We start from the raw sequence: 105,342 nt of genomic DNA, 5'->3' as shown, positions 1-105,342 counted from the left end.
TTAAAACCAGAATAATATCTAAGATAACTGCTTTAACAACTATCCAGTATATCAATAAGTTTATATTTGACAGAAACATTAATAATATTAAAATTAGCATTATTTAAAATGCACAACGGGTTATTTAATTAATTTCTTACTGTAAAATTTTGTTTCCAATGGTTCCGAACCGAAAATCTGAAAATTATTAGCTATTTTTATTCATCCGCGCTTTCAATTTTTCCTAATAAGTATTTATCGCCATTTTAATTGTTTATAGTTCGACTTCTACTCAAAAATCATGTCGTTTTAGTCATTTAATTTCATAATAAATCACACCAAGTTACTCTATGGTCATAAATTGTTTTTTTCAAAATAAGCGAGAATCCAAATTGGAAATAATGGACAAAGCCCTGACACGGATTGATCGGATGATAATTTTAAACTAATTTACGACGAGTTTTAAATAATTTAACTATACGCACTTTTTCTCGTCTGAAATGGTATTTTCTTTCCGTTTTTTAGGTTTGGGTCTTTTCAACATCCCTCATTATCGCGATGACTGCGTTGATTCTTTTTAATAGTTTGGCTTCTTTAGTTGACACTAAACCTTAAAGTGAGTAAGTTTATGTTATAGTCCCTAAATATTTATGGCAATGTTATATGTAAAAATGATTTAATAAAGTAACCATATACTTAATTTTCAACTGGCATTATTGTATAAATGTAATTGTAAATTCCTGGTTTAATCCTAAACTGTTCATGAGGTTCTGCCCGAAACGACCACGTATTATCGCCGCCAACGCCCATTTGGATTAAATCGATATTTACGGTTAAAACATCGCGCTCAATCAATTCGTTCGTGTGTTTCGCTACTTCAATGTTATTGGTGCTATAAGGCAATACGCTAAAATTCAAAGGATTTTCACTTTTCACCATAAAGCCTTTTCCTGAATCATTTTGAATTTTAAACCAGCGCGTACCCATGTGGTTCCCATATTCTTGAGGGACTGCATACCCATAATGCATCGTGTTGGCATCGCCTTTATGCAAACCAACAAACGCACCCGTTTGCCTATCTTGGTAATTGGCCTGAGGCCCTTTTCCAAAATAAGTAACGTTCTTATACTGGTTTGAAATATCAAACTGCATCCCTATTTTTGGGATGTTCGGGGCATTTTCATCAATAGTGCTGGTATAATCCACCTGAATTTTACCGTTTCCAAAAATGGTATAGATTAACGAAACTGTTGTTTTGGGGTTTACAATGGTACCATCTACTTTTATCGTGGCTTTCCCTGTTTCTTCAGAAATCAGTTTTACATTTTTAACTGTAAATCGATCGCCTGCTTTCATCCAATCGCGCTCATTGGTTTGGTTCTTTGCTTTTCTGTAAGCAGCATCATTTTCGGTCTCGGGTCTCCAAAAGTTCAGTTTTAATGGCGTACTGAAAAACTCGTTTTCTTTAAATTTATATGAAACAATAAGCCCCGTTTTTTTATCAACCTCAACATTTATTGATTTGTTGCTTACCATGATTTTACCTGAAGTTTCATTAACATTCAACCGAGGCTGTTTTTTTGCTTTTTCTTCTGATTTTTCTACATGAAAAGGCATTCTGAATTGTTCTTCAAAAACCACATACCCTTTATTTGCCCATAAAACATCGCTTTTAAGTTTTCCTTGAATATTGATAAAAAACTCATCGCCAGCTGATGCTTTTGGTGTTTTAAAAGGAACTTTAAAATTACTGGTTTCATTTGGTTTTGTTGACAAAGACGCTAAAGTCGCCGATTGCACCACAACGCCATTTTTTGATAGTTGCCAAACCAAATCGTACTGCGATAAATTGACGGCATGATGGCGGTTCAAAATTTTAAATTCGCCGTTTAGCCTATTGACTTCTGAAATAACAACAGGTTGATTGACTTTTTTACATTCGTAAATCTCAGGTTTTGGGGTTCTGTCGGCTGCAATAATGCCGTTGAGGCAAAAACTGCCCGAATTAGGTATATCGCCAAAATCGCCACCATATGCTAAAAATTCGGTGCCATTCTCATCTTTTTTTAGGAGACCTTGATCTATCCAATCCCAAATATAGCCACCCAACGCCCGGTCGTTTTTATAAACAACATCCCAATAGGTTTGCATATTCCCTAATGAATTCCCCATGGCATGGGCATATTCACACATCAATACGGGCCGCTTATCAAAACTGGTATCATCAATCAAGCTTTGTAGTTCTTGTGGTTGTGGGTACATTCTGCTCAACATATCCACCCATTTCGGGTCGGTTGGGTTTCCTTTGCCAAGGTCAAAATAGCCTTTTTTATAACGTGTATCGGTAGCATCGCCCTGTGCGCCTTCATAATGAATGTATCGTGTGGGATCCTTTTCTTTCATCCAACCTGCCATCGCAGCGTGGTTGGGGCCCATACCGGATTCGTTTCCTAAGCTCCAAAAAACAATACTTGGGTGGTTTTTATCACGCTCCACCATGCGCACGCCTCGTTCCAAAAAAGCATTGGACCATTCTGGCACATTGGATAGTTTCCCACGAAGACCGTGTGTTTCTAAATTGGCTTCGTCCATCACATAAATGCCATAGGTATCGCATAAATCATAAAAATATGGGTCGTTGGGGTAATGTGAGGTTCGTACCGCATTGAAATTGAATTGTTTTAGCAGCTTTACATCGGCTTCCATATCTGCCCTAGAAACGGCTTTTCCGTTTTTCATATCGTGGTCATGGCGGTTTACCCCTATCATTTTCACGGGATTTCCGTTTACCAAAAAGCGTCCACGGTCATCAATTTTTAATGTTCTAAAACCAACTTTGGTACTTGTAACTTGAATTTTGTTTCCTTGGTCATCTGTTACCGTAAACAATAAAGTGTATAAATACGGACTGTCTGCCGACCATTTTTTTGGCGATTTCACTTCGGTTTCTATCAACGCAAACGGTACATTGTCGCGCTGTGGGTAGAATTCGCCAAAATATTTTTTGAGTTTTGTATTTGTCACTTCTCCAACTGTAAGGCCATTCGCATCCAATAGTTGCGTGGTTAATGTCCAATCATCTACTTTGGTATGTAATGGATTATCTCCAAAATGCCCTACTTTTTCAACATATTTGTCGGCTATGTTTGCAACGAACTCTGGGCGTATTTGCAATAGTGCATGCTCGTAGCTTTCATCAAATTCGGTTCGAATTGTAAAATCGGACAAACGCACTTTTGGAACAGCCCGTAAATATACTTCCCGTTCTATACCGCTCATACGCCAATGGTCTTGTGCTTCCAAGTAGCTGCCATCACTCCAGCGATATACCTTAACGGCTATTTTATTTGCACCTTCTTTAATGTGTTTTGTGATGTCAAATTCCGAAGGCAATCGGGTATCTTCACTATAACCCACAAATGCGCCATTTACCCAAACATAAAATGCCGAAGACACGCCGCCAAAATGAAGAATTATGTCTTTGCCATTCCAAGATTTATCAACTTCAAAGGATTTTATATAATGCCCAACAGGATTATCATGATGGTTTATGAATGGAAAATCGCTAAAAAACGGATAGGTTGAATTGGTATAAATAGGTGTACCATAACCGCGCATTTCCCAATTGGAGGGTACATCTATAACATCCCATGTTGAAGCATTAAAGTCGGTATTTTGAAAATCATTGGAAGCTTCCTCTGGTTTTGCCACCCAATTGAATTTCCAATTACCATTTAATGATGTGAACAGTTTTGATTGTTCCCTTATATTTTTTATGGCCAATTCCGCATTTTCATAAGAATAAAAAGTAGCATGTGCCGGTAGTCTGTTTATTTGGTTTACATGTGGGTTTTCCCAATCGTTTTGTTGTGCCATTAAATAAACAGGTAATGCTAAAAATATAAATATCGCTTTTTTCATCATTTTCTTGAGCTATTTATGTTGAATATAGAGACCTTGCTCTAATTTAGGGCAAGGCCTTATGAATTCCGGATTTTATTACCTAATTATTGCCCATCATCTGTAATAAATTTGATGTCTATTTAGAGCTTTGAAATCGAAATTGTTTACTTTTTTATAAATTTTCCTGTAAAAACGCCTTGTTGCGATGTGACTTTTAACAAATAAATGCCTTTTGATAAATCCTGTACGGGGATGCTTGTGTTTCCTTTGATGCCATCAACGGTCATGGATTTTACCAAGTTTCCAACCAGGGAATAGATAGCTATCGAGGCTCCGTTGAAACTTTGGTTATCGGTGAATCCAATCTTCAAAAAATTGGTTGCTGGATTTGGATACATATTTAAACCTGTTTTGGTGCCAAATTCTGAAACGCTTAGGGGTTCTCCAGAATCTTCAATGGCATTTACCCCAGCAGTCCACATAGTACCTCCTCTTTCATAAGCGCCAATATCGGGCGCACTTCCTTTGTAAGGTTTCACAAAGCCAGAGATGACTCTTCCCTGGTCTATTACGGCACTACCAGGCTTTGGCATAAAATTTTGGTTATTGGCATCTTCAAAAGGAGATACCGCTGCTATTAAACTATTTTGAATGTCGAATTCCGCAGTGCCATTACCTGTAAACCAACTTCCGGTATTGGCAAAATTGTTGTATAATTTGTTGTTTTGTTGCGCATACCCATTTACCCAAGAATCCATGGCACGTTCGGCATTCCAAATCGTGTTGTGGAAAAAATCCAAATTGGTATTGTTCCAGTTTACTTGAATCCCGCTCCAAGACACATTCCAAACCACGTTATGATGAACCGTGTATCCTTTACTATTATTGTCTAAATAAATACCTGCCGCCTTACCCGGGCCGTTAGCTTCATGCGAATAGGCTGGTGCCGTGGCATCATGAAACCAATTGTGGTGTATTTCATTGTTCTTTAAAGACGCGTTTCCCACCGTATAGAATACCCCAGAATCACTATTTATCAATTCTGAAAAAGATACATCATTATAGGCTATTTCACAATCACTTCCTATGGCATACAAACCATCCCTACCTGCATTTACAATCGTGTTTTTCAATATTTTTATGTTGTTTGCCATGGAGCGTATAGGCGTAGCATGTATTCCTATATAATCGATGTTGCTAATGTAATTTCCTTCTATGGTCGAGTTATGTGCTCCAGACCAATTTTCTACGGTGATGCCATTTGCGGCACTATGGTTTATGGTACAGCCTTTAACCCATGTGTTTCCGCCCCTAACTTCCAGTGCTGCGTTTCCTAAACTAGCTGAAGTGTTGCTTAAATCATCGGATCCTTCATTACCATGTGTAATTTTGTTATTTAGGAAAATATTATTGGTGCCTTTAACCAATACGCTACCCCCAAAAAAATTAATGCCTTCTACTTCTATGTAGTTTCCGTTTAGTTCCGAGGCATATCTTCTGGTTGCAAATGCTACTTCACCATCTATAGGCATCATGCCATTGGCAGGTTGAAAATAAAGCGTTTGGGTAGCACTGTCATAATACCATTCCCTGGCATAATCCAACGCTTCCAATTTATTGGATAAATAAAGTTGCCCTCTGTTGTTACCTGGATAATCTCGCCACACACCAGGATTGTGTGGGTTAAAAGGCCAACTGTTGGCATTTACTCCCGTATGGTCAATTCTCGACGTGGTGCTACTGGTAATGGTTCTTGTCCAGCTTGCTCCAGAATGGGCCCCTAGATAATATACCCAGCCACCAGTCCAGTCTATATTTGGGATCCCACTGGTTAGAAAATGCGTACCATCGCCACCGGTAACAGGTATGGTGTTTAATGTCCAACGGTTGTTATCGGTGTTATTGGGCCATCTTGCCAAATCCATATATTCGTCGTTATGATAAACGGCACGTAATCTACTTTCAATACCCATTGTAACATTTGCTTTATAAATAGTGCCGCTGTGCAATTGCCACCCGTTTATTTGGGAAGTGGCCCTGATTTCCACAACTTCGCCCGTTGCGGCCTTAAAAGTTAAGTAATTACCGGCCGTTCCGCTTTTGTTTACCAACAGCTCTTCCTCATAAATACCGCCCCTGATAATACAAACATCGCCTGCCGACATAGTAGATATGGCTTTAGAAAAGGTTTTAAAAGGACTGCCGATGGTACCGTTATTGGTATCATTCCCGTTGGTTGCCACATAGACGTTTTGGGCAAACAGTGCAGCATTTAATGGAATAATAATGCATAAATAGTGTATCATTCTAATCATATCAACAGTTTTTAGGTTTTAACACAAAAGTAAGACCTTAATTATTTAGTTTACTGTCCATAAGGTTTTAATGGTGCAACATATGTTTTTCATTGGGGAACAAATGATTAGTTAGCTATAAATACACGCATTGTGAAAACTTTTTAAATATAAACAGCTAGCGAATCATCAATTGTTTAATCTGATATAATCCTAAACACAAAAGCATGTTTTCCAACCGGGTGCGGCGGTAAATAAATGTGCAGGCCATCTGCTTTAACATCAAATTTTAAAGTTCCGGGATTACCCAATAATTCAATGGTTTTTATGGTTTTGGTGTAATGTGCATTGCCTTGCTTTAAAGTTGAAATAATCGTTTCATTAGATTTTGGCCAATCTAAAACAGTGGCGTATAATATATCTCCTTTGGTTGTAAAACGAATATCATCCGACGTATTGTCCGGGTTTTTGTTTTCGCTTAAATGCCCTTCCACAACCTGCGCTTTGCCTTCGCCATAAATTTTAAAGGGCCGCGTGCCGTAAATGGCTTCTCCATTTATTTTTAACCAATCGCCCATTTCCAACAAGCGTTCTTTAACGGGTTCAGGGATTTCGCCATTTGCCTTTGGGGTAATATTCAATAAAACCGCGCCGCTTTTACTGACCACATCCACTAAAAAATCAATGAGCCTATTGGCAGATTTATAATTGGGATTGCTGATATGCGACCACGATTTCCAATCGATGGAATCATCCGTCAACCATGGGAAATCTTGTTTTTCACTCATTCTGGAGCGTTCCAAATCCAAAACGGCACTTCCTTTGGCGAAGTCGTAAAACTTATAGGTGGCAACAACATCCTGATTGTTTTTAGCGCCATGATTGTAATAATAGCTTAAAAATTCTTTTCTGTACTGCTCCCCTATCACATCCATTTTGTTATCAAACCACACCAAATCTGGGTTGTATTTATCAACAATTTCTTTTAATCTGGCCAACCATTCTTTATTGAATGCCTCATCAGCCAAAGGATAATATTTTTCAATACCAGCATCGATGTCATGTGGGTTTGGTGGGTATTGAAAATCGCCTTTTTTCATTTTCGGCCCATACAACCCAGCAAATTCTGGATTTGAAGCGTCTGTGGTTTCATCCCAAGTGGGATACCATCCCAGCAACCAATGCCTGTGAAAGGTGGCAATAAATTTCATGTCGCGCTTTTTGATTTCCTTGGAAAGTTCCCCCATGATATCGCGCTTAGGCCCTCTGTCTTTGGCGTCCCAGGTTGTTAAATCGCTATCCCACATGGCAAAACCATCGGCATGTTCAGATACGGGTCCCGCAAATTTTGCGCCTGCATTTTTAAAGAGCTCAGCCCACTCGGCAGCATCAAACTTTTCAGCGGTAAACATGGGAATAAAATCTTTATAACCGAACTTGTCCAAAGGCCCATAAGTTTTTACATGATGCTCATAAAATTTACTGGCTTTGCCGTCTTTAGCTTCAGGATTGTCTTTGTTGACATACATCCAATGGGCATACCATTCGTTTTCGTATTCAGGCACGGAATAGGGGCCCCAGTGGCAATAAATTCCGAACTTAGCATCCAAAAACCATGCTGGGGTTTCATGTTTTTTTAGCGATTCCCAATTGGGTTCATAAGTCATGGAATTTTCAGAAGAAATTGGTGCTTCTTGTTTTTCTTTTTTCTTTGAATTACAAGCAGAACACAATATCACGATGAATGCTACGGATAAAATTTGCTTTGTGTTTAACATGTTTGACAGGGTTTCAAGGTTAATTTTTATTTGATTTTAGTATGAAATTATCTTGTTCGTATTATTAGAATTTGTAACGATAATTTCATCCCTTTTTACTTTCACTTTCTTTACCACCTGTAATTCCTCATCTGTAAAATCTTCTCCTGATTTTTTCCACAATAAAGCCGTTATATACATCTTGTTTTTATCAGAAGGCAAAAAGGTTTCAGAAACATTAGTGACGGTACTTTCACTGGTTTCTGGGTGGATTCCTGTGGACGTGATGGTTTTGATAGCTTCCCAACCTAAAACGGGCACCGTTGCCAATTGGTAAGCGCCATTATCAATAATATGAACGTCTTTCCCATTTACTTTTCTGACCGATTTTTTAATAAATCCATTAATATGGGGTAAGGCATAATGCCCCAAACTGAACGACACTTTTTTATCCGATTCTATTTTATCAATCCTTAAAATACCGTTTTCAATAGGCATATCTGCTAATTGAACCGCAACGCCTTCTAAATATTCTGATGATAATTTCCGGTAATATACGCCCTCTTCAAACTTATTAAATTCATACAAATGCCCCGATTCATAGGGATAGTCTTCTTGGTTTGTTTTAAACACATAATTCATGGAAGCCGTACCCGCCGTATCATCGGCTTGCCATGGAAACGCCGAATTGTAGGAGAGTTTATTATAATTTTCGCTGGAGCGGAAAGCCTCTTTAATATCTTTTCTGGGTACGTTGCACCACGCCCTGATTTCTGAAGCCCCAATGTTTTTATAGTTGGTAACCAGTATTTCAGCACCTTTATAAAAACGGTTTGTAGTGGTGGTGTTCTTTAATTCATTTTCCCAAACACCATTATTTTCTTTTTCAGTCCAAAATTTACTATCCTCCGGCGACAATAAACTCAAAAATGATTTTGCCATCCAAAACACACTGCCCCGGCAACTGTAAGGTTGGGTTGCAGGGTCGAATACGCCATAAAAGCCCAGCGTTGGGATGCTGTCTTTCATAAATTCTGGATGTTGTAAAAATTGCAACAACACGCCCGATGCTGTTCGTCTATAGCCGCCCCAATTGGCATTTTTTAAATCGTCTTCATAAAATGCCAACAATGGAAATGGGCTCACGGAGGCAAAACGGTAGCTGATGCTTCTGCCCCATTCAATCATTTTACCATCTTCGCTAAACATATACGGGTAGTTTTCTGCCATGGGCAAAAAGTTTTCCTTGAATTTTTCTGCAATGTCTGGATAATATTTGTTTCCAAAAACCTGTGACCAAACCGGCCCATACATTTGAAATGCCCACATGCTGTAATAATCGTAGGCAGGGTTGTCATTATACCACCCATCGCCACGATAATGCTCCAACGATTTGTTTAAGTATTCTACCAACAAAGTTTCATTAACAGGGTAGCCCTGATCTTTAAAAAAGCTCAATATAAATATGTTGAAGAATTTCCAATTGGACGGTACCGTGGGGCCATCGGCATAGCTTATCATTTTTTTTGCCAGGATATCTTTTTGTTCTTGGGTTAAAGGCTCCCATAACACTTCTGGAATGATGAACATGGACATGGACAAAGCCCCAAACTCCACCAAGGTTTGTCCGGGCCATGTTCCCTCTTTGTCTTTTATAAAGGATGGATGCTCAGGGTCAATTAGGTTTAAAATATTTTGACGGTAATACTCGGCTATTTTTATACCATCGATTTCCAAATCCGGGTTTTCTTTCAGCAACGGGGAAGCAACAAATAAGGTTCGGCACAAGCCTTCCAGCTTTTCAACAGGATTTTGAGCTTCCCAACGTGGGTAGGCCACCGTTCCTATTTTTGGAAATTTCAAGGGGTCGTCGTTGGAATTCACATAACTAAAAGCACCTTTCAGCATATACAACGCCGCATCTTCCCAATGCTTGCGGGTCATGCCTGTTTTCGGGCTTTTTTCATAATCGGGTTTTGACAATTGAAAAATAGGTTGTCCGCCCACCATTTTATAAACTTCCGATCCTGCTGCCAAAAAAGCACCGGTTCCATAAACTTCCGTTTCATCTTCAAAAGATTTATCGGGGCCTGCCCCAATGGGCTGTACATAGCCCAACATCCCGTCTTTGTTGATATGACCCGTTAAACAATTCCAGGCTTTTTCTATATGGGGGCGATAGGTAGCTGCATCCAACAACCCGTTATTAACACCCCAAGCCAACCCGAAAGTAAAAAAAGCGGTACCGCTCGTTTCCGGGGTTTTGTATATATCTTGATTTAAAAGGCTCATGGCCCAATGCCCCTCAAGTGTTTGGATGGCTATCAGTTTTTTAGCCATTTTCAAATAAATATCCTTGAAATATTCGTATTCTTTTGAACCGGGCTCGTATTCATCCATGAGTAGCGTTAAGCCACCAAATACCCAGCCGTTTCCACGCGACCAAAATACTTTTTTGCCATGGTCGCGCATGGTGATAAAACTATTATCACGAAAAAACAAACCTTCTTCTTCATCAAAAAGATGTTGTTTTGAAGCCCCATATTCTTTCATCATCCAATCGGAATATTTTTTATCGCCCGTAATGTTGGATAGTTTTGCCCAGATAGGAGGCGCCATAAACAAGGCATCGCACCAAGTCCAGCGTTCTAAATGTTTGTATTTATCTAAAGTGATGGGTTGTTTGCTGGGATTGCCCATTATAAAATCGAACCGTTCCTGGGTTGGTTGTATCATGGCAGAATCGCCATATTTCCGGAACAGTTCCATATACATTTGCCCAATGGTATGGTCGTCTGCCATATATTTTCGCCAGTGCAACTGCCAGTTTTGCTGTTCGCCAATGGTTTTCATCCAGCTCCAGTAGCGGTCATCTTTGGCCATTTCAACAAATTTGACCATCCCCACATACAAAGCGCCATTGGTCCAATCGGCAACATGGTGGGGCTTTTCCCTGCCGCTATAGGCATCCCTAAAATGCGCGATCTGCCAATTGGCAACACGTGCCATTTCATTTCTAACAGAAAGCGGGTTTATGGATTGTGCTTGTACTGCCATACCGATTGTCATAAATAAAATGAAAGAAATTGAAAGCTTTAAAAATCTCATGGAAATAATGTTAAAATATTGATTTGTAAAAATAACTATCACGGATTGGATTTTCTTAAAATTGAGGTTTCAAAAAGAACACTTATGGTTTAACTACTGTATCAAATGTTTAATATGGCTGAAAAACAGTTTTACAATGTGATTTGTAAACAAAAAGAGACTGTTTGAAAAAACAGCCTCTTAAAAAGAATTTTATGTGCTCCATGTTCTGAAAACACTTTTTTATGGTTTCTAATTTATTTTTTAATGAACTTGGAAACGCTTCCTTTGTCTGTTTTCAAAATATAAATACCGGCAGTAAGATCAGATATGTTAAGATTGGTATGTTTCTTAAAAGTCAACACTTCTTTTCCTAAGATATCAAAAACAGATACCGATTTGATAGCGTTATCGCCCGAAATTGAAATGTTATCATTTGCAGGATTAGGATATACTGCAACATTTTTAATCTTAAAATCTTTAGAACTTAAAGTGGCCGTGGTAGATTGCGCTAAATCATCTATATAATAAATACCTGCATTTTTGTCGAAGAAAAAATCCAAACGGGCTACATAACCATCTCCTGCAGCCATAAAATCGAATACCGTTTCAAACCATGTATTTAATGCTACCCCTGTAAAGGTTTTGGTTATGGGCGTAAGCGTACCCGCAATTTGAGGGCTTAAAGTCATTGTGAAATCAGTTTTGTTGGTAGATAGAATTTTAACTTTTAGGTATTTACCATTCGTTGCGTTCATGTTCATGCCACCGGTACCGAATTCTAGGATTGGATAAGCCCATGATTTGGCATTGGCTTCCTCTAAATCTTTCACACAATGATCGCTGGTGTTTATGCCCGCTTTCACAGGGTTTACTTCCCAAGAACCTATCATTTTCGGGGTTGCCGCTGGACCATTGTTACCAATGGTATAGACATTGGTAACTGGAGCCGCTTCAAAATTTAGCGCATACTGCGCCTGAACGAGTGAGAATGTTGCAGTCATTACGACCGATAAAAGTAGTTTTTTCATCATTTTATGGTTTTTAAATTATTAACTAATAATCCAAATGTATGTTGAATAACAGTTATAGAGCGCAACAGATGTCTCATTACCAGTAACAAATGATTTTCTCTCATGAAACTATTTTGAATTTCTACGGAAAAAAGTATTTTGTTAAATTATAATAGCAATAACTTTATAAATTTTTGAACCAAAAAACCCATAAAAAAAAGCCTGCAAAAAATTTACAGGCTTTTTTATTTATAAGTGGTCGCTATTATGGTCGATCATCTACTTCAATGATGCGTAAATCGTCAAGATAAATGGTGCCGCTTCCATTATGCCTAAAATACACATTGTAGTCGTTGGCAGTTTCCCCAGGTGTGAATTTACCGGTTCTTATGGTCGTCCAGGTATTAAAAGGAGCCGTTTTAATATCGGCATGCCAAAATTGGGTTACGTTCGTATTACCACCTTTATTGATCCATGGTGCCAAGAAATTCAAATTGGCCCCGGTAACCTTATACACCTTGTACTCATATTGTACAGGCACCCCTTTATCTAAATGGTAGGTATCGATATAATTTATGAAAGCTGACCAATTCCCTGAAGCTCCTGAAGCCATTTTTAAACTTTTGGTGCCATTGGCCGCTTGTTCTGATGATATACCAATGATGGTAGTGGCTAAATTTTCGCCTGCTTTTGGCACAAAATTCTCACCGCCACTTTCAAAAGTAAACTTAATAACTTCGTGTTGGAACATGGCAACCGGCAAATTTGTAAACGCTACGGGCACGCGGGTATCGGTAGATCTTAATGTACCGTTGCCATTATAACTTACCGTGATATTGTCGGATCTATAAATTTGATCCACCAATTTAATGTCCAGAATAGTCGCATCGATGGGATTAATTTCCAACGATGCTATGGTGAATGGCGCCCCATTAACATTGACGGTAAAGAAACTTTTTTGGTTTGTAAACGGCGCAAACTCTCCGTTAAAAGGCACTTGAATGGTTTGATCTTTCAATTCCTTAATGTTTGCTGGAATAGCCACGAACGGTTTACTTGACGGAATCACTTTAAAAGGTGCCGGAATTCTATAAAACTCATAATCTCCCGGGATGTTTTGCCCCCTTCGGCTAATGGCGAATGTGCCATTGAACACTCCTAGCTTTTTTAGGGTCAATTTGGCATCCTTGGTATTGCTTTTTTCGGTGCCTATTTTCCATTCCCAAGTGTCTGCCCTACCAATGGTTGACTCATCAAAAAGTTCGACAAAATCGCCCGCCTCCACATAAATAGTATCTTTTGGGTTGGTGTGGTCCCGTACGATTCCATTTTGTTTTATTTTGATTTTTGGCACTATTGTATCATATACATCCACCATAAAAGTGGTATCGATAACCCATTTATCCCCTACTTCCTTAGCCTCAATAAAAATTCTTTCTTTGGCAGCGTTAACGCCTCTATAGGTCACTTTTTCGTTAAAAACATTATAAAGCCTTACGGGTTGTAGGCCAGATTTTCTAAACCAAACACTTATGGTTTTTGCGGGTGTTGTTCCAGAGCCTATGGTTTTACCATCAAAAATAGAATCGTTTTTGCCAATGGGCATTTTTAGGTAGTAACTTCCTTCGCCAATGCTCCATTCATGGCTTACAACCCCTTGGGATAAATCGGAAAATGTGAGATAACCATCAATGGAGACCGCTAAACTTCCTTCGGTTTTACTAAAATACCACCCCACATCTGAAAATGAATTGGGTGCATCATAAACCTCATCTTTTTGGCAGCCTATAAAAGCGGTTGCCATTAGAAGCATTATTATTATATTATTTTTCATAATTTTATTGTTTATTTTAAATAGAGTCTTTTTTAAAATTCGATACCAAACATACATTAAGGAGTATCATACAGTTTGGGGTTGGCTGTTATTTCACTACTAGGTATGGGCCAATATCCATAAGCATTATCATTATAGTTTGTAGCTGCCTCTCCATGTTCATTATCCCATTTAGTGAAAGGAACGCCATTGGTGCCATCATACTCTTTTATCAATGCATCAAATTTTGTACCTGGATCCCCAACTTGTTTCCCTGATTCGGGTTTGGTTTCAAATGGATAAGGACTAGCGACATAACGTTTTGTTGCAAGTTCTTGAAAACGTTGTTTTAGGATGCCCCAACGTCTTAGATCCAAAAATCGGATGGCATTACCTTCGGCCGACAGTTCCAAGGGTCGTTCTACATACATTAAATGATTCATTACCTCTTTGGCGGTATATGTTTTTTCATCATGGTCGTTTGATGGATATTCGCCTGTACCGGAAAGCCCCAACAGTCTAACACCCGAACGCCTTCTTACTTTATTTATATATCTTAGCGCTTCATCAACACCACTGGCATCTGTTCCGCCCTTTATCAAACATTCGGCGTACATTAAATACACATCGGCCAAACGAATTAGGCGGATATTTACCCCAGATCGCGGTGTTGTGGCAGAGATTGACTTTTCGCTATCCGTAATATCCCAATTAGTATATTTTCTCCAGTATGAATGTTCCCCATTGTTGTACTGTGCACCTTGCGCAGAAGTTAATTGGTACAAAGGGGTATCCAAATCATCAGGTAAGGCTATGGAAGCGGAAGTCCTTAAAGAAAATACTCTTTGCACGTTCACGGCCATCACGCGGTTTCCATTGGCATCCAACACGGGCAAACCGTTTGCTTGGAGTACGGGCTGATTGACGAAGTTCCTAGGATCTTTCGTATCAACTTTTTCATTTCTGTACAACATATTTAACCACAGGGCAGGATACAGGTTTCTGTAACCGGCCGGGGTTCCAGCAGGTGCAAAATTGAAATTCAATGGGCTGGATGTTTGGGCTTCTTCAAAAGCACCAAGTTCACCGTTGAACTTTAAGGAATAAGCGATCTCTAATATGGATTCTTCGTTAAATTCATCCCTAGTTGTAAAGTTGCTACCTATATCTGGTGTCAATCTATAATTATAGTCTTCAATTACAGATTTGAAATAGGTTGCTGCCTTGATATAATCGCCATCGTACAAATAACTTTTTCCCAATAAGGCTGCTGCAGCGCCTTTAGTGATCCTTCCCAATTCATTATCAGCATATTCTTCTTTTGTAGGAAGGTTTTCTAGGGCAAACTCCAGATCTGCCATATAGAATTCCTGTACTTTGTTTTCTGGACTAATGGGCTGATAAAATTCGGCTTCGTTTTCTGGTACAAAATCTATAATGGGTACGGCACCTTTGTTAAAACCAGTATGAAGATAAAAATAAAACAGGCCTCTTAGCGCTCTTGCCTGTGCCAAAATTTCCACGGCATGTTGCTCTGATTCGGCACTGCCAAAAGTTCCCATTAACTTATTGGTGGCGGCTATTACTTGGTTGGCCCTAAAAATACCAGTGTATAAGGCTGCCCATTTGGCATTTGGCGCATCGGAAGAATTATTGAATGTTTGCAAATAATAATCGTTCGTGGTGCTGGGTCTTCCCCACCCTGGATAGGTCATATCGCTTCTGTTATACTCATCTACGGTTCTTAATACATTTCCGTTTTTAAGAGCGTTATATACAGATGTTAATCCCGTATCCAAATCGCCTAACGTTTTCCAAAAACTATCCGTTGAGATATTGTTAGGATTGGTTTCTTCTAGAAAGCTTTCGCTACATGTGAAGCATGTTATGGCCAAAACCATTACAAGCACCGTCTTTTTAAATATTATCTTTTTCATTATTTTAAATATTTTTTGTTAGTTCTTAACTTATATGTTTTCATTGTAAAACGTTTTTAAAATTAAAAGGCAAATTGTACACCTACCAACCAACTGGAGCTAATGGGGTAATTACCTCTATCCAACCCTCTGGTTGCCAAACTGCTACTGCCTACCTCTGGGTCAAAACCGGTATATTTGGTAATGGTAATTGGGTTTTGTGCCGATACATACAATCTAATCTTGGAAATACCATTTTTATTAAGCACATCTGTGGGCAAGGAATAACCTATGGCTATGTTTCTTAACCTTGCAAAAGTGCCATCTTCTAACCAAAAATCGGTATAGCCCCTGTAGTTTGCATGATCTGCGCCTCTATTGGTTGGCAAGTTGGAGTTTGGGTTTTGTGGTGTCCATTGGTACACCAAATCCTGGTTTGTATTTGCTTTATAGGTGAAAGCCCTACTACCGTTCATGATCTCCGACCCAAACGATGCATACCATTGCATAGTGAAATCGAAGTTTTTATACTGAGCATCAAAATTGAAGCCCATTTCAAACTCGGGCGTACCACTACCGGCATACACCCTATCTTCTTTTCCTATGGTACCATTTCCTTGGTCGGGGATGCCATCACCATTGGTATCGACCGTAAGTTGATCGATATATTTTAAATCTCCTAAATGTGCGGTGCCACCCACTAATGGGTTATACGCATCCAACTCTTCTTGGGTTTTAATAATGCCATCGGTTTTGTTCAAAAAGAAGGATCCTGCCTCATAGCCTTCTGCTATTACGCTCACCAAATCTTCATTACCAAGACCTTGAACTACTTCACTGCCACCCAGATATTGAATTTTATTGGAACCGCTCATCTTGGTTACCTCATTCACGTTCTTGGTATAGGTTAACCCAGCGCTCCATGAAAAGGCTCCCGCCTGTTTATAGTTCATGGTCCATTCCATACCTTTGTTTACCATGTCTCCCACATTTAAAATAACGCTACCATTTTGACCAGTACCTACCGATGGAGGCAATATGACACCTAAGAGCAAATCTTCTTTTTTGGTAGCATAGAAATCGGCTGACAGACTCAATTTGTTTTTAAAGAATCCCAGATCAAACCCTATATTATCTGATACTGAGGTTTCCCATTTAATGTTTTTATTGGCAAATTCTGTTTGAATGGCACCTTGGATCAATCTGTCATCACCTTCTGCACCAAAAATGTAATCCCTATTCAATACGATTACCGCGGCATTACTGTAATCCAAGAAATTATCGTTTCCTACCGTACCATGACTACCCCTTAGTTTAAATGACGATATTGTGTTTTGGATAGGTTTCCAAAAATCTTCATCGGACACGTTCCATCCAACCGATACTGATGGAAACGTATTATAACGATATTTGGGCGAGAACCTTGAAGACCCATCGCGCCTTGCACTGGCACTAACTAAATATTTGCCTTTATAATTATATTGCAACCTACCAAGCAAACCAATAGTTCCTCTATTTACATTTTGGTTCCAATTGCTGCCAGACCCTACAACTGGATCCTTTAGAGCGCCGTTTAAAACGGTTACATCGTTGCTGAATAAATCCTTTTTCTCTGCATAGAACCAAGCGTTCTCAAATTTTTCGGCAGAATATGCTGCTGTTAACTGAAAGTTGTGGTCGCCGAAGCTTCTTTTATAATTCAAGATATTCTCTATGGTTGACCTGGCTGTTCGGCCACTTTCATTTCTAACACCAGATCTTTGTGCCTGCTTAATTTCTTCACCATCTTTATCATAGGTCTTGAACAGCGGGTTGATGATTATTCGTGTGTTATTATTGTATGACAAACCGCCTCTTAAGGTGTATGTTAAATACTTATCAATTTCGTAATTCGCTGTAATGTTCGCATTAAAGTTTTCAATATTATTATTATCTTTTTGCTTAAACTTTCTTAAGTTGCTAGCCAAATAAGCGGCATCATTATCACCTGGAAGCCCCGGATACTGAATGGTTTCTAAAGTAGGGTCCAACATTTGTGAGTAGGGTGCGTACCTATAGGCCTCCAATAAAAATTGCCATGGTGCAGATTCTTTTTGCTCAACGCCAAAGCCCATGCCCGTAGATATGCTCCACTTCCCTTTTCTGTACTGTGTATTGGCACGCACATTAAAACGGTTGTAGCCGGAATTAATAATGGTTCCTTCTTGATCAAAAAGCGTTGCGTTCACACTATATGATAAATCTTCCTTTCCTCCTGAAACCCCAATACTATGGTTTTGAATTGGCGCAAAGTTGTTTTCGATAATATCAGTTAAATTGCTATTGTTTGTTAAAAGGTGCGGAGACGTGGCAATAGGCGTCCAGGTGGTGCCAAAGGTACCTCCTGTTAAGGCGTTATCCCTTAAATGCCTTACATATAAGAAATCCTCAATTTCCATTAAAGGCACACCGGAGGTAATGGTTTGGATACCATAATAAGAATCGATATTCATTTTCATGATGCCAGCCTTCCCTTTTTTGGTGGTTATCAAAATCACACCGCCAGCACCACGCGTACCATAAATTGCAGCCGATGCCGCATCTTTCAATACATCAATGGTTTCAATTTCGTTCATACTCAATTTGGGGTCGCCATCAAAAGGGATACCATCTACTACATAAAGCGGCGAACTGTTCCCAAGAATGGAACTGATACCACGAATGGTAATGTTGGAATCGCCCCCAGGCGAACCATCGGAAGCCGTTACATTAACCCCCGCAATTTGTCCTTGTAGCGCCGTTCCTAGATCGGCTGTGGCCGATAGCACAAGTGCTTCGTTTTTAACCTGGCCAACCGCACCTGTTACTTCTTTCTTTTTCTGGGTACCGTAGCCTACAACCACAACTTCATCCAGCGAAGAAACATCTTCGGCCAATACCACGTTCAATGAGGGGGCAACTACCTTAATGCTCTTGGATATGTATCCTATATAAGTAAACTCCAAGGTTCGCCCCATTTCCGTGGCTATTTCATAATTACCGTCAAAATCGGTTACAACTCCCTTGGTAGAGCCTTTAACAATAACATTTGCTCCAGCCAATGGTTGCCCATCACTGGTTACTGTACCCTTTACGGTAACTGTCTGTGCTTGTGCAAAACCAAAACATAAGGAAAAAAACAATGCCATTAAGGACACCTTCGATTTTCGCTCAGCAAATAAATTAAATTTCATACGTTGTTTTTATTTAAATTAGTTGCACAAATATTGTTTTTATATGCGCTAAGTAAGGACACAAATGATTTAGTAAGCAGAACAAATGTCCAAATTGTTAAAAACCTGTTAAACAATCGGGTTTTTTTTCAATTTTAAAGTAAATGAGAAAAGAAGTATCCTATTGCGCGTTCGAAATATTTCTGAAAAACGATATTCTAATGCTTTCGATAATGCCAGTACTGAAGGAAGCCGAAGTATTCAGACAGACACAGAATATATTTTTGGTTTTTTGTTATGTACTCAACAATTTTTTATTAAGGTTGATAAAAAAAACTGGTCGAAACTTGAAGACTGGGAAATTCAAAAACAAAAACCAAGTTCCAAATTCCAAATTCCAAATTCCAATAAAAAAAAGAGGCTACATCCTTATATTCCTCAATTTAGAATGTAGCCTCTTTGAATTTTTAACTATTCTTAAATCAACAAATCCCCAGGTTTAAATGGAATACTTGCATCCATCAATTTGGATTTATCAATTTTAGAAGCGTCTTTTATGAACTTTGTACCCAAAACATAGGCTTTCGCATTGTTGATGGCATCGACAGCCAACAAGGTATCGTCCTTAAAGTACCAAATCGAGAATTTATTGCTTTCGCCATCTTCTTTCCTGATGAGCGTTTCATTATAGCCTTCATACAAGCCAACCATTTGCAGCTTCACATCGTACTGATCGGACCAAAACCAAGGGATGGCATCATAAATGGGATGCCTTTCGCAAATGGCTGCTGCGGCCACTTTGGCTTGATCTACCGCATTTTGAACAGATTCCAAACGCACATGGCGGTTGTAATGGGGGTTAAAATGAAAGGTGCAATCGCCAATGGCGTAAATATTCTGGTCGTTGGTACGGGCCGTTTCATCAACCAGAATACCGTTTTCAATAACCAAACCGGCTTCTTTTGCCAATTCTGAATTCACACGGATACCAACGCCAACAATAATGATATCTGCTTCATACTGCGTTCCATCGGCACAAACCACCGTATTAACCCCTTTGGTATTTTCAATGGCAATCACATTTTTATTGGGTAACATTTCTACCCCGTTTTCAGTGTGCAATTGCATGAAGAAATTGGACATTTCTGGTGCTGTAACCCGTGCTAAAATTCGAGTTTCACGCTCTAAAACCGTTACCCGGCCACCTAACTTTTTAATGGAAGCTGCGGTTTCCAACCCAATATAGCCACCACCAATAATAACCACCCGTTTGTTCAAACTTTTATGTAATGCCTTACGAATATGGGCAACATCCTCAACAGTCCGCATAGGATACACATGGGCTGCCGTTTCAATGCCCGGAATTGGCGGGATGATGGGGCGCGCGCCAGTTGCTATTACCAACTTGTCATACGCCTGAATAGTGCCATCATTTAAGGTAATTGTTTTATCAGTTCGGTTTATGGAACTTACGGAAATCCCTAAATTTAAGCTGATGTTATCCTTTTCATAACTTTCAACAGATTTTAAAAGGTTGGTGCCCTCATCTGAACTCAAATACGTTTTTGAAAGTGGTGGCCGATGGTACGGAATTTCGGGATCTTTATCAAAAAGCAGGATAGCACCTTGCCAACCTTCTTTACGCAATGAAAAGGCAAGATTTACACCGGCATGACTTGCGCCAATAACGACACAAATGGAATTTTTGTTAAGATGAACTGACATTAAATGAGGGTTTTTCAATTAGAGAAAATGCAACATTGATAAGTTTTCAAAAACCTAATCCGATTCTGCAACTTGAAGCACAATACCGTCAATGGCATCACTTATTTGAATTTGGCAACACAAACGGCTTCTTTCATTGGCATAATCGTTCAATTCCAACATGTCCGTTTCAATTTCGGTAGCTTCACCTGTTTTCAAGTGGTGACCCACATCCACATGAACATGGCAAGTAGCGCAGGAGCATACGCCCCCGCAATCGCCATCAATTCCGGGAACGCCATTATCTACCGCCAATTGCATCACAGAACCCGAAGTCCCTTCTAAAATTATTGTTTCGTTATCTCTTGTTATAAAAGTTATTTTCGCCATTTTTTTAAATTGTTTGATTTTCAGTTGTTTGACAATTAGCTACGTCAAGTCTTGATTATTGGTTCTATTAATCTTGGTTCTTTTTAATTAAACTTCACCGTAAGCTTATCATAACCCACTTTACGTTTAAATTCGCCCAAATCCTCGATATTATCTTTATAATCCAGAATATCGATGGATTTTACTTTTTCCGCCAAGGTTTTTACCAAAATAGTCATGATTTGACGTGCGTGGGTGGCTCCCAAACAATTATGATGGCCAAAGCCAAAACCTACATGCGGGTTTAATTTTCGGTCTAAAACAACCTCATTGGGATTTTCAAAGGTTCTTTCATCGCGATTGGCCGATGCCCAACACAACGAAATGCGGGAATTTGCTTTTACCGCATGTTCGCATACTTCGGTATCTTCCGTTACTACGCGCCCCATTTGGGTGAGTGGTGAAAAATAGCGAATCAACTCTTCAACGGCATTGTTAACAATTTCTGGTTCGTTTTTCAAACGGGCCAACGATTCTGGGTGTTCCCCAAAATAGGCAATGGCATTGGTAACGGCATTAATAATGGTATCGCGACCTCCTGAAAAGGTTAATACGACCACCCCTTTTATTTCTTCCCTGGTGAGTTTTTGGCCGTCAATCGTCGCTTCTAAAAGCATGGAATATAGATCGCCATTGGGATTTTCCATGGCTCTAGTGATATTTTTATCGATATAATCATAAAGAATAGTGGCTTTGTCGCCATCCAATGGGTTGCCTTCGCTTCTAAAAACATGTGTTCCCCAAGAGATCCACGTTTCTGCCTCTTCGTAGGGCGTATTTAACAATAAGGTTAACGCACGGGATTGTAATTTCAAGGCAAAACCTTCCACAATTTCTACAGCATTTTTTGCAAGCGCTTCATCAACAATCGTATTTATTTGTTTGGATAATTCAACGCTATAATCGGCTTCCAAAGGTCTTTTAAACCAAGGCTCAACAATGGCACGGTAGGCCTTATGTGCCGGCGGATCCATTTCAAAGGGTATTTGGCGCGTATCGCGGATATTCACTTCAGAAGGAATAACAATGCGTCCGGGTGCAGATTGGGATGTGAAGGTTTTCCAATTATGTGCACATTTACGCACGTCTTTAAGACCTAAAATCATGGTTACTGGGTCGTTTTGATCGTCCATTTCGCCATAACCTTTCGTGGTTCTGGCAGTTTCAAACGGGTCTGGAAGTTCACTTTTTTTCATCTGTTATGGTTTAAAATATTATTAAAAAACTGAATGGTTTCCTTAATGTGGGCTTCCCAATAAGGCCATTCGTGTTTTCCGGGATGTTCTTTATAAATGTGTTCAATATTCAAATCGGTTAATTGTTGGTGCAGTTTTCTATTGCCTTCAATAAGCAGGTCGTCTGTTCCGCAATCGAACCGAAATGGGGGTAAGCTGTTTTTATGCTTTAGAATGGTTTTGTAAACCGATTCGTTTTCATTTTCATTTTGAGTGTAAACCGACAAATCTTCATTTGTAAATAATTTCATTTCTTCAATGGTTGTGATAGACGACAAACCAGAAGCCGCTGAAAATGTATCGTTATACTTGATGCCCAATCGCAAGGCACCAAAACCGCCCATAGACAAACCAGCGATGAACAATTTTGAGGTATCGCTCGCTTGCGGAATCAATTCCACAACCGCATTAGGCACATCTTCTACAATCCATTTTTCAAAATCTGTGTTTTCTAGAGGCAAATACCCGCTGCCATCGCGCCAGAGTCCGTCGGAAGGCATGGCGATAATCATGGGCGCTATTTCGCCATTTTCAATCCATGTTTTCATTTTTAAATGAATGCCCGTTTTTTGGGACCAAAGCCAATGACTTCCATAAACACCGTGCAATAAAATGACGATTGGTAAATTGGTTAAATTTTCTCCTGATGGTACAAAAACCGTAATATCGCCCCGATTATTCAAATGTGCGCTCTTAACCGTTATGTGCCTCAAATTATTGGACTCAAAACGTGGGTCGGATATTTCGGTGGTTTTAAATTTTGACATAAATTGTATGTTTTATTCAAAAACTATAACACCTTTTGCATTTTTGCCAGAAAGCATATCATCAAAAGCTTGTTGTAAATTTTCCAAGGGATAGGTTCTGGTAATCATTTCATCCAACTTAATCTCACCTTTTCTATAATGTTCTATTATTTTTGGGAAATCCTTTTGGGGGTTGCACTTGCCATATAGAGGGTTGATGTATTTTTTATCCCATTCAAACAAGGACATATCAATAAGGACTTCCTGCTCGATACCACTTACCTGTACTGCGGTTCCCGCATTTCTAATCATGGCCAATGGTGCTGCTCCCAAGGAAGGAATGGCGGTACATTCAAAAGCATAGTCTGCTCCTCTGCCGTTGGTCATTGCTTTTACTTTTGCAGCTGCTTTTAACAAGCCTTTATCCTCTTTATCGGCTAAAATGGTATGGGTTGCCCCAAATTCCATTGCCATATCCAATCGGGTTTGATTGATGTCCACCGCAATAATTTTTGAAGCTTTTGACACTTTTATGCCTTGAATCACATTTAAACCAACACCTCCAGACCCTAAAACTACTGCTGAAGCGTTTTCAGTTACTTGAGCCGTATTGACTGCCGAACCAAAGCCCGTCATTACACCACAACTCACAATACTGGCGGCACTAAAGGACATGTCTTGAATGGGATTTTTAACCACCGCCGATGCTTTTACCAAGGTATATTCTGAAAGAGTGCCAATATTGAAGGAACGTTCTATGGGTTTTCCGTTCCATTTTGAACCTTCCAAGTGTGCGTGCCCGGGAGTAAAACCATTTCCACCAGCTACAACGGGCGAATTATTTTCACAGATATGTTCGTTTTCGTGTTTGCATTGAAAACATTCTCCACAAGGCGTTGCCCAATTGAGGATGACTGCATCGCCAATTTTAATACTTTTTACGTTTGAACCAACTGCCTTAACAATGCCCGCTCCTTCATGGCCCATAATAATGGGTTTTCCCCAGTTTAAGGAATCATGATCGGTATGGCATAAACCCGCTGCTTTTACGGCAATTAAAACTTCATCCGATTTAGGGTTTTCAACCTCAATGGTTTCTATTGAAAATGTACCATCGCCTTTGGCTATGGCCGCTTTGCATAATATGCCCATTCATTGATTTTTTTAGTGTTTAAACGAATTTATAAAACTATAAAGTGGGCCAATACCAGCCATGATGTATTTTAGCATAATAAGTGCCTATTTTGACTAAAACAACTTAACTTGATGGTTTTCAGGCTAAAATAAAACCTTGATACTTGGCTATGGATAAATTATTTTGGTTTGAAACGTGTTTTTGGGAATACCTTTTTTAAGATTTCTTTTCCACGAATACCAAATTTTTATCTACTAGGGGTGTATCAAAATATCATTCTCCCGAATAAAAAAACCATAGATTTTTTAAGCATGGATTAGACATCCTAAATATATTGAGCGTTTTAAATCAGTTACAACCAAGTCTTAGGTCTTATGTCTAGCAGTAAAGCGAGTCTTAGGTCTAAAAATAAATCAATGTTTCACATACATTTTTTTGGTTCGGTAAACGCACTCCTTACTTTTACATGTTTCACAAATATAACCCATGTACTTTACGGAAGCGCCAATACCAACAATACCGCTCACCGATTTTACGGGACTCATTAAGGAAGAAGCACTTAAATGCACGTTACAAAACCCCTTGGGAAGCAGTTTGAATAATTTTTGTTGATCGATTACCAACCATTCGCAGTAACCGGGACTGTACCTGTTTGTTAATGATAAGTCGTTCAAAATTACCATGTCCCTTAATTTTTTATAGATAATATCCATAGCACTTTCTACCAACATGGAGCCCGTTGCATCTATCACATAACTTTGTACAAAATCGCCTTCATCATTGTATTTTTTGCTCCAGTAGCTTACTTCCTGTCCGGCGGTACAGGTAAATAAAGCGGCATATTCCGCTCCTTTTAAAAATGAGGTAATCATTCTTCCTGTTGTAAATACTTGGTTATCAACAGAAATGCTGCCGTTTTTTACTGAAAAATCGGTTACGGGCTTGATGGTAAATCCACCTTCGATGTTCTTATTGTTGGACAATAAAGCAATGGCATGGTCTATCATGCTGTTAAAAGGTTCATCGGGCACTGCGCCCAAGCCCATAAAAGCCGAAATCTTTTCCTTTTTAAGATGTATTTCTGAAAAATCCAATTTATAGGAATATGTTCCCGTCATACCACCAATTCTTTAGCTTCTTGAAACAATGTTTTCAACACTTTAATGTGCATCTTTTCACCAAAAGCAATAATTTCGCAACTACCTGTGTAATCGGTTAAAGGCACAATTTCGAAATTATTATAAGTAAGATGACATAGCCGAAACGTGTTCACACCAACCCTAACAAACCCTTTGGCCCGGATACTTACTTTGCTCAATGCTTTTAAAAATGACATTAAATTTTCTTCAGAGATTATTTGGGTGGTTCTATAAACAGCCGTTTTTATTTCTGTTTGTTGCGCTTCCTCTGGCAATTCGTTTACAAATGAATTCACCTTTAATAAAGAAGAGCTTTCCACGTTGCAAAAGGATTGCAATTCAATTTCAGCATAAGGGTTGATTTTTTTTATGTGTCCAATAATAATATCAAGCTTAGTTTCATCAACCAAATCGATTTTATTCAGAATAATGTTATCCGCTACCCTTACCTGATGTTTGGCACGTTGCACCAAACCAGCACTTTTATCAAAATTCAATGCATCTACAACGCACCACGCGCCTGCGTAATGCACTTTGTTTTGAATGGATTCGTGATTTAACAATTCACAAATGGACATGGGATCCGACATTCCAGACGCTTCCAAATAAATAATTTCCGGATGGTATTGTTCTACTAACGTCGTTAGGTTTTCTATGAAATTGCTCAACAAGCAAACACAGAATACCGAACCGTTATTGATTTCTACCAACTTAAAATCTTTATTTGACAGTTGCAGTTCTTTACCATCAACCCCCGAAGGTGCAAATTCATTTTGTATAACAGCTATTCTTTTATTCTTATTGATTTTCAATAGATTTTTAAGCAGCGTTGTTTTTCCGCTACCTAAAAACCCACTGATAAGAATAAATTCTGCTGTCATGAAGTTATCAATTCTTTTTTATCCAAATGTTTTTGAATACGCTCCACCAGTTCGGTTTTTGGTGGAATGATTGAAATAAATTCCACATCGCCATCAATACAGATGGTCGGTAGGTTTTTCACACCTAGAGACAGCATCATTTGAATACCTGCCTCGTTTTTTATTTTATATTCAACATATTCAACCTTATCCGAACCAATGGCCTCAACTGCCAACTTAACCGCCTGAACCATATATTGGCAAGGGGCGCAGGAACCGGAATCTAAGGTAATGACATCTATTTTTACTGTATCTTCCGTGAAGTAATCATCCAGATTACGCAGTTTAATATTTTTGGGCGTTTTGCCTTTTGCCCGCAACACATCTTGTTGATAGGCATCGTGGACAATTTCCGTTACGGCTTCTAAATTTTCAACAGGCGTTGCCATGGGCAGATCGCAACCGGGCGCTAAAATAAATCCGGTTTTGCCACCAATATCCATACACTCAATAGCTTCAAATTTCGATTCTTCTGGTGTGCCTATTAATAGAACAGAAGTCAACTTCATATTGCCACCAAAACTCAAATTGTATTTTTCGGCGTATTCTTTTACAAAATCCAACGGAATATTTTCATCAATGGAAATATTATCAGGCGCGCATTTGCACATTTCTTCGATGTTTTGGGTGGCGTTACCACAAACAAAAAACGAACTCATTGCACCGCAATCTCTAATATGGGCGAATAAATCCTTACAATAAGGCAGCACAAATGCTTCAAAAGACATAGGATCTATTTGACTTACCATAGGATCGACAACGGCAACCACATCGCAACCAGCCTCTATATAATAATCGGACATGGCTTTACCTACCTTGGTGGCAAATGCCATAACCTCGCCTACATTGTCCGGATCTTCAAAAAGTTTCATAAAAATATCGGTTCCCAACAAGTGCAATGCCAATGTAAAAGGGCCTGTAATCAATCCGTAAAGAGCCAAATCCGGATGCTTTTCCTTGATTTTTGTGGTGGCGTTCATTACCGTGGCAATTCTACCGCTACATCTGCAAGGCACTTTTAAATCTTCCAATTTTAAGCTGCCATCGGCCAATGGATGGGACACCACCGTGGGCGGATTGTCATCAGACCATTTAATGGCGCAACCCAACACTTCGGCTTCAATTTGCAAATCGAAAGTTACCGGAATACCATCTGGTTTGTACTTTTTGATGGCCAGTTCTGCGCCATCAATAATATGTTGCTCAGATTTAAAATAGGTGGTAGCATCTAAACCCAACAATTGTCCTGCATGGGCACCAACAAAGGGCACCCACGGAATACGCTCTACGGTTTGGCGTTGCATGGCGGCCTTTACCAATTCCAATCCTTCCATTATGCTGATTTTCTTAAATTATTCATATACTCAACCACGCCTTGCGGATCTGCCGAAAAATTATCCGCACCTATTTTTTCGCAGAAATCCTGTGTTATCGGTGCGCCACCAATGGTAACTTTTTGGTTTGGATACACCGTTTTAATTTCCTTCACAATGTTTTCCATGCTTGCCATGGTGGTTGTTAATAATGAAGACAAACCAACAATGGCTTTTGGAAATTGCTCAATGGTATCGATGAATTTTTTTGCAGGTACGTCGGTGCCCAAATCAATCACTTCATAGCCATTACCTTCCACGATCATGGAAACCAGGTTTTTGCCAATATCATGTAAATCGCCAGCTACGGTACCAATGATGAAAATTCCTTTTTTCTCGGTGTTTCCTTCGGCAAACAACGGTTTTAAATGGGCCATTGCCGTATTCATGGCTTTGGCAGACATTAAAACCTGCGGCACAAAAACCTTGTTTTCCCTAAATTTTACGCCAACTTTTTCCATGCCGATAATCAATCCTTTGGACAAAATATCATTAGCGGTAAAACCTTCTGCAAGTGCCTGAATGGTGAGTTCGTCGGCACCATCTTGGTCTTTCATGTTTGGTGGGTATGGTGCTGCCTTGTTTATCTTACCAAACTCTATGCAATCTGAAATTCTTTCTATTAGTGTTCCCATAATGCTAATTCTTTTTCTTTTAATTGTGCTTGCGCCACTTCAATAAACGTTAAAATATTTTCTAGGGTCGTGTCACTTTCAACGGAGTGGGATGGCGAGAAAATATAACCGCCTTTTTTTCCCATTTCAAGCAAGGCCAACGATTCTTCACGAACTTCTTCCGGCGTGCCAAAAGGCAATGTTTTTTGCATGGACAAGCCGCCATGGAAACACAGTTTACCTAAATAATCGCCGTGAATTTGATGCACATCCATAACTTCCGGTTGAAACGGGTTGAAGCAATTTAAACCAGCATCAATCAGTGATGGGAAAAGTTCATCAACATCACCACACGAATGGATCATCACATATTTACCGGCATCTTTTACCCGTTTGTACATTCTTTTAATATGCGGATACATAAATTCGTGCCATAAATCGGCGCCCATAATCAAACCATGTTGCTGGCCCCAATCATCGCCAAAATAAACGGCATCGATATCATATTCCAAAGCCTTATCAATTTGTGCAATATTGTAATCGGCTATTTTGCCCAATAAGGCATGAACAAAATCCGGATACATGTAAAAGTCCATCAACAAGTTTTCCATACCTCGCATAGACCAGGCTCTTTCGTATAATGAAAAACCTATTTGAAAGACACGGAATAAATTTGGTTTTTTTTCGATTTCAGATGCGATATTTGCAAAAAAGCGAGGATCATGCGGGTTTGGAAACGGAAGCCCTTCAATGGTTGGTTCCTTGATAATATCCTCAACGGGCATTCCAATATCCTTATCTACAGACCGGTCCCAAACAACACCAAAAACATCCTTAAAGTGATCTTTTTTCACCTCATCAAAAAAACCGATATCACTGCCCAGGTTTAAAATGTGGTTTCCCAGCACAATATCAAGATCATCCGTTTTGTAATGGTCTTGAAGCATTTCTTTGGGTTCTTTGGTAAATTTAAAGGACCATGGTACATAAGGTGGCTTTTTATGGTCGAGTACCATTTTAACAATCTCTCTTTTAGTCATGATGTGTTGTGTTTAAATTGAACCAAAGTTACAACAGATACCAATGCATTATTATATCTATATTAACACTTTAATACCTTATTTTGATTCTTTTTAAGTACAAACAATATTTTATATGATATAATTGGATATATTTGGAATAAAATAAATCTGTTTTGAAAGCCCAATTTGAAAAAGTACCTTATGCCAAAGATGCTTCCTTTAATGCGTTTTTTTATGAAAACGAAAACTTTGCTGCGCCATGGCATTTTCATCCAGAATTTGAACTGACCTACATAGAAAAAGGCAAAGGCATACGTTACGTGGCCAACAGCGTACAAAAATTTGAGGAAAGTGATTTTGTAATATTGGGCGCCAACCTGCCACATTGTTGGAAAAACACCGCTAATGAAACAAACCATGTAAAATCGATTGTATTTCAATGGGATGATACCGTTTTGGGAAATGACTGGTTGGAAAAAGAAGAGTTTAAACCAATAAAAGGGCTTTTAAGAAAAGCATCCAGAGGCATTAAATTTTCTTCGGAAACTGCCCAGGAAATGTATCCAGAGCTTTTAAATATCATGAAAGCGACATCGTTCCAAAAATTAATGGGGTTCATTGCCGTTTTAAATAAGCTGGCTTTACGGGAAGATATTGAATTTCTTTCATCCGAAAACTTCACAAGTTCATTGAATTTAAAGGCAAATGATAGGATTGACAAGGTTTACCATTATGTACACACCCATTTTGATAAAAAAATAGCTTTAAGCGATGTGTCGTCGTTGGTTGCTATGGGCGATGAGGCTTTTTGTCGGTTTTTTAAAAAATCGTTGAACAAGTCGTTTTTTACGTTTGTAAATGAATATAGAATTAACGTGGCCTGCAAACTTTTAATAGAAACCAGCAAACCCGTAAATCAAATCGCTTACGATTGCGGTTATGAAAGTCTCCCCTTTTTCTACAGGCAATTTCAAAAATTCGTAGCATGTTCACCACTTAAATTTAGGTCCAAGCACTCAAAACCTTACAATAAAGCTTTTAACTAATTAAAAAAATCATCATTTTAATAAATCTTAACCAAACTTTGCCTTAAAAAAATCATACGTGTTGGTCGTTACGTTTAAAAACACGCACCTTTAGTCCTTTAAAAATATATCATTATGAATTTTAATAGGTCCTTAAAAAAAACCATCGCAGTTGGGTTTGTAACCTTGGCCATGGTTTCCTGCAAAAGCAACGAAACAAAAGCCGAAAAACCCCCTGTAAAGCCCAATATTATTTATATCATGGCAGACGACCACACGTCGCAGGCATTCGGTATTTATGGCAGCCGTTTGGCAGCCCTTAACCCCACGCCTACTTTAGACAAAATAGCCAACGAAGGCATTATTTTTAACAACTGTTTTGTTAGTAATTCTATATGTACGCCAAGTCGTGCAGCCATTATGTCGGGTCAAAACAGTCAAGCCAACGGGGTATTGGATTTGGAGGGCGTCTTGCCAATGGACCATCAATATTTACCTATTGAAATGAAAAAATTGGGCTACCAAACCGCACTTGTTGGCAAGTGGCATTTAGAAGCACAACCTAATTTTGACTATTATAATATTTTTACGGAACACCATCAACAAGGATCGTATTTTGACCCCTATCTGCTCGATAGCAGTGTGCCTTTTGTTCCTTTTAATGAAATGCCCGGTTATCAGGGAAAGCAGTACAAAGGGCATAGCTCGGACGTTATTACCGATGTATCCATCGATTGGCTTAAAAATAAGCGGGATAAAACGAAACCTTTTATCTTGTTCCATCAATTTAAAGCACCGCACGACGATTTTGAATATGCGCCCCGCTACAAAGATTATTTGGCCGATGTTGAAATTCCGGAGCCCGCAAGCTTATACGATAATGGCAATAACGGTTCGGAAGCAACACGCGGTAAAAACGATTCGTTAATCCATGTTATTGGTTCTTCGGTCTCCAAAAGAAATACCATCAGAAATATGGGCATGCGCATTTGGAGCGATGAGTATATTAAAAGAAACAATCCTAATTTTAACATTCACCAAGCCGATGGTTTAAGCGATAAGGAATACACCCACCAAACCTACCAAGAGTACCTAAAACGCTATTTACGTTGTGTAAAAGGTGTGGATGATAATGTGGCGCGTTTAATAGAATTCCTTAAAAAAGAAGGGCTTTATGAAAACACGATTATTGTTTATACGGGCGACCAAGGGTTTATGTTGGGCGAACACGATTATATTGATAAACGTTGGATGTACGATGAATCGATGCGGATGCCATTTTTTGTACGATATCCTAAAATGATAAAAGCAGGACAACGCACCGATGCCATAATCAATAACACCGATTTTGCACCCACCATAATTGAGTTGGCTGGCGGTACACCACCCGAAAAAATGCAAGGCCATAGCTTTGAAAAAATATTGAAAACAGGAAAAGAACCCAAAGGATGGCAACAATCCACCTATTACAGGTACTGGATGCACATGGCCCATGCGCACGCCAATCCAGCGCATTTTGGCATCAGAACGAAGCAATACAAACTCATTTTTTTCTACGGAAAGTATTGGGTGGACACCGATAACCCGAAGGCGGAATGGAACAAAGATAGTTGGGGCAATCGGTTTACCATGCACACGCCAGCAGCTTGGGAGTTTTACGACTTAACCAAAGACCCACAGGAAATGAACAATGCTTACAAAGACCCCGCTTATCAAGACGTTATAGCGAATTTAAAAGAACAACTTAAAGCAAAGCGGAAAGCACTTAATGAAGAAGATGGCGACAAGTATCCGCATATTCAAAAAGTGATTGATGCGCATTGGAATGATTAAATTGTTTTTAATATTTTTAAATGCTTTAATCCCATTAAATTTAACAAATGAATCCTCTCATTAAAATTAGCGTTGTTGCTATCCTTTTTTTATCAAATGTAGCTTTTGGTCAAATCAAAAAAGAAAACTATAAAAAGCATGCTTCATATCAAGTAGAAAAATGGGAAGTTTTAGATATCAGTTTTGTTTCTAAAACACAATTAAAATCTCCATTTACGGCAGATTTTCATGCCATTTTTACGCACGAAAATGGCACAAAGCAAGAAGTGCCAGGGTTTTACAATGGACAAAATGAATGGATAATACGCTTTTCCAGTTCGCAAAAAGGCAAATGGCGTTTTGAAACAAAAGGAGATTTAGCTGAATTATCCGGAAAAAAGGGAAATATCATTGTTGAAAATAATAAAGAAAACAATCACGGAGCCATTGTAATCAATAAAGAAAATCCTCAGCATTTTTATTATGAAGATGGCACACCTTACTTCTTACTGGCTTTTGAATGTGACTGGTTATATGCATTGGATTATCACAACGATAAGGGCATCCCTAAAACAAATCACTTATTGGATTTAATAGGGCAGAATGGTTTCAATCAAATTGTAATGAATGTGTTTTCGTATGATGTAAATTGGGAAAAAGACGAAAAATTAAAAGAGCATCCTGAACACGAATTTGGTGGTCCTGCAGCTATTTTTCCTTTCCCAGGAACAAACCAAGAACCTGACCATTCCGCATTAAATCCAGAATTTTTTCAAAAATTTGACCGTACCATTAGCCTAATGCATGATAAACGGATTGTATCCCACCTCATGATTTACGTTTGGAACAAGTTAGTAACTTGGCCAGATATGGATACCGAGGCAGATAATATGTATTTTGATTATATAGTAAAGCGCTATCAAGCTTTTCCAAATGTGGTCTGGGATATTTCAAAAGAAGCCTTGTATTACGGAAGGGCAGATGAAGATTATATACATGGAAGAATAAAAAGATTGAGAGAACATGACAAATTTAACAGATTGTTATCGGTACATGATTTTAAATATTGCTCAAGGTTTCCAGATAACGTTGATTTCATTTCTACTCAAAATTGGTCGCATAATCTTTACGACAAGATGCTTGATGCGATAACAAAATATAAAGACAAACCCATTTTTAATATAGAACACGGCGGTTATGAAGAATCTCCTTATGTGGTTTTTACAGGCGATTATACCAATGCAGAAATTTGTTTGCGCCGAAATTACATGTGCCTATTTGCGGGTGTTTACACAACCTATTATTGGCAAGGTGCTTCATGGAATGTTATTATTTATAACCCGTTTGAACTATCTGATGATTTTATCAAACCAAAATTTGAATACTTCAATCACATGAAAAAGCTATTTACCCTGTTTGATTTTAGTACAATGACACCATTGCCATGGCAAAACGGAAGTGCCTATAATTTAACTGATGACAATAAAACGGTTTTATTATATATTCATAAAGAAAACTATGGTATAGATGCCGCTTTCCTAAAAAAGAAAGATGAAAATAGAACATTGCAATGGTTTAATACTTTAACAGGGGAATTCACGAAAATTGAAACAGAAAATACAAAACCCCGCAAATTTATTTCTCCATGGCGGGAAGAGGCCGATGCCATACTCATATCTAGGCTGATTGACTAAAAAACGATTTAGAACATAAATTTTTAAGAATGAAAAAAAACATTTTATCCCTAGTTTTAATTATTATAGCAACCACTGTTTTTGCTCAAGATAGACCCAATGTAATAGTTGTTTTAGCCGATGATATTGGTGTTGGAGATATTTCACAATATAGACGATTACACTCTGAAAATATTATTGTGGAAACACCTACACTGGACCAATTAGCAAAAGAGGGCATTATGTTTACAGATGCCCACTCGCCTGCCGCTTTATGTGCACCTACACGCTACGCCATTATGACGGGGAACCATTGCTACAGAAGCTATGCGCCCAGAGGTGTTTGGGGCAGTTATCAACCTTCGCCCATAGAGCCCGGTCAACTTACTTTAGGGCATTTAATGAAGCAAGCGGGCTATAAAACATCCTTCTTTGGAAAATGGGGATTTGGAATGGATTTCGCCAGAAAAGATGACCCAAATATAATTTACAGAGGTCCAAGAAACAAACCAGAATTAGATGTTGACATTACAAAAGTTATGGATAAAGGCCCTCAACAAAATGGTTTTGACTATAGTTTTATGTATCCGGCAGGCATTCAAGACGCTCCTTATGCGGTTTATGAAAATGGCGTTATGGTGCCTTTGAATAAAAATTCGGAAATTGTTCAAATTACACAAAAAAACATGGACAAAATTGGGTTCAAGCTTGATAAAATGGAAGGTTTAGGAGATAGTTACTGGAATCCTTTTGAGGCTGGAGAGCTGCTAGTGAACAAAGCTGTTGATTTTATTAAAAAAAGCAGTAACTCCGAAGCACCTTTCTTCATGTATTATTGCACACAAGCTGTCCATAAACCCCATACGCCTTCAAAAACATTGAATGGCATAAAAATAGCGGGAACCACACCTTCAAACCATCTAGATATGGTTAAAGAATTAGATGTTCAAATGGAAATGCTGGTGAACGCCCTTAAAGAAAAAGGCATTTATGAAAACACGCTTTTTATAGTCACTTCAGATAATGGCGGATTGTTGATACCGGAATCGATTAGATCTGGCCATAGTTCCAATGACGTGTATAGAGGTGGCAAAAACCAAGCCTATGAAGGTGGCCATAGAGTGCCATTTATTGCGCATTGGCCAAATAAAATCAAAACCCATTCAATTTCAGACAAACCCATTTTAGGTATTGATATCATGGCAACGCTTGCCGCTTTAACAAATCAAAACATAGATGATAATCAAGCTATGGATTCGTCAAATTTATTACCCATTCTACTGGATGAAAAAAACATCGCGCCTCATCCATTTCTAATCACGCAATCTGGAACAGGAAATGAAGCCATGATTACAGAAGATGGATGGAAATTAATCATAAAACTCAAAAATGAAGACGCATTTGAAATCGATCAAGAACTCATAGCGCTTTTTAATTTGAATGAAAACCCTTTTGAAATTGAAGCACAGAATTTAATAGATAATCCCATTTATCAAGACAAAGTAGCGCATTTATTAAATATTTATAACCAAACAAGAGCTAGTAAAGTAAACACAGGGATAAAATAAATAGGATGATAAATAATTTAACCCTGAGTTTTTAAACTTACACATATTTTAGGATAATGTCATAACAACATTGTTAAGGATATTTATAAAACATATATTTAACAATGTTATTAACCCTTTTCTATCTCTCGTAAAATATAATTCACTACAAAGCGTCTTATTGCTTAACCAGTTTTCCTACCAAACCATTGTTGGTTTTCACAAAATAAATCCCTGTACCTAGTTCAGATATATCCATATCTTTCAAATTTTTAAATTGCTTCACTTGGATTCCCGAAATGGTAAATACTTTAACCTCTTTTATACTGTGAGAGTCTGATAAATTAAAAATTCCTCTTGTGGGATTTGGATAAATCTTTAGTTGTTCTAACTTCCCAATATCATCCACACTTGCTGTTGGTAAAGTTCGAATATCTCTATTGAAATTAAAAACCTGCATGGTTACTGTGCTAATATGGCCTCCAGAATCTGGATAAGTAATCTCAATAGTGTTATTGGTTTGAATAAGGTTAAATGGAACTGGTATCTCCAGAACTCCAAAAAAGCGTTCTCTTTGGGCCTGATCATAACCTCTCCAATCAGTAGGGATTGAGATGGATGTATTATTCACTTTTATTGAACTAGGAAATACACTTAACCCGTGAGGTCTGCCAACTCCCAATCGCAATACCGCTTCTCCAAAGGTGTTTTTAGAAACCGCATTGATTTGAAATGTTTCAACTTGACTTGCCGTAATTGGTTTCAAATAATCGGTAGCATAATATTTGGTCTCGGTGTTTGTATCGTTTATAGAAACATTATTGGCAAAAGTTACTTCTAAAATCATAGTCGCCTCGGCACCCAACGTTACTGTTTTAGTATTTGTTGGAATAGATTCATCTGATAATATGGGTGTTACGTTATCCAAATACAGATGCTTTTTATTTATGGAATTAATCGTGCCAAATTGTGTATCAATTATTGATAAATCAATATCTTTTGAAACAAATTCCAGATTATTAAGAATGATATAAGCTTTCGCTCCATCCACATAGGCATCCACTTGGATATCTAAATCATCAGACGTAGTATCTACCCTGGTGCCTTTTACTTTGCTCCACAATTGGTAAAACTTTACCATATCAGTATATACCCAATTACCCGTATAGCCATAACCAGGAACAAAAGTTGTAGGTTCATCCTGTTGTCTCATCAACCTATTATTGTACGGAATGTTGCCAACGCTTCCCCAAATAGCTTTTACTACAACAAAAGGAAGTGCTTTGGCTATATTATCTGGTCTTTCTAACATAGACATGAGTTGAGAACTGGTAGTTTTAACCCAAAGCCAATCTCTATAAGGAGACCAAGGCTGGTTTCTTTGACCATTCATCACGCCTCCCATTTCGGAGATAACAAGCGGTTTTACAAAACCGAATTTCATGGTACTGTACTGCTCCATCATATCAAAAGTAGCTTCTATATTACTACCACTTCTTAAATCAATGGTGCCATCCGTTTTAGAAGCGATGTCATATAAATGAATTGAAAAGAAATCCATGTTAGCTCCAGCTACATCCATAAAAAGTTTCCATCTTTTGTGCCAACGCTGAAAATCCCCTTTTTCAAAATTAGGAAAAGCCGTAGTGTAACCTCCAACTTTAGTATTGGGAGCTTGTGCTTTAATAGCCGCCGCCGCTATATTATGAAAATCGGCAATATCTTGAATATCGTTTGTAAAATCCTGTGGGCCACCCAATCTTTCATAAGCTGGCTCGTTAATTACCTCTACCCAACTAGGGAGTGGTTCACCATTATTTCCATGAAACTCATTGATATAGCGCCCCATGTACTCTCCAGTAGCAGTACCATTGGCCAAAAACCATCCTTGACCAGTTGCTACTTGACCAGCACCCGTCCAAAATGGATTTAATTGACCACCTAAGATGAGTTGATTTCTGCTTTCGTAGGCATGCCAGTTGGTATTTGAAGCATAAACATTGCGTCTTGCCAAACCTCTTGATGCAATGCTATTTGTTCCTGTAGGCTTTGCATATCCCGGTCTTGATGGATCTTGATCAACGTTATTCAAATTATAAGTTATACCTCCGGTATCTCTACCTAAATACACATCGAGTCCATTTAAAAAATGGTCCCGAAGGTCAATGGGGTTATTATTCGTGTCCCTATTGTTCCCATCCCATTCGGCTTCCACTTGGTTGGCATGGATCCCAATATATTTTGCGCGTTCAAATGTTTCTTTACCGCCAACAATATGTTTCGCATTCAAGGTAACATTCACTTTAGGGTTGGTAACAACTTGTTGGGAAATAGTAACATTTCTACTATCGTTTGCGCCACCATTACTAACCGTCCACATAAACATATGTAAAAAATAATAGTTTCCTGCTGGCAAGGTTGTGGGTACGTTGGAAGCAATTGTATAAGTTGTGGAAAACGTATCAGCATTGGGCTGTTGCCCAGAACCTTCATTTCGCACAAATGAGCTACCATAGGTGTTTACCACAGCATTTGAAGCATTTTTTTCTTGCAGAACCACCTGAACATAGCTAAAGTCGCCTGTTGTACTATAGGTAAAGGTCATATTAATAACTTGACCAGGATAAAAATTCTGAGTGCCCTTAGGCCCATAATCTGCTGAATTCACCCATAAAAATGAGTTTTGTCCAAAACTAAAGACACTAATCAATATAAAGCTTAATAGGCTAATTGTTTTCATAACAATACTTTTTTATTAAAATATTAAAGCGCATTAAAGTTATCATTTTCAGCCATAATTCAAAAATTAGGTGCTGGATAAAAACTTGACATTTCTGTTAATTTAATTGAATGATTTTAACCAATTGTTAAAAATAATTAAAAAAAACCTCTCCTTTTCAAGAGAAGTTTTTTAAAAAATAAAAGCCTCTACCAAGCTAATTTTTGATGAATTTTTTGGTTGTTGAGGCGCCTTCTTCAGATTTTACTGTTAAAAAATACATCCCACTACTTAACGATGAAATATCAATACGCTTTACACCAATTTTAGTAAACATGGTTTGACCTGTGATATTTGAAACTTCTACCGATGCCATTTTACTTGATGTAGAGATATTTAAAACATCATTGGCAGGATTTGGGTAAATTGCAAAATCTACAGTTTTGTTGGATGAAACACCTAAAGTTGCTCCACCTATAAGAAATTCATTTACAGTAAAAGGAGTTAAAGCACCCATACTTTGTGAATGAACAAAGAAACGACCTCCCTGAAGTGGATCTCCATTTGTAAGAACATCATATAAGGCTTGATAAATACCCGTTTTAACACCTATTGGAGAAGTTTCGGCGGTGGTTACATTTTCAATTCTAGCGGAAAATGTAGAAGTAGCTGCCGTTGCTCCAAGCGCAATCTCAATGGTAACTCTATAAACTCCTTTTCCGTCCAAAGAAATTCCAGGAGCCTGCATCCCATCAAATTGTGCCATTACATTATTAGAAAAACTATTAAGATATAAACTCTTTGTCGTTACATTATTAGTTGAAAGAATACGCACACCCTCAATTTGATTGTTAGTTACATCCAGTAAAGGCCTAAAACCAAAAACCCCTAGATAATCACCGTCATTCGTGTTAAATCCAGCACCTGGGGCACCAAATTCCACCAAAATAGTTGCAGAAATCTTTTGTCCTATGGGTGCCTTAAACGGATTACGATAAATAGCTCTTGAAAAAGCTACATTACTTGTAATACGGTTATTGGCATCATCAACAGTGTACTGTGCCGCGGTTCCAACTAACCATTGTGGGTGATTTTGCAAAGGCCCATCAACATAGGACGGATCGCTAAAATTTACTAATTGGCTATGAGCTGTAAAAGCCATCGCAGCGAAAGCTAAAATAAAATAATTTTTTTTCATAATAATGATATATTAGTTTAATTAATAACTTCAAAATTACAATGCATCCTTACTTTAATAATAAATTCCAACTCGACTAGAACTATACAAGGTTCATTTTTTTTGTTTTTTTAAGTTAATCCATCCTATATGCTTCGTTTAAATACTATTTTCTGTAAGATTACTAGAACCCATATATAATGGAACAATGAAATCAAAATAAACTGTTTATGAATATCATGAAGATTCTAAGTATTGCATAATTTATTGTTTTCTAAAAAACATTTACTTGAGATAGTGTTGCTTGTTATATTATTGGAACGAGCTTACATATAAAATCTCTATTTTATATCTGTTTAGTTGTAGTCTAGTCAGCATTCAATATTATTTCAAAATTAATAGCCACTTTTGTACAACTATTTTTTAATGAAGAAACAAATCGTTATGAGAAAAATTTCAATTACCTTTTCTAAAATACTCCTTATTTTAATTATAGCAATAGTATATCTTGGCTGTAGCGGACAAGACGACCCTAACAAAGACGAAGAAGTAATTATCGACCCTCCCGTTGTAAGTGAAGTGGCATTCTTACCAAGCGCAGGAACAGGTAAAATATGGACCTTGCAACCTAAAGTTTCCAGTGAATTTAATTACACCGATGGAAAAGCATCGACTGAGTTTACCAACAATTGGCAAGATACGTTTTTTAATGGTTGGACAGGACCAGGGATAACCCGCTACACACCTGGGCAATCGTCCATAGCTAATGGCGAACTTATATTTAAAGCCAATATAGTAGGAAACACCATCCAAACGGGGTGTGTAACCTCAAAAACCAAAGCAGTGTACCCCATGTACATGGAAGTAAGAGTAAAACTTAGTGAATCTGTCTTGTCATCGGCGGTATGGATGTTGAGTGAAGATTCTACGGAAGAAATTGATAATTTAGAAGCTTTTGGTGAAAAAACAAACACTTATTTCTCGAAACGTTTGCATTTAAGCCATCACGTATTTATTAGAAGCCCTTTTCAAGATTACCAACCTACAGGTGAAGCTACTTGGTATGCAGATGGCAAAAACACTATTTGGTCTGATGATTTCCATAATTACGGTGTCCTGTGGGAAGACCCCTGGTCGTTATCTTACTATGTAGATGGCAAACTTGTTAGGAAAACCCCCACTTCAGAAATTGACCCTAAAAATTATACCAATGGAGCCGGTTTAACCAAACCTATGTACATGATAATAAGTGCTGCGGCACAATCGTGGAGAGAAACTCAAGGCATTACCTTTCTTACAGATCCATCGGTAACCAATGAAGCAAAAACAGTGATGCGCGTAGATTGGATTCGCGTTTACAAACCAGAATAAGTAATTTTTCAGGTTTTAGTCATTTATATTATTAAAGTTATTATTCTCTTTTCCAAATAGTATCCGAAGCTACCAGCACATCGGCATTCTGTATTAAGATTATCAATAATAATTTTCAAAAATAACCTTAACTATTTATGCTATAAAGTATAGGCATAGTCGTTTTTAGGAAGAAGAAATAAGGATTTATAATATATTTTTTCACCTATTATATAAAATTATGAAATATCATTATTGCATTGTTGCCCTTTGTTGTTATTTTCAGTTGGCGGCCCAAACTTATTCAGGCACCGTTACAGATAAAAATTCCGGCATCCCCATTAACAATGCCAAAATAAAATTAGTTGAAACCAATCAAGAAACCATCACAACCAATAATGGGCAATTCACTTTTTCCGTTACTGATAATTCACAGCGTAGCTTACAGATAAATAAAGAGGGTTATATGTTTGAAGACATAAGAAATCTTGCCCCATCAACAAATTTATCCATACAATTAAGAGCCAAAATAAAAAGCGCAGCAACCCTGCGCTGGGAAAATTATATATCTAATTGCACCGTTTATAACACCCCGAATATTCCTGATAATCCCGAATGGAATGTGGCATTTAAAAAAACAAATTTAACTGGAGATTTTGCTCCAAATGCAACTTATACGCGCCGCGACCCAAGTGCCATTATTCAATATGATGGGTTATATTATGTTTGGTACACTTATAAAATTTCCCAACCCTCTACATATTTTGGAACAACCAATGTGAATGACAACGTTTTCCCTTGGGATTATAGCGATATTTATTATGCCACATCCCCCGACGGATATCAATGGACAGAACAGGGACCCGCAGTAGTACGTGGTGCTTCTGGAAGTTTTGATGACCGCTCGGTTTTCACACCCGAAATTTTAGCCTACAACAATAAATTTTATTTGGTATATCAGGCAGTGAAGCACCCCTATACACAGCGTGTAAAAAACACCGTTGCCATGGCTGTTGCAGATTCGCCTTCTGGACCTTGGACAAAACTTGAAGAGCCTATATTGAGAGCTACCGATAATGGAATATGGAATCCAAACTCAACGAGCAGATTTGATGCTTTAGAGCAGGGTGATTTTGATAGTCAAAAAGTACATGACCCGTGTATTATGGCTTACAAAAACAAATTTTACCTGTATTATAAAGGAGAACGCATGGGTGAAAAACAATATTGTGGAGAGCGCGAAATTAGATGGGGTGTAGCCATAGCCGATAAACCAACAGGGCCTTATGTAAAATCTGAATACAACCCCATTACCACAACAGGACATGAAGTGAGCGTTTGGAATTATGATAGTGGCATTGCCATTATTCAAAAATTAGATGGCCCCGAACGTGGTTCTGTGCAATATGCAACTGATGGTTTAAATTTTGAAATGACAGGAAAAGCAACCGATGTTCCTGATGCATTAGGAATTTTTAGACCCAATGCTTCTGGAGTTACACCAACCTTTGGAATTTCTTGGGGGTTGGCCCACGTCCTTAAATGGGATGGTCAAGTTCAAGGTGGCTGGATGCATTTAGAGCGTTTCGATTTAATTAAACCCATAATACCTCCATCAAATTCTGCATTAATAATTGAGGCAGAAAGTTATATCACCACAAAAAATGACGTTGGGTTTACGCCTGGTGGTTATAATGGTGTTAACAGAACAGCAACAGGCGTCAATTTTGTTAACAGGCAAGATTGGATGGAATTTACGGTTAACATTCCTGAATCTGGCAATTACGAACTCACCTATCTAATAGGTACCATTAATAATAATGCGCATGTAGAAATGCAAATTGATGGCGTTGTAGTAGCAGACACCAAAGTAAATAATACTGGAGGATGGGATAAATATGAATTTTTAAGGGACACTAATAAACTTATAGAAATTCAAGCAGGCACCCATACCATTCGTATCACAGCCAACGGTAGTGATGATTGGCAATGGAATATGGATAAATTTTATTTAGAAAAAAAGAGTGAAATCAGTCTTTCTGTACCTGCCTTTTTATTAAAAAATAACAAAGAACTAATAATTTATCCGAATCCTTCAAGTTCATTTTTAAATATTAAAAACTTCAGCACCGAAGTAGGTTATGTATTATATGATTTTTTTGGTAAAAGAATAAAAAAAGGAAAAACCGCCCCTGACAAACCCATTGAAATTCATAATTTACAAAAAGGAATTTACTTTTTGACAGTTGGAGATACAGACAAACAATCTGTGCTCTTTGTTAAAAAATAGCTGTGGTTTTCCTTATTGCACTTCAATAGCGCCCATGTCCGGCAATCCGCTAATTTTATTACCCAAAATGTCTGTTTTAACTTTAAGTCCTCCATTGATTCCTATAGTATCTCCAGGAATATTGGTTATTTCAATCCCTTTATTTTTTATCAATTCTATATTCTGGGGGATATAATCTTCTATTTCAAGACCACCCAAATTCTTGAATTCAGGATTCCCGTATAAAGGACTTATATCTGTAATCATCGCTCCAGTAGGCCAAATATTTGCATTGAGATACAAATTATTCTTAAAAACCACGTTCTTGATAGGGCCGTTTTCCAGCCTAAAAGGAACTCGATGGTCTTCAATAAGTTTTCCTTCAATATAAAAAATATTATTGGCAATTAACACCCCATCGGTAAGTCTGTTAAAGCCAATTTCCGGGTTTATGCCTTCTTTTACATAGATCGTATTATTATACAGATAAGTGTTAAAAGGGCCGATTGGATTTTTATCAAAACCAACAAACCCTGTTAGAATCATGGTAACACCGGCTCCTAGAGTTTTCCCTTTAATATCCAATCGGGATCCATCATTAATACTCACATTGTATCGATAAGTACAGTTGTAGTTATTACCCAATACTTCAATAAAACCCCCAGCATTATTTTCACTAAGGTTATATTGAACAATGACGTTTTTATTATTAAAATCGATATGGCATCCCGCCGAATCTCCCGGTCCATTAGCATTTCTAAAGATATTATGTTCTATTACAGCATTTAAACACCCCCAAACCCATAAGCCACTTCCACGTCCCCATTTACGGGAATCATCTGCACTTCCAGAAAAGTTGGTCGTGTTTCCTTTAAAATGGATATTATCTACCACCGATGCTTGCATGGCAGGACCTCCAGCTCTAATAACGTGATTGTCGTAAACCTTCACATTTTTAATGTTTTTTTCGTGACTGGTACTAAGCCCATGATTTCCTGTGAATCGAATTCCTGAATGGGCTACATTATCAACTAAACATTTTGAGATTGTTATATCCTTAAGTAAGGCTTTTTCATTGGAATTGATAACCCTAATGCCCCAGCCATAATTTTGGTTACCGTTTCCTGTTAAAACTTCTTCGGCACCTCTGTTAAAACCTTCTTGTTCCAAAAAGATGTCCCTAACGTATAGATTTTCCAATATCATATTTTCAAAAACACCGTCCTGTAGCGCAGTTATCAGTATGCCACAGCGCAAATAGTTTTTACCTTCAACGTAACCTTCAATACCTCCGCCATTTGCTGTAATTTCAATATTGCTGATTTTAATATTGGAACAATCTTGGATTAAGATGCCATTGAACCTTCCTTTCGCATCAACAATTGGCTTTTTGGTGCCGTTGCCATAACTTGAAATTAAAATGGGTTTATCCCTTTCGCCAGCAACACCCAATAATTCGATACTGCCAGAAAACGTTTCCCCTTTTTTTAGGAAAACACAATCCCCAGCCTTTAACTTCAAATTCTTTATGATTGAAAGGTTTTTAAAAGGAGTTTTTATGGATGTGCCATTGTTAGTATCTTTCCCAGTTTTAAAACTGAAATAATAATCGGTTGCAAATGTTTGAATACCTGCAAATAAAATTATTAGAAATGTAAATTTTTTCATTTTTATATTTTAAATATTTTGATGTAATATTAAAATTGAATAGCAATACACGAAGGTTAATCTGTTGTAATTAATGTATTTATCCTTGTGAAAGTAAATTAAGTTTTGAAATAATTTGGTGATTACTATTAATCAATATAGAAGTCAACTAAAATTTTAATAAATGTAATTATCGATTAAAACTTCGTGATTTTCTTAATTTGTTTTTCCAGCATATTTTTTAAAAAGAAAGCTGCCTCATTTAAAATAAGACAGCTTTTTTCTTCATAAAATTAACACAGATTGTTAAGGTCTTAAATTTAATTTTTTAATTGTAATGTCATCCATGTAAACTGTAACCGGACTGATAGGACCCGCTATATTGTTTCGAAGTCTTATTATAAGTTTAGCAGAGGCAGCTGGAATGGTCACTTTGATACTTCCATATACCCATTGATCCTTTGGTGAGGCTTGCGTAAAGTAATGCGTAGCTACATTTGGGTCAATATTTGAAGCGCCTGTGTTTATAAACGTTCGCATTTCAACTTCACTAGAACCAAATGTATTGGAACTAGGGAGATAAGCCCAAACGCCAATTTCATAAGTACCACCAGAAACTAATGGGAAGTTAATATCACCAGTATCAGCGCCATCTGTTGTGTTTACCAAAGCTGCAACTCCCCCATTTAAAACCGTCAATTTAAAAGCGCTGTTCCCTGAGTGTACTTGCTCGTTAGTATAAACATAGTTGCTATTGGCCGCTGTACATGGGCCACAAAAAGTAGTAAACTTTCTCCAATTGTTACTTACAATGCCGCCTTTTTCATAGCCATAGTCATAATTGGTGGCCTCCAATATGTTAACACCAGCAGTTGTAGCAGGTATATCGGTAAACGTTGTAGAAAACACACCATCACTTGACACTAATGAATTAACGCCATTGTAAGAGACTAATGCTTTATCGTCATCATAAACAGTTTGACCATTCAGTGTTATCGTAAGAATATTTGTATCTGGAGTATTACGCACAATTGTAGCAATAGTAGATGCAAGAGTTGCATTGTTTTTATCAGTTAATTTTATAGAAAAGTCACTAACCTTAATGGAAGCATCATCTATTTCTCTGCTAAATACAAGTGTAATTTTACCATTTTGCTTTTTAACCTCTAGAAGGTTTATAGGGTCGGTTGAAGGTATTACCGTTATAAGGTCTGTGAAAATAGTTTTTTCTTCACCAGAAGGTCTTACAGTGTTAGCTAAAAGCTGAAAATTATAATTCCCGGTTTTGTTATAGCGCACATCGAGCGTCTTTTTATCAGTCGATAAATTAACCACCGTACCTCCCGTTGTCCATGCAATATTAGCTGGTGCTCCTTCTACAGATTCTATGATAAATCGAACCATGCGCCCTGCAGTGATTTGATTTTTTGCACCATTCGCTAAATTTAATTGTGCACCAACAGAACCATCAGCATTTAATGCAAACGCCTTAAGGACTGTTTTAATTTTTGGAAGTACTGTTACTACGATAGTAGAAGATACATTGCTCCCAATAGGATTTGGACTATTCAAATCATAAGCATCACCCTTAAAGACCTGATTTAAAGTAATATCGTAAGTACCTGGCGTATTAAAAAACGCTTTAACATTTTGTTCTGTTGACGTTACGTTATTATCTGAACCTTCAATATCCGCAACACCTTCTGGAAATGTCCATAATCTGGATACAACACCAGACGAAATATCACCAAAAGTAATACTGCCACCCACTCTAATAGTGTTTGCGAAATTCATTTGAGAGGTTACTATAACCCTGCTATTCGCCTCTGGTAAATCGAGATTGTCGTATATGTCATTACAAGACAGTATGCCTAACGCAATGGCTAAAATTGATATTAATAATTTATATTTTGTTTTCATTGTTTTTTATTTACGTTAAGATAAATTATTACAAACCTTTATTTGATTGTTGTTCGGCTGCTGGAAGATAAAAATAATCATGGTCTGCAGACTTATAATTATCGATGCCAATAAGGGATAGTAAATTAACCGAACCTTCTATGTATAAAGGTGGTTGATTGAGAATAGTTCCCAAATTATCCCTTCGCCATTTTAGGTCATTACCCATTGTAGTTAGTACATTTTTTACAATGCCCCAACGCACTAAATCTCTCCATCGATGTCCCTCGAAACAAAGTTCTAAAGGTCTTTCAACCATTTGAATATGTGTCATGATGTTCTCTTTTGTAGGGCTCACCATTGGTTGTGTGCCATGAACTTGTTTACTAATATGCAGTTGTGGAAACGTATTGCCATTTGCATCTAAATACTGCTGCAATGTTTTAACTCCGGCTCTCTTTCTAACTAAGTCAATATATTTTATGGCCTCAGCAACATTAGAGCTTTCATTTAAAACAGCCTCTGCATACATTAAATACACATCGGCCAAACGGATATGCCTAAAATTGATGCCGCTTCTTGCTAAAGGTATTTCGGAGGTCCCTTGATACCAGTTGGTGTATTTTTTAACTAATGCCGTTAATCCTAAACCTCTATACGAGTGTACATTTTTGTTTGTTTTATCTACCCCAAAATATAGACCTTCAAAATCTTTAGGGCAAATAGAAGCTGAAAGACGTCTGGAATGGCTATTACCAGTATTAATTGGGTTAGCAGGATCTACTTCGTCATTTGTAAATAGTTCATGTAAAAACAAACTTGAAACCACGGTGTTAAAACCTCCAAATCCTCCAATAGAAGCATAATTTGATGCTATGGCATTCGATTCGCCACCTGAAACACCAGGAACATCATCTACATTATTCCCATTGGCTCCAGGGTTTGCAGTTGAACTGTAAGCGACCTCTAGAATGGATTCTGAATTAAATTCGTTTTGATCTGTAAAATTATCCAACGACTTTGGGGTTAATGCATATACATTCGAGTCAATAACCTCCTTAAAATCAGAAGCAGCAGGCCCCCATTGTTTTGCATATAAATAAACTTTTCCTCGCAACGAAGTAGCCGTTCCAGAAGTAACCCTTCCTCTATCTTCACTATTTGCCCATATTTTAGGTAAATTTAATCTCGCATAATTCAAATCGGGAATAATTACTTGATTATTCACCTCTTCTATGGTACTTGTTGGTTTATTTAAATCGGTAGTTGAAATTTCTGTGCGGATAACTGCTTTACCATACGTGTGAATCAACTCAAAATAAAAAAAGGCGCGCAAACATTTAGCCTGTGCTAAAATTTGTTCTTTTTCATTTGCCTTAAAAATGGCAGGGTCGGCTATTTCAATATTATTAATTACTTGATTCGCCCTAAAAATACCAATATATAACTGATTCCATTTATTAACCAATTGTTCACTATTATCGGTATAGGTTAATTGTCTGAAAATATTCCATCTTCCAAAAAAAGAATAAGTATCTGCAAGATCAGTTCTAATTATTTCTTGGGATAAACCACTACCACTAATACCTTGAAATTGCATGGCTGCATATACTGTGGTTAGTGCGCTATTAAACTGGCTACTTGTTTTCCAAAATGTAGCATCAGTAATAGAGTTTGGATTATTAACCGTTAAGAATTCCTCCTCAGAACAACTTGTGAAAGACAACATGCAGCATGCGGTAACTGCAATGGCCAATGCCTTGATATTTATTATAAATTTTATCATTTTTTTCATAATTAATTATTAAAATTTAATTTTAGCCCCTAGAACAAATCTTCTAGCTACCGGATAATTACCTCTATCAACACCTCGGGTACTAATACCATTACCCCCAACTTCTGGGTCGTAACCCGTGTAATTGGTAAATGTAAAAGGGTTAAAGCCTGTTACATAAAACTTAACACTTGTCATTTTAATTTTATCCATCAACTCTTTAGGCAGAGAATAACCTAGCGTGATGTTACGAATTCTTAGATAAGTACCATCTTCTAGCCAATAATCAGATCTTGCCCGCACACTTTCGGTAGCCTCACTGTTTCTAAAGCTAGGAATATCAGAATTAGGATTTTGTGGGGACCATTGGTTAAACTGGTCTAAGTGTCTTCCTTGAGTATAGGCAAAGAAACGTGCGCCATTAAACAATTCGGCACCATAGGATAAATAGGATTGAACGGTTAAATCCCAGTTTTTGTAAGTCAAATCAATATTTAAACCTGCTTCAAATTCCGCTTGACCAGAACCAGCATACACTCGGTCGGCTTCATCAATTTTAGTATCACCATTAATATCGGCGTATCGTATATCTCCTTTTCTAGCTGATGAATTAATTTTTTGATATTCAATTAAATCTGCATCGGTTTTAATAACGCCCTCATTTTTCAATAAAAAGAAGGCTCCCGCTTCATGGCCCACAGCAAAAAACGTGGTTTGATCGATACTATTTCCTAATGAAAATGTTGGCCTACCATCTGGATAACCGCGCACAATGCCGTTTAAATCAACTATAGTATTAATATTTTTTGTAAAGGTTGATGAAATATTATATTTCAAACCATTTTTAAATTCACTTTTATATCCTAAAGCCAATTCAATCCCTTCGTTGGTCATTTTACCAGAATTAATAAAAATGGGGTTATAAACGGTTTCAGCATTTGGAGCTGTTGTACCTCCAGAAGGTGGTGTTTGAAATGGCAATAACATGTCTTTTTTGTCATTACTATAAATATCACCAGTAAAGGTCAATTTGTTTTTAAACATGGCAAAATCGATACCTATATTTTTAGAAGTACTCGTTTCCCATTTCAAGTCTGGATTTGAATATCGTCTTTGAATTAATCCGGAAGCCAACGTTTCATTTGGGCCAAATAAATAATTAACGCCAGTCTCTATCTGGGTTGCTGCAACATAAGGCTGAACATCTTGGTTCCCTACTTGGGCATAACTTGCTCTTAATTTTAAACTATTTACTGTTTTTCCAATAGCCGAGTTTTTAAAGAATCCTTCTTCAGAAACATTCCACCCCACAGATGCGGAAGGAAAAGAAGCATATCTATTTTTGGTTCCAAATTTTGAAGAACCGTCTCTACGCACACTTAAAGATACTAAGTAACGTTCATCGTAACTATATTGGATTCTTCCTAGAATACCGGCCAATGTATAGTTGTTTATAAAACTTGTTGGCGTTGTAGTTGAGAATGCTTGACCTATTTCCTGAGTATCGTTGGTGGGAAATCCAATACCCCCAACAGAAAGTTGTTTGGACGTAAATTCTTCATAAGAAGACACCACAACAGAGCTTAATTTATGTTTGCCAAATTCTTTTTGGTAGCTTAACATATTTTCAATAACCCTTCTATCAGAAAACGTATAATCCTCAGTAAGTTGCGCTTGCAGTGTTGAAGCTGTTGCATTTAGGTTTCCATCTAATCCATAAATAAAATAGGATGGCCTAAAGAATTTTCGTTTGTAATCATATTTATTGTTACTCAAACTTATTTTATACTTAAGATCCTTTACAATCTCATATTCCAGATTTAAGGCGATATTGGACGAAGTGACTTTTCTTTCGTCAATATTTTGTAATTGTTTCGCTAAAAAACCAAAATAAATAGTGTTATCCACAGGAATGTTTACCACGTTATCACCACTAATATCTAAATCACCTAATGGAATCTGCCATGGATTTTGACCAATACTATATTCATATAAAGCAAAAGGTTCTTGATCTCTGTTTTCCTCGGTTAAACCTATTGTAGCAAATGCTTTAAATTTTCCTTTAGTAAATTGAGCCGTTAACCTGGAACTTAATCTATTAAATCCAGATTTAATCAAAACCCCATCTTGGTCATTAAAACTGGTAGCAAAACTTAAACTTAACTCCTTACTTCCACCTGTAATACCCAAATCGTAATTTCTAATCAGGGCATTGTTGTTTTGAACGTCTCCAACAAAATCAGTATCATAATCCAATAATTCTGGAGTTGTTATGAAATATCCTGGAAGATTACCAGAATTCAATACATTATCAACTGAAAAATCTGCAAACAATTGTTGTTGTGTATTCATTAAAGGGGTTCCCGAAGTAATGTTTTGAATACCAGTATAAGTTGATAGCGTTACAGCAAAATTACCGGGCGTCCCTCTTTTGGTTGTAATCAAAACAACACCATTTGATGCTCTTACACCATATATGGAGGCAGCTGCGCCATCTTTAAGGATGTCCATAGTTTCAACTTGATCGGGCGCTATGTTCGGATTGGATTCGTAAGGAACACCATCCACTACATATAATGGTTCCAATTTACCCAATAACGAACCAACACCCCTAATTTGAATATTTGCAGCTTCACCTGGACGCCCACTAGATGCTTGAACATTTACCCCAGCAACCACTCCTTGAAGAGACTCACCGATGTCTGAAACTGGAGCTCGGGAAATAATTTCCGATTTTACCTGGGCAACAGCACCCGTAACTTCCTTTTTCTTCTGCGTACCGTAACCTACAACAACGACTTCATCCAGTTGAGACAAGTTCTCTTCCAATTGAACATTCATGGTGGTCTTGTTCTGTACAGCTATTTCCCGTGTTACATAACCAACATAGCTAAAAACCAATACACTATTAGCTTTTGCCTTAATTTCATAATTACCGTCAAAGTCTGTTACCGTTCCAGTTGATGTTCCTTTAACCAAAACGTTTACGCCTGGTAGTGGCATCTTTTGACCATCGGTAACATTTCCATTAATAGTAATGTTTTGAGATTGAATGGCTCCACAAAGGAGAAAAAACAAAGAAAAGGCCATGATTCCTTTTTTACCCTGTTTAATACATAAGTTTAAATTCATATTATTTATTAGTTTAGTTTTAACGTGGTAAAAGTAGGATACGACCCTTCAGATTTAAAATAAATACACTAATCCAGAACTGAACAAATATTTATTTTTCAAAAAAAAACTAGACCAAAACTGAACATTAACACTCAACACATTTAACACCAGCTATTTATAAGATATTGCAAATATCATTAATATCGATCTATGAATTCTTCTAAGTTCGTGTCTCTATCTAAATTAAGCTTTTTTCTAAGCCTGTACCTAGAAGTATGTACGCTTTCAATGGAAATACCTAATAATCTCGACATTTCCTTGCTTGGAAAGTTTAATTTTACCAAGGCACATATTCTTAAATCTACTTGTGATAAATTTGGAAATTCATTCTTTAAATTTGAATAAAAACTTGTATTTATTGAGGTAAACCTTGCTTCAAACTCTTCCCAATTACTATTAGGTTTTCGTTGTAATAGGTTTAAAATGCGGTTAATGTCCTTAACATCTATTTTATCTGTTTGATTTTCCAATCTATTTCTAATGGTTGCAATAAACTCATCCTTTTCAATGAGGCGCAATGCAGATTCGGTTAATTCCTTGTTTTTTAATTCAAGTATTTCCTTATGCCTTTGGGTTTTTAATTTTTGGGTTTCTTTTAAATTTTGCTTTTCAACTTTATGCCTATTTCGTATGTTTTTCATATTAAAATATCCAAATAATATTAAAAATAGAATGGTTACAATTAAAACAATATATTTCCAAACCCTAATTTCATATTCACTTTCTAGTTGATTTATCCGTTCTTGTTTCCTAAGATCCTCCTGTTTTTTCTTCTCAATTCTATATAAATCCTTAATTTCTAAAAGATGCCGACTATTGGCACTTGACCTGCCAAAAATCTTCTCGCTAAGGTTGTTGCCCTTTTTTAAGTATTTAATTGCTTCTTCTAACTTGTTTTGTTTTAAATACATATCCGAAAGCGCGTGGTAAACAATTAAATCCGTATTCAAATGCCTGTGATATTTATTTGAAATTTCCAGTGATTTTTTATAGTGAAAAATACTCTCATCATTTTTATTCATTCTTTGGTAAACATCTCCATAAAACATTTCAACAAGCACTAAATAGGATGGATCGTTAACTTCAAAATATTCCTTTGCGTTATTAAGTTTTTGCAAGGCCAAATCAAAATGGCCGTCAACAGAAGCCAAATAACCGGATTCTGCCTCTAAATAATAGCTTTTAGGCCTGTTTGGTAGTTGTTTCTGTATTTGGTAAGCACTATCTAAATATATCTTAGCTTTATCATAGTCTTTGAGGTCTCTATATAGATTAATTATGGCAAAATAATTACTTCTAATATAATCCAGCATCACATCTCTATTCTCATTATTGATTAATTCTTTCCTTATTTTGTTGGATAAATTAAACTTTTCCAAAGCTTCTTTTTCCCTTTTATAAAAACCGAATAACCATCCTAACCCATGATAAACCCTAGATATCGAAATGGAATCCTTCGATTGGTCTGCCAACAACAATGCCTCCCAATAACCATCGTATGATTTTCCGTAATTAACATTGTGTGAATACAATTGAGATAATTCTAGCAAAAAGTTAATGGCATTTGTTGTATCCTTTTCTTTAAGATTCAGTTCATACCCTTTTTTTAAATAAAAAGCCGAACTATCCGGATTACTGAATCTTAGCCCTCTTGCTTTTAAATACAACGAATCTTGAGTTAGCACATTTTGAGAACTCATTGTGCTAGAACACAAAACAGAAAACAGTGCAGCAATGTAAAATCTTTTCATTCTTTTTTAATTTAAATTATATATCTAACAGACTATTAAAACAAAATTACTTACTATATACCATATTTAACTGAACATATGGTTTTTTAAACATATCATAATCAATTATTTAAACAATTAAATAAATTTCACCCAACTAAACATTCAAATAAGACCTAAATATATATAACAGCCTAATATTTCTGTAACCAAAACACCATAATTAAACCAATGTCAAGTTTAAATCTAGTTGTTTTTTTTATATAAGCCGAGTGTTTAGTAGTAGTCTAGTATTAAAAAGTGTGGTAAGCATGATAAGGAAGTAATTTTATTCCCTACAAAAAAAAACCACAAAATTAATGCGAAACACTGTTGTTATAATCTTATTGCTTGCTTTTGTTTTTAACTGTAACGGTTTACAAAACAAAAGTAGGAGTGTTACTGATAATTTTAATCTAAACTGGCAATTCTATTTATCCCAGGAAGATGAAAATATAAATTCAATTTCCGATGATAAATTCGAAACCATAAACCTGCCCCATGATTGGATCATTAAAGGTGATTTCGACTCTACATTGGTCAAAGATGCTCTTGCCACAGGGTATATTGCAGGAAAAGGGTACGGTTATTACAAAAAGATTTTTGATTTATCCTATGATGAAAAGAGCGTAAATTATATTCTTTTTGATGGCGTGTACAATAATGCCACCATTGCAATTAATGGGCATGAATTGGGCTTTCATCCTTATGGCTATTCCCCCTTTTATTTTAACATAACACCTTATTTGAATAAGTATGGAAAAAATAACCTATTAACAGTTAAAGTTGACCACACGCGTTATGCCGATAGCCGCTGGTACACGGGCGCTGGTATCTACAGGGAGGTCAAACTCATTACTACCAGTAAATTACATATTCCTGTTTGGGGCACTTTTATTACAACCCCTAAAGTTTCAAACCAAAATGCAACCGTTCAACTGAATATTCAAGTTAAGAATGGCTTTACCTCAAAGGAAAACATCATTGTTTCTACAAAAATTATCGACGCTAACGAAACTGTTGTTGCTTCAGCAAAAAGCAAATTGAAAATTGGACCAGATTCAGAAAGTGAGGTCATTCAACATATTAATATTCACAAACCTAAGTTGTGGAATTTAGAAAATCCGCATGTATATAAGGCTATAACTTCCATCATTAAATCCGATAAAGAAATAGATACCTACACCAGTACTTTCGGAATTCGTACCATACAATTCGATGCCAATACCGGCTTCTTTTTAAATGGTGAAAACATGAAAATTAAAGGTGTTTGTCTGCACCATGACGGCGGGTTGGTTGGTGCCGCGGTACCTAAAGGCGTTTGGAAACGCAGATTGCAAATTTTGAAAGATGGTGGTGTAAATGCCATTAGGGTATCTCATAACCCTGCTTCGAACGAATTTTTAGACTTATGTGACGAAATGGGGTTCTTGGTTCAAGATGAACTTTTTGATGAATGGGATAACCCTAAGGACAAACGTTTCAATCAAAATGAATCAAAGAGCACCGATTATATTACTAGAGGTTATGGTGAACATTTTCAGGAATGGGCACACAAAGACCTTAAAAATGTGATTTTAAGCCATAGAAACCATCCCTCTATTTTCCAATGGAGTATTGGGAATGAAATAGAATGGACCTACCCAAGAAACGCACAAGCAACAGGCTTTTTTAATAATATGAGCTGGAACGGAAATTACTTCTGGTCTGAACCTCCCAATTCAAAAGAAGAGATTAAGCGTCTATTGGAAACCCTTCCAAAAGAAAAATATGACATTGGCGAGACGGCGCAAAAACTGTCAAAATGGGTAAAAGAACTGGACACCACTAGACCTGTTACTGCCAATTTAATTCTGCCTTCGGCGAGCCATCTTTCTGGATATACAGACGCACTAGATGTTGTAGGCTATAGTTACAGACGTGTTTTATACGATTATGGCCATGAAAATTATCCCGATAAACCCATTATGGGCACCGAAAATTTGGCGCAATACCACGAATGGAAAGCCATTATGGAACGTCCTTTTATTTCGGGCACATTTTTATGGACAGGGATAGATTATATGGGCGAGATTAGAGACCCTTGGCCTGTTCGTGTGCAGCCATCAGGGTTACTCAACACCGCAGGATTTAAGAAGGGTTCTTACTATATGATGCAATCGCTTTGGACAGAAGCACCCATGATTCATATCGCCACCCAAACTATTGAAAAGTCATTGAATAAGATAGATGATTCGGGGAATATCGTTGCTAAAAACCCTAAAAAGTGGGAACATGCTTTATGGGAATGGGAAGATGTGAACGAGCATTGGAACTATAATCAAAATGAGATGATTTCAGTTGAAATTTACTCAAACTGTGATGAAATCGAACTTTTCTTAAATGACAAATCTCTTGGCAAAAAGAAGTTATCCGATTTTGAAGACCATATTTATAAATGGGGAGTTCCGTTTGCCGATGGAAAATTAGTTGCCAAGGGTGTTAAAAATGGTGAAAAAATCACTGAAGAAATCGTCACTGCAAGACAAGCGACAAACATCAAGCTTTCTTCCGAAGAAAAAACAATCAACGCCAATCATAAGGATGTTTCGCACGTCATTCTACAACTGACTGACGACAACGGAAACCCCGTTAAAACAGATAACAAATTAATCACTTTTAAAATAGATGGAGACGCCAAACTTTTGGGCGTGGACAATGGGTGGAAAAAAAGTGTGGAAACATTCCATGCGCAACAGGGAACCACCTACAATGGCAAAACCTTATTGATTATTCAAGCTACTGGTAAATCTGGAAACGTCAAGGTTACAGCTACTGGCAAAGGTCTAAAATCTGAAACTATAACTATTAAAATAATATAAATAATATTTAACAATGAAAGCAACACAATATGAAGGCAATAAAACCTTCAGCGTAGTAGAAAGAGATATTGAAGCACCAAAAGAAGGTGAAGTGAGAATTAAAGTCGCTTATGTTGGCGTTTGTGGTACCGATGTGCATATTTATCATGGTATGATGGATAAGCGTGTGAAAATGCCAGAAACCATTGGGCATGAAATGTCTGGGGTGATTGATGCCGTAGGAAACGGTGTAACAGGCTTTAAGGTTGGTGAAAAAGTAGTGGTACGGCCATTGGACGATCGTTTGGTACAGACCTCCGACAAAGGTTTTAACCATATCTGCGAAAAATTAAAATTCATAGGCATTGATAGCCCTGGAGCCATGCAACAATATTGGAACGTTCCTGCATTTACCTTGCACAAATTAAAAGAAAATACCGATTTAAAATTAGCTGCATTAATAGAGCCTTTATCTGTCGCCGCTCACGATGTACGATTGAGCGGATTGGTAAAAGGTGAAACAGCAGTTGTTTTAGGTGGCGGACCTATTGGCCTTTTGGTTGCTATGGTTGCTAAGGAAGTCGGTGCCCAAGTAATTATTTCCGAAGTTAACCCAAAACGCATCGCCAAGGCAAAAGAACTTGGTTTTGATGCCGTAAGCCCTTTGGAGGTTGACTTGGTTGAATATGTAAAAGACAAAACAGAAAACCGTAGGGCCGATGTGGTTTTTGAAGTAGCTGGTGTTGTACCAGCACTGGATATTATGTGCGAAGTTGCCGGTATTCGTGGTAGAATTGTTATGGTGGCCATTCACGGACAGAAAAAGGAAGTGGACTTGTTCAAATTCTTTTGGAAGGAATTAAAATTAATTGGTGCCCGTGTTTATGAGAAAGAGGATTATGAAAAAGCAATTCAACTCATCACAGCAAATAAATTACCATTTGAACAAATGATAACAGATGTTCAGCCATTAACAAAAATTCAAACAGTATTTGAAAACATTGATAAAAATCCAGAGGGCTTAAAAGTACTCATGGATTGCCAAGCATAAGTTCATAATTCGTTAATCGTAAATCAAAAATCATCATGAGTATATTAAACAAATTTAGTTTAGAAGGAAAAACAGCCTTAGTAACAGGTTGTAAAAGAGGTATTGGAAAAGCCATGGCCATAGGTTTAGCTGAAGCGGGGGCAAACATTATAGGTGTTTCAGCAACCTTAGAACAAGATAGTTCAGTTGAAAAAGAAGTAAAAGCAAGAGGTAAAAAATTCAGTGGCTATCAATGTGATTTCTCCGACAGAAAATCATTGTACAAGTTCATTGAAGCCGTAAAAAAAGACCATCCACAAATTGACATCCTCGTGAACAACGCAGGTACCATTTTAAGAACACCAGCAGCAGAACATCCAGACGAGATGTGGGACAAAGTTATTGAGGTCAACCAAAACTCCCAGTTTATCCTAACTCGTGAAATTGGAAAGGAAATGGTAAAAAGGGGTCATGGCAAAATTATTTTCACCGCATCCTTACTTACGTTCCAAGGTGGTATTACAGTACCAGGTTATGCCGCAAGTAAAGGGGCTATTGGTCAAATGACTATGGCCTTTGCTAATGAGTGGGCATCCAAAGGCGTAAACGTAAATGCGATTGCACCCGGATATATTTCAACCGATAATACAGAAGCCCTAAGAAACGACCCTGTACGTTCAGAGTCTATTTTGTCACGTATTCCAGCAGGAAGATGGGGTCAGGCAGAAGATTTTGCTGGTCCAACCGTGTTTTTGGCATCAGAAGCGGCAAGCTATATGAATGGTGCCATTGTTCTAGTTGATGGTGGCTGGATGGGCAGATAAAAAAATGCCCCCCATAATCCCCGAAAGGGAAATTATCATGGTTATAAAATACTTGCGGGGTTTTTTAAACCTCGCAAGTTAAATAGAAAAACAAAAATGTACTTAAACCAAAAAATACAATTCTTATTATTAACTGTATGCTGCTTTTTGGCGGTTTCAGTTTTGGCGCAACCAGGTTCTGAAGTCTCGCACAAGGACAATAGTCAGTTGTCGCAAGATTTAAGCGGTTTTAAGTGGAAAATGAAAATGATGCTTCCCGGCGAAGGCGTAAAAGCAGGGTTGCATGAACTTCCCCCGGAAGACATTGAAACCTTAGTTTGGAATTCTGCTCAAGTTCCTGGAGACGTATATACCGATCTTTGGAAAATTGGCGCCATTGAAGACCCCTATTTTGGCAGAAATAGTGTGAAAGCACAATGGGTCATGCATTACGAATGGTGGTATGCACTGCAATTTAATGTGACACAAGACCTAACGGATCAATTGGTGCGATTGGATTTTGAAGGCGTCGATTATGCTTGCGATGTGTGGCTGAATGGTCATTTTTTGGGAAGCCATGAAGGAGCTTTTTCAGGATTTTCATTTGATATCAATAAGGCCATTCGAAGCAGCAAAAAAAACTTAGCCAGTACCAATATGTTAATGATAAGGCTTGCGCCTCCGCCACAAGTCAACGCCAAAGTAGCTGGTAGAAAAACACCTTGGTTTGGCGATTATTGGCGCGATTTAATTCCTTTTGGCATCTATAGGCCCATAAAAATGGTTTATACAGGAAAAACAAGGATTAAGGATGTTTATTTACGACCAAAAATTGAAGCTAACAACACAGCGAAAGTAACGCTTGAAATTGAAGTTGAAAACACGGATGCCATTGCAAAAAACATAACTTTTACCTCTACAATCCAAGGTAAAAACTTTACTTCTAAGGAAATCAAAACAACATTTACTGAGAAAGTTGCCCCCGGAAAACAGAAAATCAAAAAGGACATTGTAATTAAGGATGCCCAATTATGGTGGCCATGGGATTTAGGAAAACCGAATTTATACGCTTCAAAACTTTCAATATCTGAAAATAAAATCAACAACGATTTTAAAGAAACCGTGTTTGGTATCCGAGAAGTTACCATGGCATGGAATCCCGGTTTTACCAAAGACGAGGTCAGTTTCCCCAGAACGACCTTAATCAATGGAAAAAAAATATTCCTGCGTTCGGCTTGTTGGGGCGGTCCACCTGATATTTTTACGGGGCGTTCTTCAGATGAAAAATATCGAAAACTTATCCAGTTGGCAAAAGATGCCAACATGAACAACATTCGGATTTTTGGTTGGCATCCTTCAGAAATCCCCTTGTTCTATGAATTATGTAATGAGGCTGGCATGACGGTTTGGAACGACGTTATTCCTTTAGGTACAGGAAATTTATCGCATGAGGAAGCATTTATTGCCACCACAATTGCCGAAGGCGTCGCTGTTATAAAGGAACGCAGAAACAACCCTTCGTTGATTATGATGGAAGGCGGCGAGGAAATGTTCCTACGCTCTGGCGACCCTGCATTTACACGTTCATTTTTAGAACGTTTGGGTAAAACGTTGCAGGAACAAGTAGATTTACCTTATGTACCAGATTCGCCATTAACTTGTGAAGCGTCATTGGAAGCGGGCTATAAACCCAAAGAAGCGGCCCACGCCCTCGCCTATTTCTATAATATGGGTTTTGCGCCTATGGAAGATTGGTATTCAAGACTGGATTTTCCCATAATTCCTGAATTGGCAATTACTTCCGTACCAAATATTGAAAGTTTAAAGAAATTTATTCCAGAAAAAGAACTCTGGCCTCCAGGGTTAAGTTGGGGGCACCATTGGGCTGATTTAGACCGATTAAGAGCCCAAAACTTTGATGCTTTTGGAAGCGAAAAAACAGGCTCGCTCCAGGAATTCGTAAACGCTACCCAAGATGCGCAAGGCATTATTTTTCAATTGTCCATTGAACATTTCAGAAGAAACAAACCTAAAACAAGCGGTATTTCACTGTGCCATTTTATCACTTATTGGCCAGATATGAAATGGGGTATTGTAGATAATTATCAACAAACAAAACGCTCTTACAATTATGTAAAAACGGCCTATCAACCCCTATTGATAAACTTAAAATTCAACAAACGCAGATGGCTTAATAATGAAGCCTTTACTGGGGAAATTTGGGTAGTGAATGACCTTTACACAAAATACAACAAGTGTGTTGCCAATTATACCATAACCGATGGCAACGATGTGGTTTTGCACAAAGGAACCTTCAACATTGATAAAATCGAAGAAAACAGCTCACAGAAATTATTTGATTTAAAAGCAGATGTCCTGAAGAAATTAGAAAACAATTTCTATGTGAATTTAGAATTAAAAGACAACAACGGCAAAGTTATTTCAAAAAACAAATACATGCTTTTGATTGGTGACCACGACAAAGCAGCCCAACAATTCAAACTCATGGGCGATGAAATAAGACAACGGAATGGAACCTATAAATATTCCAACTACAATCAGTTTTTTGATAAACTAACCCGTGAAAACGGTGAAGAATATGAAAGTGAAACGGATACCGTAACGGCGAGAGGATTTAAAATTAAAAAATAACAAAATATATAATCATGTCAGAAATTAAAGAATACAAATTATTTATTAATGGCGAATGGAGAACTTCTACTTCCGGAGAAACCATTGACATCGTTAATCCTTCAACAGAGGAAATAGTGGCAAGAGTACAAAATGGTACTGCCGAAGAAGCACTGGAAACTTTGGAAGCTGCCGATAAGGCACAAAAAAAGTGGAAAAAATTACCGGCAAGGGAACGAGCCGACCTACTTTATAAATTCTCAAACGAGATAAAAGCCAATGCTGAAAAATTGGCACAGTTGCTCGTAAAAGAACAAGGAAAATTATTAAAAGTCGCCAGATTTGAAGTTGCAGTAGCCTCCTCATTTATTGAATATGCTTGCGAAGGTGCCCGTAGAATTGAAGGCGATATTATTCCTTCAGACAATCCCAACGAACAAATTTGGATTCAAAAAATACCGCGGGGTGTTATTGTCGCCATCACAGCTTGGAACTTCCCTTTAGCGCTTGCTGCCCGTAAATTAGGGCCTGCTTTAATTGCAGGTAACACGATTGTTATCAAACCAACTTCCGAAACGCCATTGGCTACCCTTGAATTAGGTACTATTGCCAATAAAGTGGGCATTCCAGCGGGAGTCATTAATATTTTAACAGGACCTGGTCGTGCCATGGGTAATGCCTTGGTGGAAAGTCCTATTACCAAAATGGTTACGATGACGGGGTCAACGCCTGTTGGCCAACAAATTGCGCGTAATGCAGCACAAAACTTAACCCATGTACAGTTAGAACTAGGTGGTAAAGCACCATTCATTGTTTTTGAAGATGCCGATATAGATGCCGCCGTAGATGCTGCCTTACATTCCCGTTTTGATAATTGCGGACAAGTGTGCACCTGTAACGAACGTATGTATGTACATGAACGGATTTACGATAAGTTCATGGAAAAATTCATCCCGAAAGTAAAAGCACTTAAAGTTGGCGATCCGATGTTGGAAGATACCGATATGGGGCCAAAAGTAAATGCCAACGAATTAAAGCACATGGAGCATTTAGTTGCCGTAAGCATTGAAGAAGGTGCTACCGTTGCAACCGGTGGTAAAAAACCGACTGGAAAGCAATTTGAAAAAGGCTATTGGTTTGAACCAACGGTGCTTACCAATGTTACCCAAAAAATGACCATTGTACATGAAGAATCCTTTGGCCCCATTTTACCCGTACTGAAATTCAAAACATTTGACGAGGTTATTGGTTATGCCAATGATAGTGAATATGGTTTGGCGGCCATGGTGTTTACCAACGACATGAATACCATCATGAAATGTAATGATGAATTGGAATACGGCGAGATTTACATAAACAGAGGCCACGGCGAGCAGCACCAAGGCTTCCACAACGGTTACAAATTATCCGGTTCGGGTGGCGAAGATGGTAAATACGGTTTCGAGCAGTATTTGGAAAAGAAAACGTTTTACATAAGGCATAAAGCTTAAAATATGAAGACGATAATTCAATTTTCAAAACTGAAAACACCCTGTTATATCCTATTTCTTACGCTGGGATTAGTTCTCCATAATTGTAAAAATGGAAATAACCAAGCCCAAAAAACGAAAGTAGAAATAGCTACCAAACCAAACGTAGTCATTATTTATTTGGATGATTTAGGTTATGGTGACTTAAGTTGCTATGGCGCAACCGAATTACAGACACCAAATATCGATAAATTGGCAAATGAAGGCGTTCGTTTTACAAATGGGTATGCAACATCGGCAACCTGTACACCAAGTCGCTATGGCATTTTAACCGGAATTTACCCTTGGCGTAACGCAGATGCCAAAATTTTACCTGGTACTGCCCCATTGTTAATTTCCACCGATCAATTTACCTTGCCAAAACTGTTTAAATCCCAAGGTTACAATACGGGTATTGTTGGTAAATGGCATTTGGGTTTAGGACATGGAGATGTTGATTGGAATGCCCATATTTCGCCAGGTCCAAATGAAGTTGGCTTTGATTATTCTTATATCATGGCAGCTACGCAAGACCGTGTGCCAACTGTATTTATAGAAGATGGAGATGTAGTAGGTCTAGATCCAAAAGACCCCATCGAGGTCGATTATAATAAGAATTTTGAAGGACAACCAACTGGATTGAACAATCCAGAATTAACCACCATGAAATGGCACCATGGCCATAATAACAGCATTGTTAATGGTATTCCTCGAATTGGTTTCATGAAAGGTGGCGAATCAGCAAAATGGAAGGATGAAGATATGGCGGACCATTTTTTAGAGAAAGCACAATCTTATGTCAAAGAACATAAAGATAATCCTTTCTTCCTGTATTATGCATTACAACAGCCGCATGTTCCTAGAACGCCACACCCTCGTTTTGTGGGTAAATCAGGTATGGGACCAAGAGGCGATGTCATATTGGAAGCCGATTGGGTTATTGGTGAATTTATGAAAACATTGAAAGAAGAAGGTGTGCTTGAAAATACGCTGGTTATATTTTCAAGTGATAATGGGCCTGTTTTAAATGATGGTTACTATGACGATGCGGTCGAAAAAATTGGTAATCATGACCCTAAAGGTGGTTTAAGAGGCGGTAAATATAGTTTGTTTGAAGCTGGTACTAAAGTGCCTTTTATTACTTATTGGAAAGGGACCATAACCCCACATGTTTCGGATGCATTGGTCTGTCAAATTGACTTAATGGCATCCTTAGCCAACCTTTTAAAAGCAGATGTAAAAACTGCTGATAGTCAAGATGTACTTTCTGCATTCTTAGGAAAGAGCGATAAAGCAAGAGCTTCGCTTATTATTGAAGCGAACACGAGAACAGCTTTAAGGGAAGGCGATTGGTTGATGATTCCTGCGTATAAAGGCAATGGATTTTTAGAAGATGTACAAATAGAAACGGGAATATCCCAAGAATACCAATTGTATAATTTAAAAAATGATCGGGGTCAAAAAAACAATTTGACTAAATCCAACCCTGAAAAATTAAAAGAACTGGTTTCACATTTTAAAGACATCCGGGGAGATGCTCATTCCAATATTCAAAACATTGAATTAAAGTAAATATAAGTGAAGTACATAATTTCCATAGCGTGTCTTTTATCATTCTTTGCTTTTGCAGCATTGAATGCACAAACCCTATCTCAAAAGTGGTTTGATGAATCTATTTCTTTTGAACAAAGAGCGGATTTATTGATTGACGCCATGACTTTGGAGGAAAAATGCAGTCAGTTTCTTTCTGAATCTCCAGCAATTCAACGCTTAGGTGTTCCAGAATACAACTGGTGGAACGAAGCTTTGCACGGTATTGCCCGAAATGGGAAAGCGACAATTTTTCCGCAGGGCATTGCTATGGCAGCAACATTTAATCCAACTTTGATAAAGGAAGTTGCGAATGCCATCTCTGATGAAGGTAGAGCCAAATTTGAAGTTTCTAAATCCATTGGAAACAGGGGTATGTATGCGGGATTAACCTATTGGTCGCCCAACATCAATATTTTTAGAGACCCGCGTTGGGGACGTGGACAAGAAACCTACGGCGAAGATCCTTATTTGACTTCTAAAATAGGCATTGCTTTTGTACAAGGCTTGCAAGGAAACCATCCAAAGTATTATAAATCTACGGCATGTGCCAAACACTTTGCGGTGCATTCCGGTCCTGAAGCTTTACGGCATAGTTTTAATGTAAATCCTTCAAAACTGGACTTGTATGAAACCTATCTGCCTGCGTTTGAAGCCTTGGTTACAGAAGGAAACGTACAAGGGATCATGGGCGCCTACAATGCTGTTTACGGCGAGCCTGCCAATAGCAGTACATTTCTATTGGATGACATTCTAAAAAAACAATGGGGTTTTGATGGCTACATCGTGTCTGACTGTGGTGCGCTGGGCGATATTTTAAAAGGTCATAAAAAGGCGAAAACCGCCGAAGAAGCGGCAGCACTTGCATTACTGGCAGGAGTCAATTTAAATTGTGGTTGGGTGTACGGAAAACTTAAGTCTGCGGTAGAACAAGGACTTGTAACCGAAAGCTTGATTAACGAACGATTAAAAAAACTCTTTTTAATTCGTTTTAAACTTGGCTTTTTCGATTCTGATAAAAACAATCCATATACACAACTGGGAACTTCCGTCATCAATTCCGATAAAAATAAGGCCATTGCCCTAAAAACAGCACAACAATCCATTGTGCTGTTGAAAAACGACAACAATGTATTGCCGTTGGATAAAAACATAAAAACCTTATATGTTACCGGTTCCTTTGCCGCTTCAACAGATATTTTAATGGCGAATTATTATGGTGTTTCTCCCAATATGGTTACTGTTTTGGAAGGTATTACCAATAAAGTTTCATTGGGCACTTCAGTAGAATACCGTTTAGGTGTTTTGCCTTTTCAGAAAAACTTAAACCCTTTAAACTGGGCACCTAAAGTCGCAAAAACTACCAATGCTACAATTCTAGTTGCTGGGATTTCCAACGAAATTGAAGGCGAAGAAGTGGATGCCATTGCTTCAGAAAACAAAGGAGATAGAAACGATTTGAAATTACCACAAAGCCAGATTGACTATATCAAGGAAATCAGTAAAAATAAAATTGGCCCCTTGGTTTTGGTAATAGGAACTGGAAGCCCAGTTTCTTTGGAAGACATTGAGCCTTATGTTGATGCCATTGTGCTCATGTGGTATCCTGGTGAACAGGGAGGAAATGCAGTGGCCGATATACTCTTTGGCGATGTGGCACCTTCCGGACATTTGCCCATAACTTTTCCAAAAAACGTGAATCAATTGCCTCCTTTTGATGATTATAGCATGAAAGGGCGAACCTATAAATACATGGAAAAAGAACCCATGTACCCATTTGGATTTGGCTTAAGCTATGGAAAAACCGAGTTTTCAAACCCAATGGGGAATGCTAAAAAAATTAAGAAAGGACAAGATTTTTCTGTTTCAGTTGAAATTAAAAGCACCAGTAATCAGAATTTTGAGGATGTTATCCAAGTGTATTTAGTTCCTGAAGACACCAAAGGATACTTACCATACTACGCTTTAAAAGCATTTAAAAGAGTAACATTAAAAGCAGGAAAATCCGAAAAAATAAATTTCAATTTAGCCAATAAAGATTTTTATCAAACCGATTTAAACGGCGCTAAGACTTGGATAAAAGGAAATTATAAAATCATCATAGCAAACGCATTACCTAGTAAACGAAGCCAAGATTTAGGTGCTTCAAAACCCGTGGAAATTGCGGTTCAACTAATTTAAACCATATAAAAAAACACTTATGAGTACAAAAATTTCAAATGTTGACGTTCGCTTATTCACCGTGCCTTTGCCAGAAGTCATGGCCGATGCCAAACATGGCGACCATTATCATTTTGAATTGGTAACCACTACCATTACCTTGGAAGATGGATCCGAAGGTACGGGTTATACTTACACCGGTGGTAAAGGTGGTCATGCCATAAAAGCCATGATAGAGCACGATTTTGCAAAGGTCTTAATTGGTAAGGATGGCACCGACATCGATGGCATTTACGATTTTTTAGAGTGGCACATCCATTATGTGGGTCGCGGTGGCATTGCGTCTTTTGCAATTTCAACCGTAGATATCGCGCTTTGGGATATTAAATGTAAAAAAGCAAATCTGCCACTTTGGAAAATGGCAGGTGGCAAAGGAAATACATGCAAAGCCTATTGCGGCGGCATTGATTTGATGTTCCCTATTGAAAAGCTGTTAAAAAACATGGAAGGCTATTTGGCAAAAGGGTTTAACGCCGTAAAAATTAAAATCGGCAGGGAAAATCTTGAGGAAGATTTAGAACGCATCAAAGCTGTTCGCGAATTTGTGGGACCGGATATCACTTTTATGGTAGATGCCAATTACTCCATGACCGTTGAAAAAGCCATCAAAGCCGTTGAAGGTTTTAAACAATACAACATCACTTGGTTTGAAGAACCTATTATCCCAGACAATTATAAAGGTTTTGGCGAAATAGTTGATAAAACAGGGTTCCCTTTAGCCATGGGTGAAAACCTGCACACCATACACGAGTTTGAATATGCTTTTGAACAATCCAAACTATCCTTTATCCAACCCGATGCATCCAATTGTGGCGGTATTACAGGCTGGTTGGCTGCCGCTAGACTTGCAGATAAACACGGTATTCCTGCGTGTTCACACGGCATGCAAGAATTGCACGTAAGCTTGGTATCGTCTCAACCTAACTCAGGTTGGCTGGAAGTACACAGTTTCCCAATAGATGAATACACCACAAGACCTTTAGTGGTAGAAAACTACAGAGCCGTAGCTCCAGATTATCCAGGTACGGGCGTTATATTCAATTGGGAAAAATTGGCCCCTTACAAATCAAATTAAAATAGAAAAGATGGCGATAACAAAAAGCACCTTCGGAACTTATAAAGGCAAAACAGTAACGCAATACGCCTTATCGAACACCCATGGAATGACCGTGAAAATCATGGATTACGGCGCTACTATAACATCTTTACAAGTAACTGATAAATATGGAGAAACAAAAGAAATAGCGTGTGGGTTTGACTCGTTTGAAAGTTATTTTTCCGAAGCATATAAAAACAACTCCCCATATTTTGGCTGCATTGTGGGTCGGTATTCTTCCCAAATCAAGGATGCCAAATTCACTTTAAACGGGAAGGAATTCCTTTTAGCAGCTAATTGTGGCAACAATAATCTTCATGGTGGAAAGGAAGGTTTCGACAAAAAAATGTGGAAGGCTGAATTGGTAAACGTCAAAAATGCATCGGCAGCGCTAAAAATGTCTTTAAAAAGCAATCATTTGGAAGAAGGTTTTCCCGGAAACGTGGCTGTTTCAGTCCTTTTTAGTTTGAATGATGCCAACGAATTACTAATGGATTACACGGCTGTTCCAGATGCAGATACACCGTTATCCCTTACAAACCACTGCTATTTTAACTTATCCAGTTTTTCAGAAAGCATTGAAAATCATCAGGTTCAAGTAAACACGAACAAACGTTTGGTTCTTGATGATTCGGGTGCAGCCACTGGAGAAGTTGTTCAACTTGATGGAAAAGCAGATGATTTAAGAACCCCTAAACGGATTGGAGATGTTCACAATGCCATGAACGACGGTTTCGAGCATTTTTATGTTTTCGACAACCCGAAACAGAACTTAAAACAGGTGGCTACAATTTCCTCAGAAAAAGATGGTCTAACACTTGAAGTTTCAACAACCGAACCTTGTATGCTATTATATTCGGGCAAATACACTTCCGATGCATTGAAAAGAGAAAGCGGTGATGCATTTGGCAAGTACAGAGGGTTTTGCTGCGAAACGCACCGGTACCCAAATGGGCCCAATATTGAAAATTCACCACGTTCAATAACAAAAAAGGGCGAAACATTTAAAAGCACGACGGTCTTTAAATTTAACGTATAAAATTTTTAACACTAACTAAATATAAAATTATGATTGAAGGAATTATTTTAGCCATAGGAGCGGGTCTCATGTTGGGACTTTATGCACTCCCTGAAAAGTTTACCAAAAATTTTAAATTTGAAAATACCTGGGGACTCTTTTTTATGCTCACCATGTTTTTGGTTCCCATTATAGCATCATTAACGCTCATTAAAGATTTTAGCAACGTATTTGCGGCAGTGCCAACAGACATATTATTCAAAATGGCGGCTGCCAGTGTTTTATGGGGCATTGGTGTGATGATGTGGGGCAAGGCCATCAACCACATAGGCTTGTCATTGGGCTTTTCCATATTTATTGGAACGGTTATATTAGTGGGGTCTATTTTGCCATTTGTAGTGGAAGGCTTGCCACAAAAAAACGTACTTTTAACCATTCTTGCAGGTATTTTTGTGGTACTATTAGGTGTACTCTTTAATGGACAGGCCGGAATTACCCGAGAACTCGATGAACTGCAATCTGGCCAAAGCAAAAAAGAAAAAGGTGCCATGGTAAAAGGCATTACCATTGCCGTTTTGGGCGGCTTGTTGGCTACCGGTTTTAGTTATGCCAATGCCGTGGGCAGACCTTTTATCCACGAGGCGTGTCAAGCTGCTGGAAATGCAGAATGGGTAACGGCTGTGGGAGTAATGTTTCCCATTTTTATAAGCGGTGGCATTGTAATGGCGGCATATTTTGCATGGCAATTATCAGTTAAGAAAGCTTGGTCAAATTTTAAAACCCCGAGTTTTGGTAAAAACTTTGTGCTTATCTTTATCATGGCTGTTTTTCACTATGCCGCCTCAGCCCTATTTGCTTTTGCTGCTTTCAAATTAGGTGAAATTGGCAATACGGTGGGTTATGCCATTTTCAATACCTCTTGTGTCGCAACAGCTATTGTAAGCGGTATTATAACTAAAGAGTGGATAAATGCTTCATCAAAAGCAAAAAACTATTTATATCTAAGTTTAGCGTGTATGATCATAGGAATTATAATAATAGCAATTGGTAACGGAATATCTTAAAAAAACAAAAAAAGAAATGAAAAGAACACATCAAATTATATGCGTATTATCAATATTGAGTCTTATCTCATGTAAAACGGAAATGAAAATGACTCCTCAAAAACAAAACATCACCATTACAGATGCTCAACAAGATTTTCTGGGAATCACCAATAAGGACAAGTTAAGCGCCGCTTCTAAACGTGCCCTATTATGGGATCCCAATTTAGGAAACGAATGGTTTTTTGATTATGCCGTTTCAGATCTAAAAGGCGATCTGGCCTATGAAGAAGGCGTGGTACGACGCGACCCAAGCGCCATGATAAAACACGATGGCAAATACTATGTTTGGTACAGCAAAAGTGTGGGCCCCACACAAGGTTTTGCCGGCGATATTGAAAACGACAAAGTTTTCCCTTGGGATCGTTGCGATATTTGGTATGCCACTTCTGTTGATGGTATCACATGGAAAGAAGAAGGTGTAGCTGTTGCTCGTGGGGAAAAAGGCGCGTATGACGACCGCTCTGTTTTTACGGTAGAAATTATGGAATACGAAGGCATGTATTATTTATGCTATCAAACCGTGAAATCGCCGTACAATGTACGGGTAAAAAACCAAGTAGGCTTAGCATGGTCTAATTCACCCAATGGCCCTTGGACAAAAAGCAAAGAGCCTATTTTAAGCCCTGCCAATAATGGCATATGGAAAGGTACTGAAGACAATCGTTTTGCTGTGGAGAAAAAAGGCGATTTTGATAGCCATAAAGTACACGACCCCTGCATTTTACCTTACAAAGGAAAATTCTATTTATATTACAAAGGCGAGCAAATGGGTGAAGCCATTACCTTCGGAGGGCGTCAAATCCGTCATGGTGTTGCTATTGCCGATAATCCAAAAGGTCCTTATATAAAATCACCTTATAACCCGATAAGCAATAGCGGACACGAAATTTGTGTTTGGCCGTACAACGGAGGCATTGCCTCATTAATCACAACCGATGGCCCAGAAAAAAACACGGTACAATGGGCACCAGATGGTATTAATTTTGAAATAAAAGCAGTTGTAAAAGGCGCCCCCCATGCCATTGGTTTAAACAGAACGGCCGATACCGAAAAGGAACCTACCGAAATTCTGCGCTGGGGGTTAACACATGAATACAAAACTTTCGACTATCAATACATCAGACGTTTTACTACTTGGCGCATAACAGAACATAAAGCTAAAGGTGAAAAAGGTGAAAACTAAATTGTTTAATTTTTTTACGCTGAACTGATTTAAACTTTTCGCATTGAAGCAAGAGGCTGTCTCACAACCCGTGAAATAGCCTCTTTTTTTTGTTTTTTGTTCCGACTTGTCTCAGGGAACATGTTTCAAATAAACAATTCTCAAGAGCTTATTTTAGTTTTTAAGACTCCCTCAGACTTTTTGGAGTTACAAAGCAGAGCTATGGAAGTAAAAAGGCAAAAAAGTAAACGGAAAAGGGCAATTTTTTAGCGCATGGGAAAAGTTTAAATCAGTTCATTATTAAAAAACTATTTATTATGTGATGTAACCCAATAAACAAAGTCATATGTTCTGTGTTTTGAACAGTTCGTTTCCCTCAAGCATTACCCAAAACTATATTTTTGAAATGCTTGAACTTACTCATTAAACAAAAAACAGAATCATGATTAAAAAGAAATCAATGTTTACATCAAAATTACTATTATTACTCTTGTTAACCTCCTGTGGCGGTGGAGATGACAGCGTAGCAGACACAGAAAAACCTACCATAAGCTGTCAAACTAACATTACTGTTGCCATTGCCTCAACCGAAAATGAAGCCAAAGTAGAATATACTGTTCCCAATGCGACAGATAATGTAGGTGCAACGGTTACACAAACAAACGGGTTGGCTTCTGGAGCTATGTATCCTATTGGCACAACCACCAACACCTTTCAAGCAAAAGATGCTGCGGGCAATACAGCTACTTGTAGTTTTGAGGTGACTGTAACCAGAAATGCACCATCTAGCGATAAACCTTATTTTATTGGAAGCGACCCTACGCCATCAGGTAAAAAATGGACCAAAATCGAGAATTTGTCCGATGAATTTAATGGTACTGCTTTTGACGATACTAAATGGCACAGAAACCCCGCAACAGATGGCTTTAATTGGATTGGCAGGGCACCTGGACTCTTTGAATCGGATAATGTTTCTGTGAGCAACGGGAATTTAAACGTTACCGTTGAGAAATTCGTCACGCCCAAAACTGTCAACAACACGGTATTTACTCATGGTGGTGCCATCGTGCGTTCAAAGAACCTTGCAAAACAGGGCCAATATTATGAATGTAGAATGAAAGCAAACAAAACCATCATGTCTTCTACCTTTTGGATTGCTTTTAAACAAAATTGCACTACCGGTCCACAAAGAAAATTGGAATTGGACATTCAAGAATGTGTGGGACGCGTACATAGCGGAACTGCCGATTGGGCAAAACAATGGGACCAAACTTTTTCTTCTAACACCTGGAGGCACAAACAGCCTTGTGATGTTGATACCTCTGTACAGGCACCAGCCAAAACGGTTTTAACCGAGAAAAACAATTCTAGGTTTTTTGTGTACGGATGCTGGTGGAAATCGCCTACTGAAATCTTGTTCTATTTAGATGGAAAGTTATCGCATTCAATTACGAATCCTCCAGCAGATTTTGATCTGGAAGGCTATATTACCATGGCCATTGAAACCTATGATTGGAATCCGGTTGATGAAGCAGACGGTGTATTTGCAACGGGTTCTTTTGATGACCTGACCACTAAATACGATTGGATTAGAACTTGGAAATTGGACAACCAGTAAGATTCTCTTAAACCAAAATTGAAAAATCCCAAGTTATTGATTGAACATGCCCCCAAATAGTGTCTAATCTTTTGGGGGCAGTCTAGATTGATTTGGGATTTTTTATTCCTGTAAGGTTTTAAAACCCTTTTTAGGTTTCTTTGACAATTCATATCAATTGCATTTAAAACTTAAACGTGAAGCTTAAGTCAATAATCGAAGTTCCAATATCAAGAATACTTTACTCTTTTACTTCCCAAGCCCTAAAATACTTCACATGGAATTCACCATCCAACCGATTATCATCGGGCAATGCGCCAAACCATTTATTCGATTCGCAGTTAAAATTAACCTCTAAAGGTTGATGCCAATGCGTATTTTCTGCCTCACGGAACAAGATGCCATCAATATAGAAACGGATGTATTTTTCAGTCCATTCCAAACCCCAAACATGGTAATCGGCCTGCAATTCCTTAGGGAAATAATACTTTTCAGTACGTGCAAAATGGGCTTTCACATCGCCTTGATCTTTTGGTGCTTTAAAAACGTGTATGTTTGAATTCAAATCGTGTCGGTTGTAAATAACCCCGGGCGCATTTTCACAGATATCAATCTCTGTCCACCAATCGGTATCCACATTGGTCATCCAAAAACCAGAAACCCACGGGGCATCCATAAGCTTACATTCAGCTTCAAAATAACCGTATAAAAATCTATTTTTACTTTTAATAAAACCGGTAGAATGTGTAAATTCAGCCGGTAAAGCATCTTTACCATGTTGATTGACCCGAATAACGAGCTCATCGTTTTCAATCTTTACGTTGGAAGGATGAAAAAATGTAGGCGGTCTCCCCTTCCATTTCGGGTTGTTGGGATACCAAAGCGTTTCATTAAGTACACTTTCATTAAATTCATCTGAAAACCTTTTTAACAGTTTCCATTTTTTTGAATTTTGCTGGTCTGATAACGGAAATTCATCATTGATTCTCGAAACAGCTTGCTCAATTTTAACAGAATCGACGTACTTTTTTGGCGGAATGGTTAATTCCTGTGCCATGGCCGCTGCTGAAAAAACAAACAAAAAACAGATGCCAAAAAAATGGTTTTTACGCATAATCTTCACTTTTTTAATTGTTGACATTATTTATACCTAGGGTTCAAAAATAAAATTTAGCTGACTAATTAAGGGATAAAAAAAGCACTATTAGTACCATAAATGGTCTTTTAGCGGCTTTTAAATTTTAAATCAAGTAAACATATGTTGCCCAATTTCGAACATGTGTTGTTATCCTTCACCTAATAAACGCCTAATTTTAAAAAATAAAAATTACACTTCATGCAAAAATCATTTAGCTTTATTTTACTTTTAATTTCTTCGGTTATTTTTTCACAATCCAATCCTTTGCCAGAAGGTACTATTGTAACGAACCGGACCAAAACAAATCTTAACCTAGGATGGAAATTCCATCTGGGAGATGCCATTGGAAACCCAGAAAGCACCGGTTTTAACGACACCGATTGGGAAAAGGTCGCCGTACCACATACCATGCAGTTGGTATCTTATGAATTGGATAGCATCCGCGAAACTTGGGTACAAGAAAAATACTTGCGCGATTTTGGATGGTACCGAAAAACCATAAACATTAATGCCAAACCCTCCGAAAAAATATTTATAGAATTTGAAGGCGTACACAACGCTACCGAACTTTGGGTAAACGGCAAAAAAGCAGGAAGCTTTGCGGTAAACGGTTATGTGCCGTTTCATTTTGATATTACCGATTTCGTGAAATTAAATGCCGATAACCTTATTGTCATTAAAGCCGATAACAGGTATAGCCAAACCATTGCGCCCGACCCGCATAAAACAGACTATGTAAAGTTTAACGGCCTTTACAGGGATTTATATCTTGTAACCACCAATAAACTGCACGTTGGTTTTAATTGGGAAGCTTTTGAGGCGGGCGTTAACATAACTACCCCAACAGTCAATAAAAATAACGGCACAGTTTCCATAAAAACAACGGTTAAAAATGAAAACAATACACCAAGAAATTGCCGAATAGAAACCAAAATAATAAATGCGGAAGGTTATGTCATAAAAAAGCTCATTCAAAATTTTATAGTTCCCGCAAATACCAACCACACTTTTAGGCAAACCACCACTATTGAGGACGATTTCCACTTGTGGTCGCCCGATACGCCTTATTTATATCGCGTACACTCGGTTATTTATGATGATGAAAACCCAGTCGATTTTGTGGAGAACACCTTTGGCTTCAGAACCTTTAAACTAGAAAAAGGCAAAGGTTTTGTACTAAATGGCGAACCGCTTTTTTTAATTGGTGTTAACAGGCATCAAAATTATCCCAATATTGGCGATGCGGTGCCAAACTCCTTTCATTACAATGAAGCGTTGCAGTATAAAAATGCAGGCATCAACATCATCCGTTTATCACATTACACGCAAGATGAATCTTTTTTGAATGCTTGCGACGCACTGGGGATTATTGTGTACGCCGAAGTTTCTACGTGGATTGATTGGGGCGACAAAACATGGTTCGACAATCTGGAAACCGCCACAAGGCACATGATCAGGAACCAAAGAAACCATCCTTCCATTGTATTTTGGGGTGCTGGCATTAATCACAGAGGGCCTGTACCGCGCATGCAACAAGTGGCCAAGGAAGAAGATCCGTTTAGGCTTACGGCATCGGCGTCCAGCCCTTGGAACGGCGTTAAAAATGAAGGCATCACAGATATTTATGCCACCATGGATTATCGCAGAACCGAATTCCCGGAGAGTGCTTTTACCATGGTTATGGAACATGGTAGTTCCACCAATTCAGAAGTGAATCAATTTCATATTTCAAGGTATAAAGCCAATAAAAACACTATTGCGGCCATAGCTTGGTTGGGTGCCGAATACAACCATTTGCAACCCAGCGTTGTGGCTACTATTGAAGGCATTTGGGAACGCGATTTTATGACCACCTACAGCCTTCTGTCCGGGTACCGTATTCCACGACCTGTTTATAAATGGTACCAATCGGAATTGGTTGCCAAACCCATGGTGCACATTGCCGATGAAACCGCTTCCAACAATGGAAAAATTCGCGTGTTTAGCAACTGCCAAGTGGTAGAATTGTACCATGACAATCAACTCATCGCAAAACAATATCCCGATAACGAAGCGACCAAAGCCCATTTAAACCATCCGTCTTTCACCTTCCATTATACATGGAAAACAGGCACTTTAAAGGCTATTGGCTATACCAACAGCGAAAAAATAACCGAACATTCCAGAACCAAACAGGGCACGCCACATCATATCAAATTGGAATTCAATATTAATGATAAACCTTTTTATGCCGGAGGATCGGATTTAAGAATGGTACACGCTTATGTGCTTGATGAACATGGCGAAGTAGTAACATCGGCTACCAATAAAATTACCTTTAATATTTCCGGCAACGGAAAATTTGTTGATAATTGCAAGATTGAAGCAAACCCAGCCGTTTTGTACGATGGCGTTGCAACCATGTACATTCGAGGCACTGAAAAAGTTGGCAAAATAACGATTACGGCAGCTTCTAAAGGACTAAAAAGCGGAAGTGCAACCATCAATACCGTTGCTTTTAACACCAATGAAATTGAAAACCATGTCCAACCTATTTACGATTATCCTATTTCAAAAATAGATATTGGCGGCGAAAAACAACGCGTTCAATTCGATTGGCTGGAATGGACGGGAGCTTCCGATAAAGACCTGAATTATAAGTTAACGGACTATAACGCAGAAATTAGCGTGAGCGCTGATAACGCCATACAATGGTTGGGCAATGATACGGCCATGTTGGGCGATTTAAGCTTTATGGGTACCGATGGCGTGTATGTTGAAAAAGGCGTTTTAAAACTTAAAATTTCCGGACTGAAAAAAGGGCATTATACCGTTGAAACGTTTCATCATTCCAGACAGGGCAAAATGACCAACGCCATTGAAGTATCTGTTAACGATGAAAATGGCACATTTACAAAAACGGCAGACGACCATATTGTCGATTATTATATTAACGACAACACAGGCGAACGCCAACCGCTATCCATAAAATCTACATTACAATCGGACGGCTCAACGCCTATTCTTTTAGAATTTAAAAATTTGAAAAAGGAAGGCAATATGTGGTTAAACGGGTTCATTTTAAAACAAGTTAAATAAAACGCAAAACCACATAATAAAGGCCATGCTTAATGAAAGTGACTATACAGAGAAACAATTTTTAATATAAATACACCTAAATAACCATTTGTTGCAGTAATTTAAACATTAGGCATTTCACTTTTTGTATAAATCCCTGAATTTAGCAATCTCAAGTAGTACTTATTTTTTACATCATATAACCAAAAATAGAAAGAATGTTTTTAAATAAATTAACGCTCATACTAGTAGCCATTTCTTTAACACTTGTGGCATGTGGTTCAAAAAACGACAAAAAAATAGCAGAAGCCAAACCAGAAAATGTTAAGGTTTTTGAGCCCAATTGGGAATCCATCAAAAAAAACTATAAAGATCCAGAATGGTTCAACAACCAAAAATTTGGCATCTTTATCCATTGGGGCGCTTACTCGGTGCCTGCGTTCGGCTCAGAATGGTACCCACGCCAAATGTATATGGATACGGCAACCTTTACGGCGCAATTAACTCCTGAAAAAACTGGCCCAAGTGCCGCTTATACGCACCATAAAGAAACTTGGGGCGATCAAAAAAACTTTGGTTACAAGGATTTTATTCCCATGTTTAAAGGTGAAAAATTCAATGCAGCGCAGTGGATCGATTTGTTTAAAAAAGCCGGTGCGCGCTATGTGATTCCGGTTGCCGACCACCATGATGGATTCGCCATGTACAAATCGAACACAACCCGATGGAACGCTTTTGATATGGGCCCTAAACGTGATGTTTTAGGTGAATTGTTTAAAGAAGGTCGTAAACAAGGCCTCATCATGGGGGCTTCATCACATTACGCCTTTAACTGGTCTTTTTACAATAAAAAAGATCGTTTTGATACTACCGATCCTCAGTATGCCGATTTATATTCCCCAAAAGGAAAGGATTTAACCCAACCTGTTTCCAATGAATTTAAACAAAAATGGTGGGATAGAACTGTCGATTTAATTGATAATTACCAACCCGATATCTTGTGGTTCGATTTTTATTTGGATATTCCCGACTATGCGGATATGCGTCCGAAAATAGCGGCCTATTACTACAACAAAGGACTTGAATGGGGAAAAGAAGTGGTAATTAACGATAAGAATTTTGACCATGAAGCGTTTCCTGAAGGTACGGTTATTTACGATTTAGAACGCGGAAAACTTCCGGGAATCCGCAAGCTGCCTTGGCAAACAGATACCTCTATTGGTAAGAATTCATGGTCGTATGTTAGCAATTGGCAATCAAAAACAGCCAATCAGCTTATAGACGATTTGGTTGATATTGTTTCTAAAAACGGCAACCTATTATTGAATGTAGGCCCAAAATCGGACGGCACCATTCCAGAGGACCAAAAAGAGATTTTATTACAAATTGGTAATTGGTTATCCATCAATGGTGATGCCATATACGATACCAAATATTGGAAAACTTTTGGCGAAGGCCCCACCGAAGTTAAAAAAGGACACCATTCCGAAGGTCAAAATAAAGATTTTACAGGTCAGGATATTCGCTTCACCAAAAAAGGAAATAAACTTTATGCTATTATGATGGCATGGCCAGAAAACAATAGCGTACTTATAAAATCTGTTAAATCTTCCGAAAATAAAGTCTCCAACGTTAAAATGCTTGGCAGTGACGAAATCTTAAAATGGTCTCAAAACAATAAAGGTTTATCCGTTGAAATGCCATCAAAAAAACCGGGGAATTTTGCTTTTGTACTAGAGTTGACCTTATAAAAATAGTTTAGTTAGTTTGTTTAGTTTATAGGAGTGCATCTTTAATGGATGTACTCTTATAATTTTTAAAATCATATCATTATATAACGATGAAATACATAGTTTGCGAAAAACCGGGCGAATTTCTACTAAAGGAAAAAGAAGCCCCTGTTAGAAAAGAAGGAGAAGCATTATTGCAAATAAATAAAGTGGGTATTTGCGGCACCGATTTACATGCTTATAGCGGTAATCAAGCCTTTTTTACCTACCCAAGGATATTGGGCCACGAACTGGCCTCGATAGTTTTGGAAATTAGCGAAAACCCAAAAGGGATTAAGGCCGGTGACAAAGTGGTGGTAATGCCCTATGTAAGCTGCGGCACCTGTATTGCGTGCCGTAACGGAAAGACCAATTGCTGTACCAACATTAAGGTGCTGGGCGTGCATGCCGATGGCGGTATGCAAGAGCAAATAACCGTACCCGCCAATATTTTATTGCCAGCCAACAACCTGTCAGATAACCAAATGGCCATTGTGGAGCCTTTGGCCATTGGCGCCCATGCCATTAGGAGGGCAAATATACTTCCAGGGGAAACCGTTGCCGTGGTAGGCTGTGGCCCCATTGGGATTGGCATTATGAAATTGGCGCAAATAGCCGGTGCGAAAGTGATTGCTATCGATATGAACGAACAGCGATTGGCCTATGCCAAGGAAAAAATTGGCGTCGATCATGTGGTGAAAGCAGGAGAAGATGCTGTAAGCGACATTTCAGGGATTACCAACGGCGATCTGTGCACGGCCGTATTTGATGCCTCGGGCAATAAATTTGCCTTAGAGGCCTGTCCGGATTACATGTCGCACGGCGGACGCTTTGTCTTGGTCGGGCTTTCAAAAGGTGAACTCACTTATACGCACCCAAAGATTCACGCCAAGGAAATGACCCTTATGTGCAGCCGGAATGCCACTACCGAAGATTTTGAGCACGTTATAAGCGTGTTAAACCAATTTCCAACGGAATCGTTCATAACACACAATGTACTGTTTACCGACATGATAGCCAATTTTGATAGTTGGCTGAAACCTGAAACCGGCGTCATCAAAGCAACCGTAACCTTCAACTAAAACCCATGTCCAAGCATGACGTTCAAATAGACTCCAAGGACAACATCATCGTTGCCATAACGCCCTTGCCGAAAAATTGGGCTACGAAACCAACAATGATTTTGAAGTTAATACCCCGGCGATAATCCATGAATAAAAATCTGGGGCCTCTCTTCTGAAGACCTCCTAAAAACGCCCATTATAGGTACCAAGGAAGAACGTTCTGAACACAGGGTGTTCCCACTTGTGGACGGCATCAAGTTTTTAAAGTACGATGGTGGCTGTGGTTTACGAATTTCAAACCTTAGGGGCATTTCTGCAAAAATCTGCGGAATCTGTGGGAAAACGATAAACGAATTAAGTACAATATAACCAGCATAAGCAAAAAAAACAACATGAACGCATTAAACAGAAATACGGTAAAGGCAAAGACCTATACCGAAAGGATCATACAATTTGGGGAAGGCAACTTTTTAAGGGCATTCGCCAATTGGATGGTTCATGAAATGAACAAACAAGTCGGTTTTGATGGCGGTGTTGTGGTAATCCAGCCCATCAACCAAGGCTTGGTAAAAATGCTGAACGAGCAGGATGGCCTTTATACACTGTACCTAAACGGCATTAAGGACGGAACGGCCATCAGCGAGCACGACATTATCGATTGTATCCAAAGGGGCATCAATCCGTATGAAAACCATGCGGATTATTTGGCAAACGCCGAAAACCCAAATTTAAGGTTTGCAATTTCAAACACCACAGAAGCCGGTATTGCTTATAATGAGAATGACAGATTGGATGATAAACCCCAGACCAGTTTCCCCGGAAAATTAACGGCTTTACTCTACAAAAGGTTTCAAGCCTTTGGTGGTGCTTCCGATAAGGGCTTGATTGTGATTCCATGTGAACTGATCGATAGAAATGGCGATAATTTAAAGCGCATCATCCTGCAGTATGCCTCCGATTGGCAGTTGGGTGAAGACTTTATCGAATGGATAAATGAGGACAACATTTTTTGCAACACCTTGGTTGACAGGATTGTTCCGGGCTATCCAAAGGATAAAATGGATGCGATTACTTCGGAATTGGGCTACAAGGACAATTTAGTGGTTGAAGGCGAGCAATTCCATTTATGGGTCATTGAAGGCCCTGAATCCGTAAAAGAGGAATTTCCGGCGGAAGCCTGCGGATTGAACGTTGTTTTCACAGATAACATGGAGCCTTACAGAACTAGAAAAGTCCGCATTTTAAACGGTGCGCACACCACTTTGGTGCCTGTGGGGTATTTGTATGGCATAGACCGTGTGCGCGAATCGTTGGAAGACGCCGTGGTTGGAAAATTCCTGAAAGAAGCCCTGTTTCAAAATATTTGTCCGACATTGGATTTACCCGATGAGGAACTGAACCAATTTTCAAGTGATGTGCTGGACCGTTTCAGAAACCCCTATTTGGAGCATGAACTGATGAGCATTTCATTAAATTCCATCTCCAAGTACAAAACACGGGTGCTGCCATCGGTTTTGGGGTTCATCAAGAGAAAAAACGAACTGCCTTCCTATTTGTTATTCTCATTGGCGGCCTTAATGGCGTTTTATAAGGGCGATAGAAACGGCGCCCCCATTGCACTAAAGGACGATGCTTCGGTGTTGGCCTTCTTTGAAAAACAATGGAAAACCAAGGATGTGCCAAGCCTTGTAAAAGCCACCTTGTCGAATACGGATTTTTGGGGAACAGACCTCACGAAAATTAACGGATTGGAAAAGGAAGTGGCAAAACACCTAGAAACCATTGTAAACAACGGTATGCAAACGGCATTGAAAACTTTTATGGATTGATATGGTAATAGATTCGCATCAACATTTTTGGAATTACGAACCCGTAAAACACGCATGGATTGATGATGATATGGCCGTTATCCGTCGCAATTTTTTACCCCCCGATTTAAAAAAGGTATATGCGGAAAGTGGCATTGAGGGCTGTGTGGCGGTTCAGGCAGACCAAACCTTGGCGGAAACCGATTTTCTGATCAAGCTTTCAGAAGAGAACCAATTCATCAAAGGCGTTGTTGGCTGGGTTGATTTAAGGGCTGAAAACATTCACGCTGTTTTAAATCAGTATAGTGCAATTGGAAAACTAAAAGGGTTTCGCCATGTAGTTCAAGGGGAAGCAGACCATAATTTCCTGTTGCGGCCAGATTTTTCAAGGGGCATTGCAGCTTTGGAAAAACATGGCTTTACTTACGATATTTTAGTGTTTCCGCATCAATTGGGCGCTGTCCTGGAATTTGTAAAACGTTTTCCCAACCAGAAATTCGTTATCGACCACATAGCAAAACCGTATATAAAGGACGGTTTTTTTGATGGTTGGGCAACCCTGATGAAGGCAATCGCAGCACAAGAAAACGTGCATTGCAAACTATCTGGCATGATTACCGAAGCGGATTACAAAACCTGGACAGCATCGCAAATAGAGCCCTACATGGATGTGGTTTTAAAGGCCTTTGGAAGCAGAAGGCTGATGTTCGGTTCCGACTGGCCCGTGTGCTTGGTGGCAGGCCATTACAAACAAGTGAAAGATTTGGTAACCAATTTTATAGCAACTTTAAGCAAGGCTGAACAGGCCGATATTATGGGCAAAAACGCTATAAAATTTTATAATTTATAAACAAAAAATGAGCACAAAACCAACGTATATACAAGGCGATTATAAAAAAAGTACATTCTTTAACAACCAAAGCCGATTGGTTTGCGGCTGTTCCGGTTTGGGAGGCGTTTGGCGGCCCATTGAAGAAAAAGATGCCGTTGATACCTTACTATATGCCTTGGAGCATGGCGTAAATGTATTTGATACCGCGCCATCGTACAATAGGTCTCAGGAATTTTTAGGGAAAGCGTTGAAACAATGGTCTGGGGAAAAACCTTTTATAAGCACTAAAGTCGGTCGATTAAATGCGGACAAAGCTGATGAGTTTATTATAGATTATTCACCCGAAACCATGCGAAAAAGTGTTTACGAAAGCTTGGAGGTTTTGGGCATCGATACCATAGACCTGCTGTTTCTGCACGAGCCACATTTGGTTCCTGTTGAAAAAATGGACGAAATCATGGCCTGTTTGAATTCATTTAAAAAAGAAGGCATTGTAAAAAGCTTGGGCATTGGCGGCAATCCCATTGAAAGGTTTTACCCATACATGGTCAAGGAAAACTTTGATGTGCTTTCGGGCTTTTTGAAATTGGATGCCTGTAACCTAAGTGCTTTTGAAAAGGACATGCCGCAGATCCAAAAAGAGAACATCGGTTATTATGCCGCTTCTGCCCTGCACATGGGCCTGTTGGGAAGAAGGCTGGAAACCTACAACAGGGAACGCCCCAATAACGAATGGATTACCAATTTGGATGTGGACACCGCCTTAAAGGTAGATGAGATTGCTAAAAATAACCACATCCCGCTATCCAGATTGGCATTGCGCTATGTGTTCTCAATGCAGGAAGCCGATAGGGTTGTGGTGGGGCCAACAACTAAGGAGCAATTAACCGACCTATTGAACGCATGGCACGAGGGCAAACTGCCGGAACACCTATTTAACGACATCACCAATATTATACTAAACCTAAAATAAACCATCCCGAAAAATGAACCAACACCCAAAAATCCCAGTTGTTAGAAAATCGCTTTTGCTGCCGTTCGTCATCATTACCTCCTTGTTCGCCTTATGGGGCATTGCCAATGATTTAACCAACCCCATGGTATCTGCCTTTAAAAAAGTAATGCCCGAACTATCCAACACACAAGCGTCGTTGGTGCAGTTCGCCTTTTATTTTGGGTACTTTTTCATGGCCTTGCCCGCAGCCTTGTTCATTAGGAAATACAGTTACAAATCGGGGATAATCTTGGGGCTGTCCTTATACGCCCTGGGGGCATTTTTGTTCTATCCGGCGGCGGCGAACCAAGAATTCAATTATTTTTTAATATCCCTGTGGGTCCTTACCTGCGGATTGGCTTTTTTGGAAACCACGTCCAACCCCTTGATCTTGATGTTGGGCGACCAGGAAACGGCCACCCAACGCCTTAACTTGGCACAGGCCTTTAACCCCATTGGTTCTTTAACGGGCATGATAATAGCACAGGTCTTTATTATCGGTGCGTTGCGTTCCGATGATTATTCTGCCGAGGCCTACAACGCTTTAACTTCACAGGAACTGGCAACCATTCGGGAAAACGATTTGGGCATTATAAGCATTCCGTACATTGCATTGGGGGTGTTGGTTTTGGCAATTATGGCCCTCATCGTTTTTACGAAGATTCCGAAAACCGCCCCAGAAGACAAAATGGGACTTTCCGAATCCTTTAAAAAACTGTTTAGCAATGCAAACTACAAACATGGCGTGATTGCCCAGGCCTTTTATGTTGGGGCGCAGATTATGTGCTGGACCTACATTTTTCAGTATGTTGATAATTTGAACGATACCTTCGGTTGGGAATTGACCGCCACCTATTACAATGTGGCTGCCATGATGTCGTTTCTGGTGGGCAGATGGATTGGAACGGCCTTAATGAAATCGATAAATCCCTCTAAAATTTTAATGCTTTTCGGTATGGGCGGTATGCTTTGTAGTGCCGGTGCCATTTTATTGCCCGGAATGGCCGGTTTGATTTCTTTGGTGGCCATATCGGTTTTTATGTCCATTATGTTCCCTACCATTTACGGCATCGCTTTAAATAATATGGGCGAGGAAGCCAAAATTGGTTCCGCAGGCTTGGTCATGGCCATTGTTGGCGGCGCACTCATGCCCATTTTACAGGGAAGCATTTTGGATTGGGGCGGTTCGGGCTTTTCCGATGTTAAAATACTCGGGTTCATACCTGAGGTGAACTTTTCATTTATCCTGCCCTTCATTTGTTTGGCAGTGGTTTCCCATTATGGCTATGCTACTTATAAAACTTCAAAATAAAACAACATGAACACTAAAAGACACTGTTTTTCCTGCGATTTAAAGGACGATTCAAAATTAATTGCGGAATATAAAGCCTACCACGCTGCCGGTAAGGCATGGCCGGAAATAACCAAGAGCATAAAGGATGCTGGCATTGTGGACATGGAAATTTACCTTGTGGGCAACCGTATGTTCATGATCATGGAAGTTGATGATACCTTCAACCCTGCCAGGAAAGCCCACATGGATGCCAACAACCCCAAGGTGCAGGAATGGGAAACCCTGATGTGGAACTACCAGCAAGAACTACCCTGGGCCAAAAAAGGCGAGAAATGGATGGCCTTGGAACGGGTATTTAAACTGTAAAAACACATTTTCGTTTTTTATTATTCATCCTTACCTCTTTTGTCATTTTGCCTCACATAATCACTGGGAATCACCCCAAATTGTTTTTTGAAGCATTTTGCAAAGTAGGATGCGGTGTTAAAACCCGTCATATACATAATTTCCTTAACCGAAAGATCACTGGCCTCAAAAAGCTGTACAGCTCTTTTTAGGCGTATGTTCCTTATAAACTCACTGGATGACAAGCCGGTTATTTCCTTAAGTTTTAAATATAGGTTGCTTCGGCTGTGGCCCATTTCCTTTACCAACATTTCCACGCTAAAATCGGTGTTCATCATATTTTCCTCTACAATATCAATAGCTTGCTGCAAAAAGCGTTCGTCGGTTGAAGTAACGGTAACTTCCTTGGGCTGCAGGTTTATTTCCCTATTGAAACGTTGCCGCAATTCATCCCTGGTTTTTATGATATTTTCCAGTTTAAGCTGTAACAATTCTGTGTCAAAAGGTTTTCGTATATAATCGTCGGCGCCATTTTTAAGGCCTTTCAGTTCACTTTCCTGCGAAATTTTCGCTGTTAGCATCACAACAGGAATGTGACTGGTTGTTTTGGTGGTTTTTAGTTTTTCACAAAGCTCCAAACCATCCATAATGGGCATCAACAAATCGGTTATGATGATGTTTGGCATTATTTTACTGGCCATATTAAAACCTTGCTCGCCATTTTCGGCTTCGTAAACGGTATATCTTTTATTTAATACTTGCCTTATAAAGGTTCTTATGTCTGGATTATCATCAACAATCAATAAAATTGGTTTTTTTGATCTGGTTTTTGATATATCATCATCCTGCAATTCATCATTTATGCCTATGGCGAAAGATTCCTTTTCCGAAGATCGCATTAAAAAATCGCTATCGGAAACCTCCTTGCATACTATTTCGGGAATGTTCAAATATGCCTCTTTATGGATGGGGAACTTCATGACAAAATGTGCGCCCTCATTGGCTGCACTTGTCACTTCTATGGTACCTTGATGAAGCTCAATTAAATTTTTTGTGAACGCCAAACCGATGCCCGCACCCTGTGGGTTTTTTTTGTTTTTATCCTCTTCAATATAAAACCTTTCAAAAATAGTATGGATTCGATGCTCGGGAATTCCCGTTCCGGAATCCTTTACCTGAATGATAACCACCTCTTGATGGCTTATCTTCTCGTCTTTACCTTCAGATATTTCAATATGTATTTGTCCGTGTTCGGGGGTAAATTTAAAGGCGTTGGACAATAGATTGTTAATAATTTTTTCCAAGGCATCATGGTCAAACCACGTTTCAATGGTTTGAGGAGTGGCACTCACTTGAAAATCGATGAGCTGCTTATGCGATAAAAATTGGAAAGGTTCTGAAACTTCTTTGATAAACGCCACAATATCGCTTTTGCGAACGACCAACTTCATTTTTCCTTGGTTGATCTTTCTAAAATCCAATAACTGATTGACCAAGCGCATTAAATAATTGGAGTTTTTTTGCATTAACACATACTGCTCTTGCAACTCACTTTGGCTAATGTCCTTCCCGTTTTTCAGCAAATATTCAAGCGGGCCTTTTATTAACGTTAAAGGCGTTCTAAATTCGTGTGAAATATTGGTAAAAAACTCAAGTTTTATCCTTTGCAACTCTTCATTTTTCTCGTTTTCAATATGCTCCAGTTCCAGTTGGTGCTTTTTTGTTGTTCGGATGATTGTGAAACGTCTATACAGAAGCAAGATGCCCAACAATAAAAGACCATACACAACATAGGCCAACTTTGTAAGGTAAAATGGCGGAATGACCTCTATTTTTAATTCGGCGGGTGTTGAATCCCAATTGCCATCATTATTTGAAGCCTTCACTTTTAACGTATAATGGCCTGGAGAAATATTGGTGTAGGTTGCAAAACGTTTTTTGGAGGTGGTGTAAACCCAATCTTTATCGAACCCTTCCAGCATGTAGGCGTACTGGTTTTTACCCGGTGCAGCAAAATGCAGTGCCGCAAACTCAAAGGAAAAACTGTTTTCGCGGTATTTTAAATGGATTTCCTGAACATTGTTTATGGATTGGTCCAGTAACACGCGACCGTTAACCTCCTCGCCTATTTTTATGGGTTTATTGGCTATTGAAAACCCTGTAATTACCGTTTCGGCTTCATAACTATTATCAATAATATCGTTGGGATAGAACGCGTTAAAACCGTTGATGCCGCCAAAAAGCAACTCGCCGTTTTTGCGTTTCAAACGTGCCAATTCCTGGAATTCATTACTTTGCAAGCCATCGTTTACATCGTAGTTTTTAAAGGATTCCGAGATTGGATTGAATTTTGAAAGCCCTTTATTTGTTGAAATCCATAAGTTTTTATTGGAATCTTCCAAAATGCCTTTTATAACATTATTAGGAAGCCCGTCATTATCTTGATAAGCCACAAACCTATCGGGCAAACCTTTTGAAGCGGGCACAAACTTGTTGAGGCCACCGCCAAAAGTCCCGATCCATAAGGTACCTTTGTCACTTTCATATAACTCGAGAATGTAATTATGGCTTATACTGTTGCTATCGGATGGGTGGTGCCTGTAAACCTTAAATTTAGGAGTGTCTGCATTTATTTGTTTCGCAGAAAGTTTACTTAATCCGTTACTTGTAGCAAACCAAATAGTGCCCTTGCTATCTTCAAAAATATTGCGAATGATATCGCTAGAAATACTCGCTTCAACCTTGTTGGAATGCAGGAACACATCTTTTTTATAGGGTAAGTTTTCCCCTTGGTACAGCCAACGGTACACGCCCCCGTTATAGGTGCCTATCCAAACGTTTTTATGGCTGTCTTCCAATATGGAGAAAACACTGTTGGTAATTTCCGCAACTTCTTCAATTTTACGTTCTTCGGTTCGGGTTGGGTCTGTAATATCCAAAATGAATAACCCTGGTGTCGATTCCGCACCAATAAAAAGCTTTTTTTTGTTTCCTTTCTGAATTTCGGCCAGAGCAAAAGGTTTTAAGATACTTTGGAAGTTTACAAAACCTGTGTAGTTTTTATTCGCCTTTGTTTTGGGCAGCATGTTTAGCCCGCCACCTTCGGTACCTATCCATAAAGTACCGTTGCTATCTTCAAACATGGCCCTTATTTTATCGTAACTAAGGCTAGTGGGATCCAAAGTTTTTCTAATATTCCGAAAATGTTTTCTTTCCGGATCAAATTTATTGACACCGCCCCCATTGGTTCCTACCCAAATGATGCCCGTATGGTCTATAAACAACGATTTAACAATATTCTTGCTAATGCTATTGGGGTTTCGGGGGTCGTAAACATAATGCCCTTTCAGCTCAGGAATTTGACCTTTATCATTATTGTTAAAATATAAAAGCCCGTTATTTGTGCCTGCCCAAATATGTTTGTTGTTAATGGCGATGGCATTAATAAAGCCATCGTGAATTTTTTCAACAGTGCTGGAATGTTCGGTTGCATGAAGCAAATACAACCCTTTCGAACAGCCTATCATTAAGCGTCCGTAAGAATCTTCATTGATGCTCCGAACGGTGATTGCTGGCAATCCGATGGTTTCATTAATTAACTGAAAATAAGTATCGCCTGCTTTGTTAATCGATAATTTATACAGGCCATCGGATCCTCCAACCCACAATTGATTTTTGCTATCTTCAAAAATCGTAAAAACCGTGTTTCCCTCAATACCTGTAATCAATGCCTCCTTTTGCAGACCAAACCTTTGAAAAACCACAGAGTCGCGTGGTTTGTTTAAGTCTAACAGATTTAAACCATCGTTGGTGCCAATCCATAATCTATTTTTTTTATCTAAATAAATATCATTAACGTGATTGTTGCTAAGGCTATTCAAATTGGCATCGCTGTGCGTGAAATGGACAAAAGTTTCAGTCGATTTATTAAAATAATTGAGACCATTTCCGGTAGTGCCCAACCATAAATTTCCATTATTATCGGCTGAAATGGCATAAATTAAATTGCTATTGATGCTTGAAGGATTGGTTGAATCTGGATTGTAAATGGTGAAATCATAACCATCATATTTATTAAGTCCGTCGTGCGTAGCAAACCAAAGGAATCCTTGACGATCCTGATAAATAGCGTTCACATCGTTTTGCGACAAGCCATTATCGGTGGTGATACGGTGAAAATAAACATCATCTTGACTATAAAACGCGCTTATATTACCAAAATATAAGGTTAAAAAAGATAAAATAATGGTTATATTAAATTTTACTGGCATAGGTGTAAAAATGAGTAACCCAAATATACAGTTTTTAATAAGGAGAATTTAAACAAAGAAGACAATAAAAAAACAGAAGAAAAAAATATAGCAAACAACTATATCTACTATTTTCAGGTACAAAAAATATTATGAAAAAGCAGTTAGGCTATCATTATCTCACTAGTGGAAATGGACATCTTGAATTAACGCTTTCATATCTTTTTCTGCATAGAAAGCTCTCTCATTTGCAATGCAGGCCAAAAAACAAGGAAAAAATCATCAAAAGAACAAAATATTTCAAAGATTCCTTTTTATATTGATATGTAAACAAATACTACAAACACAAAAAGACAAATGAAATGACCACTTAATTAATCTCTATTAGAATAAATATGTGAGCACCATGCAAGAACTCCTCCTGAATTGTTCCTTTTAAGCGAATTTAGCCTTCACATCTTTTACAAAAAAACGCCCTTATACCACTTTTGAAGCTAAATATTTTTGAACATCGTAAACATTGATGCTTTTATTGAATTTTTTACTAATGGAAGGTTGCGTTTCACTGGATATCCAAATTTTTAATTCCGCATCTAAATCAAATGTGCCAGAGGTTTCTAATGAAAATCTTGTTATGTTTTTATAGGGCATGGATTTATATTCCACTTTACTTCCTGTTAAACCTTGCACATCAATAAGTATCAATCTTTTGTTTGTAAACATAAATACGTCCCTAAAAAGATGAAAACCAAGTTCTATTTTTTCATTTTCCATTAGCAGACGATCATATTTTTGCGTTAGCTTTTCGGTGGAAACCTCGCTAGCATTGCCCAATAAACTGTTTAATAGACCCATAACTTTAATTTTTTTTAAAATGAAACCTTTATAATCTTATCCAAATTAAATGGTGAGATTGTCTTTGTATTTCAAAATTATTGATATTCATTTTGATAAACAAGTGCTTAAACTCCTTCAAGGATTTTGTTTAGGTATCGCTATCAAAAATAGCAGCAAAAACGAATTAAACATCAAAAAAAGATAAAACACCTAGGCTGTGATCTACTCATAAGCTTTCAAGCTTAAACTATCTGAAAAACAAAACCTTACGGGATTACGCAAGGTTTTTATAGTTGAATGCATTTATAGCAATAAAATTAATCTTCCGCAAAAAAGTAATCATGTATGTCTATAATATCGCCTCGACCCATTTGAACCAAATCACTTGTTTCTTTTAAAAATATACCCAAGGATCTTTCATTGTAAACCAACTTCATTTCTGATGAATAATCTGTTACAACATACATGTCTCCTGATAATTTGAAAAAAGGAATTTCAAGTTTAGTTTTTGTTTTGATACCTTTATTAACCACTTTCCCTTTTCGTAATATTTGTTCTAAATTGGATTCATCTTTCACATCCGAAGACACTTTTACATAAGCCACCATCATTCGCAACCACTCAGCATCATCAATTAAAAACCATTTGACTTTTTCAAAATTTATTCCATATTCATTTATCCACCCATGACTTGTAAATCCAAACAAAACTTGTTTTTTTCCGTTTAAAACAGGATCATCTCCTGGCGTAAATTCTTGAATTCTGTAAGTTATAACTGATGCAGAAGACATGTCTTTTAATTTTTTCCCATCAAAGGCCAGAGTCTTTAATGAAAAATTAATGATAGTTGGCTGGTTGGTTAACACCCATTGCGTTGCAGTTAACTCAGCTTGTTCTTTCATATCTTCAATCGCAGCGATACCAGCACCAATGGCAAGTAAACCTCCAGCAACAGCGGCAACAGCGGCTCCATCTTTTTGAGCATTTAATTGTTTTGGAATTAAAATTGTAACGGCGATAATAACTATTAACAGTTTTTTCATTATGAATTGTTTTTACAATGTTTCAATTAAAAAATAGAAAAGTATAATCTGTAATTTTGAAGTTTAAAACAACAAAACGATTAATTTATAGATAGCACTTATTCCAACTATAAAACAAAAATAAACCCCCTATTTTATTGTTAGTTACGGCATTCCGTAAAAGGGCAAAAAAAACCCTGTAAAAATTTTACAAGGTTTTTAGAAAATCCCTCTACGTTGACGTAGCATATTAATAGCGGTACAATAGTATCGATCTTGCCTTTAACTATGTTACGGTTTTCCGTAATTTCGGAATTAATTCAAATTAGTCCCAAATCTTTTACGATGGCTACCAAGTGAATGGCATTATTGGCCTTAAATTCTATGCGCAGTTTATTTAATCGCTTCTCTATGGAACTAAGGCTGCTGGGAGATATATTATTGTTTTTGAAGTGCGTACTTATCTCTTCCTGTGAGAGGCCGTTTGATAGTTGTTTTAATAACTGAATGTCGAAATCGTCTATTTCCAAATTATTATTGGCGTTAAACGCCTGGGCTACTTCGGGCGACAAATAAAGTGTATGGTTTAAAACGCTTTTAATGGCTTTTGATAATTCGTTTAAGCCCCTGCGGCTTTTGCAAACGTAACCATCTACCTGATAATCGGTAATTAAAGCTCGTACTTTTTGAAGCCGATCTTCAACAGAATAAACAATGATTTTTAACGAAGGACATTCTTCCTTCAGTTTTTTAATTAAAGCTTCGCCAGACTGAAATTTTTGGGTACGATAATCGGTTTTAAAAGATAGGTCGGATATTAATAATTGAAAAGGGACATCATCTAAAATGGCTTTTTTAATTTTTAAATACGCATCGTCGCAATATTGTACTTGCTGGATTTCTTTTACACCTAATTCACAAAGAGCCGAATGAACCCCCTTGTTGATGTCTTCCATGTCTTCGGAAACTAAAACTTTTGTAAACATGTGCTATATGGTTATTTGAACTTTAAACCCTTTTCCGGTTTCTGTTTCAAAAGTAATTGTTCCGTTTATAGAAGCCATACGGTTTTCCGTATTGTGTAAACCATTGTGCTTAACAAGATTGCAACCAATACCATTATCTTTATAATCAATAACTATTTTGTTACCAGAAGTTTTAAACGACAAGGCAACCAATGAGGCTTTGCTATGCTTGCGCATATTGGTCATGAGTTCTTGCAAGATTCTAAAAAGCGTTATTTTTTTTAAATCCGATAAGCTGTCCCAGTTTATTTTTGAGATATTATGTACAATAACGTTAATTTGGTCGTTTTTATAACTTAGAAGTAGCTCTTTTAAAATTTCATGGTAGTTTTCTTGAACATCGATCATGCTGTTCTCTTTTGATATGTCCCTTGTTTTATTATAAACTTGTTCCAAATCATCTAAAATATAATCGTTTGAAATCCCATCACTTTGGAGCTTTGTCATTATGTGGTACACATCATTTGCTACTTCGTCGTGTACCTTTTTAGATATTCGGGATTCGGTTATATAAACCTCTTGTAATTTTTCCTTTTTATGCCTTGATTTTATAATGAAATAAAGCATAATGGTTAGCAATAGGCCTATCACCGCTATCATTTGATAGATGGTTTTGTTAAACTTTTCTTTTGTGGCCTTTAATTCACTTTGTATATATTTAAGCTTAATTTGTTGGGCTTCTTTTTCTTTTTTATTGTAATTGTACTTTACATACAAAAACTTGTTTTCATTTTTTTGTTGTGCTGTGGCAATGCTATCGGTTAGGTGTTTGTACTCTGCCACTTTCCTCCCGTTTTCAAGTTCAATTATAAATGAAAGGGCTTTAATTCTATCTAACTTATTATTTGTTTTAACAGCGACATCATAAGCCTTATTGGCGTATAATTTTACGTTGGCATTATCATTTCTATCTGCAAAATATTCGGTTAAAGCAATGTAACTTGAGAAAAGCCCTGTGTAATCGTTTTCGCTTATTCTTAATGCCAAAGCCGTTTGCATGTCTTTTAAAGCATCCGGATCATTTAACTTCGATCTTGTAAAAGCCAAGTTATTTAAGGCCCTGGCTATGTCTTTCTTGTTATTGGTCCTTAAACTGTTTTCGTAAACCTTTTTAAATGCGTTTATGGCCAATGGGTATTTACCCTGTTCCTTGTAAACATTGGCAATATTGCCTTGAATGATGTTTAGGTGTTGATGGGCGCTTGTAATTGACAAAAGTTTATTGTAGAGTTCTAAGGCACGGTCGTAACTACCAATTTCTTTATAAATAATCCCCAAATGATTGTAAAGCCCAATTTTTGCATTTGTTGTGATTTCGTTTTCTTTTAAATGGTCCAAAAGCGTTACGGCCTCAACGGCTGTCGATTCGCTTTCATAAAGCAAACCAAGCCTATATTGAATACTGGACATAAACCTTAAATCTCTAATAACTTCCAAGGTGTCTTTGAACAGAATGTTTAATGCCTTGTGTTCTTGGTAAAAAGTATAAGCGCTTAACAAACTGTCATTCAGCCTGCTGTAATCGGATAATTTTCTGTAGGCCAGCAACAAGTTTTGAGAATCCTTCGCTTTTTTACTTTCCTTTAAAAGCATCTTTGCCGTTTCTATGGCCATGTTGTAATCGCCAATTTTTGAGTGTAAAAAGCTTTTTCTATTTAATCCATTCAATAGATAATAAGCGTTTTTTTCCTTAATGGCCGTATTTATTAGCTTATTGGCATATTTTAAGTTGTTTTGCAAACCTTGGGCCTTGTCTTCGCTTAAGTTGAAATAGTAACTTAAACTATCGGTCTTTTTTTGAGCAAAAAGCCCCATGTTGCCCGTTAAAAGGAAACTAGCTACATATATACAAAAAAAGAGGAATGAATTTTTGATTGATTTCATTCCTCAAAATTAGCAACAAATTTTAGTTAATTTTATGGTTAAAAAGAATTTTATTATTTACTGCCATCATCTTCATCTTCGGGTGGTAAAATTTCACCATCATCCCCCGTTACGGCTTGCTTAACAGCGGTTTTTCCTGTTTCAGATATTGACTGTGGTGTACAGGAAAACAAAGCCGTACTAAGAAAAGCCATGAACACTATTACATGGATGTATTTCATTTTTTGTTTCATTAAAAATTCGACAATAGTGATGCTGTTCAAAATCTTTGGATGATTTTGCGATTAAACATCACGTTAACAATGTTTAGAGACGTCTCTCTCGGGAAGTTTGGAGGGCATAAATAAAGCTGAATACTTACTTCCCAAATAGTAATTCAACCTTATCCTGCTGCTCAATGCATCTAATTGCTACTTTCAAAAGCCTTTTTAGGTGCTGATGAAAATCAATTACAGACCAAATGAATAACTATAACTTTGGAAGCATTGGAAAATATCTGGAAAGTATTCGGAAAAAAATTTCCGCATTTTTTCTGCAAGAATTTGTAGTTTTATGAATTATCCCAATTACATTTTATGTATAAAGAAGTTGTTAAAAAGGCCTTTGAAAAAGCACAAGAAGAAATTCCTGGAAAAACTACCAAAACAAATATCTCAGAACATATTTCAATGATTTTGCTAAACGATTTTAAAGTTCAGATAAGCGGAAGAACTTTGCGCAATCTTATTGATGATTCAAATCGTGTTGATGATGGGGAAGATATTTCGGTACATTCAGAGTATGTGTTGGCGTTATGTAAATATTTGGGATTTGAAAATTATAAAGCCTTTTTAGTTGAAAACACCAAGTGGCACGAACCTAATAACAAGGCAGCCACTTTTTTAAAACGAAACTGGATCATGCTTCTGGTTTGCATTATAGCCGTTTTGGTAAGTATAACAAGTGCCATTTTTAATAGTGAAAGATGGATGGTATGGCAGGGCACAAAATATGTTGAAGTAAATTTTGATGCAGAAAAGTACCATTTGAACGCGCTTAAATTATATAAAGAAGAGCAAATTGCGCATTTCCAAAAGATAATCCCTAATTGTGAGACTAAGTACTTTAATGAGGATGGCAGTGAGAATGTATGGTACAGCAAAAACAAAAAAGGCGATTTGGAATTTTTTTCACTTTTTGGCAAACACCCTGAAACGGGTAAATTTTTAAAACCTATTACAAAGTATATGATCAAAAAATACATTTGCGAAGATTATTGATGTGCTATTCAACTAGCCAACACCCTTATTTTGGTAACTTAATTCCGGTTTTTCGGCCAAATATAGGCACACACAAACACGCAAGCCTTACCACACCAAAGAAACATTGCAAAAAATAAAATTATTAATTGTGCATTGTTAATTATTAATTATCTTTGCACCCAATTTCGGGTTAACCTCTGGCGAGAATCGTGCATGTTGTTTCGAATCAATCAATATTTTAAATTTAAAGATATGGAATCTTTAGTAAAATTTGTACAAGACGAATTTATAGCAAAAAAAGACGTTCCAGAGTTTGGCGCTGGAGACACAATTACCGTTTATTATGAAATTAGGGAGGGCGAAAAAGTGCGTACCCAGTTTTTTAGGGGCGTTGTGATACAAAGAAGAGGAACTGGAGCTTCCGAAACGTTTACCATCAGGAAAATGTCGGGCACCATTGGTGTAGAGCGTATTTTCCCCATCAATTTACCTGCATTACAAAAAATTGAAGTTAACAAACGTGGTAAAGTGCGTAGAGCAAGAATTTACTACTTTAGAGGTCTTACCGGTAAAAAAGCACGAATTAAAGAACGCAGGCATTAACAAACTACGTTCCCCAGAAACAATCAAAGACCCAAATGCTATTTGGGTCTTTTTTTTATTAACAAAAGTTAATAACTCCTGTTTATAAATGGTTGATATATAAAATGTTAAATACATTGCTTTTTCAGAATTTGTATTGTATCTTAGCAACAAGAAATAATAACAGCTACGGCTGGTTTCATTTAAAAAGTGAATTTGTATTAAATCTTAAATAAGGTAACGTTCTTTATTTTTAATTGTTTTTTGAGGTTTTTATGAATCATGTGTAAGCATGGGAAACAAAAGATCATGACATTATAAAAAGTTCCAGATGTGAAAACAATTGGAAACTAGTATGATGGAAAGCTTGAAAAAACAACTTGCCCGAAAAGTTTGTTGTTAAACTACAAGCAATGCCTTAAAAACCCCCAACGTGAAAACGAACGGCGAGATTAATGGCATCAAGAAAAACAATTAACATGAAACATTTTGGTAATAGGTCAATACATATTGAAAATTACGAACAAAATGTTTCAACTTGAAATAACAGTACTTCAATTGAAAAGGTTTAAGCGAAAATTTAAACTGATTTAGTGGCTAAATTAGCTATTCTAATAGAAAGAGTCATGTTATTTCAAAGAAAGCCATGTCAAAATAGATTAAATTCTATAGTGATATGGCTTTTGTTTTTTACAATAGCTTCTTCCCTTTCTTAATAAATTCGTACTGGTTGCATATTTTTTTAAATATCCATTAAAACTTAGCAGTTTCGGCACTATTCATTATGCATTTAAACTTTTATACATTTCAATTTTTGTATATTCGCGTCGCGAAAACGTTATCGTAAACCTGTTTGAACACATAACTAAATACTAATATAAAAACCATTACATTAATGTCTAAAATTATTTACACAAAAACCGATGAGGCTCCTGCACTGGCAACATATTCATTCTTACCTATCGTTGAAACATTCGTCAAGTCTTCTGGTATTGAAATTGAAACTAAAGACATCTCTTTAGCTGCAAGAATTTTAGCCGTTTTTCCTGAGTTTTTAAACAAAAATCAACAAGTTTCAGACGATTTAGCCTTACTTGGCGAACTGGCTAAAAGCCCTGAGGCCAACATTATAAAATTGCCCAACATCAGTGCTTCAATTCCGCAATTAAAAGCAGCCATCAAAGAATTGCAGTCGCAAGGATTTGCAATACCCAACTATCCTGACGACGCAACAAACGAAACCGAAAAAGACATCAAATCACGTTACGACAAAATTAAGGGAAGCGCAGTAAACCCCGTACTTCGTGAAGGAAATTCAGATAGACGCGCCCCTAAAGCGGTAAAAAACTACGCTAAAAACCATCCACATTCCATGGGGGCTTGGAGCAGCGATTCAAAAACCCATGTAGCTACTATGGATGCTGGCGATTTTGAACACAATGAAAAATCGGTAACCGTACCAAACGCTACCACCATTAAAATTGTACATACCGATACCAAAGGCACCGAAACCGTTTTAAAAGAGAACTTACCTTTGCTAAAGGACGAAATAATTGATGCAACGGTATTAAGTAAAACGGCACTAATGTCGTTTTTAGAAGCCCAAATTGCAGATGCAAAAGCTAAAAACGTGCTGTTTTCGTTGCACATGAAAGCCACCATGATGAAAGTGAGCGACCCCATCATTTTTGGACATGCCGTAAAGGTGTTCTTTAAAAATGTGTTTGCAAAACATGCTGAAGTTTTAGATGAAATTGGGGTAGATGTGAACAATGGTTTTGGGAATTTACTCGAAAAAATACAAAGTTTACCCGAAACTAAACGCCTAGAAATTGAAGCAGATATTGAGGCCGACTATAAAAACGGCCCAGCATTGGCCATGGTAAATAGCGACAAAGGCATAACAAACCTGCATGTACCAAGCGATGTTATTATTGATGCATCCATGCCCGCCATGATTCGTAACTCGGGCCAAATGTGGAACGCCCAAGGCAAGCCTCAAGATACAAAGGCCGTTATCCCAGACAGTAGTTATGCGGGCATCTACACGGCTACCATCGATTTCTGTAAAAAAAATGGGGCATTCGACCCAACAACTATGGGAACCGTGCCCAACGTTGGTTTGATGGCGCAAAAAGCTGAAGAATATGGGTCGCACGATAAAACATTTGAAATCGCATCAAACGGTACCGTAAAGGTTATTGACAAAAACGGCAATACATTATTACAGCATACCGTTGAGGCAGGAGACATCTGGAGAATGTGCCAAACCAAGGACGAGCCCATTAAAGACTGGATAAAACTGGCTGTAACTCGTGCAAAAGCATCGCATACACCGGCCGTTTTTTGGTTAGATGAAAATAGAGCGCACGATGCAGAATTAATCAAAAAAGTGAACACCTATTTAAAAGCATACGATACAACAGGATTGGATTTAAGGATTTTATCACCTATTGATGCTACTTATTTTACTTGCGAAAGACTCAAAGAAGGCAAAGATACCATTTCGGTTTCCGGAAACGTGCTACGCGATTACTTAACCGATTTGTTTCCGATTCTTGAAGTTGGTACCAGCGCAAAAATGCTTTCAATAGTTCCATTAATGAACGGTGGCGGTTTGTTTGAAACCGGTGCAGGTGGTTCGGCACCAAAACACGTTGAACAATTTTTGGAAGAAAACCATTTACGTTGGGACTCGCTAGGTGAATTTTTAGCCTTAGCCGTTTCGTTAGAACACTTATCCGTGGCAACCAACAATCCAAAAGCGCAAATTTTGGCCGATACCTTAGATGATGCAACGGGCAAATTACTCGATACCAACAAATCGCCATCGCGTAAAGCAGGTGAACTTGACAATAGAGGTAGTCACTTTTATTTGGCACTGTATTGGGCCGAAGCATTAGCCGAACAAAACATCGACACCGCCTTAAAAGCTGAATTCACTCCAATAGCGAAGCAATTGGCAGAAAATGAAACTGTTATTATAACAGAACTTAACCAAATTCAAGGCTCGCCAGTAAACATAGGGGGTTACTACGAACCAAATGAAACATTGGTAACCAATGCCATGCGACCAAGCAAAACGCTCAATAGCATTTTAGGCTAAAATATACTTGTTAAAAAAGCTCCATAATTTCGGAGCTTTTTTTATAACTTTATAAAAAAAAAGCAATTGATGAAAAACATAGTATTATGTTTTCTTTTTATAGTCTGTTTTATTGAAATTTCAGCCACTGCACAAGAAAAATTCACCTTAAACGGTACCATTTCCGAAGAAAAAAGTAACGAAACGCTTATTGGCGTTAGTATTGTGTTTCCCGAAGCAAAAACGGGTACCACCACCAACGAATACGGTTTTTATTCCATCACCTTACCCAAGGGCACCTATAAAGTCGTTATTAGCTATTTGGGATTTTCCACAAAAGTTGAAACGGTTGTGCTGACTGAAAATATCACAAAAAATTTCAGCTTAACTGATACTTTAGAAAATTTAGATGAAATTGTTATTACCGGCAATGTTGAAAAAACAAACCTTAAAGCGCCACAAATGGGCGTAAACCGCTTAACGGCAAGTACCATTAAGCAAATTCCGGTAGTGCTTGGTGAAGCCGATATTATTAAGGCCATTACGTTGTTGCCAGGTGTTACTACTGCGGGCGAAGGAGCTTCTGGCTTTAATGTACGTGGTGGATCGGTGGACCAAAATTTGATTCTTTTGGATGAAGCCACCATTTACAATTCTTCACATCTGTTTGGGTTCTTTTCAGTTTTTAACCCCGATGCCATAAAGGATTTAAAACTGTACAAAGGAGGTATTCCTGCACGCTACGGTGGCAGGGTATCGTCTGTTTTGGATATTTACCAAAAGGAAGGAAACAGTAAAACCTACCATGCCAACGGAGGAATTGGATTGGTTTCAAGCAGATTACTAGTAGAAGGCCCCCTAGAACAAGATAAAGGCTCGTTCCTTTTTGGCGGCAGGTCGAGTTATGCCCATCTATTTTTACCGCTTTTTGATATTGACAATATCGCGTACTTCTATGATTTGAACACCAAACTAAGCTACAAAATCAACGACAAAAACAACATCTACCTATCTGGTTACTTCGGACGCGACGTGTTCAGCATTCAAGACACCTTCACGAACACCTATGGCAACTCGGTACTGAATTTTAGATGGAACCATCTTTTTTCCGATAAATTATTTTCAAACCTATCGTTCATTTATTCTGATTATTACTATGGCTTAAAACTGGGTTTAGTAGAATTTGATTGGGTTTCTGGCATACAAAACTTCAACTTAAAATACGATTTTAAACATTACATAAGCAACACCATCAAACTACAATATGGTTTGAACAGTATTTATTATAAGTTTAACCCCGGCGATATCAGGCCAACAACGGCCACTTCAGGCATAAACCCGTTTAAGCTCACCGAAAAGTTTGCTTTTGAAAATGCCATTTATATGGATGCCGAACATAAGGTAACTGATGCATTGGCCATATCGTATGGGCTCCGTTTAAGCTCGTTTTTGCGATTGGGCCAAAAGGAATTGAATACCTACGAAAATAATCAACCCGTAATATTCAATGAAGATTTCAAGATTTATGAAAAAGCAACCCCCACAGGTACCGAAAGTTTTAAACGAAGCGATGTTATTGCTCAATTTTTTAATTTGGAACCGCGAATTTCACTAGCATACCAAATAAATGCAAACAACTCTATTAAAGCAAGTTATAATAGAATGAGCCAATATCTGCATTTAATATCAAACACCAGTTCGCCCACACCGCTAGATGTTTGGACACCAAGTGGAAAATACATAAAACCCCAATTGCTCGATCAATATGCCATTGGTTATTTCAAAAATTTCAGCAATAACAATTATTCCTTAGAAATTGAAAGTTTTTATAAAACCGTAAAAAACAGAATTGATTATATTGATGGCGCCGATTTAATTGCCAACAATGCCATAGAACAGGTTATTTTAAACGGTGAAGCCAAAGCCTACGGACTGGAGGTGCTTTTAAGAAAAAACGAAGGTAAGTTTAATGGGTGGTTGGCCTACACCCTATCAAAATCACAGCAAATAACCAAAGGAAGGACGCCCACGGAAATTGGCATCAACAACGGCAAGTGGTACAACACGCCTTATGATAAAACCCACGACATATCTTTTACGGGAAGCTACGATTTCAACAATAAATGGAAGCTTAATGCCAATTTCCTATTTCAAACGGGGCAACCAACCACCTTTCCAAATGGCCAATATATTTACAACAATATAAGCGTACCAAGCTACAATAGTAGAAATTCCGATAGGTTACCCGCATACAACCGCTTGGATATTTCTACAACCTTTACACCAAAACCCGATAAAAATAAAGGATGGCAAACGTATTGGGTATTTGGAATTTATAATGTTTATGGCCGAAAAAATGCCGCATCCATTACATTCGGACAAAATAGCGACACCAAATTAAATGAAGCCACTCGTTTGTCAATTTTTGGAATGGTACCATCGGTATCGTATAATTTTAAATTTTAAAATGATGAGAAAAATTATATACTTGGTATTTTTGTGCACATCGTTGTTTGCGTGTCAAGATGTTGTGGAGCTAGATCTAAAAACCGCAGAACCCCGATTGGTAATTGATGCTTCCCTAACCTGGTTTAAAGACACCACAGGCAAAAACCAATTCATAAAATTATCGCTTACATCCTCTTTTTACAGTAAAACCACGCCACCCGCAACTGGAGCAACCGTTTCGGTTACAGATCAAAACAACAATACCTTTAATTTTATTGAGGAAGATGAAACCGGCATATATAGAAACCAATCGTTTATTCCAGAAATCAATGGGGTTTACAACCTTAAAATCATTTATAAGAATGAGGTTTATACGGCAACCGAAACCATGCAGCCCGTAGTGAATATAGACAGGATTGAACAAAAAAACGATAGTGGTTTTAATAAAGATGAAACCGAAATAAAAGCATTTTATACCGATCCTAAAAACATTGAAAATTATTACTTGTTTGAATTCATAAACGCTAATTCCAGTGTTTTAAGTTTGGATGTGTATAGCGACAAGTTTAACGATGGGAACCAAATATTCGCGTTTTATTCAAATGAAGACGTAAAACCGGGCGATGAACTGATCATTCAAGGCCATGGTGTTTCAAAACGTTTTTACCAATACATGTTTATATTACTGCAACAAAGTAGCGATGATTCGGGAGGCCCATTTCAAACACAACCAGCAACCGTTAGGGGCAATTGTGTTAACCAAACCAACCCAAGCAATTATCCTTATGGCTATTTTAGGGCCTCGGAAGTTGCGGTTTTTAAATACATCGTAAAATAAATATACCATTATGCATAGCAATTCCAGCAATTCTCATTCAAAAAAACGTTCTTAGAATTATGGGCTTTAACAAAATAACCGAACAAGATTCAAACTATAACCAACTGGAAACGATGGGTGTTTCCGAATTATTAAGCCATATTAACCATGAGGACAAAACCGTTCCGTTGGCTGTTGAAAAGGCACTACCACAAATAGAGGCTCTAATAACCGTAATTGTTGAAAAATTAAAGAATGGCGGTCGTTTGTTCTATATGGGTGCAGGCACCAGTGGCCGTTTAGGGATTTTAGATGCCTCGGAATGTCCACCAACGTTTGGAGTATCAAGTAATTTAGTAATTGGCCTTATTGCAGGTGGCGACAAGGCCATTAGAAATGCCGTTGAATTTGCTGAAGACTCCCTAACCCAAGGTTGGGAAGATCTAAAAAAGCATAGCATTTCAAATAAAGATGTTGTTGTGGGCATTGCGGCTTCCGGCACTACGCCTTATGTTATTTCGGCATTAAAAACCTGCAACGAAAACGGCATCATTACTGGCTGTATAACCAGCAACCATAACAGTCCATTATCAAAAACGGCGCAATTTCCTATTGAAGTAATTGTGGGTCCAGAATTTGTTACGGGTAGTTCCAGGATGAAGGCAGGAACCGCACAAAAATTAGTGCTGAATATGATTTCCACAACTACCATGATCCAATTAGGCCGAATAAAAGGCAATAAAATGGTTGATATGCAATTAAGCAACAATAAGTTGGTAGATAGAGGTGTTAGAATGATTATGACTGAACTTAACCTAACTGAAGAAAAAGCAAAAGAACTTTTACATACCTACAAAAATGTACGTTCAGCAATAAAACATTTTAAAAATGAAAACTGATAAAACCGACAAACAAATGCTTGTAAGGGGCATAAAAACGCTTGTTTTTGCTTTAATGACCCTTTTTATGGGGCCTATTTTCTTGCATATAGCATTTAGCAACAAAGAAAAACCTCTTTACATACCCATACTTATTGTGGGCTGCCTGATTTCTGCAATGGCCGTTTTTTTAATATTTAGGGGTATCAAAACCATTATGGATAGCATGTTTAAAAAACGTTAAGCGCTTAATTAATCTTTTATATAGGTGCTAAATTAAATTTAAGTCGTTAATGACCAATCGCAGCTCTTCATAGGAATACTTGTCGTCCAATTTATTTTTTAAATCCGTTAAGTTTTCAAAGGTTGTTTGAGGGATGCGTTCTTTTAATGAATTATAATGTGCCATGGGCATTAAATCGGATACTTTTATTTCACCTGTTGTAATAAAACTAGCCAAATGGTTCGTAATTGTTGATGGCACATAACCTCGCTCTTTAGCAATTTCAAAAACCGATTTTCCTGCTTTAAACATTTCCAAAGAAATACGCTTGGTATCGCCTTTATCTTTTTGCTTTTTAGGGATTGAAATTTCAATATCATCATCGCCACCATGTGATGTTTCAATGTCATTTTCTTCACAAAAAGTTTTTATAACCTTCAAAATAGCCTCACCATATTTTTCCACCCTGGTTTTCCCCATATCGTTCACTTTCAATAATTCTTTCTTGGTCAATGGCAAGGTTTCGCACATTTCGTACAAAGCTCTTTGGGTGAATACCTGATAGTGCACTAAATCATTTTCATGGGCAATGTCGTTTCTAAGTTCTCTTAAAAGTTCAAATAATTCCACATTGGTAGTGCCATCTATGATTGATTTTCTAACTTTTTTAGGTTTTTCTTTCGTGTTAAATACCGATTTTACCCTTAATTCTAAAAATTCCTTTGTTAAAAATCCATTAGAAAAACCATTAAAATACAATAGTTTCGTTTCCAATAACTCTTCAATAGTGTCTATGTTTTTAGTAAGGTCTTCTCCAATAGCTTTATTATCGGTTGTAAAACCAAATGCTTTTAAAGGAGCTACTATATTGGTTTCCGTTTCAGTTTTAAAATATAAAATAGCCTTTTTAAAACGCTCTTGAACGACTTCACTTGCTTCGGGCAAACCTTCCACATCCAATAAATGTTTTAGCTGTGCATTAAAGCCATTACTTACTTTTAAAAAATTGGTAACCGTATTTTTAATTGTTTGGATGGGCGCTTCTACATGTCCTTCAATGCTGCCTCTATTTTTATAAAAAATATCCAAAACACGGTTCAAAGGATATAGAAATTGATAAAAATCAAATATTTCAAAAATCAAATCCAATTGATACATTTTTTGTGAAGCTACCAAAATAGATGCATCAGGTTCGTTGGCTTCAGCATTTTCATTAAATAGCAAAACGTTCTGATCATTTATAATTTGACTGGAATCTATCTTGCTTTTCAGCACCAAACCTTCCAACGATTTGCACCTGCTTAACGCCACATAAGTTTGTCCGTGTGCAAAAGCGCCTTGTGCATCAATAATGGCGCGCTCGAAGGTTAAACCCTGACTTTTATGAATCGTTATAGACCAGGCCAACCGTAATGGCATTTGGGTAAAAGACCCTATTTTTTCTTCGGAAATAGCCTTCGTTTCAGCATCAACCGTATAATTGATGTTTTCCCAAATCTCTGGCGTTACATTAATATTGAAATCATCATCTGGACAGTGCACAACTACTTCATTTTTTTCCAGATGAATAATTTTTCCAATTTTACCGTTAAAATAACGCTTTTCAGGTCCGCTATCATTTTTTATAAACATCACTTGAGCCCCAACCTTCAGTTTTAACGATTCACTGTTAGGATAAGAAATCTCTGGAAATTTACCTTCAATTTTGGCTTTATAGGTAAACGATTTGGTGGAAAGTTTGTCTAATTCTGAATTATTGGTTGCATCAGCTTTATTATTATGGGTGGTTAATGATATATAACCTGCATCTGGTTGAGGTGTAAAATTGGGGATAAATCGTTTATTCAATTCTGAAGCAGCGGTTTCAGAAAGTCTATTATTTCTAATCTCATTTAAAATTTCAATAAACTTAGGGTTTTCCTGTCGGTAGATATGCTTTAATTCAATGGTTATCGCTTGACATTCTTGAAAAGCCTGACTGCTAAAAAAGAAACCATTACTATAAATATGCTTTAACAATTCCCATTCATTATCTTTAATAACAGGAGAAAGTTGTTGTAAATCGCCAATCATTAGTATCTGAACCCCGCCAAAAACCTTATTTCTGTTTCTAAAACGACGCAACGTTCTGTCGATGCCGTCAAGTAAATCGGCACGTACCATACTAATCTCATCAATAACCAATAAATCCATCGATTTAATGATATTGATTTTAGTTTTACTGAACTTTCTATTAAATCCCCCTGTGTTATTCAAATCGGTATCAGGAAAAATAGGGCCAAATGGCATTTGGAAGAAAGAGTGAATTGTTACGCCCTTAGCATTAATAGCGGCCACACCCGTAGGTGCTACAACTACCAAGCGCTTTAGAGAATTCATTTTTAACTTGTGTAAAAACGTGGTTTTACCAGTTCCTGCTTTTCCTGTTAAAAAAACAGAGCGGTTTGTATTATTAACAAACTCCCAGGCCAATTCCAATTCCTTATTTGTAGTCATCAAGTAGGTTTAAAATAGATTTTGAAGATACAGATTTTTGAAATTTAATTTCATCAAAATTCAAAATAAAATAAAATCCTATATGTAAAGAAATACACCCCTGCCTGACCACAGCGCACAAAAAAGCCCTCCATATTCCTATGAAGGGCTCCCAAAAAAGGCAACGACCTACTCTCCCACAATGCAGTACCATCGGCGCTAACGGGCTTAACTTCTCTGTTCGGAATGGTAAGAGGTGAGCCCCGTCGCTATAACCACCTTAAATTTTAAGTTATGAGTTATAAGCTATTAAGTTATGAGTATTTAAACTCTAAACTCTTCACTCTGAACTCTTAACTGGCAGTGTGGACTGCCAAATATCTTAACATATTGAAAAACACCCTAAGGGCGACATACACAAAAAACAAACAATAATCCATTGAACCTTATAAAAAAACAGGCGTACAATAAGCCTATGGGCTATTAGTACCACTCGGCTACGACATTGCTGCCCTTACACCTGTGGCCTATCGACGTGGTCATCTCCCACGGCCCTTTAAAGAAATCT

General features: G+C 37.9%; 66 protein-coding genes, 2 rRNA genes and 2 pseudogenes. 34 read left to right on the top strand and 36 right to left on the bottom strand.

Features of this window, described 5'->3' with window-relative positions:
• Positions 1-107: pseudogene (locus GQO80_RS13975) on the top strand (IS982 family transposase); the annotation flags it as partial.
• A gap of 396 nt (positions 108-503) precedes the next feature.
• On the opposite strand, the pseudogene GQO80_RS15975 reads toward GQO80_RS13975, so the two are convergent.
• The 19 genes and pseudogenes from GQO80_RS15975 to GQO80_RS13885 form a co-directional block, all read right to left on the bottom strand.
• A pseudogene (locus GQO80_RS15975) lies at positions 504-578 on the bottom strand (BfmA/BtgA family mobilization protein); the annotation flags it as partial.
• A 97-nt stretch (positions 579-675) separates the two neighbouring features.
• On the bottom strand, positions 676-3,903 hold the full coding sequence (locus GQO80_RS13970) for a glycoside hydrolase family 2 TIM barrel-domain containing protein (RefSeq protein WP_157208986.1): 3,228 nt from the start codon (positions 3,901-3,903) through the stop codon (positions 676-678).
• Between the two features lie 143 nt (positions 3,904-4,046).
• Entirely contained in the window at positions 4,047-6,197 is a 2,151-nt protein-coding gene (locus tag GQO80_RS13965) for a T9SS type A sorting domain-containing protein (protein ID WP_157208985.1), read from the bottom strand.
• A 176-nt stretch (positions 6,198-6,373) separates the two neighbouring features.
• A complete protein-coding gene (locus GQO80_RS13960; RefSeq protein ID WP_157208984.1) occupies positions 6,374-7,954 on the bottom strand; it encodes an alpha-L-fucosidase in 1,581 nt (526 codons plus the stop codon).
• A 36-nt stretch (positions 7,955-7,990) separates the two neighbouring features.
• A complete protein-coding gene (locus GQO80_RS13955; protein WP_232333194.1) occupies positions 7,991-10,990 on the bottom strand; it encodes a DUF2264 domain-containing protein in 3,000 nt (999 codons plus the stop codon).
• A gap of 287 nt (positions 10,991-11,277) precedes the next feature.
• Positions 11,278-12,054, bottom strand: coding sequence for a T9SS type A sorting domain-containing protein (locus tag GQO80_RS13950; RefSeq protein WP_157208982.1), 777 nt, complete (start codon positions 12,052-12,054; stop codon positions 11,278-11,280).
• A 244-nt stretch (positions 12,055-12,298) separates the two neighbouring features.
• Entirely contained in the window at positions 12,299-13,867 is a 1,569-nt protein-coding gene (locus GQO80_RS13945) for a hypothetical protein (RefSeq protein ID WP_157208981.1), read from the bottom strand.
• 56 nt (positions 13,868-13,923) lie between these two features.
• Positions 13,924-15,783: a RagB/SusD family nutrient uptake outer membrane protein gene (locus tag GQO80_RS13940; RefSeq protein WP_157208980.1), complete on the bottom strand. Its 1,860-nt coding sequence runs from the start codon at positions 15,781-15,783 to the stop codon at positions 13,924-13,926.
• Positions 15,784-15,845: 62 nt separating this feature from the next.
• A complete protein-coding gene (locus tag GQO80_RS13935) occupies positions 15,846-18,974 on the bottom strand; it encodes a SusC/RagA family TonB-linked outer membrane protein (RefSeq protein ID WP_157208979.1) in 3,129 nt (1,042 codons plus the stop codon).
• Positions 18,975-19,430: 456 nt separating this feature from the next.
• Positions 19,431-20,678 (bottom strand): NAD(P)/FAD-dependent oxidoreductase, encoded by a 1,248-nt coding sequence (locus GQO80_RS13930; protein WP_157208978.1) that lies wholly within the window; start codon positions 20,676-20,678, stop codon positions 19,431-19,433.
• Between the two features lie 54 nt (positions 20,679-20,732).
• Positions 20,733-21,047, bottom strand: a complete 315-nt coding sequence (locus tag GQO80_RS13925) for a 2Fe-2S iron-sulfur cluster-binding protein (protein WP_157208977.1) — start codon at positions 21,045-21,047, stop codon at positions 20,733-20,735.
• A gap of 83 nt (positions 21,048-21,130) precedes the next feature.
• The gene (locus GQO80_RS13920; protein ID WP_157208976.1) at positions 21,131-22,282 is read right to left on the bottom strand and encodes a cytochrome P450; all 1,152 of its coding nucleotides are present in this window, start codon (positions 22,280-22,282) and stop codon (positions 21,131-21,133) included.
• On the bottom strand, positions 22,279-23,088 hold the full coding sequence (locus GQO80_RS13915; RefSeq protein ID WP_157208975.1) for an alpha/beta hydrolase: 810 nt from the start codon (positions 23,086-23,088) through the stop codon (positions 22,279-22,281). Before GQO80_RS13915 ends, GQO80_RS13920 begins: the two co-directional genes overlap by 4 nt.
• Positions 23,089-23,100: 12 nt before the next feature.
• Positions 23,101-24,219: a Zn-dependent alcohol dehydrogenase gene (locus tag GQO80_RS13910; protein ID WP_157208974.1), complete on the bottom strand. Its 1,119-nt coding sequence runs from the start codon at positions 24,217-24,219 to the stop codon at positions 23,101-23,103.
• A 396-nt stretch (positions 24,220-24,615) separates the two neighbouring features.
• Positions 24,616-25,320, bottom strand: coding sequence for a vitamin B12 dependent-methionine synthase activation domain-containing protein (locus tag GQO80_RS13905; RefSeq protein ID WP_157208973.1), 705 nt, complete (start codon positions 25,318-25,320; stop codon positions 24,616-24,618).
• Positions 25,317-26,222, bottom strand: coding sequence for a CobW family GTP-binding protein (locus GQO80_RS13900; RefSeq protein WP_157208972.1), 906 nt, complete (start codon positions 26,220-26,222; stop codon positions 25,317-25,319). The genes GQO80_RS13905 and GQO80_RS13900 overlap by 4 nt, the downstream gene beginning before the upstream one ends.
• Positions 26,219-27,595, bottom strand: a complete 1,377-nt coding sequence (locus GQO80_RS13895) for a uroporphyrinogen decarboxylase family protein (RefSeq protein ID WP_157208971.1) — start codon at positions 27,593-27,595, stop codon at positions 26,219-26,221. The genes GQO80_RS13900 and GQO80_RS13895 overlap by 4 nt, the downstream gene beginning before the upstream one ends.
• On the bottom strand, positions 27,595-28,269 hold the full coding sequence (locus GQO80_RS13890; RefSeq protein ID WP_157208970.1) for a cobalamin B12-binding domain-containing protein: 675 nt from the start codon (positions 28,267-28,269) through the stop codon (positions 27,595-27,597). Before GQO80_RS13890 ends, GQO80_RS13895 begins: the two co-directional genes overlap by 1 nt.
• On the bottom strand, positions 28,257-29,288 hold the full coding sequence (locus tag GQO80_RS13885) for a uroporphyrinogen decarboxylase family protein (protein ID WP_157208969.1): 1,032 nt from the start codon (positions 29,286-29,288) through the stop codon (positions 28,257-28,259). Before GQO80_RS13885 ends, GQO80_RS13890 begins: the two co-directional genes overlap by 13 nt.
• A gap of 155 nt (positions 29,289-29,443) precedes the next feature.
• Between GQO80_RS13885 and GQO80_RS13880 the strand changes: the two genes are divergently transcribed.
• The 4 genes from GQO80_RS13880 to GQO80_RS13865 all read left to right on the top strand — a co-directional run bounded on the left by GQO80_RS13880 (position 29,444) and on the right by GQO80_RS13865 (position 35,348).
• A complete protein-coding gene (locus GQO80_RS13880) occupies positions 29,444-30,316 on the top strand; it encodes an AraC family transcriptional regulator (RefSeq protein WP_157208968.1) in 873 nt (290 codons plus the stop codon).
• Positions 30,317-30,430: 114 nt separating this feature from the next.
• A complete protein-coding gene (locus tag GQO80_RS13875) occupies positions 30,431-32,128 on the top strand; it encodes a sulfatase family protein (protein WP_394351009.1) in 1,698 nt (565 codons plus the stop codon).
• Between the two features lie 47 nt (positions 32,129-32,175).
• A complete protein-coding gene (locus GQO80_RS13870) occupies positions 32,176-33,801 on the top strand; it encodes a DUF5060 domain-containing protein (protein WP_157208967.1) in 1,626 nt (541 codons plus the stop codon).
• A 29-nt stretch (positions 33,802-33,830) separates the two neighbouring features.
• Positions 33,831-35,348: a sulfatase family protein gene (locus tag GQO80_RS13865; protein ID WP_157208966.1), complete on the top strand. Its 1,518-nt coding sequence runs from the start codon at positions 33,831-33,833 to the stop codon at positions 35,346-35,348.
• Positions 35,349-35,505: 157 nt separating this feature from the next.
• Here GQO80_RS13865 and GQO80_RS13860 read toward each other — a convergent pair whose 3' ends face one another.
• Complete coding sequence (locus tag GQO80_RS13860) at positions 35,506-38,067, bottom strand: T9SS type A sorting domain-containing protein (protein ID WP_157208965.1); 2,562 nt, start codon at positions 38,065-38,067, stop codon at positions 35,506-35,508.
• 196 nt (positions 38,068-38,263) lie between these two features.
• Positions 38,264-39,244, bottom strand: a complete 981-nt coding sequence (locus GQO80_RS13855; protein ID WP_157208964.1) for a T9SS type A sorting domain-containing protein — start codon at positions 39,242-39,244, stop codon at positions 38,264-38,266.
• Between the two features lie 423 nt (positions 39,245-39,667).
• On the opposite strand from GQO80_RS13855, the gene GQO80_RS13850 reads away from it, so the two are divergent.
• Together GQO80_RS13850 and GQO80_RS13845 are read left to right on the top strand one after the other, a co-directional pair.
• Complete coding sequence (locus GQO80_RS13850; RefSeq protein ID WP_198037789.1) at positions 39,668-40,594, top strand: family 16 glycosylhydrolase; 927 nt, start codon at positions 39,668-39,670, stop codon at positions 40,592-40,594.
• A 220-nt stretch (positions 40,595-40,814) separates the two neighbouring features.
• Positions 40,815-42,863 carry a carbohydrate-binding protein gene (locus GQO80_RS13845; RefSeq protein ID WP_157208962.1) on the top strand — a complete coding sequence of 683 codons (2,049 nt, stop codon included), beginning with the start codon at positions 40,815-40,817 and terminating at the stop codon, positions 42,861-42,863.
• Between the two features lie 12 nt (positions 42,864-42,875).
• Here the strand turns inward: GQO80_RS13845 and GQO80_RS13840 are convergent, their stop codons facing one another.
• The 5 genes from GQO80_RS13840 to GQO80_RS13820 all read right to left on the bottom strand — a co-directional run bounded on the left by GQO80_RS13840 (position 42,876) and on the right by GQO80_RS13820 (position 53,087).
• Positions 42,876-44,510: a right-handed parallel beta-helix repeat-containing protein gene (locus tag GQO80_RS13840; RefSeq protein ID WP_157208961.1), complete on the bottom strand. Its 1,635-nt coding sequence runs from the start codon at positions 44,508-44,510 to the stop codon at positions 42,876-42,878.
• A gap of 285 nt (positions 44,511-44,795) precedes the next feature.
• Complete coding sequence (locus GQO80_RS13835) at positions 44,796-46,409, bottom strand: hypothetical protein (RefSeq protein WP_157208960.1); 1,614 nt, start codon at positions 46,407-46,409, stop codon at positions 44,796-44,798.
• A gap of 28 nt (positions 46,410-46,437) precedes the next feature.
• Complete coding sequence (locus tag GQO80_RS13830; RefSeq protein ID WP_232333193.1) at positions 46,438-48,174, bottom strand: RagB/SusD family nutrient uptake outer membrane protein; 1,737 nt, start codon at positions 48,172-48,174, stop codon at positions 46,438-46,440.
• 18 nt (positions 48,175-48,192) lie between these two features.
• Positions 48,193-51,294 (bottom strand): SusC/RagA family TonB-linked outer membrane protein, encoded by a 3,102-nt coding sequence (locus GQO80_RS13825; RefSeq protein ID WP_157208958.1) that lies wholly within the window; start codon positions 51,292-51,294, stop codon positions 48,193-48,195.
• A gap of 179 nt (positions 51,295-51,473) precedes the next feature.
• Positions 51,474-53,087: a tetratricopeptide repeat protein gene (locus tag GQO80_RS13820; protein ID WP_157208957.1), complete on the bottom strand. Its 1,614-nt coding sequence runs from the start codon at positions 53,085-53,087 to the stop codon at positions 51,474-51,476.
• Positions 53,088-53,425: 338 nt separating this feature from the next.
• On the opposite strand from GQO80_RS13820, the gene GQO80_RS13815 reads away from it, so the two are divergent.
• The 12 genes from GQO80_RS13815 (at position 53,426) to GQO80_RS13760 (ending at position 71,727) form a co-directional block, all read left to right on the top strand.
• On the top strand, positions 53,426-55,966 hold the full coding sequence (locus tag GQO80_RS13815) for a glycoside hydrolase family 2 TIM barrel-domain containing protein (protein ID WP_157208956.1): 2,541 nt from the start codon (positions 53,426-53,428) through the stop codon (positions 55,964-55,966).
• Positions 55,967-55,979: 13 nt separating this feature from the next.
• Positions 55,980-56,996, top strand: a complete 1,017-nt coding sequence (locus tag GQO80_RS13810) for a zinc-dependent alcohol dehydrogenase (RefSeq protein WP_157208955.1) — start codon at positions 55,980-55,982, stop codon at positions 56,994-56,996.
• Positions 56,997-57,037: 41 nt separating this feature from the next.
• A complete protein-coding gene (locus GQO80_RS13805) occupies positions 57,038-57,799 on the top strand; it encodes an SDR family NAD(P)-dependent oxidoreductase (protein WP_198037791.1) in 762 nt (253 codons plus the stop codon).
• A gap of 147 nt (positions 57,800-57,946) precedes the next feature.
• A complete protein-coding gene (locus GQO80_RS13800) occupies positions 57,947-60,430 on the top strand; it encodes a glycoside hydrolase family 2 protein (RefSeq protein ID WP_232333192.1) in 2,484 nt (827 codons plus the stop codon).
• A 14-nt stretch (positions 60,431-60,444) separates the two neighbouring features.
• Positions 60,445-61,899, top strand: a complete 1,455-nt coding sequence (gene aldA / locus GQO80_RS13795; RefSeq protein ID WP_157208952.1) for an aldehyde dehydrogenase — start codon at positions 60,445-60,447, stop codon at positions 61,897-61,899.
• A 3-nt stretch (positions 61,900-61,902) separates the two neighbouring features.
• Positions 61,903-63,489: a sulfatase family protein gene (locus GQO80_RS13790; RefSeq protein WP_157208951.1), complete on the top strand. Its 1,587-nt coding sequence runs from the start codon at positions 61,903-61,905 to the stop codon at positions 63,487-63,489.
• A gap of 6 nt (positions 63,490-63,495) precedes the next feature.
• Positions 63,496-65,688, top strand: coding sequence for a glycoside hydrolase family 3 C-terminal domain-containing protein (locus GQO80_RS13785; RefSeq protein WP_232333191.1), 2,193 nt, complete (start codon positions 63,496-63,498; stop codon positions 65,686-65,688).
• 19 nt (positions 65,689-65,707) lie between these two features.
• Positions 65,708-66,802, top strand: a complete 1,095-nt coding sequence (locus GQO80_RS13780) for a mandelate racemase/muconate lactonizing enzyme family protein (RefSeq protein WP_157208950.1) — start codon at positions 65,708-65,710, stop codon at positions 66,800-66,802.
• A gap of 10 nt (positions 66,803-66,812) precedes the next feature.
• Entirely contained in the window at positions 66,813-67,862 is a 1,050-nt protein-coding gene (locus GQO80_RS13775; protein ID WP_157208949.1) for an aldose epimerase family protein, read from the top strand.
• A gap of 29 nt (positions 67,863-67,891) precedes the next feature.
• Positions 67,892-68,905 carry an L-rhamnose/proton symporter RhaT gene (locus tag GQO80_RS13770; RefSeq protein WP_157208948.1) on the top strand — a complete coding sequence of 338 codons (1,014 nt, stop codon included), beginning with the start codon at positions 67,892-67,894 and terminating at the stop codon, positions 68,903-68,905.
• An 88-nt stretch (positions 68,906-68,993) separates the two neighbouring features.
• Positions 68,994-70,130 carry a glycoside hydrolase family 117 protein gene (locus GQO80_RS13765; protein WP_317163242.1) on the top strand — a complete coding sequence of 379 codons (1,137 nt, stop codon included), beginning with the start codon at positions 68,994-68,996 and terminating at the stop codon, positions 70,128-70,130.
• A gap of 439 nt (positions 70,131-70,569) precedes the next feature.
• Positions 70,570-71,727 carry an HYR domain-containing protein gene (locus GQO80_RS13760; protein ID WP_232333190.1) on the top strand — a complete coding sequence of 386 codons (1,158 nt, stop codon included), beginning with the start codon at positions 70,570-70,572 and terminating at the stop codon, positions 71,725-71,727.
• 220 nt (positions 71,728-71,947) lie between these two features.
• Here the strand turns inward: GQO80_RS13760 and GQO80_RS13755 are convergent, their stop codons facing one another.
• Positions 71,948-72,847 carry a family 16 glycosylhydrolase gene (locus GQO80_RS13755; RefSeq protein ID WP_232333189.1) on the bottom strand — a complete coding sequence of 300 codons (900 nt, stop codon included), beginning with the start codon at positions 72,845-72,847 and terminating at the stop codon, positions 71,948-71,950.
• A gap of 195 nt (positions 72,848-73,042) precedes the next feature.
• On the opposite strand from GQO80_RS13755, the gene GQO80_RS13750 reads away from it, so the two are divergent.
• The 8 genes from GQO80_RS13750 (at position 73,043) to GQO80_RS13715 (ending at position 84,028) form a co-directional block, all read left to right on the top strand.
• Positions 73,043-75,922: a glycoside hydrolase family 2 TIM barrel-domain containing protein gene (locus tag GQO80_RS13750; RefSeq protein ID WP_157208945.1), complete on the top strand. Its 2,880-nt coding sequence runs from the start codon at positions 73,043-73,045 to the stop codon at positions 75,920-75,922.
• 197 nt (positions 75,923-76,119) lie between these two features.
• Positions 76,120-77,652: an alpha-L-fucosidase gene (locus tag GQO80_RS13745; protein ID WP_157208944.1), complete on the top strand. Its 1,533-nt coding sequence runs from the start codon at positions 76,120-76,122 to the stop codon at positions 77,650-77,652.
• Between the two features lie 89 nt (positions 77,653-77,741).
• Positions 77,742-78,752: a zinc-binding alcohol dehydrogenase family protein gene (locus GQO80_RS13740; RefSeq protein ID WP_157208943.1), complete on the top strand. Its 1,011-nt coding sequence runs from the start codon at positions 77,742-77,744 to the stop codon at positions 78,750-78,752.
• 374 nt (positions 78,753-79,126) lie between these two features.
• A complete protein-coding gene (locus GQO80_RS13735; RefSeq protein ID WP_157208942.1) occupies positions 79,127-80,563 on the top strand; it encodes a tagaturonate reductase in 1,437 nt (478 codons plus the stop codon).
• Between the two features lies 1 nt (position 80,564).
• A complete protein-coding gene (locus tag GQO80_RS13730) occupies positions 80,565-81,392 on the top strand; it encodes an amidohydrolase family protein (protein ID WP_157208941.1) in 828 nt (275 codons plus the stop codon).
• Positions 81,393-81,399: 7 nt separating this feature from the next.
• Positions 81,400-82,347, top strand: a complete 948-nt coding sequence (locus GQO80_RS13725) for an aldo/keto reductase (protein ID WP_157208940.1) — start codon at positions 81,400-81,402, stop codon at positions 82,345-82,347.
• 13 nt (positions 82,348-82,360) lie between these two features.
• Positions 82,361-83,680 carry an L-fucose:H+ symporter permease gene (fucP, locus tag GQO80_RS13720; RefSeq protein WP_157208939.1) on the top strand — a complete coding sequence of 440 codons (1,320 nt, stop codon included), beginning with the start codon at positions 82,361-82,363 and terminating at the stop codon, positions 83,678-83,680.
• A 6-nt stretch (positions 83,681-83,686) separates the two neighbouring features.
• Positions 83,687-84,028 carry an L-rhamnose mutarotase gene (locus tag GQO80_RS13715; protein ID WP_157208938.1) on the top strand — a complete coding sequence of 114 codons (342 nt, stop codon included), beginning with the start codon at positions 83,687-83,689 and terminating at the stop codon, positions 84,026-84,028.
• A gap of 20 nt (positions 84,029-84,048) precedes the next feature.
• Here the strand turns inward: GQO80_RS13715 and GQO80_RS13710 are convergent, their stop codons facing one another.
• From GQO80_RS13710 to GQO80_RS13685, 6 genes are all read right to left on the bottom strand, one after another.
• Entirely contained in the window at positions 84,049-88,278 is a 4,230-nt protein-coding gene (locus GQO80_RS13710; RefSeq protein ID WP_157208937.1) for a hybrid sensor histidine kinase/response regulator transcription factor, read from the bottom strand.
• A gap of 456 nt (positions 88,279-88,734) precedes the next feature.
• Positions 88,735-89,112 (bottom strand): PH domain-containing protein, encoded by a 378-nt coding sequence (locus GQO80_RS13705; RefSeq protein WP_157208936.1) that lies wholly within the window; start codon positions 89,110-89,112, stop codon positions 88,735-88,737.
• Between the two features lie 299 nt (positions 89,113-89,411).
• Positions 89,412-90,137, bottom strand: coding sequence for a hypothetical protein (locus GQO80_RS13700; protein WP_157208935.1), 726 nt, complete (start codon positions 90,135-90,137; stop codon positions 89,412-89,414).
• A gap of 299 nt (positions 90,138-90,436) precedes the next feature.
• Positions 90,437-91,102, bottom strand: coding sequence for a response regulator transcription factor (locus tag GQO80_RS13695; protein WP_157208934.1), 666 nt, complete (start codon positions 91,100-91,102; stop codon positions 90,437-90,439).
• A 3-nt stretch (positions 91,103-91,105) separates the two neighbouring features.
• A complete protein-coding gene (locus GQO80_RS13690) occupies positions 91,106-93,025 on the bottom strand; it encodes an ATP-binding protein (protein WP_157208933.1) in 1,920 nt (639 codons plus the stop codon).
• A gap of 53 nt (positions 93,026-93,078) precedes the next feature.
• Entirely contained in the window at positions 93,079-93,246 is a 168-nt protein-coding gene (locus GQO80_RS13685) for a hypothetical protein (RefSeq protein WP_157208932.1), read from the bottom strand.
• A gap of 354 nt (positions 93,247-93,600) precedes the next feature.
• Here GQO80_RS13685 and GQO80_RS13680 point away from each other — a divergent pair, with 354 nt between their 5' ends.
• The 7 genes from GQO80_RS13680 to GQO80_RS13650 all read left to right on the top strand — a co-directional run bounded on the left by GQO80_RS13680 (position 93,601) and on the right by GQO80_RS13650 (position 102,320).
• Positions 93,601-94,284, top strand: a complete 684-nt coding sequence (locus tag GQO80_RS13680) for a hypothetical protein (RefSeq protein WP_157208931.1) — start codon at positions 93,601-93,603, stop codon at positions 94,282-94,284.
• Between the two features lie 234 nt (positions 94,285-94,518).
• Positions 94,519-94,869, top strand: a complete 351-nt coding sequence (rplS, locus tag GQO80_RS13675; RefSeq protein ID WP_157208930.1) for a 50S ribosomal protein L19 — start codon at positions 94,519-94,521, stop codon at positions 94,867-94,869.
• Positions 94,870-95,743: 874 nt separating this feature from the next.
• On the top strand, positions 95,744-97,954 hold the full coding sequence (locus GQO80_RS13670) for an NADP-dependent isocitrate dehydrogenase (protein WP_157208929.1): 2,211 nt from the start codon (positions 95,744-95,746) through the stop codon (positions 97,952-97,954).
• A gap of 69 nt (positions 97,955-98,023) precedes the next feature.
• Positions 98,024-100,399 (top strand): TonB-dependent receptor, encoded by a 2,376-nt coding sequence (locus GQO80_RS13665; protein WP_157208928.1) that lies wholly within the window; start codon positions 98,024-98,026, stop codon positions 100,397-100,399.
• Position 100,400: 1 nt separating this feature from the next.
• Positions 100,401-101,219 (top strand): DUF4249 domain-containing protein, encoded by an 819-nt coding sequence (locus GQO80_RS13660; protein ID WP_317163241.1) that lies wholly within the window; start codon positions 100,401-100,403, stop codon positions 101,217-101,219.
• Positions 101,220-101,278: 59 nt separating this feature from the next.
• Entirely contained in the window at positions 101,279-102,097 is an 819-nt protein-coding gene (murQ, locus tag GQO80_RS13655; RefSeq protein ID WP_157208926.1) for an N-acetylmuramic acid 6-phosphate etherase, read from the top strand.
• Positions 102,087-102,320, top strand: a complete 234-nt coding sequence (locus tag GQO80_RS13650; RefSeq protein WP_157208925.1) for a DUF6095 family protein — start codon at positions 102,087-102,089, stop codon at positions 102,318-102,320. The genes murQ and GQO80_RS13650 overlap by 11 nt, the downstream gene beginning before the upstream one ends.
• A gap of 27 nt (positions 102,321-102,347) precedes the next feature.
• Here the strand turns inward: GQO80_RS13650 and GQO80_RS13645 are convergent, their stop codons facing one another.
• The 3 genes from GQO80_RS13645 to GQO80_RS13635 form a co-directional block, all read right to left on the bottom strand.
• Positions 102,348-104,795, bottom strand: a complete 2,448-nt coding sequence (locus GQO80_RS13645; RefSeq protein ID WP_157208924.1) for a helix-turn-helix domain-containing protein — start codon at positions 104,793-104,795, stop codon at positions 102,348-102,350.
• Between the two features lie 155 nt (positions 104,796-104,950).
• Positions 104,951-105,057, bottom strand: a 5S ribosomal RNA gene (rrf, locus tag GQO80_RS13640).
• A gap of 180 nt (positions 105,058-105,237) precedes the next feature.
• A 23S ribosomal RNA gene (locus tag GQO80_RS13635) occupies positions 105,238-105,342 on the bottom strand; the annotation flags it as partial.

This window comes from Mariniflexile maritimum, assembly GCF_009746565.1.
Taxonomy (GTDB): domain Bacteria; phylum Bacteroidota; class Bacteroidia; order Flavobacteriales; family Flavobacteriaceae; genus Mariniflexile; species Mariniflexile maritimum.
Note: the sequence above shows the minus strand (reverse complement) of the source record. Positions and strands in the feature narration are given on the sequence as shown.

Bases quoted from the DNA above. Each gene is read 5' to 3' on its own strand.
- GQO80_RS13830 (WP_232333193.1), bottom strand. From the start codon at position 48,174: ATGATAAAATTTATAATAAATATCAAGGCATTGGCCATTGCAGTTACC.
- GQO80_RS13665 (WP_157208928.1), top strand. From the start codon at position 98,024: ATGAAAAACATAGTATTATGTTTTCTTTTTATAGTCTGTTTTATTGAA.
- GQO80_RS13945 (WP_157208981.1), bottom strand. From the start codon at position 13,867: ATGAAAAATAATATAATAATAATGCTTCTAATGGCAACCGCTTTTATA.
- GQO80_RS13930 (WP_157208978.1), bottom strand. From the start codon at position 20,678: ATGTCAGTTCATCTTAACAAAAATTCCATTTGTGTCGTTATTGGCGCA.
- GQO80_RS13645 (WP_157208924.1), bottom strand. From the start codon at position 104,795: ATGACTACAAATAAGGAATTGGAATTGGCCTGGGAGTTTGTTAATAAT.
- GQO80_RS13870 (WP_157208967.1), top strand. From the start codon at position 32,176: ATGAATCCTCTCATTAAAATTAGCGTTGTTGCTATCCTTTTTTTATCA.
- GQO80_RS13860 (WP_157208965.1), bottom strand. From the start codon at position 38,067: ATGAAAACAATTAGCCTATTAAGCTTTATATTGATTAGTGTCTTTAGT.
- murQ (WP_157208926.1), top strand. From the start codon at position 101,279: ATGGGCTTTAACAAAATAACCGAACAAGATTCAAACTATAACCAACTG.
- GQO80_RS13680 (WP_157208931.1), top strand. From the start codon at position 93,601: ATGTATAAAGAAGTTGTTAAAAAGGCCTTTGAAAAAGCACAAGAAGAA.
- GQO80_RS13920 (WP_157208976.1), bottom strand. From the start codon at position 22,282: ATGAAAAAAAGTGAACTTCCAGACCCGTTTGAAACTGCCAGAACCACG.
- GQO80_RS13790 (WP_157208951.1), top strand. From the start codon at position 61,903: ATGAAGACGATAATTCAATTTTCAAAACTGAAAACACCCTGTTATATC.
- GQO80_RS13970 (WP_157208986.1), bottom strand. From the start codon at position 3,903: ATGATGAAAAAAGCGATATTTATATTTTTAGCATTACCTGTTTATTTA.
- GQO80_RS13690 (WP_157208933.1), bottom strand. From the start codon at position 93,025: ATGAAATCAATCAAAAATTCATTCCTCTTTTTTTGTATATATGTAGCT.
- GQO80_RS13750 (WP_157208945.1), top strand. From the start codon at position 73,043: ATGCAAAAATCATTTAGCTTTATTTTACTTTTAATTTCTTCGGTTATT.
- GQO80_RS13840 (WP_157208961.1), bottom strand. From the start codon at position 44,510: ATGAAAAAATTTACATTTCTAATAATTTTATTTGCAGGTATTCAAACA.
- GQO80_RS13955 (WP_232333194.1), bottom strand. From the start codon at position 10,990: ATGGCAGTACAAGCACAATCCATAAACCCGCTTTCTGTTAGAAATGAA.
- GQO80_RS13820 (WP_157208957.1), bottom strand. From the start codon at position 53,087: ATGAAAAGATTTTACATTGCTGCACTGTTTTCTGTTTTGTGTTCTAGC.
- GQO80_RS13730 (WP_157208941.1), top strand. From the start codon at position 80,565: ATGGTAATAGATTCGCATCAACATTTTTGGAATTACGAACCCGTAAAA.
- GQO80_RS13775 (WP_157208949.1), top strand. From the start codon at position 66,813: ATGGCGATAACAAAAAGCACCTTCGGAACTTATAAAGGCAAAACAGTA.
- GQO80_RS13670 (WP_157208929.1), top strand. From the start codon at position 95,744: ATGTCTAAAATTATTTACACAAAAACCGATGAGGCTCCTGCACTGGCA.
- GQO80_RS13815 (WP_157208956.1), top strand. From the start codon at position 53,426: ATGCGAAACACTGTTGTTATAATCTTATTGCTTGCTTTTGTTTTTAAC.
- GQO80_RS13685 (WP_157208932.1), bottom strand. From the start codon at position 93,246: ATGAAATACATCCATGTAATAGTGTTCATGGCTTTTCTTAGTACGGCT.
- GQO80_RS13735 (WP_157208942.1), top strand. From the start codon at position 79,127: ATGAACGCATTAAACAGAAATACGGTAAAGGCAAAGACCTATACCGAA.
- GQO80_RS13825 (WP_157208958.1), bottom strand. From the start codon at position 51,294: ATGAATTTAAACTTATGTATTAAACAGGGTAAAAAAGGAATCATGGCC.
- GQO80_RS13900 (WP_157208972.1), bottom strand. From the start codon at position 26,222: ATGACAGCAGAATTTATTCTTATCAGTGGGTTTTTAGGTAGCGGAAAA.
- GQO80_RS13710 (WP_157208937.1), bottom strand. From the start codon at position 88,278: ATGCCAGTAAAATTTAATATAACCATTATTTTATCTTTTTTAACCTTA.
- GQO80_RS13855 (WP_157208964.1), bottom strand. From the start codon at position 39,244: ATGAAAAAAAATTATTTTATTTTAGCTTTCGCTGCGATGGCTTTTACA.
- GQO80_RS13915 (WP_157208975.1), bottom strand. From the start codon at position 23,088: ATGTCAAAATTTAAAACCACCGAAATATCCGACCCACGTTTTGAGTCC.
- GQO80_RS13755 (WP_232333189.1), bottom strand. From the start codon at position 72,847: ATGTCAACAATTAAAAAAGTGAAGATTATGCGTAAAAACCATTTTTTT.
- GQO80_RS13745 (WP_157208944.1), top strand. From the start codon at position 76,120: ATGTTTTTAAATAAATTAACGCTCATACTAGTAGCCATTTCTTTAACA.
- GQO80_RS13940 (WP_157208980.1), bottom strand. From the start codon at position 15,783: ATGAAAAAGATAATATTTAAAAAGACGGTGCTTGTAATGGTTTTGGCC.
- GQO80_RS13835 (WP_157208960.1), bottom strand. From the start codon at position 46,409: ATGAAAACAAAATATAAATTATTAATATCAATTTTAGCCATTGCGTTA.
- GQO80_RS13965 (WP_157208985.1), bottom strand. From the start codon at position 6,197: ATGATTAGAATGATACACTATTTATGCATTATTATTCCATTAAATGCT.
- GQO80_RS13935 (WP_157208979.1), bottom strand. From the start codon at position 18,974: ATGAAATTTAATTTATTTGCTGAGCGAAAATCGAAGGTGTCCTTAATG.
- GQO80_RS13890 (WP_157208970.1), bottom strand. From the start codon at position 28,269: ATGGGAACACTAATAGAAAGAATTTCAGATTGCATAGAGTTTGGTAAG.
- GQO80_RS13660 (WP_317163241.1), top strand. From the start codon at position 100,401: ATGATGAGAAAAATTATATACTTGGTATTTTTGTGCACATCGTTGTTT.
- GQO80_RS13950 (WP_157208982.1), bottom strand. From the start codon at position 12,054: ATGATGAAAAAACTACTTTTATCGGTCGTAATGACTGCAACATTCTCA.
- GQO80_RS13725 (WP_157208940.1), top strand. From the start codon at position 81,400: ATGAGCACAAAACCAACGTATATACAAGGCGATTATAAAAAAAGTACA.
- GQO80_RS13960 (WP_157208984.1), bottom strand. From the start codon at position 7,954: ATGTTAAACACAAAGCAAATTTTATCCGTAGCATTCATCGTGATATTG.
- GQO80_RS13845 (WP_157208962.1), top strand. From the start codon at position 40,815: ATGAAATATCATTATTGCATTGTTGCCCTTTGTTGTTATTTTCAGTTG.
- GQO80_RS13810 (WP_157208955.1), top strand. From the start codon at position 55,980: ATGAAAGCAACACAATATGAAGGCAATAAAACCTTCAGCGTAGTAGAA.
- GQO80_RS13760 (WP_232333190.1), top strand. From the start codon at position 70,570: ATGTTTACATCAAAATTACTATTATTACTCTTGTTAACCTCCTGTGGC.
- GQO80_RS13700 (WP_157208935.1), bottom strand. From the start codon at position 90,137: ATGAAAAAACTGTTAATAGTTATTATCGCCGTTACAATTTTAATTCCA.
- GQO80_RS13925 (WP_157208977.1), bottom strand. From the start codon at position 21,047: ATGGCGAAAATAACTTTTATAACAAGAGATAACGAAACAATAATTTTA.
- GQO80_RS13865 (WP_157208966.1), top strand. From the start codon at position 33,831: ATGAAAAAAAACATTTTATCCCTAGTTTTAATTATTATAGCAACCACT.
- GQO80_RS13715 (WP_157208938.1), top strand. From the start codon at position 83,687: ATGAACACTAAAAGACACTGTTTTTCCTGCGATTTAAAGGACGATTCA.
- GQO80_RS13695 (WP_157208934.1), bottom strand. From the start codon at position 91,102: ATGTTTACAAAAGTTTTAGTTTCCGAAGACATGGAAGACATCAACAAG.
- GQO80_RS13780 (WP_157208950.1), top strand. From the start codon at position 65,708: ATGAGTACAAAAATTTCAAATGTTGACGTTCGCTTATTCACCGTGCCT.
- GQO80_RS13650 (WP_157208925.1), top strand. From the start codon at position 102,087: ATGAAAACTGATAAAACCGACAAACAAATGCTTGTAAGGGGCATAAAA.
- GQO80_RS13910 (WP_157208974.1), bottom strand. From the start codon at position 24,219: ATGGGCATATTATGCAAAGCGGCCATAGCCAAAGGCGATGGTACATTT.
- rplS (WP_157208930.1), top strand. From the start codon at position 94,519: ATGGAATCTTTAGTAAAATTTGTACAAGACGAATTTATAGCAAAAAAA.
- GQO80_RS13895 (WP_157208971.1), bottom strand. From the start codon at position 27,595: ATGGAAGGATTGGAATTGGTAAAGGCCGCCATGCAACGCCAAACCGTA.
- GQO80_RS13875 (WP_394351009.1), top strand. From the start codon at position 30,431: ATGAATTTTAATAGGTCCTTAAAAAAAACCATCGCAGTTGGGTTTGTA.
- fucP (WP_157208939.1), top strand. From the start codon at position 82,361: ATGAACCAACACCCAAAAATCCCAGTTGTTAGAAAATCGCTTTTGCTG.
- GQO80_RS13885 (WP_157208969.1), bottom strand. From the start codon at position 29,288: ATGACTAAAAGAGAGATTGTTAAAATGGTACTCGACCATAAAAAGCCA.
- GQO80_RS13850 (WP_198037789.1), top strand. From the start codon at position 39,668: ATGAGAAAAATTTCAATTACCTTTTCTAAAATACTCCTTATTTTAATT.
- GQO80_RS13905 (WP_157208973.1), bottom strand. From the start codon at position 25,320: ATGACGGGAACATATTCCTATAAATTGGATTTTTCAGAAATACATCTT.
- aldA (WP_157208952.1), top strand. From the start codon at position 60,445: ATGTCAGAAATTAAAGAATACAAATTATTTATTAATGGCGAATGGAGA.
- GQO80_RS13740 (WP_157208943.1), top strand. From the start codon at position 77,742: ATGAAATACATAGTTTGCGAAAAACCGGGCGAATTTCTACTAAAGGAA.
- GQO80_RS13770 (WP_157208948.1), top strand. From the start codon at position 67,892: ATGATTGAAGGAATTATTTTAGCCATAGGAGCGGGTCTCATGTTGGGA.
- GQO80_RS13705 (WP_157208936.1), bottom strand. From the start codon at position 89,112: ATGGGTCTATTAAACAGTTTATTGGGCAATGCTAGCGAGGTTTCCACC.
- GQO80_RS13765 (WP_317163242.1), top strand. From the start codon at position 68,994: ATGACTCCTCAAAAACAAAACATCACCATTACAGATGCTCAACAAGAT.